This is a genomic window from Thiorhodococcus drewsii AZ1 (assembly GCF_000224065.1).
Taxonomy (GTDB): domain Bacteria; phylum Pseudomonadota; class Gammaproteobacteria; order Chromatiales; family Chromatiaceae; genus Imhoffiella; species Imhoffiella drewsii.
In genome coordinates this window covers 1-114,314 of record NZ_AFWT01000013.1, presented here as the reverse complement: position 1 = coordinate 114,314, position 114,314 = coordinate 1, and the positions used below count along the sequence as shown (strand labels likewise).

Sequence of the window (114,314 nt, the reverse complement as noted above, 5' to 3'; positions counted from 1 at the left end):
GGATCCTGCTGATTGAGCAAAAGCCTCAAGCGATCGGCGCGTCCCATGACGTAGGCGGTGCGCACGAGCTCGGCCAGCAGGACCAATTGCTCGTCGAGGGCCTGGCGCTCCTCCGCTTGGCGTGCCCGCAGCTCGGCTGCGATCCGAGTGTGCTCGGCGACGAGACGCTGGAGCTCGCGATTCGCTAGGGCGAGTTCGGCGACGTTGCGCTCACGGGCCTCCAGCTCCAGAATCATGGCGCGTCGATCCTCTCGACGACTGATCAAGTCCTTGCCGATGGACTCCACTTTGCGTTCGATATCCATCAGATTTCGCTGACGTGCCTCCAGGCTCGGATCGCGGTCCTCCGCAAAGGTTGCCGAGCAGACACACAGAGAGACGGCCAAGATGAGGAGTCGTCGCGGGAACTGGACAGCACATCGCGGATGGAAGAAGCGATTCTGGCCTGAGGGGCGTCGCAGCCGGGCTTGGGTCCTGCGTCGGGAATCGGCGGCATTGCGCATCGCGATAAGCTCCAGATCTTCTGCGCTCGATGGATCCTCGTTGATACTTGGATCGTGCCAGAGTCAAGCCCCGACGCGAACGCTTTCGCGGGCGAGCGGAAAAAAGTTTATTATTGTATGGTGATAAGTCGATCAGATGCGATTCAATGGGTAATGACGTGAACCATCCTCCACGCCCGATTTTGAACCTTTCGGCAACGGACAGCGAGGCGATGGATTTGTTTGCGGACGACGCCGACATCGAGCGAGCCTCGCGGTCGCTCAAGGCGATGTCGCATCCGTTGCGACTGAAAATCCTCTGCACCTTGGGCGATCAGGAGATCAGCGTCCAGGAAATCGTGGGACACGTTGGGACGTCACAGAGCAACATCTCTCAGCATCTGGCCATTCTGCGCGACAAAGGCATCCTGGCATCGCGAAAGGACGCCAATCGCGTCTACTATCGCGTGAGCGACGGTCGAACGCTACGCCTGATCGGGATGATGCGTGAGGTCTTCTGTCATCACACGCGCTAGATTTCCCCGCTTGCGCCGTCGCGGCGGGGTGACGCCCGTTCTCGCGGTCCTTATACTTCAGCGCCTTTAGAATACGCTCGGCCTTGCGTATCACCGGGGGACGTGGACGCGAGCGCGATTTTCCATCGTGCTCCGTCGCTGCCTTCATCGATGCGGGCCGCTAAGCTACCTGTAACGAGACAGCATCAACATGGCGCTATTGAATCAGCTCATTGAATTCGTCGGAAATCATTGGTTTCTCTTTGTGGCGTTGGTCGTGATCGCCGGGCTGCTGATCTACAATCTGATCGTCGGCAGCAAGGGATCCGTAGGTCCCCTGCAGGCCACCGAGATGATGAATCACAAGGACGCGGTCGTCATCGACGTGCGTCCCGCTGCCGATTTCGCCCAGGGCCACGTCATCAACGCCATCAACATCCCGATGAACGGGTTCAAGAACCAGATGGCCACCCTGACCAAATACAAGGGTCGCCCCATCATCGTGAACTGCCGGTCCGGGTCTCAATCCTCGGTTGCCTGCGGTCAGCTTCGCAAGGCGGGTTTCCAGGAGGTCTACAACCTCCAGGGCGGCATCATGGCGTGGGAGACAGCGAGTCTGCCCCTGACCAAGAAGAAGCGTTGACGACGGTCCGCCTCGGACATTTCCTCGCCCTCGATTTCACCGGAAACATCTACTCTCACAGAAACCAGGACATCGAAACATGGCAGAAAACGAACAGCCATCCGCAGAGCGTCAGTTTTCCGTTCAGCGCATCTACACCAAGGACGTCTCCTTCGAGTCTCCGAACGCTCCCCAGGTCTTTCGTGGCGAGTGGAATCCGAAGCATGAGATGAATCTCAATACCAAGGTCAATCCGCTCGATAACAACATCTTCGAGGTGGTGCTGTCCGTGACGGTCAATGCGAAGGTCGATGACAAGGTCGCCTTCGTCGTCGAGGTGCAGCAGGCCGGTATCTTCAGCGCCAACGGTTTCTCCGAGGAAGAAATGGGACCGCTGCTCGGCGCCTATTGCCCAACCCTGCTCTTCCCCTATGCACGTGAAGTGGTGACGGATCTGGTCGTGAAGGGCAGCTATCCGCAGCTGGTCCTTCAGCATGTGAACTTCGACCTGCTCTACGCTCAGCATCAGAAGCAGGCTGCGGAGCAGGGCCAGGCCGGCGGCGCTCAGCCGAGCCACCATTGAACGAAGGGGGCGGCGTGAACGGCTCGACGAAGGCGACAGTCGCGCTGCTGGGGCCAGGTTCCTGGGGAACCGCCCTGGCTCTCCAACTCTGCCGCAACGGCCATCGGGTCCGTTTGTGGGGACATGAGACCGCTCAGATCGAAGCCATCCGGCGTGACGGCGAGAATCGGCAGTTCCTACCGGGCTTTCCTCTGCCCCCGGATCTGATTCCAACCGATTCGCTCGACGAAGCGCTCTCGGATGCGACCGATTGTCTGGTCGTGGTTCCCAGCCTGGCCTTCGAGTCGGTCGCCTCGACCCTCGCCGAGCGGTTACCTCAGGATATGGGAGTCGCTTGGGCGACCAAGGGGCTGGATTCGCGCTCCGGCCAGTTGCTGCATACAATCGCCCGAGCCTGCCTCGGTGATCGCCCGGTTGCCGTCGCGTCCGGTCCCAGCTTCGCGCTGGAGGTCGCGCGTGGTCTGCCCACGGCCATCACGGTCGCCTCCTCGTCCGAAACCTTTGCCGAGCGGATCGCCTTACTGCTTCACGGCGAGCGCTTCCGTGCCTATACGAGCTCGGACATGGTCGGTGTCGAAATGTGCGGTGCCGCCAAGAACGTGCTCGCCATCGCGACCGGTATTGCCGACGGACTTGGCTTTGGCGCCAACACCCGGGCGGCGATCATCACGCGCGGGCTCGCCGAACTCATTCGGGTTGGAACGGCGCTCGGCGGCCAGACCGAAACCTTCATGGGGCTCGCCGGAATCGGCGATCTGGTCCTGACCTGCACCGATAACCAATCGCGCAATCGGCGCATGGGTTTGGCCCTCGCGAGCGGCAAGGGGATCGAGCAGGCGAAGTCCGAGATCGGTCAGGAGGTCGAGGGAGTCGTGACCGCGCTGGCCATTCATCGACTCTCGGAGCGGCTCGGCATCGAGATGCCGATCAGCGAGCAGGTCTACCGGGTTCTCTACGATGGGATCTCGCCGGAACAGGCCACCAAGGCGCTGCTGGAACGCGACCCGAAACCCGAGTTCGGCTGAGATCGGATCCGTGACGCTCGATCAGGGCGTCACGCGCTCCGGACGTCGCCCCGCCCCCTCGAACCCAAGCTGACGCCAGGCCTCGAACAAGATCACCGCGACCGAGTTCGAGAGGTTCAGGCTTCTGTTGTCCGGACGCATCGGGATATAGAGCCGCTGGTCGCCAGCAATCCCCTCAAGAATCTCGCTGGGTAGACCCCGCGTCTCGGGTCCGAACAGAAAGGCATCTCCCTCCCGATAGGTCGGCTCCGTATGGGCGACCGTCCCTCGCGTCGTTGCGGCGAAGATGCGCGACGGACCGATCTGTTCGAGACAGACGTCGAGCGAGTCATGCAGCCGCACATCCGCCCATTCGCGATAATCCAATCCCGCCCTGCGCAGCAGTCGATCGTCGAGCGAAAAACCGAGCGGTCGAGTCAGGTGCAGACGGGCTCCGACATTGACGCTCAAACGCATGATGTTGCCGGTATTGGGCGGAATTTCCGGCTGGTAGAGGATGATATCGAACATGGGATGCAGGGACGGGCTCGTTCGGGATGCGATGTCTTTGAGTTGACTGTTTTTCCGAGTCCCATGATATATTAAAAAATCCGTATCTACCGAAACTGCCTTGCATCTTCGGTTTATTCATGATGGGGGACACATCCATGACCGATATCGCGGCGCTGAAACAAGAAAAGCAAGAACTGATCGATAAAATGCTCGAAATGCAGAAGAAATTTATCGATTTCGAGCACGAGAACGGCGTCTCAGGAAAGGACTACTGGGCATCGACCGATGGGTTGCTGGCGGACTACCGTCAGGAGTATCAGGAGATGGCCACTCGGGTCGTGGATCTCGCCCATGAGATCGTCGGCTCCGCCCGCTTCTAAGCGAGGTGAGCGAAACGAAGAACCCGCGCCGAGGCGCGGGTTCTTCGTTATCGGAATGGGGATCGGGTCATGCGCTCCCGGCCGAGCGGAGATGCTCGATGTATTTGGGTGTCTCGCGCATTAGGAGACGAACAGCGGTTCCTGTTGCGACGAGACGGGATTCGCGACCAGAAAAGCCGAGTTCGCATCGAACGTGACCACGGCTATCGAGCGGAATGGGGATCATGTCTCGGTAGGTATAGATGTTCTCCTCGATATCCCCTCCGGAGCAGACCAGGGGACAATCGGGAATGTCTCCCTCTAGTACGGCCCCATCGATCATCAGGCTTCCAGCCTGCCACCAACGTGTCCGCTCGTTCGAGCCCGTCATCGTTTTGATCAGATAGGCACGCGAGAATTCGATGGTCAACAGACCCTCTCGACAATCGATCGCTGCGATCTCCGAACCCTTCAGCTCGATGCTGATGTTATCCAATAGCGGTCTCCAGAAAGTGCCAGCCCACCGTGCTGGACATCAGTGTTCGTTCGGGAGTGTCTCGGACGTCTCGTTGTCCGTATCCAGCCCCAGTTCCTTGATCTTGCGTGTCAGGGTGTTGCGCCCCCATCCGAGCAAGCGTGCGGCCTCCTGGCGCCGTCCACCGGTATGCTCCAGTGCGGTCTGAATGAGGACCTGTTCGAAGGCGGGCAATGCTGTATCTAGGATATTCTCCCGGCCTTGCTTGAGACTCTGTCTCGCCCAACGTCGAAAGACGCTCTCCCAGGATTCGTCCGCCACCTGGTTGGGAAAGGAGGCGTTGAGCTCTGGCGGCAGATCCTCGGAATGGATGTGCTTGCTCGATGCCATGACCGTCACCCAGCGAGCCGTATTCTCCAACTGACGCACGTTCCCCGGCCAGTCCAATCGCTTGAGATGCTCGATCGCGTCGGCCAGCAGGACCTTGGGCTCGCAGCTCAACTCCTGTGCGGCCTGGGCGAGGAAATGACGCATGAGCAGTGGAACGTCCTCGCGTCGATCGCGTAGCGCGGGAAGATGGATGCGGATCACGTTCAAGCGGTGGAACAGGTCTTCGCGAAAACGGCCCTGTCGAACCAAATCCTCCAGGTTCTGATGGGTCGCTGCGATGATGCGGACATCGACCTTGATGGGGGCGATACCGCCGACACGATAGAATTCGCCATCGGCGAGTACGCGCAGTAGGCGCGTCTGAAGTTCGGCGGGCATGTCGCCGATCTCGTCGAGGAACAGCGTGCCTCCATCGGCCTGCTCGAAACGTCCCTCTCGACGCGCCTGGGCGCCGGTGAAGGAGCCGCGTTCGTGACCGAAAAGTTCCGACTCCAGTAGATCGCGCGGGATCGCCGCCATGTTCAGCGCGATGAAGGGGCAATCGCTGCGCGGGCTGTGACGATGCAGCGCATGCGCCACCAACTCTTTGCCCGTGCCGGATTCGCCGTTGATGAGGACCGTGATGTTGGATCGCGCCAAACGTCCGATGGCGCGGAAGACGTCCTGCATCGCGGGCGCCTCGCCGATGATGTCCGGCCCCTTCGGCGCACTGATCTCCTCGGTGCGATCCTCGCGGCCGCGTCTACAGGCCCGTCTGACCTGGGAGACCGCCTCGTCCAGATCGAACGGCTTTGGCAGATATTCGAACGCCCCGCCGTGAAAGGCCGATACGGCGCTGTCCAGATCGGAGTGGGCCGTCATGATGATGACCGGCAGCCCCGGATAGCGGGCGGAGACCTGGCGCAGCAGATCCAGACCATCGACGCCGGGCATACGGATGTCGGTGAGGATGACATCCGGTTGTTCCTGCTGCAGGGCCTCCATGACGCCCACCCCGTTGGAAAAGCAGGTGACGTTTATCTCGGCCTTGCGCATGGCTCGATCCAGCACCCAGCGAATCGAGCGATCGTCATCGATGACCCATACCTTGGGTTCTCTATTCATGGTCGCACTCCAGCGGCAGGTAGACACAAAAGGTCGTCTCTCCAGGGCAACTCTCGCATTCGATGAGCCCACCGTGCTGGTTGATGAGTTCTTGCGCGATGGACAGGCCAAGACCGGTTCCGCCTTGGCGCCCGGAAACCATCGGAAAGAAGATCTGATCGCGAATCTCTTCGGGGATTCCCGGCCCGTTGTCACGCATCTGGGTCAGCAGAACCAGGCGGTGACGCCGGTTGCCGATCGTGAACTGGCGCAGGACGCGGGTTCGGAATTCGACACAACCGTCGAGCCCGGCCGCCGCTGCGGCATTGCGGGCGAGATTGAGGAATGCCTGGATCAGACGGTCCTGGTCGGCCATGAAATCCGGGATGCTCGGGTCATAGTCGCGCAGCATCACGGGGCCACGCGGAAATTCGGCCAGTAGCAGCCCTCGGACGTGCTCGATGACGTCGTGAATGTTGAGCATTCCGCGACGCGGCATGCGATTCGGACCGATCATCCGGTTCATCAGCGCCTGGAGCCGATCCGCCTCTTCGATGATGATCCTGGTGTATTCGCGCAATGCGGGGTCTGGCAACTCCTGTTCGAGTAGTTGAGCCGCTCCACGCAGTCCACCAAGCGGATTCTTGATCTCGTGGGCAAGTCCCTTGATCAGGGCCTGCGCTGCCTGATGCTGGGTCAGCAATTGCTCCTCGCGGGTGATACGGAGTTGGCGGTCCACTTGATAGAGTTCGACCAGCAGCTCATCGCCTGCATCATCATGATGCAGCGGCAGGACGGTGCAGTTCACCGTTTTGGTGCGTCCATCCGCGACCGTGATGTTGATCTCCCGCTCGGTGAAGGGGTGGCGGGAGTTCAGCGCGGCGGTGAGGCGCTCCAAGGCATGGTTTCCAGGACAAGGCAAGAGCACGCCTGCCGTCTGCCCGATCAGATGGCGCGAACTGACCTCAAACAGAATTTCGGTCGCCGGATTGAGATACTGAAGGGTTAAGTCCTTGTCAAACAGCATCACTGCCGTGTTGAGATGATCCAGAATCATCCTCTCAATGGCCGGTCTGACCGTTGGCTGAATCGTCATGAAGCGTAATCCAGATAGGTGTTCGCTGCGTCGCCGTCCTGTGACGCAATCGGTTTCGATCCTGAATCGAAGGCGAATGGCAACGACGAGGTGATTCGATCATGTCTAGGATCGGGATCCTAATCCAGATAAGCAATAAATAGGCCAATTTTTCGACGTGGAGGGTCATCCAAAACGCTGGAGGATCGGGAGTTCTTCCGCGCCCGAATAGCGACGAAACACATCGCTGCGAGGCGGTTATCCGGGGACGCCCGGCACATGCAGACGAACGGAGGGCTTGGAGCAGTTGCCCGTTGGCGATATTACGGGCGGATGTTGGGTGCGTCCATGCACCCGGTCATTCCTAATACGAAATGACGATCGATCCGATCAGAGGCTGTAGTACATGTCGAACTCGACGGGGTGCGTCGTCATCCGCAGCCGGGTCACTTCATCCATCTTCAGCTTAATGTAGCTGTCGATCAGGTCGTCGGAGAAGACGCCGCCAGCGGTCAGGAACTCGCGGTCCTGGTCGAGTGCTTCCAGCGCCATTTCGAGCGAGGAGCACACGGTCGGGATGGCCTTCGCCTCTTCGGGCGGCAGGTCGTAGAGGTCCTTGTCCATCGAGTCGCCGGGATGGATCTTGTTCATGATACCGTCGAGACCCGCCAGCATCATCGCGGAGAACGACAGGTAAGGGTTGCCGGTCGAATCGGGGAAACGCACCTCGATGCGACGGCCCTTGGGGCTGGCGCAGTGCGGGATACGGATCGACGCCGAACGGTTGCGGGCCGAGTAGGCCAGCATGACCGGAGCCTCGAAGCCGGGGACCAGACGCTTGTAGGAATTGGTCGCGGCGTTGGTCAGGGCGTTCAGTGCACGGGCGTGCTTGATGATGCCGCCGATGTAGTAGAGCGCGTTGTCGGACAGACCGGCGTACTTGTCGCCTGCGAAGAGGTTCTGGCCGTCCTTCGACAGGGACTGGTGGACGTGCATGCCGTTGCCGTTGTCGCCGACCAGCGGCTTGGGCATGAAGGTCACTGTCTTGCCATAGGCGTGAGCGACGTTCTGGATGACGTACTTGAGGATCTGGTTCTGGTCGGCGCGGGCCACGAGGGTGTCGAACTTGGTGCCGATTTCACACTGACCTGCGGTCGCCACTTCGTGGTGATGAACCTCGACCCCAACACCCATCTCTTCGAGGGTGAGACACATGGCCGCGCGCAGATCGTTGAGGGAGTCGACCGGGGGAACCGGGAAGTAACCACCCTTGACGCCAGGACGGTGACCCATGTTGCCGTCGGGGAAGACGCGCTCGGAATTCCAACCGGCCTCTTCGGCATCGATCTTATAGAAGGAGCCCGACATATCGGAGCCCCAACGGACGTCGTCAAGGACGAAGAATTCCGGCTCGGGACCGAAATAGGCGGTGTCGGCGATACCGGTGGACTTGAGGTAGGCCTCGGCGCGCTTGGCGACGGAACGCGGATCGCGCTCGTAGCCGATCATGGTATCCGGTTCGAGGATGTCGCAGCGGATGATCAGGGTATTCTCGTCGGAGAAGGGGTCGATGACCGCAGTATCCGCCTCGGGCATGAGCACCATGTCGGATGCCTCGATGCCTTTCCAGCCGGAGATCGACGAACCGTCGAACATCTTGCCGTCCTTGAACATGTCTTCATCGATGACACTGGCGGGCATGGAGACGTGCTGCTCCTTGCCGCGAGTATCCGTGAAGCGAAGGTCGACGAACTTCACTTCGTTGTCTTTGATCATCTTAATGACATCTGTCATTTGGCAGTCTCCGATGCAGTGTTCTCAAAATCTGGTCCGGCAGACGCGATTCTGGACGCCAAGTCCAAGAGACGGGCTCACAGAAGGCATCGCACCCGGCGCCGGAGCGTAACAGGTCGCCGATTGAGTTGCACGAGCCACTATCGAAATCCCTGAAGGAGGCGAACAGAGCCGTCGGCTCTGTTCGCGAGGCAACTCCAGTTTCGACGGTCGACGCACTCAATGGTCTCGCAGGCCGTATGCAATGAATACGCCAAGCATCCGCATTGTCAGGTGACTCGGGTTGACCTCATGGTCCGGCGCTAAACGCATGCGTAACAACGGCCTAATTACATGATTTAATTGGGACATACCTTGCTTCATGTGACGACGCTGCCTGGTTGCGATCCCGGCGGTCTGAGAGGTCGCTAGATGTTGAGACGTATACGAGCCAAAAACCGCACCAATAACGCACATGACAGCAAGATTTTCGCACCAATTTAGTGCGATCAGTCAGCCATAATAGATCCGAACGCGCCCAAAGGCCGTTTCTTGGGCCAAGGCGTTCTGGAGTTCGTCCCTCAAACCGGATGGATCCCAGCCGTTTCTCAGGCAAGCCGAGATCGGTAAGTAGACGTCGATATCGATCTTGCCTCCCAGATAGTGGAAGACGACACGCTCGCGTTCGCAGGCCGCCGGAATCGCCGACCAGGCCGACGCGATGATGGCCAAGGCCTCGGCGCGAAGCGGCAGGAGCGGACCGACCGGGACGGTCTCATCGTCCTCTGGATCGATGTGCACCGTGACGTCCGTGATCTCGGCGATCTGACGCTTCAGGCGTCGTTCCACCAGAACGCTGATCATGTGACCCTCCGAGACACTGACGTAGGGGTCGACCAGGACGTGAACGTCGGCCGACGCCTGTCCGCCGGAGCGCCGGGTTCGCAGCATATGGATGGAGCGCACGCCGCCGACTGAACAGATGGTATCGGTGACGTCCTTCAGGCGAGAGGCCTCCAGTCCGGTGTCGACCAGCTCGTTGGTTGCCTCCCAGCCCAGCTCCCAGGCGATCTTGGCGATCATGACCGCGACGAGGATGGCAGCGATGGCGTCCAGATAGGGAAGGCCGGCCATAGTGCCGAGAACGCCGATGAAGACCACGATCGAGGAGATGGCGTCGGAGCGATGATGCCAGGCATTGGCTCTTAGCAGATCGGACTTGACCTGCTTGGCATAGCCGAGGGTCCACCAATAGAGCCATTCCTTTACGCCGATCGAAAGCAGGCTCACGACCAAGGCGGAGAGCTCTGGGCGAAGAAGCTCGTCTGGCTGGAAGAGTCGCTCGGCGGCATCCCAGCCGATACTGATGGCGACGCCTAACAGCAGGAACCCCAAGGCGAGGGTCGCGACCGTCTCGTAGCGTGCGTGGCCGTAGGGGTGATCGCGATCCGCCTCCTGGCTCGCATGGTGGCCGGCGATGAGAACCAGTAGATCGGAGAGCAGATCGGAGAGCGAATGGATGCCGTCGGCGATGAGCGCCTGTGAATGGCCGAGCTGCCCCACGACCACTTTGAGCACCGACAGAAGAAGATTGGCGATGGCTCCACCCACGGCCGTGCGGGTGACTGCCTGAGTGCGGTCGATTTGGGTTCGGTTTTCCTTGGCCACGGTAGTCGGACGTCGAACGGATGTTGGATCGAGCAGCTCAGTATAGCGGAGCGCGAAGGCCACGCGGTGTATGGGACGAGCCTTTTGGGGTTGGTCAGCCTTGGAGGAACGCCAGACGAGAGACGCTGAAGATTGCGAGGTCCGAGTCGACCCGCGATGTCTCCCCCTGGTCGGTGGCGGACGCACGGCGTTCGACGCCGAGGGGTATCCTATTGACCCCAATGCAATGGAAACCGTTTTCCCCCAGGCTCGCACCGGATTTCCGCCCGGCCGGCACGGACGGATCGGCGACCGAATATACTGCAGGATTTTTCCACATAACCTGGATGAAGGAGACCCCTTTGAATCTAGAATCCGAGGATCTCGGGACCTTTCAAGGTCTCATATTTGCACTGCAACGATACTGGGCCGAGCTGGGCTGCGTCATCGTTCAGCCGTTGGACATGGAGGTCGGAGCCGGCACCTTCCATCCGTCCACCTTTCTGCGTTCAATCGGCCCCGAGCCATGGCGCAGCGCCTACGTTCAACCGTCGCGCCGACCGACCGACGGCCGCTACGGCGAGAACCCAAACCGACTGCAGCACTATTACCAGTTCCAGGTGGTGCTCAAGCCGTCACCGATCGACATCCAGGATCTCTATCTGAGCTCGCTACGTCGGTTGGGACTAGATCCCTCTGTGCACGATATTCGCTTCGTCGAGGACAACTGGGAATCGCCGACACTCGGCGCCTGGGGGTTAGGCTGGGAGGTTTGGCTCAACGGGATGGAGGTGACTCAGTTCACCTACTTCCAGCAGGTCGGCGGTCTGGATTGTCGTCCGGTCACCGGCGAGATCACCTACGGTCTCGAGCGCATCGCCATGTATCTGCAGAACGTGGAGAGCGTCTACGACCTGGTCTGGAGCCGCACGCCCGAGCGCACGGTCACCTATGGCGACGTCTTCCATCAGAACGAGGTCGAGCAGTCGACATACAACTTCGAGCATGCTGATGTCGACGCGCTGTTCGATCTGTTCGATACCTGCGAGCGCGTCAGCACCAGTCTGATCGAGAATGGACTGCCTCTGCCCGCCTACGATCAGGTCCTGAAGGCTTCGCACACTTTCAATCTGTTGGATGCGCGAGGCGCCATCTCAGTCACGGAGCGTCAGCGATTTATCCTTCGGGTGAGGGCGCTGTCTCGGGCGGTCGCACAGGCCTATTACGAAAAACGGGAGGCGCTCGGCTTCCCCATGTTGTCGCAGTGATTGGGAGATGATTTTGGATACATTCGCTGACCTCTTGATCGAGATAGGGACGGAGGAACTCCCGCCGATCGCCCTGCCGAAACTCTCCAAGGCCTTTGCCGATGCCGTGGGATCCCAGTTCCAGGGCTACGGGATTGCGTACCGCGCCATCGAGCGATTCGCGACGCCAAGACGCCTGGCCGTATTGGTGCGCGACCTCCAGACCCGTCAGGCGGATCAGGAGAGCGTGCGCCGAGGTCCCGCCGTGCGCGCGGCGTTCGACGCCTCGGGAAATCCGACACCCGCAGCCCAGGGGTTCGCGCGTTCCTGCGGTGTCGAGGTAACGGATCTGGGTCGGGAGGCGACCGAAAAGGGCGAGTGGCTCATCTACAAGAGCCTGATCCCAGGTCGAGACACGGTGGCCTTGGTGCCAGAGATCGCCGAGAAGGCGCTCGCGGCTCTACCGATTCCGAAACGCATGCGCTGGGGCGCTGGCATCGAGGAATTCGTGCGTCCGGTGCATTGGGTGTGTCTGATCATGGGCGCGACCCCGGTGGAGGGAACCGTGCTCGGTCTGACCTCGGCGCCGGTCACCTACGGGCATCGCTTCCACCACCCCGATTCCATCGCAATCGAAGAGGCGGCGAGCTACGAAGCGCGTCTCCTCGAAGAGGGGTATGTCGTGCCCTCGTTCGAGGCCCGTAAGACGTCGATCGAGGAGAAGATCCAGGCCATGGCCTCCGAGCAGGGGCTGGTTCCACGCATCGATCCGGATCTGTTGGAAGAGGTCGCGGCGCTGGTCGAATGGCCTCAGACCCTGCTGTGTCACTTCGATGAGAAATTTCTGGAGATCCCTCCCGAGGTTCTGATCGAGACGATGCAGACCAACCAGAAATATTTCCCGGTCGAGGATGCCGAGGGACACCTTCAGTCGGCCTTTATCGTGATCACCAACCTGGAAAGCCAGGATCCGGATCGCGTCCGCGAAGGCAACGAGCGTGTCATTCGACCCCGATTCGCCGACGCCGCCTTCTTTTGGTCTCAGGATATCAAGCAGCCGCTTGAGGCCTTCGCTCAGCGACTGGAGACGGTCGTCTTTCAGGAGAAGCTGGGGACCATCGCGGATAAGAGTGCCCGCGTCACCCGTTTGGGACGTCATCTGGCGGCGAGCGTCCAGGCCGATCCCGAACTGGTACAGCGCGCGGCGGAGCTCGCCAAGTGCGATCTGGTGAGCTCGATGGTCTACGAGTTTCCTGGTCTGCAAGGAATCATGGGGCAGTACTACGCCGCGCATTCCAACGAGGATCCCTGTGTCTGCAGCGCCATGCAGGAACAGTATCTGCCGCGATTCGCCGGCGATGTCTTGCCCTCCAGTGCGTGCGGTCTGGCCCTGGCGATCGCGGATAGGATCGATACCCTCGTTGGCATCTTCGGTATCGGCTTGCGACCGACGGGGACGAAGGATCCCTATGCGCTCAGACGGGCCTCGATCGCCGTGCTGCGCATCCTCATCGAGACGCCCGTAGACCTCGATCTCAAGGATCTGCTGCAAACCGCGGCGGAGGGTTTCCCGGCAGGCGTCATCGCGGACGACACCTCAAGCACCGTGCTCGACTACATGCTGGAGCGGTTGCACGGCTATTACGGCGACCGGGATATTTCGGCCGATGTCGTGGACGCGGTGGTCCAGGTCGGGGTGAGCAACGCATTCGACATCGATCGACGGGTTGCCGCCGTGTCCCGTTTCCAAACGCTGCCATCGGCACCAGAACTCGCCGCCGCCAACAAGCGTATTCGCAACATCCTGGCGAAGGCCGACAGCGGGGCGACCGCAGATACTGGACTGGATTCGGATCTGCTTTCGGATCCGGCCGAGATCGCATTGGCCGAAAAGGTCTCTGCCCTGAGGAGCCAGGTCCAGCCCTTGATCGAGGATGGAAACTATGTCGAAACCTTGGAGTGTCTCGCCGACCTGAGGGCGGACATCGACCGCTTCTTCACCGATGTGATGGTGATGGCGGATAACGAGGCGGTCCGCAACAACCGCATCCGACTCCTTGCATCCGTCGCCGAACTCTTTCTTCAGGTGGCCGACATCTCTCGGCTTCAATAATGCGGTGTCCCGACTTGACTGGCCGGGCCGTCATCCTGGATCGCGATGGCGTCATCAACGAGGACTCCGACCGCTATATCCGCTGTCTGTCCGACTGGACGCCGATCGCCGGCAGCATTGAGGCCATCGCGCGATTGTCTCGGGCCGGGTTGCGGATCGCGGTCGCGTCCAATCAGTCGGGGTTGGGCCGGGGCTATTTCTCCTTCGTCGAGCTGAACGCAATGCACCAGCGGATGCGGGATCTGGTGTCGGCGCAAGGAGGGCGAATCGACATGATCGCCTTCTGTCCCCATACGCCGAGCGATGGTTGCCACTGTCGGAAACCGGGAACCGCCTTGCTGGAGGAGATTGCCGAGCGACTGAGCCTGGACCTGGCTGGCGTGCCCTTCATCGGAGACTCGCTCTCGGATCTCAAGGCGGCGCGCTCGGCTGGGGCCTTTCCGATCCTCGTTAGGACCGGAAAGGGCGAAAAGACGCTGGTCTCGCTCGACGATGAAAAGCACATCCAGTGGGGTGCGCAACTGCCGGTCTATCGGGATCTCGCAGCTGCGGCCGATGCCCTTTTGAACAACGAAGGTTGTCTATGATCCTAATTCGCTCGCTGTTATTTCAGATCTTCCTGATCGCTTCCAGTTTCTGTTATTCGAGCGTCATCCTGATCCTGGACCTGATTCTTCGAAATCCCCCGACCGATCGGCTGGGGAACGCCTGGGGATACACCAATCTCTGGGCGCTTCGCACGCTCTGTCGTCTCGACTATCGCGTCCAGGGATTCGAGAACCTGCCAGAGGAACCGGTCGTGGTGCTGGCGAAACATCAGTCCGCCTGGGAAACGATCGCGCTACGGGCGTTTCTGCCGTGCAATCAGACCTGGGTGCTGAAACATGAACTGACGCAAATTCCGCTCTTCGGCTGGACGCTGAAGCGTTTCCAATCTATCGCCATTCGACGCTCCGATGGCCGCAGGGCCATGAGCAAGCTGATTCGCGAAGGACAGATGGCCTCGCAAAAGGGACGTTGGATCATCGTGTTTCCAGAGGGAACGCGCGTTGCTCCCGGCACCCATCAGCGTTATGAAATCGGCGGTGCCTTGCTCGCGGAGCGCTGCGACAAGGCGGTGATTCCCATCGCCCATAATGCCGGCGAGTTCTGGGGACGCAGGAGCATCCTGAAATATCCAGGGACCATCGATGTCGTGATCGGTCCACTCATGCAGACGGACGGCAAGAAGGCGACCGAGATCAATGCCGAGGTGGAACATTGGATCGAGTCCACTGTGGCATTGCTTCCGGATCGGCTCGGTCAGCTGAAGGCAGCTGCCTAAAGAAGGGGGATCCTGCCGGACGATTGAGTCCGGCAGGATCTAGCTTGAGGTCTCGCCAAGCAGAGATCAGACGTCGAGGTTTTCGACGTTCAACGCATTCCGTTCGATGAACAGGCGCCGAGGCTCGACTTGATCGCCCATGAGGGTGGTGAAGATCTGATCCGAGGCCACGGCGTCCTCGATCGTCACCTGAAGCAAACGACGAAGCTCGGGATTCATGGTGGTTTCCCACAGCTGATCCGGGTTCATCTCTCCAAGTCCTTTGTATCGCTGAATGCTGTAGACGCGTTGCGCCTCGGCCAATAGCCAGCGGATACCGCTTCCCAAATCCTCAATGCTACAGCGACGCTCCCCGCGTTTGATGTAGGCCCCCGGATGGATGAGTCCATCCGTCTTTGCGCCGAATTCGACCAATTTGGCGTAATCAGACGTCTGGAAAAACTCGATGGGTACGACGCGACTCTCCGGAATTCCGTGGATCAGTCGAATGATCTCGATTCCAGCGGATGTCTCGTCGGTGGCCTGGGAGTAACGCAGCCGATAGTGAACGGCTGCCTGGCCGTCGGTGTTCAAACCCACTTCAACCGCCTTGCACCATTCATCCAACCGCTGGGCATCCGAGCGTACCGTCTCGTCGAATGGCGCGACTTCGGGAAGGGTTGTCAGGAAATTCGCGTCGTAGCGGTGAGCCAGACGACGCACGATTCCCATGAAGAGCTGGTAGTCCTGGGCCAGCGATTCCAGGGCGGTTCGCGAAAGCGGAGGTGCGTCCTCGGTGACGAAGAGATCCGCGTCCTCGAGCGCCGCCTGAAGCATGGCGCGATTGAGCGCACCCTCGTCTAGCAGATACTCCTCGTGCTTCCCGCGCTTGATCTTGAAGAGCGGCGGCTGTGCGATATAGATGTGTCCGCGTTCGACCAGCTCGGGCATCTGGCGGTAGAAGAACGTCAGCAACAGGGTTCGGATGTGGGCGCCATCGACGTCCGCATCGGTCATGATGATGATGCGGTGATAGCGGAGATTGTCCGGATTGTATTCCTCTCGACCGATGCCGCATCCCAAGGCCGTGATGAGGGTACCGACCTCGACGGACGAGAGCATCTTATCGAAGCGCGCCTTTTCGACATTCAGGATCTTGCCCTTGAGCGGCAGGATGGCCTGAAAGGCTCGATCCCGTCCCTGCTTCGCCGAACCGCCTGCGGAGTCACCCTCGACCAGATAGAGTTCGGATTTTGCGGGGTCCTTCTCCTGACAATCGGCGAGCTTCCCCGGCAATCCCGCAACGTCGAGTACGCCTTTGCGGCGCGTCATCTCGCGAGCCTTGCGCGCCGCCTCGCGCGCACGCGCGGCCTCAAGCATCTTGTTGGCGATCACCTTGGCCTCGGCCGGTTGCTCCTCGAGGAAGGTATCGAGCTTCTCCGAGACCAGCGATTCGACGACACCCTTCACCTCGGACGAGACCAATTTGTCCTTGGTCTGAGAGGAGAATTTGGGGTCGGGAACCTTGACCGAAAGCACTGCGGTCAGTCCTTCCCGCGCGTCGTCGCCGACCGGGCGAACCTTCTGATTGCGCTCGAGCCCTTCACGTTCGATATAGGAATTCAGGGTTCGAGTGAGTGCGGCACGGAGACCGGCAAGGTGGGTGCCTCCATCCTTCTGCGGAATCGTATTCGTGTAGCAGAAGATGGTTTCCTGATAGCTGGAGTTCCACTGGATCGCCAACTCGACACTGATCGACTGGTTCTCCGCCGTGAAATAGAAAACGGTCGGATGGACTGGCTCCTTGTTCTTGTTGAGATGTTCCACGAAGGCGCGAATGCCGCCGTGGTACTCGAAGGTATCCGAGCGACCGCTGTCCTCCTCCGTGAGCGAGATCCGCACCCCCGAATTCAGGAAGGACAGCTCGCGCAAGCGGCGAGCCAGGATGTCGTAATGGAATTCCAGGTTGGTGAAGATCTCGTCAGAGGGGTAGAAGCGGATTTCGGTTCCCGTATCCGACGTGTCACCCGTGATCTCCAGCGGACTCTGGGGCACCCCGAGGTGGTACTCCTGCTGATGGATATGACCACCACGACAGATTCGGAGCAGTAGCCGTTCGGACAAGGCGTTGACGACGGAGACGCCGACACCGTGGAGTCCGCCGGAGACCTTGTAGGAGTTATCGTCGAATTTTCCACCCGCGTGCAGGACGGTCATGATGACCTCTGCGGCGGAGCGGTTTTCCTCGGCATGCAGATCGACCGGAATCCCTCGACCATTGTCCCGAACGGAGACCGAGCCGTCTCGATGCAGGGTGACGCTCACGCTCGAGCAATAACCGGCGAGCGCCTCGTCGATGGAGTTGTCTACGACCTCGAAGACCATGTGATGTAGTCCGGTGCCGTCGTCGGTATCACCGATGTACATCCCTGGGCGTTTGCGGACCGCGTCCAATCCGCGGAGGACCTTGATGTTGTTGGAGTCGTACGTCATTGGACCTACTTGACTGATAGCGGTAGAAGAATGGAAAGCTGCGCTCGCGCTGGCTAACAGGACAGGAAGCGTGAGCGGCTGGAACCTCCCAGCGATTGCGTTCCCCGGTCATTGATTCGGGCCGAGCGAAGGCCAAGATGGATTCGGAGGGAGAAGAAGGGCCTCCTTGATTATAAGTGAACGGGATATGACGATGTGCGATAGGGAAACGGCGTGGCCTGGAGGCTCAATCCTGTCTCGTCAGGGCACCATGTTCCACGTGGAACATCGCAAATTGATGTTGCACATCCAGCGCCTTGGATCTCGGATACACCCCGGACGCGAACAACTGGGATCCGGTTTCGACGAATAAAGACCAGATCGAGCGCGCGTTTTCCTCGTCCAGGTCCGACTCGATATCGTCCAGGAGCCAGATCGCGCGTTCCAAGCCCTGTCTGACATGCAATCCCTCGCATGCCAATTGCAGCAAACAGACGACGACCTTCATCTGGCCTCGCGAGAAGGCCGCCCGACGTCCATCCCTCACGAACAGAAGGTCGGCCCGATGTGGTCCGGCGACCGAGAATCCTCTTGCCGTCTCTTGGGATCTGACCGCGTCCAGCATCTCACCCAAACCCAGATCCTTTCGCCACCCGCGTTCGTAGACCAGTTCCACGTCCTCCAGGAACCGAAAGGTCCCCTTCAAGGCGTCGAACCCCGACCGCAACGGAGATACAAAACCGGATCTGAGTGCGTCGACCGCTTCACCGGTTTCGACGAAGGCTCGGTCCCACTCACCCGAATATTTTCCGCCGCCTTTCAGCGCGGCGTTCCGCTGAGTCAGTACCCGTTGGAATGTTCGTCGAGCCTCACCGAGCCGGTTGTTCCACAGCAGTCCGTTCCAGTCGAGAAACAGGCGTCGAAGTTGAGGATCCCCTTCGATCAGCCCCTGCGGATTGTCGGTCACCAGCTTGAGTGGAAACCACGAGCCCACCCGATCCCTGCCGAATGCATCGGGAGGCATCGTCTCCCTGTCACTGCCCGTTCCGTCCTGACGATATCGAATCTCAACCGAGGTCTCGGCGTCGACCGAGAAGCAACCTCTGATTTGGGTCGCCCTCATGTTTCGGTTCACGACTGGACCGAATTTGGTGCCGCGATAGGTTCTGCCACGTGCGAGTAGATAGATCGCCTCCAGGACCGTCGACTTCCCCGCGCCGTTCTTTCCAGACAGCCAGACCAGCGGGGCATCGCTCTCCAGCCGAGCGCGATGGATGTTTCTCAGTCCCTCGATATCGAGTCCGACGAGCCAATTCGACCCCATGTGTCAGCCGTTACGGTCGTCAACGCCTGCCTCAAAGCCGCATGGGCATGACCACATAGGTCTCGTCTTCCGAGTCCAATCCCCGCCAGATCGAACTGCTGTTCGCGTCCTGGAATTGCACCTGGACCTTCTCCGCGTCGATCGCATTGAGAACATCCATGAGATAGGCGACATTGAAACCAATCGAGATCGACTCTCCCGAATAATCCGACTCGATCTCTTCCTCGGCCTCTTCCTGCTCCGGGTTGTGCGCCAGAAGACGCAAAACACCCTCGTCGAAGGCGAGACGAACGCCGCGATATTTCTCGTTGGAGAGGATTGCCGTTCTCGACAGTGCGCTCTTCAATTCGTCCTTGTTCAGGATCGTGGTTTTATCCAGGCTGTGTGGAATCACCCGCTCGTAGTCGGGATAGCGTCCGTCGACCAGCTTCGAAACCATGGTCGTCTGTCCAACGGAAATTCGAACGCTCTTGGTGCCGACCGAGAAATCCACGACCTCCTCGGTGTTTCCCAGGAGGCGCTTGAGTTCCAGTACCGTCTTGCTCGGCACGATGACCTGCCGCGCCTCGCCCAGATCCGCATCGCTCAATCGAACGCGATAGCGCGCCAGACGATGTCCATCTGTCGCCACCGCCGTCATGCTGGTGCCCTGGAACTCCACGAGCAGACCGTTCAGGTAATAGCGCACATCCTGCTGGGCCATGGCGAACGCCGTCTTCTCCAGCAGCCGTTTCAGCACGCCCTCGGCCAGCGGAATCCCCCGTCCACCCTGCTCCACCTCCATCAGCGGGTAGTCCGTCGCCGACAGCACTCCCAAGGTAAAGCGGCCACGACCAGCCGTCAGGACGCAGCGATCGTTTTTCGTCATGAAGCGGATGTCCGTGCCCTCGTTCAAGCTGCGGCAGATATCCGCAAGCTTTCGACCAGGCACGGTCGTCTCCCCTTCCTCGGACACATCTGCAGCGCACTCGGCGGTGACCTCGACTTCCTGATCCGAGCCTGTGAAACGAACCAGTCCGTCACGAGCCGTCACCATCAGGTTTCCGAGTATCGGTAAGGTTTGCCGTCGCTCGACGACGCCGATCACCCTTCCGACGATTGGCCACAAGGTATCTCGGTTGACCACGAATTCCATTAATATCTCCAAAGGGGAAATATATATATTTAAACGTTAATAGTAATGCCTGTGGATAACCGCCATTTCTCCGAAATCTTTCTTTGAAACAGCATGTTGAGAGATTTTTTACCTCTTGATTATCGGTGACTAAGCTGTGGATAAAATGACCGACTCCGAGTCGGGTTTTTTCATCCAAAACTTATGCACAGGTTCATCACAGGTTTGCCGCGGATTCTCCACAGCTAAGAGGTCAATATTCTCAACAGGTTTTTGTAATCCTCTTCTATTCCGGCATCGCTGTCACGCAAGCTCTTGATCTTTCTGGTGGCATGAAGAACAGTGGTATGGTCTCGACCGCCGAAGGCGTTACCGATTTCGGGCAGACTGTGCTTCGTGAGTTCCTTGGCCAGCGTCATCGCGATCTGTCTCGGTCGGGCCAGCGAGCGACTGCGCTTGGCTGACAATAGATCCGAGGTCCGCAGCTTGAAATACTCGGCGACCGTTTTCTGGATGTTCTCGATGCTGACCTGTTTGTCCTGAGCCGCCAGCACGTCCTTCAAGGCGTGCTTCGCGAACTCCAGCGTGATGGGCTTTCCCGTGAACTGAGAATTTGCCACCAAGCGCCGCAGCGCGCCCTCAAGCTCGCGAATGTTCGATCGGATGCGTCTGCCGACAAAGAAGGCCACGTCCTCCGGAAGCTCGATGCCGATTTGGGTTGCCTTGCAGTGGAGGATTGCGACGCTGGTCTCCAGATCCGGCGGATCGATGGAGACGGTCAGCCCCCAACCGAAACGGGACCTCAGACGTTCCTCAAGACCGACCACCTCCTTCGGGAAGCGGTCGCTGGAGAGCACGATCTGCTGGCGTGATTCGAAGAGCGCGTTGAAGGTGTGGAAAAACTCCTCCTGCGAGCGCTCCTTCCCGGCGAAGAACTGCACGTCGTCGATCAGTAGGGCGTTGACCGAGCGATAGGTCTTCTTGAACTCGTCGATCCGGTTGTGCTGCAGCGCCTTGATCATCTCCGCGACGAAGCGCTCGGAATGCAGATAGACGACGCGCGCCGAGGGATTCGAGGCCAGGATGACGTTGCCGACCGCATGCATCAGATGCGTCTTGCCCAGACCCACGCCGCCATAGATGAATAGCGGGTTGTAGGCTGTTCCGGGGTTCTGCCCGATTTGCATCGAGGCGGCGCGGGCAAGCTGATTCGATTTACCCTCGACGAAGGTATCGAAGGTGAAATCCGCGTTGAGATTGGCGCTGGCGCGTCGCTCGCCCATATCGGGTGCCGGCGCGGGGGGCTCGTAGCGGCTGTGTCCCGCCACTGTGACGCGTTCCCGGTCGAGCCCTCCGACCTCGAAGGCGATGTGACAGACGCTTCCGTCGCTGAACTGCGCGCAGAGTTCGATCAATCTGCGCTCATAATGCTTCTGCGTCCAATCGAGGACGAAGCGGTTGGGTGCAAGCAAGCGGAGCAGGCCGCCGTCCACTCGGGCCTGAAGCGGTAGAATCCAGGTGTTGAATTCGGCCGATGTCAATTCGCCCTTCAGTTGCTTGACACACTGATCCCACAGACCCACGGCGACTCCAGACAACGGTCGATTCCTAGCGTGATTTGCCACGGCATGCGCTGTTCGCGATACCACCTCATGTCAAGCGCCGAAGACCCCTGTGATAGGCCCCCGCTCTCTCCCGCTCGGTGATCGCGCGACGGACATGGACAAGCAGTCTAGCGTTCCGGGCTAGACTTATCCACAACCTTCGTGCCCAAAATCCTATCTAGTTGATTGACGGGCGTTGGAAAATTGCATATATTTCCGCCCCTTTTATGGCGGCCTTTTTGGCCTCCACGTCGGCCCTAAACCAGTTCATCGTCGGAGTACCGTTCATGAAGCGCACTTTTCAACCCAGCCGCCTGAAGCGGGCTCGTACCCATGGCTTCCGCGCGCGTAGCGCGACCCGCAATGGGCGCAAGGTTCTTGCCGCCCGTCGTTCCAAGGGTCGGCTTCGTCTAAACCCCTGAGCGAGTCAACGCCCGGCCGACCTGACCGCAGCCACCCGCGCGGCCGACGATTAACGAACGCGACCCAGTTTCGGCACGTCTTTGCCGATCCTATACGGGCAGGAAGATCCGGTTTCGTGGTGCTCTATCGTCCAAACGGATCCGAAGAGCCCCGTCTCGGTCTTGCCATCGCTAAAAAGCGTGCACGGCGTGCTGTGGATCGGAACCGACTCAAACGGATCGTTCGAGAGAGTTTCCGGCTCCACCACGAACAGCTTCCTGGAGTCGACGTCGTCGTACTCTGCTCGCATGACGCTAAGTCGCTTCCGAATCGACGGCTCTTTCAGGCTTTAGCGCAAGCTTGGGCCAGCATCAGGAATTCAGCATGCGCCCCATCTTGATCGGGTTGATCAGGGTCTATCAGTACCTGATCAGCCCGTTGCTCGGCCCCCATTGCCGCTTCTATCCTTCGTGCTCTCATTACGCTGTCGAGGCCATCGAGCGTCACGGCGTAGTCTATGGCACCTACTTGGCTCTTCGTCGCCTGTCCCGATGCCATCCCTGGCACCCGGGCGGCATCGACCCAGTTCCCCTCGAAAGGCAGACCAAGCTTCATGGATAACCAGCGCCTGATCCTTTTCCTTGCACTCGCCGCAGTGCTTTTCTTGATTTTCGAATCCTGGCAGCAGGATTACGGGCAGGTCGGCCAGCCGCCGGTCGCACAGACCGAGCAGAGCCAGCCGTCAACTGAACCCAATGCGCCCTCGGCCCTGACGCCAGCGGACCTGCCCGAGGTCGGTCCGCTCGCGGATACCTCGGTTCCCGGAGCCGACTCCGGCCCGATCCCGGCCTCGGAACGCCCGATTCTGGTCGAGACCGACCTGCTCAAGGTCGAGATCTCTCCGCGTGGCGGCACCATTGCCAGCGTCTGGCTGCTCGATTATCCGGTGGTCCCGGAGAAGCCCGAGGACAAATACCGTTTGTTCAAGCCTGTTCCGCCGAACATGCTGATCAGCCAGTCGGGTCTGATCGGCGACAAGGCGGCTGGACTGCCGACCCACAAGGGTCTGTTCCAGAGCGCCAAGCCCAGCTATCGACTGGAGTCGAACGACCGCCAGCTCGACGTCGTTCTGACCTGGAAGAACGCGGCGGGTCTGGAGGTGACCAAGACCTACCGCTTCACGCGCGGTAGCTACCTCATCCATGCCTCGCAAACGCTGACCAACGGTTCCGATAAGCCGATCGTCACGCGCGAATACACGCAGCTCCAGCGTACGCCCCTAAACGACCCCAATGAGGCGCGCTTCATCCACACCTATACCGGCGGCGTCTATTACAGCCCCGAGGACAAATACAAAAAGGTCTCGTTCGATGACATGACCAAGGGTCCTCTGGACAAGACGGTCTCCGACGGCTGGGTCGCCATGATCCAGCACTACTTCATGGCGGCCTGGATTCCGCCCCAGGGTGCCCAGCAGACCTTCTATACCAAGGCCCTCGACAACTCGCGCTACATCATCGGCCAGTTCTCGCCTGCGGTGAGCATTGCGCCCGGTGCCAGCCATACCTTCAAGGATCGTCTCTTCATCGGACCCAAGCTCCAGAACCAGCTGGCGGCCATCGCCCCCGGACTGGATCTGGCCGTCGACTACGGCTGGCTGACCGTCATCGCTCAGCCGATCTTCTGGGTCATGACCCATATCCACGCGTTGATCGGCAATTGGGGCTGGACCATCATCTTCCTCACCCTGCTCATCAAGCTGGCCTTCTACAAGCTGTCCGAGACCAGCTATCGCTCGATGGCCAACATGCGTCAGCTCGCGCCGCGCATGCAGGCGCTGAAGGACCGCTACGGGGACGACAAGCAGCGCCTGAATCAGGCGATGATGGAGATGTACAAGACCGAGAAGATCAATCCGCTGGGCGGCTGTTTGCCGATTCTGGTCCAGATTCCGGTCTTCATCTCGCTCTACTGGGTACTGCTCGACAGCGTCGAGATGCGTCAGGCGCCCTTCATGCTCTGGCTCAACAACCTGTCCGCGCCGGATCCCTACTATGTGCTGCCGCTGATCATGGGCGTCTCCATGTTCGTTCAGCAGAAGCTCAATCCCGCTCCGCCGGATCCGATGCAGGCCAAGATCATGATGAGCCTGCCGTTCGTCTTCACGGTCTTCTTCGCCTTCTTCCCGTCGGGCCTGGTGCTCTACTGGACGGTCAACAACCTGCTGTCGATCGCCCAGCAATGGCACATCACCCGCTCCATCGAGAAGGAAGCCGCCAAGAAGCGTCGCTGAACGCGCCGCTTCACTAGAGCGTGGCGAATCTAGACACCATCGCGGCCGTTGCCACACCCCCGGGACTCGGGGGTGTCGGCATCGTCCGAGTCAGCGGACCGCGTGTTTCGGCCATCGCCCAGGCCATTACGGGCGCCCTCCCCTCCCCTCGCACCGCTACCTACCGCGTCTTTCGCGATGCCGAAAACGGCTTCATCGACGAAGGAATCGCGCTCTATTTCCCCGGTCCTCGCTCCTTTACAGGCGAGGATGTCCTCGAACTTCAGGGACATGGCGGCCCGGTCGTCATGGATCTGCTGCTCGAACGCTGTCTCGGTTTGGGCGCGCGTCTGGCCCATCCAGGCGAATTCACCGAACGGGCCTTTCTCAACGGCAAACTCGACCTGGTTCAGGCCGAGGCCGTCGCCGACCTGATCGAAAGCTCGACCGCGCTCGGCGTGCGACTCGCCGGACGGACCTTGCAAGGCGAGTTCTCGCGGCGCATCCAGGCACTGGTCGAATCGCTCATCCAGCTGCGGATCTTCATCGAGTCCGCGCTCGACTTCCCCGAGGAAGAGATCGACTTTCTAGCCGACTCCAGCGTCGCCGAAGATCTGGATCGGGCCATCGCCATGACCCGCCGGGTCCTGGAAGAGGCGCACCGTGGTCAGGTGCTGCGCGAAGGGCTGGTGGTGGTCATCGCCGGCGCGCCGAACGTCGGCAAGTCGAGTCTCCTGAACGCACTGTCCGACACGGATGCCGCGATCGTCACCCCGATCCCCGGCACGACCCGCGACCTGTTGCGCCAGGACATCCAGATCGATGGGCTGCCGATCCGCGTCGTGGATACGGCCGGACTGCGCGCGACCGAGGACCCCGTCGAGCGCGAAGGGGTGCGTCGCGCCCGCAAACAGCTCGACGACGCAGACCTCGTACTCCTGGTCTATGACGCCCAAAGCGGACCGGATCCGAGCATCGCGGAAACCTTGCCGTCGGGGATTCCAGTCGTGCGTATCCGCAACAAGATCGACCTGCTCGACGAGTCACCAGGGATCCTGCAGAACGACTCGGAGGTCGAAATCTCGCTCTCAGTGGCCACGGCACAGGGGCTTGATCTGCTGCACGCCCACCTCAAACATCACGCCGGACTGGACGCCGGTCACGAAGGCATCTTCATCGCCAGACGTCGCCACCTCGACGCACTGAATCGCGGCCTGCAGCATCTTCTGGAGGCCCAACACAACCTCGAAGGACAGCTCGGCCCCGAACTGGTCGCCGAGGAGCTCCTACTTGCCCAGAAGATGCTCGGCGAGATCACCGGCGAGGTGACCTCCGAGGATCTGCTAGGCCGGATCTTTTCCAGTTTCTGTATTGGAAAATAGAGGTATTCGCGAATCTTCCGTAGAGATCTAGGGCGTGTCATCAATTCCTCGATCGTGCCATGATTCTCGTCCATCATGATCGAAACATTGAGGAGAGCCGAGATCGCACAACGCCGCCATGCCCTGCGCGATGACCAATGGGAGCGCATCAAAGACCTGTTGCCAGGGCGCCCTGGCCACGTTGGTGTCACCGCCCGCGATAATCGCTTGTTTGTCGAGGCGGTTATTTACCGCTATCGCACGGGCATTCCGTGGCGCGATCTGCCGGCACGGTTTGGTGATTTTCGCGTCGTGCACACCCGTTTCTCGCGCTGGGCACGGCGTGGTGTCTGGCAGCACGTGTTCGAGATTCTGGGCGCAGATGCAGACAACGAATACGCCATGCTCGACAGCACCATCGTGCGCGCTCATCAACACAGTGCAGGAGCTCCCAAAAAAAGGAGAACAAGCCATCGGGCGCAGCAAAGGCGGATTGAGCACGAAGATTCATGCTCGAACCGATGCCTTGGGCAACCCGACGGGCTTTTATCTGACGGGAGGACAGGCCTCGGATTTGGTCGGTGCCGATCACTTGCTGGTCGATCTGGAGGTCGAAGCACTGCTCGCGGACAAGGCCTATGATGCGGATGAGCGGGTGCTTGATGTGTTGGAAGCGTGCGGGGCGATAGCGGTGATTCCACCGAAGCGCAACCGCCTGGTCCAACGCGCTTACGACAAGGAATTGTATAAAGCGCGCCATCTGATTGAAAACTTTTTCTCGAAGATCAAGCAGTTCAGAGCGATTGCCACCCGATATGACAAGTTGTCTCGCAACTTTCTCGCCGGTGTGCACTTAGCCTCAGCATGCGTCCTGCTTAATTGATGACAGGCCCTAGCGATCGCTGGTTCGAGAAGCGCGCCGAGGCTCTTACAGGATGACGCCTTGCAAATGTTGCTCTGAGCGTCGACCATCGATGCCGCCCCTGCGCTACCCAACCAGTCAGCTGGCGTGGTGGCCTATATCGATTGGATCAGCTATTCGAGTGCTCTCTCGGCCACATGAAGGATCCCGTGGGTCAGCTTTGCTCGCTTAGTAAGCGTCCATCAACTGTTTCCCGATTTGCAGGCACCCGGTAGGTGAGAGTCGGGAACTTGTTGGTGGACACCTCCTTAATGGCGAGGTCCTAGTCAAGAAGGGGGCGCGATCAAAGTAGGATGAAACATCCCGCCTTCGTCACTTTAAGGATTCGCGCGAGTGCGCAAGCTCAACGACGCCCGTAGCACCTGCTGCAATCAGTATCCCTGGCAGGCCGGCAACATCATGCTCGTGGACCCAGGCTACAATGCTAGGGTCGAATCACCCCGCGCGAGGCTACCCTGTTTCTGGCCGGTTGGGTCATGGTGTTCACCGGAAATCGGGACAGTGCAGATGTCTCTTCTCTAATTCTGTTTGACTTCAACCCGAGGAGTCGAGCATCATTTTGTGGACGAAATTTGAAAGGAAGCTCCCGTCTCATGGTGCTTGTGCGACCGCTTTCATGTCTTGTTGCCGTGGCCGCTTTGTGGCTGCTCGCCGTTAGGGGGCCTGCGACGGCAGATGCCCGAGTTTCGGTTCTTCCGCTCGATCTCTCTCAGCCACCATCCTCAGAGGCTCTGAGTGCGGCCGGTCAACTCGGTGGCCCACTCTATGCCACCCCCGTCCAAGTACCGCTCGTGGAATCCACGTCCACTCCCGATACGACCAACTCCGCTCGTGCCAATCTGTCCTTTGGGCAGGCGATTGCGGCCTGGAACGCGCACGACTACCAAACTGCCTACGGTTTGTTTCGTTCTCATGTCGAGGACTATCCGTACTCTCCCTGGTCGGTGGAGGCGAATCTGCACATGGGTTGCGAGTCCCGCTACCTGGGGCGCTATAGCGAGGCCGAGCAGCACTATCAGGGCATTCTTGACACCCTGAAGGGGATGGCCGATCCGGCGGGGCGTAAACTTCTCAGTAAGGCGACACTGCGTTTAGGCGTGCTGAAGACCCTGCAGAACAACTTCGAGGCTGCGGGCGAGCAGTTCCATAAACTCTACGCAGAGGGTGTCGACTGGCGCGACAGGACCTATGCCTCTCACTGGATGCAGCGCCTGTCGCGCTACAAGGCCGATGAGATGGCGCTGCTCGATTGCGGTACCCGGGCACTTGCCTACATGCTGCGTCGCTCGGGTAAGGGGGAGGCTGCGGAACAGGTCCTAAAGCAGCGGCCAACGAGCAGGCAGGGGCACAGCATGGAGGAGTTGCGGGTGCTCGCCGGGCGTCACGGATATACCCTGGAGGGTTTCGAACTATCCGGGGCCAATCTCGCCCAGGCCCCACTCCCGCTGATCGCCCAGATCCAGGGGCGTGAGCAGGGCGATCGTGGTCACTACTGGATCGTCGAGGGATTTGATGAAGGGCGTCTCGCGCTGCACGATCCCCAGAGCCGTCGTCGTTTCACGCAGACCTTGGAGCAGTTCACCCGCGAATGGCGGGGGGCTGTTCTGATGTTTGTTCCGGATGAATCGGATCTTCGAACGCTACCCGGTCGCCGTTTGGCTCAGACTGAGCTTGAGGGGCTGACCGGTGGATGCTGCGGTGTTCCGCGCCCCGAGGCCGGTTTGGGTCATGATGAAAACGCCATCGATACCGACCTCAAGGAGACATCCGGAAGTCCAAACGTTTGTGCGGTAGGAGAGCCATCCTGGCTGGTCAATCTCGTCAATCTCAACCTCTTCGTCCACGATACCCCTTTATGGTATCGCCCGGCGATCGGTCCTGAAGTCTCCATCGGTCTGAGCTACAACTCGCAGTCCGCCAACAATTACCTGGAGCCTTTCGGCAACAAGTGGCAGTTCAATTATGCCTCTTTCCTCGTCTTGGACCCAGGGAATACAGTCACGGTTCGCATGCCCGATGGCAGCGTGGAGGAGTATTCCCAAGACGCCGAGGGTAATTTCCAGGCGCCCCCCGGGGTCTATGCCCAGTTGTCGCATGTGCTGGCGCACCGCTATCAGTTGCGCTTTCCCGACGGAACCGTCTATTTCTACAACATTCCCGCTGGTACCAATTCAGAGCAGCCCTTTCTGATCTCGATCACCGACCGGCAAGGACACGCGATCGAATTCGGGTATGACGCCACACCGCGCCTGACCACCATCACGGATGCTGATGGCCAGGTCACCAGACTTGTTTATGGCGCGGACGGTCGGGTCGCGACCGTTACCGATCCCTTTGGGCGCAGCGCCAACTTTTCCTATGACGCCGAGGGCAATCTCGTTCGCATCGTCGATATGGGTGGTATCGCCACGGAGATGGCCTACGATCCCGACAGCTATATCAGCGGTATCGATTACGGTGAAGGCTGGTGGGACATCGCGATCGAGCCTGCTGACGACGTTTCGACCGACAACCCGTATCCGGCTCCAGGCGCCGACATGGACGAGGACTACCGAATCACCATTACCGGGCCCGATGGTGGCAAGGAAGAGTACTACTACAACGGCTACAGCAAATACAGTTGGTATGTGGCGCCGGAGGATTATGTCGAATACGAGAACAGCTCGATCAACAATTTTCGAACCGCGAAGAAGACGCGATATGACTTCACTGAAGTCAATGGCGTTGGTGTGCTGCGTCAAAAGACCTCTCCCGAAGGAAGGGTCGAGTACTATTACTACGACAGCGACGGAAATCGTACTGGGATCCGCGACGCCAACGGTAATCAGTATTCCTTCGAATATAACGCCAACGGCTATCTGACCCTGCTGGGGCTGCCGAACGGTCAGACCATCGACCTCACCTATGATCCCAGCGGTGAAGATCTGGTGTCCATACTGAGTGGACTCGGGCCGGTAACCCTCGAATACGACGCCAATGGCAATGTCACGGCTATCCTGGACCGCAAGGGCAATCGCACGGACATCACCTACAACGCTGACGGACAAGTCACAGCGGTCACGGACCCGACTGGCGTAGCGACCACCTATCTTTACGATGCGGGAAGACGCTTGGAATCTGTATTACGGTCAGACGACGTCGTTGCCCAGTTCAGTTACGATGCGAAGGGGCGCGTTCGTACAGCGCGGGATGCCGATGGACTCACTCTGACCTATGACTACGATGACCTCGACCGGATCACCCGCATCCAGTATCCAGACGGTCGGGATATCGCCCTTTCCTGGTCGTCGGTGCGTCCGACTCAGCTCGATGCCCAGAGCGGGCGAGGTGGGCAGACCCAAGGTTTTGACTACGATCTACGCCAGAATCTCACTCTCGAGGTCAATGCCGAAGGCGGGCGTTATCGCTATCAATACGATGGCAACAACAATCTGCGCTTTTTTACCGATGCCAATGGCAACACCACGAGTTTCGACTACGACGACGACAATCGTCTGACTGCCAGGCAGTATGCCGACGGCTCGGCCGAGACCTACGTCTACGACAATGGCGGGCGCCTGCGCTACCGCACCAATGCTCGAGGGATCCGTACCTCATACAGCTACGATGCAAACGGTAACCTGCTCCGTATCAACTATGGCGACAGCACGCCTGACGTGCGTCTCGCCTACGACGAGCAAGATCGCCTGGTGTCGCGTATCGATGCGCTGGGAACCTTCGGCTACACCTATGACGCCAATTCGAACCTAACCAGCGTGGACGGTCCCTGGGACGGGGACACCATCATCTATCGGTACGATTCGCTGGATCGTCGCACCCAGATGGTGCCCGAGGGTGGCAGCAGCCTTGGCTATTTATACGATTCACTGAAGCATTTGACCGGCATATCGGTCGGAGGACGTGTCTATCGTCTCGGCTACAGCGCTGCAGGTAACGCCTTGCTCAGTCTGACCCGTCCAAGCGGGGTGGTAACGCGCTATCTCAACGATGCTCTAGGACGTCTGCTTGAGGTCTCCAACGAGACGGCTGGTGGTGATCCGATCGATCGTTTCGAATATACCTATAACGGCCAGGACATGCGTGACAGCGAGATCGTCACCAATATCCCGGCCTTACCGGCCGTTGATTCGCAGGTGACCGTCTACGATTACAACGCACTCAATCAATTGCTGGCGACATCCAGTCCGGATCGTGTCTTTCAATACGACGCGGATGGCAACATGGTCGGCGGCTACACCCGCGAGGGGCTTCCCTTCGTTGCGACCTACGATGCGGAAAATCGGCTGACTACGCTCGAATACACCGATGCCGCAGGCGTGCTGCGTGAGACCCGTTATGTCTATGGGGCCGATAGCCTGGTTGGCATCGTCCAGAAGTATCGGGATGGTCGTCTGGAGGAGGAGAAACGGTTCGTCCGTGATGGCTTCCTGGTCATCCAAGAGCGCGACGCGACCAATCAGTTGGAGCGCCAGTATGCCTGGCGAGATCACGGCATGGGGGGGATAGGACGTCTGCTGAGCCTCGACCAGAACGGCCAGACCTATGACTATTTGTTTGACGGCAAGGGCAACGTCAGCGCCTTGGTCGACCAGTCTGGTCGCGTGTCGGGTGCCTATCGGTATGACACTTTCGGGTCGCTGATCTCGGTGACGGGAGGTCTCGATCAGCCGATGCGGTTTTCAACTAAGTATTATGACGAAGAGACGGGGTTGAGTGATTTTGGGTTTAGGTTTTATTCGGCGGTTTTTGGGAGGTGGGTCAATCGCGATCCAATTGGTATTGCTGGGGGATCAAATTTATACGAATTCGTGGCGGATAATCCAGTTAACTATTTTGACCCGAGAGGTTTAATGAACCCTTTTAAATGGTTTGGGAGTTTTACTGTCTCTGTTTTAGATCATTATTCAAGAAATACAAAAATGGAGCCCGGGCCGAGCAATCTCAAAGATTTCTTATGCAATAAGGAATTGGCAAGCAGGTTTGATTTTTATGGATCTACTCCAACACACAATCTAAAAAATAATTTTAATTTGGATTTTCGAGGTAGGCCGGGGAGTCTTTTTGAAGGTTATCAATGGATTTACAATGTTAACGGATCTTATGTGAGTAATGTAAGGGATGGCGGTTCTTTTGATTTTGTTAGTCCTAGTCGATCGAAGTCGGGGCACGCTATTTCGGATGCAATGCCTTGGGTTATAATGGGAAATTCGCCTTCAGACATGCCGGTTTTTGGTTTTGGGGATAGGTTTGGTGCTCTATTGGATACTGCGGTTGAAGGCCACTATTTCGGAAAATACCATCCGGTTCCGATAAATGTTCATCCGTCTTTTTGTGGGTGCGAGTAAACTCAAAAACTGGAATCCTTGTAGGTATGCCTATGAATGTTCTGCGGATTCTGTGTGTTTATCTGCTCATAATTTATTCTTCAAGCCTGTTGCCAGAGGTTTTTTATTATGAATACGACAGTAATAACCGCCTCATAGGCGTCGAACACCAAGACGGCACCTACGAGGACTACGTATACGACAATATGGGAAACCGTCTGCACAAGGCGGTTACTGCACCCGGCGCGTTCATCAACAGGCCTCCCAGCACTGTCAGCTCACCCTCTCCAGCCTCTGGTACTGCGGGTGTCGATCTCTTGCCTCTGCTCTCCTGGTCGGCTGCGATGGATCCCGACCCCGAGGATGCGGTCGCCTATTACATTCATCTCGGTACCAGTTCCAACCCGCCACTCCTGAGCAGTGGCAATGCGACCGCGTTCGGTATCCCCTCGGCCCTCTGTCTGGATCCTGGAACCACCTATTTCTGGCAGGTCAGTGCGCGAGACAGCCACAATACCGAGACACAGGGTCCAGTGTGGCAGTTCACCACGACATCGACGTTCGAACAGACCAATACCGACGGGGATTCCTTCGTCGATGCCTGCGACGAGGACGACGACAACGATGGAGTATCGGATGTGCTCGATCCCTTTCCCAGGGACCCGAGCGAATCGGCGGACACCGATGGGGACGGGGTTGGCGACAACACCGATGCGGATCTCGATGGCGATGGGATCCCCAATCGGGTCGAGGTCGGGCTCGAGCTCGATCCCGAAGATCCCTCGGACGCAGCAGACGATCTTGATGGTGACGGATACTCGAATCTAGCTGAGTATCGCAATGGATCGGATATCGATGGCGCGGCAAGCCATCCTGGCAACCTGGCCATCTCCCATATCAAGCTTTTTGCTCAAGATGGCGCTGCTAACGATGCGTTCGGGATCGCTGCCGCTCTCGATGGTGATGTCCTGGTGGTTGGTGCGGACGAGGACGACGGTGGCGAACGCGATGTCGGTGCCGCCTTCGTCTTCGCGCGTCAAGGAGATGTCTGGATCCAACAGGCCAAGCTGACACCTACCGGCGGTGCTTCCGGCGATCGCTTCGGTGCCAGCATCGGGCTCTCTGGAACCGCGCTCGTTGTTGGTGTCCGTTATGACGATGAGCAGGGCTCGAACGCGGGCGCCGCCTATGTCTACGAATACGATGATGACAGTCGCCGGTGGCGGCAGACCGCCAAGTTGCTGGCTCCTGACGGAAACTCGGGCGATCTGTTCGGATCGAGCGTGGCGATCCATGGTGATTTGGCCGTAGTCGGTGCGCCCGAGAATAACGCCAAGGGGTCGGACTCAGGTGCTGCCTATGTCTTTTCGCGCAATGGCGCCGGCCTCTGGGGCTATCAGGACAAGCTGACCGCTTCGGACGGCTCTTCCTATGACGGCTTTGGACAGGCCGTCTCCATTTACGCGGAGACGATCGCGGTCGGTGCGCCGGGGCAAGAGGCGAATGGCGACGATGCTGGTGCAGTGTACGTCTTCGGTACCGGGGCGAATGGGGCCTGGACTCAGCGGGCGAAGCTACTGGCTTTGGAGGGCGCGGAAGACGATCAATTCGGTTTTGCCGTCGCGCTCTTCGGGGATCGACTGTTGGTTGGCTCGCCCGGAAACGATTTCGGTGGGAGCAATGCCGGTAGCGCCGATCTGTTCACTCGCAGCAGCTCGGGTCTATGGACACAGACCACGAGATTGTTAGCGGTCGACTCGTCCGCAAGCGATCAGTTCGGCTCGGATGTCGCCCTGGCAGGTGATATTGCGGTCATCGGTACGCGATACGATGACGATAATGGAAGCAATTCTGGATCGGCATACGTCTTTCAGCCGAACGGGTCGGGAGTCTGGTCGCAGGAGAAGAAGCTGCGGGCCAACGACGCAGGTTCTGGCGATGAACTAGGGGGGGCGGTCGCCGTGTCCGGTAGTCGGGTGCTGGTCGGTGCGCTAGGAGATGACGATCTAGGGTCGAATGCGGGTGCTGCCTATGTGTTCGAGCTCGATACGACTGTGCGCCCGAGCCAGGTGCTGACCGTCACCAAATCTGGAACGGGGAATGTTACCAGCAGCCCGAGCGGGATCTCCTGTGGGAGTGTTTGCACCGCCAGCTTCGATACCAACACTCAGGTCACCCTAACCGCTGAACCCAGCGGTGAGTATCGTTTCGGTGGTTGGAGCGGTGACTGTGGCGGGACCTCGAAAACCTGTCAGGTCGGCATGGATGGCGCGAAAAGCGTCTTTGCTCAATTCACTTTGCTGATTCGGCCGACCGAGGTCGATTGGCAGGTGACCGAGATCTATATCGCCACCATGGGTTACGCTGCGGATAACGAGGGTTTGCAATATTGGGTCGAGCAGATCCAGAACCATCTCGAATGGACGCCGACCACAGTGGCGCAAAGTTTTTTCGATCAACCGCTGGTTCAGGCGCAGTATCCGGCTGAGCAAGGATACGGTGCGCTGGTCGACGCGCTCTATCAGAACATCTTCGGGCGTGCGGCGGATAGCGATGGTTATGCGTATTGGCTGAGCGAACTCGAATCCGGGCATATCCAGCGCAATCAGATGATTATTGCTCTGATTGAGGGCGGTTGGGCCAACCCCGAGGCCGCTAATGACATGGCAAGATTCGCCAATCGCGTCCACGTGAGTCTGGCCTTTACGGAAGAGCAATCCGCGCGGGGGCTCGTCTACAGTGCGCTGAGTGAGGCAGATCGCGTCACTCTACGCGAGATCGGACGGGATCTGCTCGCCGACGTGACTGCGGAGGTCGCCACCCGCGAAAATGCCATTGCCCGTGTTCCGGGGTTGCTCGCGCCACTTTCCCCTTAGTCGCCTGTCCACCTAGCCCGCATGCTGCGCTGGGTGGACATTGCGACCTGTCGAGCTGGTGCTTATCAAAAGGTTGGGTTCGACTCTTACGAGTAGCGTTTCAGAGATCGTCTATCGATCCCCTTCTGTCTCAAGACGCCTCGCCGCATGAGGGGCGCCGCACCGCGATCGTCATCTCTCCTTCAACTCTTGAGTGTATAAACCCATATTCGCCTGCTTTTAGGTCTCTTGGCGTTGAGATGAGCGTTTTGGGAGATCGCGCAATCATTGCGTTCGCAGATCCCTTTCTCCGCCCCAGAGACGCGATTCATGGCACGAGCCTGCTCCCAAGCCCCCGACGTTTGTACCCGCGAGCGAATCCAATCGGTCGCGGATGCCGTGCGTCGACGGGTGCTCGAACATACCCTGACCAATAACGGCGGCTATCTCAGCCAGGCCTGTTCCTCGGCCGAGATTCTCGCGACCCTCTATCTTCGGGTCATGCGGTTGGGGATGAGCACGGCCCCGTCGATCCCTCGTTCCTTTCCTGGCGTGCCTGGCGCGGACAATCCAGATGCCTTCACTGGGGCCGGTTACAACGGTCCGAAGGGGGCGGATCTGGATCGATTCATCTTTTCGCCCGTTCACTATGCCCTGGTGCTCTATTCGGTTCTGATCGAGCTGGGTCGTCTGGGTCCGAATGCCCTCGATGAATTCAATCGGGACGGGAGCACGGTCGAGCTGATCGGTGCCGAGCATTCGCCCGGTCACGAGGTGACGGCTGGATCCCTGGCCCAGGCGATCAGCCAGGCCGGAGGCATCGCTCTCGCCCGCCGACTGCGTGGCGATTCGGGTCGCGTCTGGGTCTTCATGTCGGATGGCGAATTCCAGGAGGGCCAGACCTGGGAGGCATTCGCCGCCCTCGCCTATCATCGTCTCGGAAACCTTGGGGTCTATGTCGACGCCAACGCCCAGCAGTGCGATGGACCCCTGGATTTGGTCATGAACATTGAGCCGCTCGCCGATCGGCTCCGTGCCTTCGGGGCGGAGGTGCATGAGGTAGATGGTCACGATCCGGACGCGCTCGCCGCGCCGGCCGAGTCGGTTGAGGTTCGGGATCGGCCGCTGGTGGTGATCGCCCGCACGGATCCGTGCCGGGGTATCGAGCGCTTGCGCGAACGCGCCCCCAAACTGCATTACGTCCGCTTCAAGAGCGAGCAGGAATTCGCTACATATCAGACTCTTTTGAACGAGATGCGCGAGGAGGGGCTGTGATGGAAACGGTACAACGCCCTCACCGCGAGAATCTCGTCCGCTGGGCCGCCAGTCGCCCCGAGGTCCTGGTCCTGTCCGCCGATCTCACCGCCTCCTGCGAGGCCGACGGCTTTCGTGACGCCAATCCCGACCGCTTCTTCTCCATGGGGATGGCCGAGCAGAATATGATGGGCTTCGCTGCCGGCTTGGCGCGCGAGGGCTTTTTTCCCTACATCCATACCTTCGCTGTCTTCATCACCCGCCGGCCGTTCGATCAGGTCGCCATGTCGATCGCCTATCCCAATCTCCCGGTGCGGCTGATCGGATTCCTACCCGGAATCACCACGGCTGGCGGCGTCACCCATCAAGCGATCGACGACATCGCCCTGATGCGGATCCTGCCCAACATGACGGTGATCGAATGCGGCGACGCCACCGAGGTCGAATCGGTCCTCGATGTCGCCCAGTCCGTGAATGGCCCGGTCTATGTGCGCATGTTGCGCGGCGAGGTTCCCAGGCTCTTCGATGCCAGGGAGCCCCTGGTGCTCGGTCGCTCGCGTCTCTTGAGCGAGGGCGGCGATCTGGCCGTCATCTCCAGCGGTATCTGTACCGAGGAGGCCCTGCGCGCGGTCCAGGTGCTGCGTCGACAGGGGCTTGCGATTCGGCATCTGCACGTCTCCACGCTCAAGCCCTTCACCGACCCCTTGGTCGAGCAGGTCATCGCCGAGGCGCGGCTCGGCGTCATCGCGATGGAAAACCACGGCATCATCGGCGGGCTGGGTTCCGCCGTCGCCGAGCTGATGGCCGAGAAGGGGCTGGGCAAGCGTCTGATCCGGCTCGGTCTGCGCGATACCTATGCCCACGGGGCGAGCCGGCAGTATCTGATGCGCGAATACGGCCTCGACGCCATGGCCCTGGTGCGTGCTGCGGAGACGTTGAGCGGCATCCGGTTCGAGCTGACCGAGGAGAATCTGAGCGCGGTGCGTCTGGAGACCATGCGCCAGGTCGACAAGACCGAGGATCTCTGATCACTCAACCGGGATCCGACTCCATCAGAGACGAGGTGTATCGCATGATTCCAGATCGGCCGCTCGATCTCGGCGGGGAGCGTTTCGAGGTCGTCTACCAGCTCGCCTGTCCCGCTGATGAGGTCGAGGTCCGCGCTCGCGACATCTGTGTCGAGCAAACGATCGAGTTTCCCGAGTCGTTGGTGTCAGATCCCCATATCCTGGACGGCATCGTCGGACAGATTCGTTCGATCGAACCGCTGGATCGCGGGCGCTTCGAGGTGGTCATCGCCTATCCGGTCGAGGCGGCCGGGTCCGAGCTGACCCAGTTCATCAACCTGCTCTTCGGCAACGTCAGCCTCAAACCGGGCGTGCGTCTGGTGGGCTTCGATCTTTCCGATACGCTTGCCGCACTCTATCCCGGACCGCGTTTCGGCCGGACTGGATTGCGCCGTCTGCTCGATGTGCCGGATGGACCGCTGCTCTGTACGGCGATCAAACCGATGGGGCTCGGGCCGCGCGCGTTGGCGGATCTCGCCTATCGGTTGGCTCTGGGTGGCATGCATCTCATCAAGGACGACCATGGCCTCACCGACCAGGGCTTCTGTCGCTTCGAGGAACGGGTGTCCTTGTGTGCCGAGGCGGTGGTGCGTGCCAATCGCGAGACCGGTCGGACCTGTCTCTATCTGGCGAACGTCACCGCGCCGGTCGGCGAGATCGAGCGTCGTGCCCGCTTCGCCAAGGATGCGGAGGTCGGCGGCTTGCTGTTCTGCCCTGGACTTGCCGGTTTCGATGCCATGCGTTCACTGGCCGCCGATGAGGGGCTGTGTCTACCCATCCTCAGTCATCCGGCCTTTCAGGGCAGCTTCTGTCTGCATCCGGACACTGGGCTGTCGCATGGCGTGCTGTTCGGCCAGCTCAATCGATTGGCCGGCGCCGATGCCACCATCTTTCCCACCTGGGGCGGGCGTTTCTCCTTCACCCAAGATGAGTGTCTGGACCTGATCGACGGCACGGTCCGTCCGATGGGGACGGCAAGGCCGATCTTTCCGGTTCCGGCGGGCGGGATGCGGCTGGATCGCGTGTCCCAGATGTGCGCGTTCTATGGCTCGGATGTCAGTTTGCTCATCGGGGGCGATCTACAGGCCCATGGCGGAGATCTGGTCGCGAGCTGCCGACGGTTCGTCGAGTTGGCCCGTCACTCGTTCGAGTCCGGTGCGATGCGGTCGATGTAATAGAGCGCGACGATCAGAATGATGCTGGAGATGGTCATGAGATGTGGACCGAACAGCCAGAAGACCAAGGGGATGGCGAGATAGTAGGTCCGCATGCCGATGCTGTAGAAGCGACCCGCACGATTGAGATGATTGGCCACCTGCTCCGGGTTGATGCCTGGTGGCCGCAGGTCCGGCGGGACCGAGATCTGGAAGCCGACGTGGTTGTAGAGCCGCACGGACATGCCAAAGCTGAAGAAGGCCACGATGAAGTCGATCAGCAGGGCCATGAGCTTGGTCGCGCGCAGTCCGGGATGATTGGAGCCGAAGGCGTTCAGCGCGTGCCAATTCTCCGCGATCTTGTCGGCTTCTTCGCTGAGACTCAGCACGCCCATCGCCAGGATGATGGCGGTCGAGGCGAAGAAGGTCGCCGCCATCGTCGAATTACGCAGCGTCTGAACCCCGAGGATCTGCAGGCCGGGCTCGCCCATGATGTGATGGACCCAGGCGGTGCGGGCCTGCCGATTGACGCTTTGGATGGTGCAGCGCGGATTGCGCCGAACGCACCAGTTGAGTGCGATGTGATATCCGGCCACGATGGCCAGGCCGGTGCCGACCCACAGAAGATCGCCGCCGTATTCGTTCCACCATACGTTCATGTCGTCGAGTTCCGGTCGGGCCGTCCGGCGTGGACGGCGATGTCTGAATCACCCGATTTGGGTCTGGATACGTCCTGGTTCCAGATGAGGGCGATCTTCAGAAATGGCCTCAGTGCTGGCATCGGTCGCAGAAAAAGCTCGATCGCTGTCCGATTCGGACCTGGCGGATCGTGGCGCCACAGACCTTGCACGGCTCCCCTGCCCGGCCGTAGACCCGGAGCGATTGGGCGAAATAGCCGGGACGTCCGTCCTCCCGGACAAAATCCCGCAGCGTCGTTCCGCCCTCTTCGATCGACGCCAGAAGCAGCGCGCGAATCACCTCGGCGAGACGCCGATAGCGCTCCAGCTCGATTGTGTTGCAGGGACTGGCGGGAAGGATACCCGCCAGGAACAGCGATTCGTTGGCATAGATGTTCCCCACGCCAACGACCACGGCGGCATCCATGATGAAGGATTTGACGGCGACTCGCCGCTTTCGACTCGATCGGTAGAGATGATCGCCATCGAATGTGGGGGCCAGTGGTTCCGGTCCCAGGTCGCGCAGTAGCCGATGTTCGGCCTTCAGCGTATCCGGCGTGTCGGGCGTCCAGAGAAAGATCCCGAACCTGCGCGGATCGTGGAAGCGCAGACAGCGCCCATCGGTCAGGATCAGGTCCAGATGATCGTGGCGTTTCGGCGGGCTCTCGGCTGGAACGACCCGCAGGCTTCCGGACATTCCGAGATGGACGAGCAGTGTGCCGTGTTCGAGCTGGATCAGCAGATATTTGCTGCGCCGCGAGAGCCCGAGAATCGACTGGCCGCCAACCCGGTCCGCCATCTCGGGCGGGATCGGCAGACGCAGCCGGGTCTCGCGGACCAGCAGACGTTCGATACGTCGCCCTTCCAGGTGCGGGCGAATGCCACGTAAGGTGGTCTCGACCTCGGGGAGTTCGGGCATTGAATCGGTTACTGTCCCCGCAGGTCGGAAGCGGAAGGCTCCTCGAATTGTGGGTCGGGCGCGAAGGGATCCTGTCCGACACCATAGTCAGCTGCCGAGCCGGGCGAGGAGAGACCGCGCGATCTCGAACGGGGCCGCACCACCGGCGGAGCCTCTCCGTGCGGTGTCAGCCGGACCTCCGGTGGGGCTCCGAGCTGGATGTCGCCCGGAACGATCGCGTCCGGGTCGGCGGTCGGGGCGTAGAGTCCCTCGGATTTGGGCATGGGCACCACCGGATCGCCCTCCTCCTGAATCGGGGCGAAGATCTCCTCCGGATCGATCGGCACCTCGTCCTCTGGCCCGAAGTCATCCGGCAGTGCCTCGGGCGACGCCGGGGCTGGATCGACCGCTGTCGGGTTCTCGGGTAGGTCCGGTGCCGATCTCATGAGATAGAGCAGATGCTGATCCGGTCTGCCCCAGAGTTTGAGGTCCGGGGAGACCAGGAAATTCAGTGCGTCGCCATTCTCGACCTTCACTTCCACCGGTATGCCGTTGAAGCTGGCGGGCAGCGGTTCCACTCGCTCTGCGGTCAAGGATTCCAAGTTGCTCAGGGCCTTTGCCGCGAGAGGGATGCCGGCGATCCGTCCGAAGACGGGCGCGGAGCCGTGCGGCAGCAACCGGCGAGACACATAGGCGGTCACCGGTGCGATCAGAGCGGGATAGAATTGATCGTTGATGAGGCTCACGATCCCATCGGCCGAGACGTATCGGTGTTGTCCGAGCGGATCGATCCCGCCGAAGGCCAATTCCAGGGTGTCCAGTCTCAGACGCAGTCGTGTCGTGTCCAGTCCCAGCTCTCCGAGCGCGGCAGCGTCCTCCGGGAAGCTCCGATAGACGGGGGCCGACAGGAGTCCGAGCAGGCGCTCGACCTGGGCCGGCTCGGCATCGATCTGCAGCGGCTCTTCCATCCGCCAGCCGTACCCGCTGCGTCCGAGTCGGATCAACGGATCCCCGTCGCGCGCGATCTCGATCAGTTGAAGGTTCGATGCGATCAGGTCCGTGAGTCTGGAACCGGACTCGGTCCGAGTCAGTTCGTCATGGACGCGAATCCCGAGTGCGATCACCGCAAGCGTCAGGATGAAATTGACCAGCCAGCGCCCCTTCATCGTCCCCTCCAGCGATACCAACGTATCGAGAATCCAGCGGCCACGAAGAGTCCAGGCAGAAGGATGAGAGACCCGACTCCGATCAGCATGCGCTCGGCCGAAGTCAGTTCCAGGGCCTCTGCCGCCTTAGGCGGTGGCGGCAGTTCGAGCAAAGGCTCGTCACCGCTCAGCCACTGGAAGAGCCTCATTCCCAGCGCGCGATTGCCGTGACTGCCGATCTGGGCGTTGCTCAGGAAGTCGCCGTCGCCGACGACCAGAACCCGTTGCTGCTGATCGGATCCGGGCAGATTGCGCGTCAGTCCCAGGACCACGGCGAGCGGTCCGGCCTGCTCGCCGACCACCTCGTCGCGAATGATCTTGCCTTCCAGTTGGCCCGTCTCGTTCCAGCTCTGGCTGCCGGTCGAGAGAAAGGTCGAGAGCGTCCAGCCTGGGGCGGCCTTGGCCTCGAAGGCCAGACAGCCCGGTAGAAGTGCCGGCGTGCTGAGTCCCTCGGCGAGAGAATCCGAGGGATAGTCTGCGATCACGGCCACGGCTGGCGTCTCCACGCCCATCATCGAGGCGTCCGCATCGACGACCACGCCGGGCAGGATGGACAGCCCCAGTTGGGACGCCAATGGCTGGAGTCCGTTCAGCGGGCCTGGATCCATCAGCCAGAGGAGGTTTCCTCCGCGATCCAGATAGCGCATCAGGCTCTCAATCTCGCCTGGAAAGAGTGCGATGGTTGGGTCCGAGAGCACCACGAGACGGGTGTTGTGCGGGATCTCGGGGATGGTCGCCAGATCCAGCGGGCGGGCGAGAAAGCCCTGTTCCCGCAGTTCCTGACCCAGGCGTCCCAGGTCCGTGCCGCTACCGCCCTGGATGGACCGTTCGCCATGTCCCTCGATCACCGCGACCCAGGGCGAGCGGGTCTCGGTGAGGCGTGCGATCGCGCCCGAGATGGACCGTTCGTTCAGTTCCTTCAGCGTCTCGCGCCGTCCCTGATATTCGAGAAGGATCTGACCGACCAGTGTGATCTCGGCATCGCGCGCCCGCTCGGGGAACAGCTGCGGATCTAGATAGGAGATCCGCATGTCCGGCAGGGCCTGACGGTAGCGCGACAGCAGACGGTCGATGGCCTTGCCGAGCGGTGTTTCCTCGGGCGAGAAGACGGTTACGCGCAGCGGGCCGTCCAGACGTTCCAGGATCGCCAGACTCTGCGTGGTTAGGCTGTTGACGGCCGACTGGGTCCAGTCCCAGTAATGATCGTGGCGTGCGACCAACCAGCCGGATCCGATCGTCAGCGTCAGAAGCAGCAGGGCGAAGGTCAGATCGGCCAGTGCCCATTCCAGCCGTTGCAGCCGACTCCAGATCTGTTGGGTAAGTTGCTTCATTGCAGACGAAGGTTGGCGAGCCGACGGTGCGTCAGGGCGAGAAAGAAGACTGTGAAGAGCCCGAAATAGGCCAGGTCGCTCGCCCGTATGGCGCCGAGCAGGAACCAGAACAGATGCTCATTCCAGGATAGCCAGCCGAACAGCGACACGCTCTGGTTGCCGATGGACTCGGCGCGTCCGATCACCGAGAGCAGCAGCAGCAGACCGAATCCGATCAGGACCGATGCACCCGGCTGGGTGGTGAGACTGGATCCATAGAGTCCGATGGCGCAGAACATGGCGGCGGCCAGCCAGAGCCCCAGCGTCGCGGCGGCCAGATGGCCCACATCCAGATCCGCGATGCCGCTCAGCATGACCAGATTCACCGCTGGCAGCAGGCAGAGCGGCGTGATCAGCAACAGCAACCCCAGAAACTTGCCGATGACGGCCTCGCCCAGCCGAACCGGCGATGCGCCGATCAGCTCGAAGTTGCCTTCGCGGAATTCGGCGCTCAGCATCCGCATCGCGAGCAAGGGCGCGGCGAGCATGGCGACGATGGCCGCAAAGCCGAACAGATTGAGCGCGAGTTCCTGTGTCAGGCTGGCCACCCGCTCGTCGGCCGAGAGACCGGTGAAATCCTCAATGACCTTCAGATAGATCCAGGCGAGCACGATCTGTCCCGCACCCAACAGCACCCATAAGAGTGGCGTGACCAGTCCGCTACGGACCTCGCGACCGGCGATTGATCCGATCATGTCCGCTCCTCCACGCCGATCAGGTCGAAGAAGACCCGCTCCAGATCGCTGTGTTCGGGCACGAATTCAAGCAGCCCGAGCCCGGCCATGACGATGGAGCGCGACAGGTCGGACGGGTTGCCCAGCGCGTCGAGTGCGATTCGGTAGCGGTCGCCTCCGATCGCCTCGGCGCTCAAAACGTGCGGCAGGATCAGCAACGTACTCGCGTCCGAAGTGGGCGTGAGCCGAACGCGCCACTGGTTGCTTCCGGGCGGCGAGTAGAGGCTGGCGTCGAACTGGATGCGGCCCTGGTGCATGATGATCGCCCGGTCGCAAACGGCCTGCACCTCGGCGAGCAGGTGACTGGAGAGGATCACCCCGCATTCCTGGGCCAGGTTGCGGATGAGGGTGCGCAACTCACGCATCTGAAAGGGATCCAGTCCTTCGGTCGGTTCGTCCAGGATCAGCAGCTTTGGGCGATGGAGGATGGCCTGGGCGATCCCGAGTCGCTGTCGAAATCCCTTGGACAGTTTGGCGATCAGTCGATGCCCGCAGTCGTCCAGGCCACAGCGACGCTTCGCCTCGGCAACCGCTTCCGGGATGTGCCGTCGCGGCAGGCGATGGAGCCGGGCGCAGAAGTGCAGATATTCGTCGACGCGTAGTTCGGAATGGAGCGGAGGGCGCTCGGGCAGATAGCCCAGCAGTCGTTTCGCCTTCAGTGGATGCCGGGAGAGGTCGATGCCCTTGATCTCGATGCGGCCGTGGGTGGGCGCGAGCATCCCTGACAGCATCCGCAGGCAGGTGGTCTTGCCGGCGCCGTTCGGCCCGAGCAAGCCCAGCACCTCTCCGGTGTCCAGGCAGAAGTTCACGTCGGAAAGTGCCTGCTGGCTTCCGAATCGTCTGGAAAGATCGGTGACGCGAACGAGGGTGTCCATGGGCACGGGAAGATAACCGGTCCGAGCTCGCTTGCCAAACCCGATGGAAGGGAGTGCCAGATAGCGCTGGATGAACTGGAGTGAATGGCCGTCCTTGGCCGAGTCGAGTCGATACGCGTGGGACGATCGGATTTCGATCGATGATTAGGGCTGCTTCGATTTCGACCTGGGTGTCGCATAAGGCGACACCCGCTTGCTGGTCGAGGGCGTCAACCGACCCACTCGTAGATTTCGATCGAGGCCGGGTCGCAACTGCAACAGCCGCTACAGGGCGTGTTGGAGGGAAGCTTACGGATGCGCCCCTTACGCTCCAGTGTCTGGAGCATTCCGCGCAGGGCCTCGGGCTCCGAGTCGAACCGATGCGATAGGTCGCGCAGTGCGGCCCGCCCGTTGTCTTGCAGATAGCGAGAGAGTTCTGAAACGATCATGAATGCACCTCAACCAGTCTCATGCGCCAGGCCACGGCTCTGGAGGTCGCGTCGCGACCACCAGCGCATCGTCGCTACGCTTCCGATGAAGACCGCCAGCATGATACCGATCCAGGTTGCTGAACTCGCCGGATCGCGCGAGAAGATCGCAGCCTGGTAGAAGATGGTCGCGCTGACGTAGCCGAGTCCGGTGGTCCAGGCCGCCGCGAACAGCGTCCAACCCGGCGAGGTTTCGCGATAGATGGCCGCGATGGCCGCCACGCAGGGCGCGTACAGCAGAATGAAGAGCAGATAGGCGAAGGCCCCGGCCGCTCCGTCGAATCGAGCCGCCATGGCGCCGAAGGTGGTGGTGGTCACCGCTTGCTCCTCGGCAGCGAGTTCCTGATTATCGACATCGCCGATGTTGAGTCCGAGCGGATCCGACCAGCCGCCCAGTGCGTCGCTCAGGTTCGCCGGAATGGTCGAAACAGCCTCCGAAAGGCCAGCGGACATGTCATAGGCGACTTCCTGCGTATCTTCGGCCACTGCCCCCGCTTCTGCCTCCGGGGTCTCCTCTTGAGCGCCCAGGGCCGAGTAGGTCGCGTCGAGCGTGCCCACCACCGCCTCCTTGGCCAGGATGCCGGTGAAGATACCGACCGTCGCTGGCCAGTTCTCCTCGTTCAGCCCCATGGGTCCGAAGGCGGGTGCGATCGTGCGTCCGATTTCCGCGAGCATGGAGTGGTCGCTGTCCTCGTTGCCGAAGGTTCCGTCGGTTCCCAGACTGTTGAGCACGTTGATCACCAGAACCATGGGTACGATGACTCGGCCTGCGCGGACCACGAAGCCCTTGGTGCGATCCCAGGTGCGCAGAACGACGCCCTTGATGGTCGGCAGATGGTAGGGCGGAAGCTCCATCACGAAGGGCGCGGCCTGTCCTTCGAGCAGGGTGCGCTTGAGGATGAATCCGGTCAGCACGGCCGCCGCGATGCCGATCAGATAGAGCCCGAAGACAATGTTCTGACCGCCGGTCGCGAAGAATGCGGCGGCGAAGAGCGCGTAGACGGGCAGTCGCGCGCCGCAGGACATGAAGGGTGCCATCAAGACCGTCAGGATGCGATCGCGCTGATTCTCCAGCGTGCGCGCGGCCATGATGGCCGGCACGTTGCAGCCGAACCCGACCAGGAGCGGTACGAAGGACTTGCCCGGCAGACCGATGGTGCGCATGAAGCGATCGACGACGAAGGCTGCTCGCGCCATGTAGCCCGAATCCTCCAGGACCGACATGAAGAGATAGAGGAAGGCGATGATGGGAATGAAGGTCGCGACCACCTGGATGCCGCCGCCAATCCCGTTGGCGACGCCGATGACGAACCATTCGGGCGCTCGGGCTGCGGTCAGGAAGGCGGCGGTGCCGTCCACGAAAATGGTTCCGGCCGCGATGTCGAAGAAGTCGATGAAGGCACCACCAATGTTGATGGTGAACATGAACATCAGATACATGACGAACAGGAAGATGGGGATGCCAACCATGCGGTTGAGCATCACCCGGTCCAGCCGATCCGACAGCGTTCTGGAGACCTGCCCCGTCTGGGTTACGCAGGACTGAGTCACTTCATGGGCGTAGCCGTAGCGCCCGTCTGCGAAGAGGATGTCCGCATCCTCCGCTTCGTCGCCGAGCAGTGCGCAGATTTCCTCGCGTTCGATCCTGTCCCCGACCAACTGGATCGCGAGGTCGTCGCCTTCGATCAGGCGCGAGACGAGCCAACGCGTCGGATCGCCCTGCGCCTCGGCGATCGGCTTGACTCTGGATTCGAGCGCGGCGATCGCATCCTCCAGCTTCTGGCCGTAGGTCACGGGTGCGGGGAGCGTCCACTGGCCGTTCGTCACCGCCTGCGCTGCGTCCAATAGGGTTTGGCGCAGCTCTTTGATCCCCTTGCCGTTGGCCGCGACCACCGGAACGACGGGACAGCCGAGTCGGCTCGAGAGCCGTTCGACATCAAGTGTCTGACCGCGCTCTTCGGCGACGTCCATCATGTTGAGCGCGACGACGATGGGTCGACCCATCTCGATCAACTGGGTCGTGAGATAGAGGTTACGCTCCAGATTCGCCGCATCCAGGATGTTCAGGATCAGATCCGCCTCGCGGGCATGGACGAAGTCCCGAGCGATCCGCTCATCGAGCGAGACCGCGTGGTCGGATACGTCCAGCGAGTAGGTTCCGGGCAGGTCGACCAGTTCGAAGTCGGCATCGCCGAACCGATAGCGGCCGATCTTGCGCTCCACCGTCACGCCCGGCCAGTTGCCAACGCGCTGTTTGGAGCCGGTCAGGGCATTGAAAAGGGTCGTCTTACCGCAGTTGGGGTTGCCGACGACGCCGATCGTATAGCTGCTCTTCATCGTCAGATTCGCTCCATTTGCAGGACGGCGGCCTCAGTGCGCCGTAGGCTGACCGAGGTTCCTCGCACCCGGATCTCGAGCGGATCGCCCAGCGGCGCGACCCGCATCACCTCCAGCGTTACGCCCGGGGTGATGCCCATGGAGAGGAGCTTGCGTCGATAGGCGCCCCCGCCGGCCTGAAAGCCGAGAACGCGACCAGTGTCGCCAACCGTGAATTCTTGAAGTGTCATCGTTGTCCACCGATCGCTGTCACAAGGATTTTCGTCGCCATTCCTCCGCCGAGCGCGATGCGGATTTCGCCTCGCGCAACGACCAGCCCGCCGCCCTGGCGCTGGATGATCCGCAGTTCGGTTCCCTGATTCAGACCCAATTCGGTCAGGCGCATGACCAAGCCCTTGCCGCCCAACAGCGACTGAATCCGCACTTGTTCCCCGTCGCTCGCCATCATCAGCGGGAACGGTTTGTCGACATCGGTTCGGGCAGGGCTACTCGGAGTGGTTAGGGTGTCTCTCGATACATCCGTGTCGAGGTCATTGATGTGGAGAGCGATGGATTGACTCATGGGGGCGGCGCATCGTGGACCTAATGTAAACAAGAAGGATTCTTATTATATAATGCGCCATACGCAAATGCAAATACTACTCAATAAGTTAGCGTGGTTGATGGGTCGCTCCCACGGGGGTATTAGGAGCGACGGTGCGTCAGGGGCATTGAGAGCAGGGGCCTGCGGGTGCGGGCCGATCAAGAGGGAGATTGGAGGCGGATATGTCGTCGGCTTGACCTGTCAATCCGCGCTCGGATTGCAGATTGCCTCGTAGAGGGCCGAGTAGTCCAGGTCCTCGCATCCCAGTTCCTCGGCTTGGATGCAGGCGGATTCGATGGCGGAGGTCAGGCGGGTGTCGAGTTTGTTCTCTTTAGCGACCTGGCCGAAGAGCCGGACGTCCTTGTGCAGATGTTTGAGTGTGAAGTTGGCGGAGCGGTAGTCGTGGTTCAGGTATTTGTCGAGCTTCTTGTCGAAGGTCTTGGCGTAGAGCACGCTCGTGCGCAGCAGTCTCATGAACTGCTCGACATCGATATTCTCCTGGCGCACGAGCGCGAGACTGAGCGAGAAGGTCACGGTCAGGCCGGCAATCAGTTGATTCATCGCCAGCTTCATGGCGGCGCCCTGCCCCAGATCGCCGATCCGTTGCGGGTCGCGGCTTAGGTCCTTGAAGACGGGCTCGCACTGCTCGAAGAGGTCCGGGTCGCCGCCGGCCATGAGGATCAGGTTACCCTCGCGCGCCTCCGGCAGGCTGCCGAGCACCGGTGCCTCCATATATTCGGCACCCAGACTGGCAAGGTGCGCGCCGATGTCGCGGCTCTCGCGCGGCGAGATGGTTCCCATCTGGACGATCAGACGTCCGTGGAGTTGATCGGCCTCTGTGCCGACGAAGAGCGTGCTGCGGATGGCTTCGGCATCGCTCAACAAGAGGAGGGTCAAATCGGTTCCGGTGATTGCCAACTCCGGCCGATCGACGAGCATCAGACCACGGCGACGGGCCGCCTCGGCGCCTTTTTGTCCACGGTTCCAGCAGAGGACCTCCCGCCCCTGACGTTTGAGCCGCAGCGCGATTTCGGATCCCAATAGCCCCATTCCCAATACGGCGGTTCTCATCGCATGGACTCCTGTGTGTTTGCGGCCTCCAGTGACCGATGTCGAATTCGTCGTCTGGTCGGTGGAATGCTGTCGGCGACGTCCTGGTCCCTGCGCGAAATGCTAACGCGTTTGGCGTAACCCTTTAATGACGTTCGTCGTTTCCGGGCGGATACCACGCCAGAGGAAAAAGGATTCGGCGGCCTGCTCGACCAGCATGCCGAGTCCATCCGGGGTGCGTTTGGCCCCGTGCTCCGCGCCCCAGCGGCAGAAGGCCGTTGGCGTGTCTCCATAGAGCATGTCGTAGGTCCAGCCGCCGGATGCAAGACAGTCGTCCGGGATGGGTGGGACCGCGTTGCTCAGACCGGCGGATGTCGCATTGATGATGAGGTCGAAACGTTCGCCCGCAAGCTGGTCGAGGCCACACCCCTCGACAGGACCGAGTTTGGCGCCGAGTTCGGCCAGTTGGTGGGCTTTGGCGGCCGTGCGATTGGCGATCAGCAGTCGGCCGAGACCGCTTTCGAGCAGCGGCAGCAGCACGCCGCGCGATGCGCCGCCAGCACCGAGCAGCAGCACGGATGTGTCCTTGAAATCAAAGCCATGATTGATGCTCAGATCGCGGATGAGTCCGACTCCGTCGGTGTTGTCGCCGCGAATACCCGAATCGCCGATGCGGATCAGGGTGTTGACGGCTCCGGCGAGTTCCGCGCGCGGGCTGCGCTCGTCGGCCAGATCCCAGGCCTGTTCCTTGAACGGCACCGTGACATTGAGACCGCGTCCGCCTTCGTCGAAGAAGCGTCGGACGTCGGTCGCGAAGTCGTCGAGTGCGCCCAGCAGCCGGCCGTAGTGGATGTCCTGCCCAGTCTGCTCCGCAAAGGCGGCATGAATGGCGGGCGATTTGCTGTGAGCGATGGGATTGCCGATGACGGCGTAACGATCGGGCATCGAGATGCCTCGTTTTTGATTCTGCGGGGGGCGAGAGGCCCGGATCCGGGCCTCTCGATTGGAAGGATGGGCGTTAACGCCCATCCTCGGATGGCGTCATTCGGCCAGCCAGCGGGCGATATCCTTGGAGAAATAGGTCAGGATACCGTCGGCTCCGGCGCGTTTCATGGAGACCATCGCCTCCAGCACCACGGCCTTTTCGTCGAGCCAGCCGTTCATGCTTGCGGCCTTGAGCATGGCGTACTCGCCGCTGACCTGATAGACGAAGGTCGGCGCGCCGAACTGGTCCTTGACCCGGCGCACGATGTCCAGATAGGGCATGCCGGGCTTGACCATCACCATGTCGGCGCCTTCGTCCAGATCCAGCGCGACCTCGTGGATCGCCTCGTTGGAATTGGCTGGGTCCATCTGGTAGGTGTACTTGTTACCCTTGCCCAGATTGCCGGCGGTGCCGAGCGCGTCGCGGAAGGGGCCGTAGTAGCTGGAGGCATACTTGGCCGAATAGGCCATGATGCGGGTGTGGATGTGACCACCGGCCTCGAGCGCGGTGCGCACCGCGCCGATGCGGCCGTCCATCATGTCGGACGGGGCGACGATGTCGACGCCGGCCTCGGCATGGGAGACCGCTTGACGCACCAGGACCTCGACCGTGGGCTCGTTCATCACGTAGCCCTCTTCGTCGATCAGACCGTCCTGACCGTGGGTGGTGAAGGGGTCGAGCGCGACGTCGGTCATGATACCCAGTTCGGGCACGGCATCCTTGAGCGCGCGCACGGCACGCTGTGCGATCCCGTCCGGATTGTAGGCCTCGCGGGCGTCGAGCGATTTGGCCGCTGTTGGCGTGACCGGGAACAGTGCCATCACCGGAATCCCCAGTCGATGAACCTCGCGCGCCTCTTCCACCAGCAGGTCGATGCTCAGGCGCTCGACGCCAGGCATGGACTCGACCGGCTCGCGTTCGCCGGAGCCGTCGAGGACAAAGACTGGATAGATGAGATCGTCCGGGGTCAGTGTGTTTTCGCGCATCATGCGCCGCGAGAAATCGTCTCGGCGCATCCGGCGCATACGGGTGACGGGAAAGGCGGAACGGGGAGTATCAAGGTCAGCCATGGATCTTTACTGCCTCTGGGGCGGGTCCGACGCGTCGGGACCATCCCGGCGCTATAACGCGTTCATCATAGCGCTGGCGCTTCCAGGGCTCCAGTATGCCTGGTCTTTCAGACTACACTCGGGATCTCGACCCTCACAGGATAGCTGTCATGCGGATGCCGTCGTACCCCAACACCTTCGTTTTCGAGACCCATTACGAGCAGTTCCAGGAGCAGGTGGTGGATGCCTCGCGGCAAACGCCGATTCTGGTCGATTTCTGGGCGGATTGGTGCGGCCCCTGTCATGCCTTGTCGCCGCATCTCGAACGCGTGATCGAGGAGCGTGAGGGTGAAATCCGGCTGGCCAAGCTGGAGGTCGACGAGGGTGAGAACATGCGTCTGGCTGGACATTACCGGGTGCGCGGCTTCCCGACCGTCATTCTCTTTCATCTGGGCGAGGAACAGGGGCGCTTCAGCGGCGCTCGCTCGCGCCATCAGATCAACGCCTGGTTGCTGGAGCACCTGGGCTGAGGGCGAACTCGGCCGATGACAGCGTCATCGGGTGCACGATCATCGAGATACCGAGTCTGTCCTGCAGTTGCTTCTCGATATTCGTGGGCATGAGTCTGTCGCGCTCCATGATGATGAGGATGAGCGCCAGCAAGGTCAGTATCCAGACCAATGCGTAGATCACCATGGCGCGTTTCGCCTTCTGCTTCTCCATCCATTTACGCGGGCTGATGCCCTTGACGACGAAGACGAGCTTGCTGGACAGATTCACGCAGACGATGTTGACCGCCAACAGGAGTCCGGCGCCGGTGGCCAAATCGAAACGGCCGTCACCGAGCATGAGTCCCAGTGTCGCTGCGGGCGGGAGTAGGGCCACGGCGACCATGACCCCGACCAGCACGCTCGACAAACCCGTGGTCAGCGAGAGTGCCGCCGCCGCGCCCGAGGCGAGCGCCAGTGCGACCGAGTCCAATCCGGCGGTCGTCCTCGCCAGAACCTCCTGACTCGTCAGTGCGTTCGGCCAGAAATAGGCGAGGATCGCGGACAGCGCGACTGCGGTGAGGATGCCGACCAAGAGTGTCCACACCGCCTTCTTCATGAGCCCGATGTCGCCCAGTGCCGTTCCCAGACTGAGCGCGAGATTCGGACCCAGCAAGGGGGCGATCACCATGGCGCCGATGAGCACGGCGACGTTGTTCTCGATCAGACCGATGGCCGCGACGATGGTCGAGAGGGTGACCAGAATCAGGTAATTCGGCCCGAGGCGGGCACTCTTCTCCATGCCCTCATACAGCGCCTCGCGCGCTGCCGTGGCCGAATCCTCCTGTTTGCGGTGTTCCTCGTTGGGTGGAGGCACGACGGTCTCGACCGCGAGGACCAGGATGCGGGCGGAGGGCTGGGCACCGAGGACGCTCTGCACCAGATCCAGGACGCGTTGGACCTTGTCGTCGCTGACCAGCATGCGCATGGTTTGCATGCCGTCCGTGCCGACCAGCCCGAGCCTGAAGTCCAGCGCCTTGACCTTGGCCGCCGCCTCCGCGATTGTGTCCGCGCTGCCGGCGTTTGCGATCACCTCGACATATTTCATGCCCCATTCCCCCGCCGCTTTTTTGATTCTGATCTAGTGGCGCACGGACGAGGCCTGATCGAGGCGCCTCTAGGAGCGATCGTTCTCGTGCGGTTGAAAACCGATGATGACATGGTCGTCTCCTCTATGGCGAGCCAGCTTGGCTGGACATTGGAATGCCCTTGTTGTGCTCACCCTTGGCGATATCGATCGTCGGCGTCTTGGCCGCACTCCCCAAGCCAGTCCCGAACCACCAGAAAACGCGCGTACAGCTCGGCCTCGGGGGTTCCCGGCTCGGGCTGGTAGTCGTAGCGCCAGCTCACCTCGGGCGGCATGGAGGCGAGGATGGATTCGGTGCGCCCGCCGGACTGAAGCCCGAACAGGGTGCCACGATCTTGGACCAGGTTGAATTCGACATAGCGGCCACGGCGGTATTTCTGGAAGGCCCGTTCGCGGTCGCCGTAGGTCGTGGCCCAGCGGCGCTCGACGATGGGGAGATAACCGCTCAGATAGCGATCGCCGACGCTGCGCATCAGACCGAAGGCATTGTCGAATCCGCCCTGATCGAAGTCGTCGAAAAAGAGCCCACCCACGCCGCGTGGCTCGTTGCGGTGCTTGATGAAGAAATAGTCGTCGCACCAGCGCTTGAGGCGGGGATAGAGATCGTCGCCGAAACCGAGGCAGGCCTCTTGGGCGTTACGATGCCAGTGGATAACGTCCTCCATGAAGCCGTAATAGGGGGTGAGGTCGAATCCGCCGCCGAACCACCAGATGGGCTCGGCACCATCCTTCTCGGCGATGAAGAAGCGCACGTTGAGATGGGACGAGGGCACATAGGGATTCAGCGGGTGCGAGACGAGCGAGACACCCATGGCCTGAAAGCCGCGTCCGGCCAACTCGGGCCGCTGGGCGCTTGCCGAGGCCGGCAGGGCGCTGCCGAAGACGTGCGAGAAATTGACGCAGCATTGCTCGAACACCAGGCCGCCTTCCATGATGCGGGTACGCCCGCCCCCGCCGTTCGGGCGCTCCCAGGCGTCCTGGCGGAAGCCGGCGCCGCCATCGGTTTCGCGCAGAGTCTCGGTAATCCGGTCCTGAAGCTCCAGCAGATACTGTCGGACGGCTTGGATGTCGGGTGCGGATGGCATTGGCGTGTCTCCTCGCGGTGCGGTGAATCGTGCGATGATGGCTGCGAATTCCATGTCGGTATGAATCGCCTCGAATTGATCCCGTTGAATCCATTCAGACGTTGGGGTCGTCTACTCGGCTCCACCCTCACCTGATGCTCCCTGGGAGCGGGCTGGCTCTATTGGTAGGCCCGGGTAAGGGTCAGCGGGATGATCTCATGTTCGCTCAGGGGGATGTGGTGGCCTCCGAGCGGGTGTGGCAGATGGATCTGATGCGCGGAGCCTCACGCGGTTTCGCCCGTCTGGTCGTGAGTCTGATGCTGATCCACCGCAACGTGGCGACACCTTGGGACTGGAGTCAGACCCGGTGTACCCTGTCGCTTGGTCAGTCGGGGCACCGCTTTTCGCCTTATCGGAGCAATCGGCTCCAGGCCTGGCTGGCGGTCGAGACCCATCCCAGGCCCTGGAACGGCACGCGAGCGACGCCGATCGGCGAACTCGATCTGGTTCCGGCGGCACCCACAGACGAGACAGATCGCCCATGACGTTGATTGGCATCGACACCGGCGGGACCTTTACCGACTTCGTGCTCTGGCGCGCGGGCGAGGTCCGTATCCACAAGGTTCTATCCACCCCCGACGCGCCGGAGCGCGCCATCCTTCAGGGCATCTCCGAGCTGGGTCTGGATCCGGCCGGTCTGCGGGTCGTTCATGGCAGCACGGTGGCGACCAATGCGGTACTTGAGGGCAAGGGGGTACGGACGCTTTATGTCACCAATCGCGGATTCAGCGATGTGCTTTCCATCGGTCGTCAGGCACGCGCGGATCTCTACGATCTCCAGCCGCCACCGCGTTGTCCACCGGTTCCGCGCGAACTCTGCGTCGAAACTGGCGGACGGCTAGCGGCCGACGGGCATTGGGTCGAACCACTGACCGAATCGGATCTCGATCATGTTCGCGCCGAGGTCGAGCGGTTGGCGCCCGAGGCGGTCGCCATCAATCTGCTCTTCTCCTATCTGGACGACAGCGCCGAGCGCGCATTGGCCGATGCCCTGCCGGACGATCTATTCGTGTCGCGTTCTTCCGAGGTGTTGCCGCTGATCGGCGAGTACGAGCGTGGCATCACGACCTGGCTCAACGCCTGGGTCGGTCCCATCGTCGCACGCTATCTCGATCGGCTTGGGGCCGGTCTGCCGGGTGCCCGGATCTCGGTGATGCAGAGCAGCGGCGAGGCGGTCGTCGCCGATCAGATCGCCCGCCATGCGGCTCGGCTGCTGCTGTCGGGTCCGGCCGGCGGGCTGGCCGGCGCCGCTTTCGTCGCCGCGAGCGACGGTACCGCGCGTCGTCTGTTGAGCTTCGACATGGGCGGAACTTCGACCGACGTCGCTCTCATCGACGGCGAGCCCAGGCTCACCACCGCCGGTCGTATCGCCGGCTTTCCGGTCGCGCTACCGATGGTGGATATGCATACCATCGGTGCCGGAGGCGGCTCCATCGCGCAGGTGGATGCGGGTGGATTGCTGCTGGTCGGCCCGGAATCGGCGGGCGCCGAGCCGGGTCCAGCCTGCTATGGACGGGGCGGGTCGAGCCCGACCGTGACCGACGCCAATCTGGTCTTGGGCCGCTTGGATCCGGAGGGTTTCCTGGGCGGCCGGATGCGGCTCGACGTCGAGGCGGCACGGTCTGCTGTCGGGCATCTGGCCGGCGAGCTGGGGCTTGGGGTCGAGGAGGCCGCGCTCGGGATTCTGCGTATCGCCAACGAGCACATGGCACGCGCGCTGCGCGTCATCTCGGTTCAGCGTGGACTGGATCCGCGCGACTTCGTGTTGACCTCGTTCGGCGGTGCCGGCGGGCTGCATGTCTGCGCCCTGGCCGAGGCGCTGGGGATGCGCCATGCCCTGGTTCCGGTGCACGCGGGAGTGCTGTCGGCGCTCGGCATGCTCGCGGCCCCGGCCGGCCGGACCCTGACGCGGACCTGGCTCGGGCGTCTGGACGCAATGACCGATGCCGAGATCGAGTCGGCGTTCATGACCTTGATCGATGCCGGACGCGCCGAGCTGGCCGAGGAAGGGGTGTCGCTCGACGGTATGCGTGTCGAGACCTCGCTGGATCTACGCTATCGCGGCCAGTCCCACACCCTCAATCGTCCCTGGAGTTCGGTGGATGCGGCGATCGAGGATTTCCATCGCGCCCACGCCGTGCGCTATGGGCACCGTCTCGAGCTCTCGGTCGAGCTGGTCAATCTGCGCGTGAGGGTGCGGGCCACCGCTCCGCTTTCACGCTTGCCCGAGGCAGGTCACGCAAATCCCGTGGCGCCGAACCGCTGGCTCCAGGTCCATGGTTGCGAGGCACCGGTTCCGGTTCTGGCGCGCGAATCGCTCTCGGGCGATGGCTGTGTCGGGCCGGCGGTCATCACGGACGCGGTTTCGACGACCTGGCTCGCGCCCGGATGGATCGCGCGACGCGATGGCGTCGGCAACCTGATTCTGGAGTTGTTGCCGCGATGAGTGCGGTTGACCGGGGAGAAAGGGGCTGATTTCGAGACACGAAAAAAACCCGCTAGAAGCGGGCTTTTTCGGGCGCCATGTACGCAAGCCGGCCGTTCGGGCCGGGACAGGTCGGCTTACTTGATCTTGCCTTCCTTGTACATGACGTGCTGACGAACGACGGGATCAAATTTTTTGATCTCCATCTTGCCAGGCTGATTGCGCTTGTTCTTGGTCGTGGTATAGAAGTGACCCGTACCGGCGCTGGAGTTGAGGCGGATCTTTTCGCGTGCTGCCTTGGCCATGGGTGGATCCTCCTGTTAGACCTTTTCGCCGCGTGCACGGAGATCGCCGAGCACAGCGTCGATACCATTCTTGTCGATGATGCGCATGCCCTTGGTGGACAGACGCAGCTTGACCCAACGCTTCTCGGCCTCGACCCAGAACCGCTTCTCATGCAGGTTCGGGAGGAAGCGACGCTTGGTCTTGTTGTTCGCGTGCGAGACGTTGTTGCCGGTGAGGGGGCGTTTACCGGTAACCTGACATACCTTGGACATGGCGGGAATCCCTACAAGTCGGCGTGTGTTTCGGTGCATAAAGAAGCGGAATCCTATCACGCTGTCTGAAAGGCGCGCAAGTCCCGGATGCAATTCGATTTCCGGCTCACAGAAGGCCCCGCTCGGCGAAGGAGGTTCCGTCCCCCTCACCGACGATGATGTGGTCGAGCACACGCACGTCCACAAGCGCTAGTGTGTCCTTCAGTCGTTTGGTGATATGCAGGTCGGCTTGGCTGGGCTCGGCGACGCCGGATGGATGGTTGTGGGCGAAGATGACCGCCGCCGCATTGGTGTCCATGACCCGGCGCAGAACCTCGCGCGGATGGACGCTGGCGCCGTCGATGGTGCCTCGGAACAACTCTTCGTAGAGGATCACGCGGTGGCGGTTGTCGAGGAAGAGGCACGCGAAGATCTCGTGGGGCGAGCCGTAGAGCCGCATCTTGAGGTAATCGCGGGTGGCCTCCGGGCTGGTGAGGACATCCTGACCGCTGATGCGGGTCAGTAGATAGCGTCGGCTGAGCTCCAGCACCGCCTGCAACTGGGCGAACTTGGCCTTGCCCAGTCCCTTGCCGTCACAGAAGCGACGTTGATCCGCCGCCAGCAGACCGGGCAGTCCGCCAAAGCTGGCGAGCAGGTCGCGCGCCAAGTCTACCGCGTTCTTCCCAGGAATGCCGGTGCGCAGAAAGATCGCCAGCAGCTCGGCATCCGACAACGCACCCGCGCCGCGTTCCAGGAGTTTCTCGCGTGGTCGCTCGTCCTGCGGCCAGTCCTTGATCGTCATGGGGCCTCCCCTCGCCGCCGATTCTCGGCTCTCTCGTCCCGGTGGTATGTGCCGGAAAGAGCCGATCAGTTACACTCCAATGTCCTGTATTCGCCTGGCATCGCTTTCGCAAAGGCACCGAGTGTTGGTGAGGGCGCGTGTCAGCGCGGCGTCCCTCTCGGTCCATATCCGAGCGCAAGATACACGAATCGCAAATGAACCAGAATAGGATCCGTCGCCTGCTTTTGGGCGTTGGCGGCGGCATTGCCGCCTACAAATCGGTCGATCTCGTCCGGCGTCTCGGTGCCCAAGGTTTCGAGGTGCGGGTGGTCATGACCCCCGCAGCGACCCAGTTCGTGGCGCCACTGACGTTTCAGGCCGTGTCCGGTCATCCAGTACGCATCGAGACCTTCGACTCCGAGGCCGAAGCGGGGATGGATCACATCGCCCTGGCGCGCTGGGCCGATCTGCTGCTCATCGCACCGGCCACAGCGGATCTGATGGCGCGGCTCGCGGTCGGTATGGCGAACGACCTGCTTACGACCCTGGCCCTGGCATGCGAGGCCCCACTGGTGCTCGCGCCGGCCATGAACCAGGCCATGTGGCTCCATCCGGCGACTCAGGACAATCTGCGCCGCCTGGTGGATCGCGGTGCGCGGATCCTGGGGCCCGGCGAGGGCGTGCAGGCCTGCGGCGAGATTGGACCGGGCCGCATGCTGGAGCCGGCCGAGATCGTCTCGGCCCTGAGCCCGCCTGAAGCGTCCTCGCTCAAGGGCGTCCGCGTGCTGCTGACCGCCGGTCCAACCCGCGAGCCGTTGGATCCGGTGCGCTTTCTCGGCAACCGCAGCTCCGGTCGTATGGGCTATGCCCTGGCTGAATCATTGGCCGATTTGGGTGCGCGCGTCGTCCTGGTGAGCGGCCCGACCGCCCTGACGGGGCCGTCTGTCGATGAGTTGGTGCGCGTCGAGACGGCCTTGGAGATGCACGCGGCGGTCATGTCGCGGGTCGTCGACTGCGATCTCTTCGTCGCCACGGCGGCGGTGGCCGACTATCGGCCCGAGCGGGCGGCCGAGGGCAAGATCAAGAAATCCTCCGAGGAGCTGACCCTGCGTCTGGTCCGCAATCCGGATATCCTCTCGGAGGTCGCCGCCTCGACTCCGGCCCCTTTCACCGTCGGTTTCGCGGCCGAGACCGACCGGGTCGCCGACTATGCGCTCGGCAAGCTGCGCGACAAGAGGCTCGACATGATCGCCGCCAATCTGGTTGGGGCCGAGCGCGGTGGATTCGAGCGCGACGAGAATGCGCTCAGCGTCTATTGGTCCGACGGTTCGCGCGATCTGCCGATGATGAACAAGACACGACTCGCCGCCGAACTGGCCGCGCTGATCGCCGAACGCTATCGAGAACGACATGTTGCATCGACTTGAGGTCAAGATCCTCGACCCGCGGCTCGGCCGCGATTTCCCCCTGCCCGCCTATGCGACCGAGGGATCGGCCGGATTGGACCTGCGCGCCATGCTGGATGCGCCCCTAGACCTGGCTCCTGGCGCGACCGAACTGCTGCCGACCGGTATGGCCGTGCACATCGCCGAGCCCGGCGTTGCCGGGATGATTCTGCCCCGCTCGGGTCTGGGGCATCGTCACGGTATCGTTCTGGGCAATCTGGTCGGACTCATCGACTCCGATTATCAGGGCCCGCTCATGGTCTCCTGCTGGAACCGGGGAAAAACGCCGTTTCGGATCGAGGTGGGTGAACGCATTGCCCAGTTCATTCTCGTGCCAGTCCTGAGGGCCGAGCTGGAACTGGTCGAGTCGTTCGAGTCATCGCGACGCGGCGATGGCGGCTTTGGGCATACAGGTCGAGGCTAGGCGATTTCCGTCAATGTTCTGACTACCTGACTGGTCTCGCGGCCTGCCTTCCGCGTTGTACCGACAGTCACATCGCTTGGGAATTTCTAAGGTTTTCCAGAGACACCGAACGCAATGACACTACCTATCGAACGCGCCCAGACCATCGCGCACGTCCTGATCGAAGCCCTGCCCTACATCCAGCGGTTTCAGGGCAAAACCATGGTCATCAAGTACGGCGGCAATGCCATGGTGGACGAATCGCTCAAGCAGGGTTTCGCGCGCGACATCGTGCTCATGAAGCTGGTCGGCATCAATCCGGTCATCGTCCACGGAGGGGGACCACAGATCGGCTCGCTGTTGAAGCGTCTCGGTAAGGCGAGCGAGTTCGTGCAGGGGATGCGGGTGACCGACTCAGAGACCATGGACGTGGTCGAGATGGTCCTAGGCGGCTTGGTCAACAAGGAGATCGTCAACTTCATCAATCGGCACGGCGGTTCCGCCGTGGGGCTGACGGGAAAGGATGGCGATCTGATCCACGCTCGCAAACTCCTGCTGCATCGGGGCGCCCCCGAACTCAAGGCAACGGAGATCGTGGACATCGGGCATGTGGGCGAGGTTCAGAGCATCGATCCCTCGATCATCCACATGCTGGTCAAGAGCAATTTCATCCCGGTCATCGCCCCGATCGGTGTTGGCGAGGACGGTCGTTCCTACAACATCAACGCGGACCTGGTGGCGGGCAAGATCGCCGAGGTGCTTGGGGCCGAGAAGCTGTTGCTCCTGACGAATATCCCCGGTTTGTTGGATGCCGAGGGCAAGCTGATCTCCGAGCTGGAGGTCGGACGCGTTCAACGCCTGATCGAGGACGGGGTGATCAGCGGGGGCATGCTGCCCAAGATTCGCTGCGCGCTGGATGCCATTCAGTCGGGGGTCAAGTCGGCCCACATCATTGATGGCCGGGTCGAGCATGCGGTGATGCTCGACCTCTTCACGGATACGGGTGTTGGCACCCTGATTCGCGCCCGCTAGTGCACATGGCGAGCCGCATCTTTCGCGACCGATGCGGTTCGTTCCTCACCACATCCTACGAGGAAACCGTCTCAGTTTTGGGTGACTGCCGCCTGGAATCCCTCCTCCACCGCGTTTGCTGAGGTGTCCACGCAAGTCAGACTTCCTGTCTGTTTGTTCTTGCACTGAAGGTCGAGATAGAGATGCACGGGTCGGTCGGCCGCCGCTTGGGTCCAGGTCAGGGTGAAGGTTTGCTCTTCCTTGTCGTCCTCTTGGATGGCGATCAATAGACCAGGACCGAGGATTTCGGTCTTGGCCTCCGAGTGCTTACGAACGTAGGTCATGGCCTGTTCCCAATAGCGGCTGCATTCCGCCATGCCCGTGCAGGTCACTAAATTTTGGACATCGACAAGTGTCTCGCCTTCCGTGGATTCGGTCGGTACCGGCAGACGCCGCAGCTTCAGATAATGTCTCAAGATGCCGCGAAACTCCTGGCGGATGGCGTCCTTCTGATGCTCCAAGTCGATGATCGCCGCATAGTTCGCGCGGATCTTGGATTCGGTCTGGGCGATGTCGTTTTCAAGTTCGGGTGGCAGCGGCTTGCCCGACTGAAGCGCCTTTTTCTTCCGCGTCTCCAGCTTCAGGCGCCGTTCCTGATTGGATCGGATCAGGTCTCGTTTGACCTGAATCAGCGCATTGACCCCGGCGAGCTTGCCGTCTCGGGTCAGCTCCACCTCTTCGGCCGTGCGATAGCGGCTCAGCAATCGGGCGTCGGCCTCCTTGCGGGCGGCGGCGCGGCGTTCCTCTTCCTGTCTTAAGCGCTCAGCTTCCTTGGCCTTTTGCAGTTCGGCTTCGGTGGGTGCGGGGGCAACCTCCTCGGTGTGCACGCCCTGCTCTGAGAGTTTGGTATGCCCTTGCTTGCTCTCGGCGGCCGGGACCGAATCCGTGTAATGCACTGCGCCGTTGTCGTCGACCCAGCGGTACAGTGAGCCTTGCGCCAATGCGAGTCCCGACCAGCAGAGCGCGCCGAGCGTTGGGATCAGCCAGAGCCCGCGTGGTGACCTCGCGAGCGGAGTGGGAGTTCGAATCGGTCCAAGTCGCATATCACACCCCATAGAGTCGACGATAATCGCGCATAGCCTCCAGACGGGCCGTGTCGTCCGGCGATGCTTCCAGGTAGCTGATGAGATCGGCCAGTGTCAGGATGCTCAGCACCGGGATGTCGAAGGTCTTGCGAACCTCCTCGACGGCCGAACAGGCATCCTGACCGCGCTCCTGACGGTCGAGCGCGATGACCACGCCCGCAGGTGTGGCACCGGCCGAGCGGATGATCTCGACCGATTCTCGCACCGATGTGCCGGCGGTGATGACGTCGTCGATGATAAGGATGCGCCCGGCCAGTGGAGTGCCGACGATGGTGCCACCCTCTCCGTGGTCCTTCGCCTCCTTGCGATTGAAGGCATAGGGCGTCTCGTGTTCATGCTCGGTTGCGAGGTTCAGGCTGGTGGCGGCGGCGAGTGGAATGCCCTTGTAGGCGGGGCCGTAGAGCACGTCGAACGCCAGGCCGGACTGCGCGATGCAATGGGCATAGGCACGTGCTAGCCGGGCCAGGCGCAGACCCGTGTTGAAGAGCCCCGCGTTGAAGAAGTAGGGGCTGCGTCGTCCGGATTTGAGCGTGAAGTCGCCGAATTTCAGTGCGCCGATCTCGGTGGCGAAATTCAGAAAGTCACGTTGGTATTCAAGCATCCTGTGTCTGTCCTGCGCTGAATAAGTGGGGTTATCAGGGGAAAAGCTACCAGCTTAGTGTGGGCTGCTTTCCGGCTCGCGGCTGATCACTGAGCTGATCGGGCAGACGAGCGCGAAGCGTTCGTCTCTCTTCTGCTGGTAGCCGGAGGCTGGCAGCTAGACACTTCACTCAAATGATACGCCTTTCACCAAGGAGGTCTGCCGTGCCGTTCTCATCTCCCGTCGAAGTGTACCTCACTGCCTTTGTGGTCGGGCTGCTGGGCGGCGTCCATTGTCTGGCGATGTGCGGAGGCGTGGCGGGCTCGATCACCCTCGGACTGGACGCGCGGCTTCGTCGTCATCCGCTCCAGATGCTGCCCTATCAGCTCGTCTACAACCTGGGGCGGATTCTCGGCTACGGGGTCGTTGGGGCGCTCTTCGGTGGGCTGGGAGCCCTGCTGCTTCAGCTCGACGTCCTGCAAATCGGGCAGCGCCTGCTCTACGGCTTCGCCGGTCTCATGATGGTGCTACTGGGTCTCTATCTCGGCGGCTGGTGGCGTCTGCTGGAGGTGGCCGAGCGCTTTGGAGGGCGCATTTGGCTTCGTCTGGAGCCGTTCGCGCGTCCACTGCTGCCGGTGCGAACCCTGCCTCAGGCGCTGGCGGTCGGCTTCGTCTGGGCCTGGATTCCCTGCGGGTTGGTCTACAGCGTGCTGATGACGGCGATGGCGACGGGCGGCGCGCTCGATGGGGCTGGCGTCATGCTGGCCTTCGGGCTCGGGACATTGCCCAATCTGATGGGGATCGCCTTGCTCGCCGGTGCCGCTGCTCGGATCGCCGAGCGTGTTTGGGTCCGTCAGGCTGCGGGTCTGCTCGTGATCGGATTCGGCATCCATGCACTCTGGGATCTGGCTTCGGGATGGTTCTGAGGCCAGGGCTTCAGGCGGGGTCGATCGGGATGGGGAAGCTCTTGGGCTCCTGGATCCGCAGCCGTTTGTAGCGTGCGTGCTCCCCTCCGATGATCTCGATGCGCGAGGGCGCTACGCCGAAGGACTTGGCGACGAAGCGACGCAGCGCGTCGTTGCCCTTGCCATCCACCGGGGGGGCCTTGATGCGGACCCGATAGTGCTCGCCGCCTGGGTCGGGTCCGTCGAAGGTGTCCTTTGGCGCGCGCGGCTGGACCCTCAGAGAGAGTTCCAGGTCCGCGCCGTTCCAGCGATACCAGCCCACGTCCGCTCGCTCAGAAGGGGCTCGCCACCAACCAGCGCAGCGGCGGGATCAGCAGCATGTTGAGCAGCACTAGTCCGACCATCACCAGCATGGGTGAAAGGTCGATGCCACCGATGGGTTGGATCAGACGCTGCGCCGGGCGCATCACCGGGTCGGTAATGCGTTCCAAAAGCGCTACTGCCGGGTTGTAGGGATCGGGATTGACCCAGCTCAGGATGACCCGGATCAGCACGGCGAACAGGAAGATATTGATGAACAGCTCGACCACGTTCGGGATGGCCCAACCGAAGGCGCCGAACGGTGAGCGGTCGAGTCCCAGGAGCAGTGTCAGCAGACCCAGCTCAATGGCGGTCAGCAGCCACACGAGCACCAGTGCGGAGAGATCCAGCCCGCCATAGCCGGGAATGATCCGGCGCAGCGGACGCAGCACCGGCGAGGTGATCTTGACCACGAACTGCGAGATGGGGTTGTAGAAATCCGCCCGCACCCATTGCAGCAGGAAACGCATGGCGACGACGGCGGTATAGAGCCCGAACAGCGTCTGGACGAGAAAGACGACCGGGTTGAGCAGGTAGGTGTTCGTCATGTGTCCTCCGACAGGGTTCGAGAGAGTTCGATGGCGCGATCGCGGGCCGCAGTCGCGGCCTTGGCGACCAGGGTGTGCAGATCGGCCTCGTTGAAGACGGACAGGGCGCGCTCTGTCGTGCCTCCGGGCGAGGTGACCTGCTCGCGCAGCCTGGACGGGGGATCATTGCTTTCCATCGCCATTTTGGCTGCACCTAGGGCCGTTTGGATGGTGAGCAGACGGGCGGTCTCGGCATCCAATCCAAGCGAGACACCGGCCTCTTCCATCGCCTCCATGAACAGGAAAAAATAGGCCGGGCCGCTGCCCGAGATGGCGGTGACGGCGTCGATCTTGAATTCTTCGCTGACCCAGCGCACCAGACCGGCCGCACGCATGATGGTTTCGGCACGGTTGCGACCTTCCGCATCGACTTCGGGACTGGCATGCAGCCCGATGGCGCCGGTCTGGACCATTGCCGGCGTGTTGGGCATGGCGCGCACGATCGGCAGCTCGGTGCCGAACCAGCGCTGCATGGCCGATTCGGGCACGCCGGCCATGATCGACAGCACCAGGGGACGCGAGTCGGCCAGAACAGGTGCGATATCGGCGCAGACCTTTGCGGCCATCTGTGGCTTGATGCAGAGCACCAGCGTTTCGGCTGCGTCGAGCGCCTCGCGGTTGTCGGCAAAGGTGCGGATCCCGAACCTGGCCTGGAGCCGGTTGCGTTGCTCTGGATTGGGATCGGATACTTGGATGGACTGCGGCGCGTAGCCGTCGGCGATCAGGCCGGCGATCAGGCTGGTGGCCATGTTGCCACCACCGATGAAGGCGATCCTGGCTGTGGACATCTCTACCCCGGATAGCTGATATGGCGAAGACCGGCACCGCACCCATGCGGCGCCGAGGCCTCAATTATACGGACGTGGGCCGAACACTGCCGTGCCAATGCGGACATGGGTCGCGCCCTCCAGCACGGCGGCCTCCAGGTCGTCCGACATGCCCATCGAAAGACACTCCAGTCTGCGGTCTGCCGTGGTCAGCGCGTCACGAAGTGCGCGCAGCGCGCGGAAGGGGATGCGCTGCGCGTCCTCGTCGTCGCTGGGTGCCGGCAGTGTCATGAGTCCGCGCACCCGCAAGCGCGGCAGCGAGTCGCAGACTGCGAGCAGCTCGGATGCTTGCTCTGCCGCGATGCCGGACTTGCTGTCCTCTCCGCTCAGATTGATCTGGAGACAGACATCGAGCGGAGGGGCCTCGGGTGGGCGCTGGTCGTTGAGTCGGCGGGCGTGGTCCGGATCGGAAAGGCCGTGGACCCAGTCGAAATGGCTCGCGATCTGGCGCGTCTTGTTCGACTGGATGCGGCCGATGAAATGCCATTCGATGTCGAGGTCGGACAGCTCCGTGATCTTATCGAGCGCCTCCTGCAGATAGCTCTCGCCGAAGACCCGCTGGCCGGCCCGATAGGCGGCGCGGATGGCCTCGGCCGGCTGCTTCTTGCTCACAGCGATGAGTGCGACGCTGTCGGGTGCGCGGCCGGCGCGCTCGCAGGCGGCCCGGAGCCGATCCTGGACCTGGCCGAGTCTGGTTGGGATATCGTCGATCGTCATTGGATGTCGGTTGCTGGTTTGCTGTCTTGCTTCAATCGGCCGCCGGGGCGCCTTCGAGGATCCGCTGCAGCGCGCGCAGCGCCTGGCCGCGATGGCTGAGCCGGTTTTTGGTCTCCGGATCCAGCTCGGCCGAGCTGCAGCCGTGGGTCGGAACGAAGAAGACGGGATCGTAGCCGAACCCGTTCTCGCCCCGGGGCGCGGTCAGGATGCGGCCCTCCCAGGTACCCTGGCAGATGATTGGGGTTGGATCCTCGGCATGGCGGAGATAGACCAGCAGACACTGGAAGCGTGCGCTGCGTTCCTCCTCGGGACGGCCTTCGAGGTCCTTCAAGAGTTTCAGGAGATTCTCTTGGTCCGAAGCGCCGGCTCCGGCATAGCGGGCCGAATAGATCCCGGGAGCGCCCTTGAGTGCGTCCACCTCGATCCCCGAGTCGTCGGCGATGGCCGGCAGGCCGCTGTGACGCGCGGCGTTGCGTGCCTTGAGGATCGCGTTTTCGACGAAGGTGAGTCCGGTCTCCTCGACTTCGGGGACGCCGTGCTCGCCCTGTGGCTGGATGCGGATGCGCGCCTCGGCCAGCAGCTGACCGATCTCGCGGACCTTGCCGGCATTGTTGCTGGCCAGGACGACGGTTTCGTCCCGATGGGATTGGCTCATGCGGTCACTCCTCGCTGGCGGCCGGGATCAGGACGGGAGACCGAGTGCGGCCAGCTGTGCCGTCTGGATCTCGCGGATGCCGGCGGCGCCGATCTCGAGCAGCGCGTCCAGTTCGGCGCGGCTGAAGGGCTGGCCCTCGGCGGTACCCTGGACCTCGATGAATCGCCCCTCGCCGTCCATGACCAGATTCATGTCGGTCTCGGCCGAGCTGTCCTCGGCATAATCCAGATCCAGCACGGGCGTGCCCTCGAAGATGCCGACCGAGACGGCGGCAATCTGGGCCTGGATGGGATCGGCCGCGAGCTCGCCCTTGGCGCGCAACTGGTCGATGGCATCGCGCAACGCGACCCAGGCACCGGTGATGGAGGCGGTGCGGGTACCGCCGTCGGCCTGGAGTACGTCGCAATCGAGGGTGATGGTGCGCTCGCCGAGTGCGCTCAGATCGACCGCAGCGCGCAGCGCGCGACCGATAAGACGCTGGATCTCCAGCGTGCGTCCACCCTGCTTGCCCCTGGCCGCCTCGCGGTGCATGCGTTCGCCGGTCGCGCGCGGCAGCATGCCGTACTCGGCGGTGATCCAGCCCTTGCCCCGTCCCTTCAGGAAAGGCGGAACCCGGGCCTCGATGCTGGCGGTGCAGAGCACCCGGGTGTCGCCGAACTCGACCAGCACCGAACCCTCCGCATGGCGGGTGAAGCCACGGGTGAAGCGGAGCTGGCGCAACTGATCGGGGCGGCGTTGAGAGGGTCTCATGAGGCTGGTGTCTCCTGTAGCGGTCTGTCGTGCGAATGTCGAATCGCCCCACCATTCTGCGGTGGAATCGGGCTGAGAGTGCGTGAGCCGCTCGAAGCGGCAAGGTGCCGCCGTAAACTATCACCCCCACGCGACTTCTGCGAATCGCGTCGTGGAGCGGAACGGCGTATCGGTCAATGTACGTCGTCGTTCTCCCGCACGCGGCGGAAGATCTCGTGTGCCAGGTGCTCATGCGCTGCCGAACGGAACTCGGCATCCGTCATCACTCGAGAGAAGATCTCCTCGTTGCCCTCCATACGCGCGATGAACAGCTCGTCCAGCATCCGATCCAGATAGGCGGCGAAGTTGCTGAAGTTGTTGGCGCGAGCTGCTTCGACGATATCCTCGTCGATTTCCGCCGAGACGCGAATCTGGTCGAAGAACAACTGGTCGGCCTCGGTGAAGTCGGTGCCGAAACGCTCGTTGAGGCGCTCGATCAGGCTTGACAGGGCGACCGCCTCGTCTCTGACGCCGCCGGTACCCACATCCGTTGGCCCCTTTAGCGGATACGGCTCGCCCTGCGAGAGGTCGATGGAGCCTTCGGTCATCTGCTGAAGCCGGAAGAACCGCAGCGCCACCTCGTCGTCCAGCACGAAGCCCTGGCCATCGCCGGGCGGCGGGAGCTTGGCCAACAGGTTGCGCACGAAGGCGTAGAGGCGTTCGAGGTCGCTGTCCTGGTAGGGGATGATCTGCGACAGGAAGGCATAGAGGTTCCGATAGGCCGTCAACTGGCCGCGAAACTCCTCGCGCGCCTCTTCGTCATGCTCCTGGAAGCGTTCCACGACCGCGTCGAGCACGGCATTCATCAGCCTGTGATCCTTCGCCGAGTGGTCGCGCTTGGCGCGGTACCAGACCTCGGCGAAGGCATCGACGTCCGTCGGCGTGAAGATCGCCCACTCCAGCAGCCGGTGTTGCAGCTCCGAGAGGCGATGCGGGTCGGCGTTCTCGCCCACGGGTGTCGTCTCATAGTAGGGCTTGAACGCCTGGTAGATGTCGTCCTCCTCGTTGGCGAAGTCGAGCACGAAGGTGCGCGACTTGCCTGGCGCAGTGCGGTTGAGGCGCGAGAGGGTCTGGACCGCCTGCACGCCGGCGAGGCGCTTCACCACATACATGGTCTGCAACAGGGGCTGATCGAAGCCGGTCTGATACTTGTCGGCGACCAGCAGCACCCGGTAGTCGTCGCGCTCGAAGGTCTCCGGCAGTTCACTTTCGGCCAGTCCGTCGTTCATCGCCACCTCGGTGTAGGACGAACCGGGGTCGTCCGGATCCTCGACCGCGCCCGAGAAGGCTACCAGCGAGCGAATGCCGCCGTAGCCTTGCTCCTCGATGTAGCGGTCGAAGGCGCGCTTGTACCTCACGGCGGCGAGGCGGGAGCCCGTCACCACCATGGCCTTGGCCCGGCCGCCGAGCTCGTGCATCACGGTGAGCCGGAAGTGCTCGACGATGACGGAAACGACCTGCTCGATATTGACTGGGTGTAGTTCCAAGTAGCGCGCGAGGGCCTTCGCGGCCTTTTTGCGCGGCACATCGGGGTCGTCCTCGATCTGTTTGATCAGGCCGAAGAAGCGCTTGTAGGTGGTGTAGTTCTGGAGCACATCCAGGATGAAACCCTCCTCGATGGCCTGCCGCATGGAGTACAGGTGAAAGGGGGCGGCGCCGGATGGACCTGGCTCGTTGAACAGGGCCTTGGTCTTGAATTTCGGCGTGGCCGTGAAGGCGAAGAAGCTCAGGTTCGGCTGCCGGGCGCGTCGCAGCGCATCGCGCAGCACGGCGGCCCTGGCCTCCTCGGACAGCGCCTCGTCCTCCTCCCCCGAGAGCTGGGCGGCGATCGCCGCCTCGATTCCGTCCTGGTTCAGCATGCCCTTGAGCGCCGTCGCGGTCTCGCCGCTCTGGGACGAGTGCGCCTCGTCGACGATGACGGCGAAGCGCCTGCCCGCCGTGTCGATCGTCACGCCGCCGCCGTTCTTTTCCAGCGTCGAGAGCGCCTGAGAGATGAAGGGGAATTTCTGGATGGTGGTGATGACGATGGGCGTGCCCTGGGACAGGGCGCGGGCGAGCTGCTGGGTGTCCTCGTCGATCTTCTCGACCACGCCGGTCTTGTGCTCGAACTGATGGATGGTCGCCTGCAGCTGCTGATCGAGTACTCGCCGGTCGGTGACCACGATGACGGAGTGGAACACCTTCTCGTCCTGCGCATCGTGCAGGCTCGCCAGACGGTGCGCGAGCCAGGCGATGGAGTTCGACTTGCCCGATCCGGCCGAGTGCTGGATCAGATAGTTCCGGCCCGCGCCATGGGATTGGGCGTGCGCGACCAGCCGGCGGACCGCGTCGAGCTGGTGATAACGCGGAAAGATCATGGTCTCCTTTCGCAGGGTGCGCACGCCATTGTCGGTCTTGACCGGTTTCTCCTTGACCTCCAGGTGCATGAAGCGCTGCAGGATCTCCAGCAGGCTGTCGGCCCGCAGCACCTCGTCCCAGAGATAATGGGTTTTCCAGTTTCCCTCCACCGGCGGGTTCCCGGCGCCCTGATCGTGCCCCCGGTTGAAGGGCAGGAAACGGGTCTCCTTGCCAGCGAGCCGGGTCGTCATCCAGACCTCGTCCGGGTCCACGGCGAAGTGGACCAGGGCGCGCTTCTTGAAGGCGAACAGGAGATCCCGCTCGTCCCGCTCCTGCGCGTACTGGTGGATCGCATCGGTGGCGCGCTGTCCGGTCAACGGGTTCTTGAGCTCGGCGGTGACGACCGGGATGCCGTTGACGGCGAGGGTCAAGTCGATGACGCAGCGCTTGTGACCTCCGCCGGTTTTTTTCATGACCGAGGCGAAGCCGACCTGGCGCGTGATGGTCAGGCGATTCCTGGCGTATTGCTCTGCCGCCTCGGGATTCATGCGGGTATTCGGCCGGAAGTAGGCCATGCGGAAGGTCTTGCCGTAGCACTTGAAACCGTGGCGCAGGACGTGCAGCGTGCCCTTGAGCTCCAGTTCCTTGGCCAGATTGTCCAGTACGGTCGAGGTCGTCTTGGGTCCGAGCAGCGCCTCCAGCGCCGCCCATTTGGCCGGCTGGCTGTCCTGCAGAAAGCCGGTGACATCCTCGGGGAAGAGGGCCAGCGATTCCTCGTAGTCCGTCGGCGCGCGTTTCTCGTAACCGCCCGCGCTGGTCAGGCCGGCCTCGATGGCGATTTCGAAATCGCGTTCCCTGTGTCCGGACATACCGACTCCCTCGAAGTCTGCTCTGCGATTGGTGTGCTCCGGTCGATTATAGGGTAGCTCCGTGGGAGCCCAATCTTGTCCTCGATCGGCCGCGTAATCCTCTCCGATGCGGGACTCTTGCGGTTTCTGTAATCGACCGATTACATTTGCCCCCATGTTCACGATCAAGCAAACCCCGGAATTCGCCGCCTGGCTATCTGGAATCAAAGACGGCATGACTCGGCGACGTCTGGCGACCCGATTACGCAAAGCGTCCCTTGGCAATCTCGGCGACGTGAAGTCGGTCGGGGGCGGCGTCTTCGAGATGCGCGAATTCTTCGGTCCTGGCTGGCGCATGTATTACGTGCCCCGGGGAGAGGTGCTGATCCTGATGCTGGGCGGCGGGGACAAGTCGACCCAGCAGGCCGATATCGCCAAGGCCATCGCCTTGGCTTCCATCTTGGAGGACTGATTCATGACCGAGAAGATCCGCATCGCCGATCTGCCCGAGTTCGACATGACCGAGCATCTGGAGGACGACCAGGCCATCGCCGAGTATCTGACCATCGTGCTGGAGGAGGATGAGCCCGCGTTGCTCGCGGCCGCCATCGGCGACATCGCCCGCGCGCGCGGCATGACCGAGATCGCCAAGGCGAGCGGGATCGCGCGTGAGGCGCTCTACAAGGCGCTGCGCGCGGATGCGAAGCCGCGTTTCGATACCATCAACCGGGTGTGTCACGCCCTAGGCGTGAAGCTGGTCGCGCAGCCGATCGATGGGTGATGGTTGCGCCGGGCATCCATGCTCGCCTTGGTTTGATGCCATGATCGAGCCATGCAGTGCGCCAAAGGTCAGCGCAGTTCCGCGATCTGGCCGGTGACGGCGGCGGTGATGAGGGCAGAGCGGTACTCCTCAAGCTTTTGTATTGAAAAGCCTATTTTGATGCCTATATTCCCGGTTGATTCGAGCTCAATATCCAGCTGGGAGGCGATCACCGCTTGTTCACGCGGACTCGGCCATGCAGTCTTCATTGGGTGGATACGGTTCCGATTAACCGTGGGATTCGACGAACCTGTATCAAAGCTGGTTAGGTCGAGAGTATGTAGCAAATACCAAACGAACTTGGGCTCATTCCCGCGAAACTCCCGAACATAAAGAGTGGTGTCGTGAGGCCAAAAGTCGGTTTCTACGTAATGTAGTTTCCCGGCAGAGCCCTTTCTGCCGACCAAAACTCCAGGTCCGGCACATAAAGCTGTGTCGTGGAAGTAGTCGATTCCGCCCGAAGAGATGACAGGAAATGGGCCTTCAATCCGTTTGTCCTTCGTAATGTCTACACCACGTTGAAGCTTTATCTTCTGACCTAGGCCGCAGCAGTCCCAATGCGCCGGAATCTCACCGAGCCAGTCGATGCCGGAAGGTTTCATGGGGGCGTCGGAGTTGAGGCCCTTTGTGACCGCACGGGTGATGAGGGCCTGGCGCTTCTCGGCCAGCCGGTCCAGCAGCGCGCGCTTTTTCTCGATCAGCCCGTCGATCCGCGCCGTCTTCTCGTCCAGAACCCTCGCAATCCGCCGCTGGATGTTGCGCGGGGGAATGGGTACCAGATGCTCTGAGTAGTAGTCGTACTCCAAGCTCTCTACGGTTGTACCTGGCTTTCTCCAGAGATTCAGGAGATGGCTCTGCAACCCATCTACGAAGTATCTGAAGTAAAACGGGTCGATTTTAGAACAAAGGCGTATCGCCTTGATGTCTTGGTTTATTGATACAGGGAGAGAGTTAACGGCAATGGGGATCGAGTGGCGCAGGATTCCAGGGCGCACAACCATCAGGACGTGGCCGGGGTCCAGTAGCGGCAAATTGTTATCGGCGAGAGCTAGTTCAGTAATCTTGTCAGCTGAAAATGAAATCGAACTCGACTTCATGTCCTTGGGCGAGACCCAAGGTATATCACCGCCCCAGTAGTCCTGCTGTGATGTCGAGGGTGTGCCACCGCTGAAAAAACGCGAGACTAATAGCTTCAACCGCCGTTGCTGCCAACCAGCCGGATAAGAGGCTTTCTCTTCGCGAGAATGAATGTCTGTCATGTCACCAACCCCTTCAGCAACCCGGCGATCTCCCCTTCGAGTTGGGCGATGTCCGCCTCGATCTCCTGCAGAGGCCGCGGTGGTTTGTAGACGTAGAAATGCCGGTTGATCGGGATCTCGTATCCGACCTTGGTCTTGTCGTAGTCCACCCAGGCGTCTGGCACGTGGGGCAGCACCTCGCGCGTCATGTAGGCGTCGATCTCGTCGCGGAAGGCCGCGACCAGCCGGTCGTTGGGCTTGTCCGGGCCGAAGTCCATCGGTAGGGGCAGCGTGGTGCCGGGCGGGAGCGGGATGTTCTCGGTGTCGCGCAGTTCGCTGTCGGGCTCCGGGCGTCCCTTGCCGTCGCGGCAGATCTCGGCGTTTGGATCGCGCTCGCCGAGGGCGGCGAAGATGGCCTTCTTGATCGGGGTCGGGAGCTTGAGACCGGCGTCCTTCGCGGCCCGGGTCAGGTCGGCCTCGAACAAGGCGCGGTCCATGTAGCATCCCTTGCTTTCGAGCGTCGCGAGCAGGTCGCGAATGGCCTCCTGTAACTTCCGCCCTTCCTCGATCTCGCGTTCGGCCTGTGCCTTGTCCTTGCGCTTCTTCGATGTCGCCAGATTGGCGAAGGCGGTCTGGTCGTCGAGCTTGGCGATGCGCGCCGGGCTGGCCTCGAAATGCATGCGCAGGGGGCGCTCGACCGTCACCTTGAGGAACCCGAATTCGCGGTTCTCGAAGACGCCCGAGATGACGCGGGTCTCGGTCTCGCCATTGATCGACAACTCTGCCGTCTCGCCGTCCCGATAGTGGCCATAGACGCGCGTCAGGTGGCGGATCTGTTCCTCGGTGATCTCGTTGCGCTTGTTGTTGAGGCTCTTCTTCATCTTCTGGAAGAAGCGGGTGCCGTCGATGAGCTGCACCTTGCCGCGCCGCTCGGGCGGCTTGCGGTTCGTCACCAGCCAGACGTAGGTGAAGATGCCGGTGTTGTAGAAGAGCTGATCGGGCAGCGCGACGATGGCGTCGAGCCAGTCGTTTTCGATGATCCAGCGTCGGATGTTGGACGGCCCCGACCCAGCGTCGCCGGAGAAGAGCGGCGAGCCGTTGAAGACGACGGCGATCTTGGAGCCGGGCCGGTCCTCGTTGCCCTCGGCGTAGGGGTGCATCTTGGCGATCATGTGCTGGAGGAACAGCAGCGAGCCGTCGTTGATGGCTGGTACCCCGGCGCCGAAGCGGCCCGCGAAGCCCAGCAGGGCATGCTCCGTCTTTACTTGCTTCTCTTGGTCCTTCCACTCGACGCCGAAGGGCGGGTTGGCCATCAGGTAGTGGAAGCGCTCGCTCTCGAAGCCGTCGCGGGTCTTGCCGTCGCCGAGGGTGTCGCCGAGGACGATGTTGGCGGTGTCCTCGTCCTTGATGAGCATGTCGGAGCAGCAGATGGCCCAGGACTCGTCGTTGTATTCCTGGCCGTGGAGCGCGAGCCGGGCGCGGTCGTTCTGGGAGAGGATCAGCTTCTCGGACTCGGAGAGCATGCCGCCGGTGCCGCAGGCTGGGTCGTAGATGGTGCGGTAGATGCCGGGTCTGTAGACGTCCTGCTCGCCGGTGTAGATGAGGTTCGCCATCAGGCGGATAACCTCGCGCGGAGTGAAGTGATCGCCGGCCTCCTCGTTGGCCTGTTCGTTGAAGCGCATCACCAGATGCTCGAACAGGTAGCCCATCTGGAGGTTGTCGACCCGGCTGGGGTGCAGGTCGATCTCGGCCATCGCCTTGACGATGGTGAAGAGTCGGTTGCTGGCGTCCAGCTTCTCGATCTGGTCCGCGAATTTGAAGCGCTCGAAGATGCGCCGTGCGGTCGGCGAGAAGCCGTTGATGTAGGCGACCAGGTTCGGCGCGATGTTCTCGGCGTCGCCGAGCAGGCGGGCGAAGGTGTAGCGGCTGGTGTTGTAGAGCGGGTGCTTGCGGTTCGGATCGGCGGCCTTGCCGAGCAGCCGATCCATGGCGGCCTCGGGCATCTGTCTCGTCTCCAAGGCGTCGCGCTGCTCGAGCACTGCGTCCTTGGTCGGCTCGAGGACGCAGTCGAGCCGCCGCAGCACGACCATGGGGAGCATGACCAGACGATATTGCGGCGGTCGGTAGGGTCCTCTGAGCCGGTTTGCGATCTCCCAGATCTTACCCTTGAGCTCTTCGTGCGCCTGTGTATTCACGGATGTCTTTTTCTTTCACTGGTGTCCTTGCCATGCGTTAACGCATGGCAAGGAGTCTGTTCGATGGATTGGGCCCCCGAGTCCGATTGTCGTTGCGGACGGCGTCTGGCCTTTCGGTTTCGGTTCAGCCGAGTTCGTCGATCTCTTTGCGGATCGACCCGAGCGGTAGCCTGATATCCGGAGCGTCGGATGAACGTAGCGGGTCGTGCATGATCGCACGCCTCCTCATCCGTTCAATGAGAAGCAGTGCGTTTTGGTTGTGGGCATTTTGTTCGGAGGTCGTCGGCTACGGTGGGACGAAGCGTTTGAGATCCATTGGTTGAGCACGAGTCGAGTATCCACCGACTGCTGTTCGTGAGATGCCTGCCATCGTTCAGATCTGACGGCTGTCGCCGCCGAGTTCGGAGCTCAGCTCCGTCATGCGGCTGAGCTGGGGGTCGTCGAGATGGGGGGCCAGGACCGCGAGCAGTTCTGCGGCATCCTGCGGACGTTGGGCCGCGTCCATGGATAGCGACCAGTCTACGGCCTCCAACAGAAAACTGGGATAGCGATCCTTCAACGCCTCCGTGGCCGGGACCACCTTATCCTCCTTCTGGCGCTCCGGAGCCGGCTGTGGGGTGCGTCCCTCCATGCAAGTTCGCATGCTGGCGCCGACCGCGTAGACGTCGGTCCAGGGACCGACCTGGCCGGCCCTGAAATATTGCTCGACCGGCGAATAGCCGGCGGTGATGACCTGTCCTCCGCGCGAGCGCCCTCGGTTGAGTGGATGCACGGCGCCGAGGTCAAGCAGCAAGGGTTGGTTGCCGTGGCGCAGATGGATGTTGCCCGGCTTGACGTCCAGGTGCAGCGTGGAGCGTCGGTGCAGCAGGGCGAGGGCGTCCAGGATGGGCACGAAGACGTCGAGGAGAAAGGTGGTGCTGAGACCGCCCTTGCGTTCGTGCAGGTAGGTGCCCAGATTGCGACCGCGCTCGTTGGGCATCACCAGGTAGCCGGTGTCGTTGGCGAGCAGAAAGGCCAGGACGCGCACGATGTTCGGGTGCTTCAGCGAGGCTAGGGCCTTGACTTCCTGGAAAAATAGCTTCCGTCCATGGTGCAGGTTTTCGGTATAGTCAGGACTGATGGGCACGATGCGCAGATCCGGATCGCGGCGGGCGATCTTCTTCGGCATGTACTCCTTGATCACCACCTCGTCGCCGCTGTCCTCGTCCGTGGCCAGATAGATGAGGCTGAAGCCGCCCTTGGCGATCGGCTTGACCATCCTGTAGGTGCCGACCTGAGTTCCGGAGGGCAATGTTTCTCGTGCGGCTGCCATGATGTGCGGATGCAGTTCCGGTTCCGGTCCGACGTTGACTTGATTCAGCCGGTATAATAGACCGATCCTATACGGTCTTTCTGCTGCATTGTGCATTTGCCCCCTCATCGACCCGAAGAGATACCCCTCGACATGATTAAGAGCATGACGGCCTTCGCCCGTGAGTCCCGTACTGGCGACTTCGGTGAATTGACCTGGGAAATTCGTACTGTCAACCATCGGTATCTCGAACCCCACATCCGTTTGCCCGAGGAACTGCGCTCGCTGGACGTTGCGGTGCGCGCCCGTCTCGGGGCCAGCCTTCAACGCGGCAAGGTGGATTGCTCGCTGCGTTACGCCCCGGCGTCCGGGGCGGTCGGGGCGCTTCGGATCAACGTGCCCTTCGTCGAGCAGTTGCTGAAGGCGGGACACGAGGTCGGATCCATGATCGGGCGCGGTGCCGAGCCCTCGCCGTTCGAGGTGTTGCGTTGGCCGGGCGTTATCCAGGAGCAGGAGGCGGATCTGGACAGCCTGACCTCGGCGGCGATGGAGCTCTTGGACGAGGCGATCGCGACATTGCTCGACACGCGCGAGCGCGAGGGCGCCCGGCTGGAGCAGATGCTGCGCGATCGGTGCGAACGGCTGGAGGAGTCGGTGAAGCGGGTTCGCGTCCAAATGCCCGAGGTGCTCGCTTCGGTCCGCAGGCGTCTGGCCGAGCGTCTGAGCGAGCTGCGGGCCGAATTGGACCCGATCCGTCTGGAGCAGGAGATCTCGCTTCTTGCGGCCAAGCTCGATGTCGATGAGGAGATGGACCGGTTGGAGGCCCATGTGGCCGAGGTTCGTGATGTGCTGACGCGTAAGGAGCCGGTCGGACGCCGTCTTGATTTCCTGATGCAGGAACTCAATCGCGAGGCCAATACGCTCGGTTCCAAATCGGCCGATGTCGCGGTCACCCGCGAGGCGGTCGAGATGAAGGTCCTGATCGAGCAGATGCGCGAACAGGTCCAGAACCTGGAATGAGTGTGGCGAAAGACGAGACGGCGATGGCCCAAGGTATCCTCTTTATCGTGTCGGCACCCTCGGGCGCCGGCAAGACCAGTCTGGTCAAGGCGTTGATCGAGCGCGATCAGGCCCTAGCCCTGTCCGTCTCCTGCACCACGCGGGCGGCTCGCTCCGGCGAACGCGATGGGGTTCACTATCACTTCTTGGATCAGGAGCGCTTTCGTCGCGAGATCGCTGAGGGCGCCTTCCTGGAATATGCCGAGGTGTTCGGCAATCTGTACGGAACGCGCGAGCTGGATGTGCGCGATTGTCTCGATCGAGGCATGGATCTGGTTCTGGAGATCGATTGGCAGGGCGCGCGCCAGGTTCGGGAGCGTTTTTCGGAGGCGGTCAGCGTTTTCGTATTGCCGCCTTCGGTCGAGGAGCTGGAGCGCCGTCTGCGCGGTCGGGGTACCGATGCCGACGAGGTGATCGCGCGGCGCATGCGGCAGGCGCGCGATGAGATGCTCCATTACGGGGAGTACGATTATCTGGTCGTCAACGACCGCTTCGAGACCGCGCTCGACGCGATCACATCGATCGCCACGGCCGAGCGCCTGCGTTTGGGCCACCAGAGGTCACGGCTGAGGTCGCTGCTGGATCCGCTGGACTGACATCCGGTTCGGCCGGTTCCCGAAGACGGGATGCCGCGCCGAGACATCGAACGGAACGGGATTGACGGGATCGAAAATAAGGACCCGAGCAGCCTGTCGGTCCATGTTGGACGTGGCGGGTTCGCGGGTATGATCATCGTCGTGAAACCGCTTCGCACTGAATTTCAACCGAGGAAACGAGAATGGCGAGAATTACGGTCGAGGATTGCCTCAACCACGTGGACAATCGATTCAATCTGGTCTTGCTGGCGACCAAGCGTGCCCGCCAACTGGCCAATGGCGTCGAGTCGACCCTGCCCTGGGAGAACGACAAGCCAACCGTGATGGCCTTGCGCGAGATCGCTGCAGGCAACATCAGCAACGCCATGGTCCAAGAGGCTCAACGTGAGATGGACGAGACCGCGGCGGCCTTGGAGCAGGCGCTGGCCGAGGAGCTGTCCACGGATGCGGGCGAGTCCGAGACTCCGCGAGATGCTCAGGGTTGATGCGATTTCGGGCACCATGGCCGAGCGTTCTGCAACGGGCGTTCGGATCGGGTTGCGCGCCTTTGGGTGTGCGTCCTTGAGCTCAAGACCGAAGGGGTAGCTTCAGATGTCGACGGCCGCGATTTCCTCTTCATTGGAGGTCGAGCCTCGGCCCGATCCGGAGGAGCCCGTGGCCAGGGACGCAGAGTCCGAATCGAGTGGAGATAGACGCTATCTGGTCAGCGATCTCTGCGTCTATCTCGAAGGCTATCTGCCTCCCGAGCAGGTCGCCGAATGCTATCGGGCCTATCTGTTCGGCGCCGAGGCCCATGAGGGTCAGAAGCGCAAGTCCGGCGAACCCTATATCTATCACCCGCTCGCGGTCGCGCGCATCCTGGCCGAGATGCGCATGGACTACAAATGTCTGATTGCGGCCCTGCTGCATGACGTCATCGAGGATACCCAGATCCCCAAGGAGCAGGTCGCGTCCACCTTCGGTGAGGACGTCGCCGAGCTCGTCGACGGGGTGAGCAAGCTCTCACAGATCGACTTCAAGTCGCGGGCGGAGGCCCAGGCGGCCAGTCTGCAGAAGATGTTGCTGGCGATGACCCGCGATATTCGGGTCATCCTCATCAAGCTCGCCGATCGGTTGCACAACATGCGCACCATCGATGCCATGAGCCCCGAGGCGTGCCGGCGTATCTCGCGCGAGACCCTCGATATCTTCGCCCCCATCGCCAACCGGCTCGGCATCAATTGGATTCGGGTCGAGCTGGAGGAGCTGGCCTTCGCTCACTACTGGCCGTGGCGTCGGCGTGTGATCCAGCGTGCGGTGCAGAAGACGCGCGGGTCGCGGGTGGAGATGGTCGAGATGGTCGAGACGGCGCTCAAGCGCACCCTGCTCCAAGAGGATATCCACGGCGAGGTCGAGGGGCGCCGCAAGCATTTCTACGGCATCTACCGCAAGATGCGCGACAAATCGCGCGGCTTCTCCGAGCTGCTCGATGTCTTCGCCTTCCGGGTCACGGTGGATCGGGTCGATACCTGCTACAGGGTGCTTGGGTTGGTGCACAACCTCTACAAGCCGGTGCCTGGGCGCTTTAAGGACTACATCGCCATCCCCAAGGCCAACGGCTATCAGTCTCTGCATACGGCATTGGTCGGACCGCAGGGGATCCAGATCGAGATCCAGATTCGCACCGAGGACATGCAGCGGATCGCCGAGTCCGGGATCGCCGCGCACTGGATGTACAAGAACGGACTGCAGGCCGACTCCAACCCCGCCACCCTGGCGGCGGACTGGCTGCAGAATCTGTTGGAGATGCAGCGCGAGGCGGGCAACTCGGTCGAGTTCCTGGAACACGTCAAGGTCGATCTCTTTCCCGACGATGTCTATGTCTTCACCCCCAAGGGCCGTATCCTTTCGCTCAAGCGCGGCGCGACGGTGGTCGATTTCGCCTATGCCATCCACTCGGACGTTGGCAACAGCTGCGTGGCGGCGCGCATCGACCGACGCATGGCTCCGCTGAACACTACGCTACGCAACGGTCAGACCGTCGAGATCATCCCCGCCCCTGGTGCGCGACCCAATCCGGGCTGGCTCAATTTCGTGGTGACGGCCAAGGCCAGGGTCAGCATCCGAAGCTATCTCAAGAGCATCAAACTGCGTGAGGCACGCGCCTTCGGCCGTCGTTTGCTGAATGCCGAGCTTGCACTGTTCAACGGCGACATGGATCGGATCGACCCCGATCGTCTCGCCGACTATCTGCGCGATGCCAATCTCAAGGATGTCGATGATCTCTTTGGAGACATCGGGCTTGGTAACCGTCTGGCCGCGCTCGTGGCTCGGCGTCTGGTCGGTGCGGAGGGCGAGGAGCCGGTCGGCGAGTCGGTGCCGAGCCAGGACGCGCATCCGCACAGCCTGGCGATCCGTGGTACCGAGGGCATGGTGGTCAGCTTCGCCCGCTGCTGCCGTCCCATCCCCGGGGACGACATCACCGCGCTCTTCAGTCCAGGTCGGGGGATCGTGGTCCATCGCACCGAATGTCGGAACCTCGGCAGTCTCGAAGACAAGAAGGACAAGCTGCTGCAGGTCGAATGGGCGAGCGATCCCGAGGGCGAGTTCTCCACCAAGATCCGCGTCGAGATCGGCAATCGGCGCGGTGCGCTGGCCGTCGTGGCCGGAGCCATCGCCGAGCTGGGCTCCAACATCGAAAATGTCCTGTCGCGCGAGAAGGACGGCATGACCACGGATCTGGAGTTCCTACTGCTGGTCAATAGTCGCGATCACCTCGCGCGCATCATGCGTCGACTGAAACTGGTTCCGCTGGTCACCCGCATCTCCCGCGTCACCCGATCCTGATCGGTTGCAACCGGCGTCTACGGACGCCATCTCAACCAGATACGCGAAACCCATGGCGCCCTCGGCGCGGGAGTTCTGTCTGGTGGAATGCACGACCGAATGCACGCTCGACGAGCGTCGGCTCTTGACCCGGCGAATCATGGATCTGCTCGACGGCTGGGGACTGTCGGCGAGCGATGTCGCCTCCATTCTGCAGTTGCCCCAATCGATCAAGCCGCGACACATGGGCCGCTTCCGCGACGCGGAGCCCTTTCCGAACGATCCCCGTGTGAATCGCCGGGTCGCCTATCTCGTGCGGATCGAGGATGCGCTGCTCACCTATTTCCCGCGCAACCCCGAGATGCGGAGTCTGTGGGTCAAGCGCGGAAACACGCGCTTCGGGCGCCGCTCTCCGGTCGCGCTCATGGTCGAGGACGGCGAGAGCGGCATGATTTCGGTGCTCTCCCATCTCGACTGCACCTTCGCCTGGGACCTGACCGGTTCCAGGTCCGATTACGGCAACGACCACGCCGATCGCTCAATCCGCCAGGAATAACCCCGCATAGAATGCTAAAGTAGACCCGGCAGTCAGCGCGCCTCCACGGCTTCGCGGCTGTCCGGTCGCGACTCGATCGCGCCACCAGGGCTCGCCGATCGCGACGTCTCGGCCTCCAATCGTCCGAGATTTCGTTTGGAGCAGCAGGATCCTCGCGATTCTTCGTCCGCGCCATGCCACGCCGGAACGACCTCCGGCTGGAATGCACCCGTTTTCCACCAGGGCGATCCGGACCCATCAGGTCGGGACCCTTATCCAATGGCTTCGTTCGGCATCGGGGCTTTCCAATTTTCTTCATAACGCAGATGATTGCGCCATGGACGTATTTCCTTTACCTCTAGCCCGTATCGGCATCATCGGTGGCGGTCAGCTCGGCCGCATGATGGCCAAGGCCGCCAAGCGCCTGGGTTGCACCTGCGTGGTGCTGGATCCGACGCCCGGTTCACCGGCCAGCCAGGTCGCCGGTCACCAGATCCTCGGCGACTATCACGACCCGTCGAAGCTGCGCGAGCTGGCCGAAATCTGCGATGTCATCACGTTCGACATCGAAGACATCGATACCGAGACCCTCGCCCAGCTCGAACAGGAGGGTCACCGATTCCATCCCTCTCCACGGGTGCTGGCGCTGATTCAGGACAAGCTGACTCAGAAGCAGGCGTTCGCGGCCGCCGGCATTCCAACCGCGCCCTTCGTCGAGCTGTCGGAGCCGAGCCCCGAGGCATTCGCGGCGTTCGGTTATCCCCTGGTCCAGAAGGCGCGTCGTGGCGGCTACGATGGGCGGGGCGTTTCCATCGTGAAGACGCCCGAGGACTATGACGCCCATCTGCCCGTGCCCTCGTTGCTGGAGCGTTTCGTGCCCGCCGCAAAGGAGCTGGCCGTGGTCGTCGCCCGCGCACGGGACGGGGAGTGCCGCTGCTATCCGGTGGTCGAGATGTGTTTCCGCTCCGGCGAGAACGTGCTCGATCTGCTGCTGGCACCCGCCAATATTCCCTCCTCGGTCGCCGAGGCGGCGGTCGATCTTGCCGTGCGGACGGTCGAGATGCTCGACGGCGTGGGCATCTTCGGTGTCGAGCTGTTCCTCACCGAAACGGGCGAGCTTCTGGTCAACGAGGTTGCCCCTCGGACCCACAATTCCGGGCATCACACCATCGAGGCCAACGTTACCGACCAGTTCGAGCAGCATCTGCGCGCCGTCGTCGGTTTGCCGCTCGGGGTGACGGATCAACTCTCTCCGGCGGCTATGATCAATCTGCTGGGCGCGCCCGGTCGTCGTGGGCGTCCCATCATCAAGGGCATGGCCGAGGCATTGGCCATTCCGGGCGTGTGTTTGCACCTATACGGCAAGGCGACCAGCGCACCCTTTCGCAAAATGGGCCATGTGACGGTTCTAGATCCCGACATCGAGACCGCCAAACGCAAGGCCGAGCGCGTTCGCGACCTGATCGAGATCTCAGCAGAGGATCATCCATGACTCAAACATCTACCCAGCACCGGCCCAAGGTTGGAATCATCATGGGCAGCGACTCCGACCTTCCGGTTATGCAGGAGGCGGCCGCGATCCTCAAGGAGTTCGGCGTGCCCTACGAGATGACCATCGTTTCGGCCCATCGCACCCCCAAGCGTCTCTACGACTATGCCGAGACCGCTGTCGCGCGCGGACTGCAGGTCATCATCGCCGGCGCGGGCGGTGCGGCTCATCTTCCCGGCATGGCGGCGGCCATCACCCCGCTGCCGGTGATCGGCGTGCCGGTGAAGACCTCGACCCTGTCAGGCGAGGATTCCCTGCTGTCGATCGTGCAGATGCCCGCCGGGGTTCCGGTGGCGACCGTTGCCATCAACGGCTCAAAGAACGCGGGGATCCTCGCGGCCCAGATCATCGGCGCCTCCGATCCCGCGATGTGCGAGCGGGTCGCCAACTACAAGCGCGATTTGGAGGCGATGGTGATGGAAAAGGTCGCCCGGCTGGAGACGCAGCAGAGTCAGGACGCCTGATGCCCGCTGTCCCGTTCCGTACCCTCGCGCACGACGGTGCTCGAGGATGGCGGGCGGGCTCGGGATACCCGTTTGGGATTCGCCGCGAAGCGCTGGTTCTGTGAACTGATCCCGGTTTCCGGGTCGTCTTGCGGGTCAGGATCCTCAATTGGATGTATCGTTGACGCAATAGCCCCTTCGCTGTCGGTCGAAGTTTTCCCACGTGCCCAAGGGGCTGGCCACTAATGGAGTGACTCGTGGACATCGCCGAACTACTCGCCTTCAGTGTCAAGAACAACGCCTCGGACCTGCATCTGTCGGCCGGTTTACCTCCGATGATTCGTGTCGACGGGGATATGCGCCGGATCAACGTTCCGGCGCTTGAGCATCGCTCGGTCCACTCGCTTGTCTACGACATCATGAACGACAAGCAGCGCAAGGATTACGAGGAATTCCTGGAGACCGACTTCTCGTTCGAAATCCCCGGCGTGGCGCGTTTCCGTGTCAATGCCTTCAACCAGAAGCGTGGCGCCGGCGCCGTCTTCCGAACCATCCCTTCCAAGGTGCTGACCCTGGAAGACCTCAAGGCGCCGTCCTCATTCAAGGACATCATCAACGTCCCGCGCGGTCTCATCCTGGTCACCGGGCCGACCGGTTCGGGTAAATCGACCACGCTGGCCGCGATGGTCGACCATCTCAACGATCAAGAATACGCGCACATCCTCACCATTGAGGATCCGATCGAATTCGTTCACACCAGCAAGAAGTGCCTGGTCAATCAGCGCGAAATCCATCGCGATACGCTGGGTTTCAGCGAGGCGTTGCGCTCCGCGCTGCGTCAGGACCCGGATATCATCCTGGTCGGCGAAATGCGCGATCTGGAGACCATCCGCCTGGCATTGACCGCCGCCGAGACGGGACATCTGGTGTTCGGAACCTTGCATACCACCTCGGCGGCCAAGACCATCGACCGTATCATCGACGTCTTCCCGGCGGCCGAGAAGGATATGGTGCGCGCCATGCTCTCGGAGTCGCTGCGGGCGGTCGTCTCGCAGACGCTGATGAAAAAGGTCGGTGGTGGACGAGTCGCGGCGCACGAGATCATGATCGGCACACCGGCAATTCGAAATCTGATCCGCGAGGCCAAGGTCGCACAGATGTATTCGGCCATCCAGACGGGGCAGGCCCACGGCATGCAGACCCTGGATCAGAACCTCAAGGAACTCATTCAGAAGGGGCTCGTCTCGCGTAAGGACGCCCGCGCCAAGGCGCAGAACAAGGAAGACTTCGTGTAATCCGCTCCACTGATCGTGGTCTGAGCGAGGCGCTCGCATCTGGCGCCTAGCCGAATCGGTCTGGACGCTCTATGACGGGAGATAGAGGATGTCGATGGATCTCAAGCGTGCGTTGGAGCAACTCTTGGGGGCTCTGGTCGAAAAGAAGGGTTCGGACCTCTTCATCACCTCGGGTTGGCCGCCCAGCATCAAGATCGACGGGGCCATTTATCCCGCCGCCAAACAGCCGTTGTCCGCCGATCAGGCGCGCACCATGGTCATGGAGATCATGAACGACCGCCAGCGCGCCGAATTTGACGACACCAAGGAATGCCAGTTCGCGCTCGACCGTGCCCCACTCGGTCGTTTCCGTGTCAGCGCCTTCGTTCAGCGCGATGCGGTGGGGATGGTACTGCGGCGTATCGAGACCCGCATCCCGACCCTGGAGGAGCTCAAGCTGCCCTCGGTGCTGCGCGATCTGGCCATGACCAAGCGCGGTCTGGTGATCTTCGTGGGTGCGACCGGCACGGGTAAGTCGACCTCCCTCGCCGCCCTGGTCGGCTATCGCAACCGCCATAGCTCGGGGCACATCATCACCATCGAGGACCCGATCGAGTACGTGCATGAGCATGACGGTTGCATCATCACCCAGCGCGAGGTCGGTGTGGACACCGAGTCCTTCGAGGTCGCCTTGCGCAATACGTTGCGGCAGGCACCGGACGTCATCCTGATCGGTGAGATCCGTACCCGCGCGACCATGGAATACGCTATCACCTTCGCCGAGACCGGACATCTGGTGCTGGCCACGCTCCATGCCAACAACGCCAACCAGGCGCTGGATCGCGTGATCAACTTCTTTCCCGAGGAGTCGCGCAACCAGATGCTGATGGACCTCTCCCTGAACCTCAAGGGGATAGTCGCCCAGCAGTTGGCGCCGCGTAAGAGCGGTCAAGGCCGACGCGCGGTGATCGAGGTTCTGCTCAATACACCGCTTGCGGCGGACCTCATCCGCATGGGCGAGGTGCATAAGCTCAAGGACCTGATGAAGCGTTCCGGCGAGCAGGGCATGGTCACCTTCGACCAGGCCCTGTTCAGTCTCTACCAGGAAGGCGAGATCACCTACGAGGACGCCCTGCGCCATGCCGACTCGGCCAACGAGGTGCGGCTCATGATCAAGCTCCAAGGCGGAACAGCTCAACGCGCCGCCACCGACCGCTCGATCGACGGCATCACCCTGGTCGAGGACGAGGACCCGAATCGGATGTGAGTCCTAGCCGCCAGCTTCCAGCGGCCAGCCACTAGCTGGAGGCTGACTGCTGGAAGCTGGAGCTCACCGCTCGAAGACGATCCGTCCGCCGAGCAATGTCCAACTCACCCGTCCCCGCATCTCCTGTTCGTTGAACGGCGTATGCAGTCCATGGCTGATGAGCGTGGCCGGGTTCACCACCCAGGTTGTCTCGGGATCGAAGACGCAGATGTCGGCCGGTGCGCCCGGTGCGATGCGCCCGAGAGCGCGTCCGAGAATGGTCGCTGGTCCATGGGTTAGGCGCTCGATCAGGGTCGCCAGATCCATCACGCCCTCGTCTGCCAGCCGCAAGGCTAAGGGCAGTAAGGTCTCCAGTGCCGAGATGCCAGGCGCCGTCTCGGGGAAGGGCGCGAGCTTGGCGTCGGCGTCGTGCGGTTGGTGATCCGAGCAGATGGCCGAGATCACGCCCGACGCGACTGCTGTGCGCAAGGCTTCGCGATCGGCGTGCGTGCGCAGCGGCGGAATCAGGTGGCAGTTCGCGTCGAAGCATTCTAGGTCGTCCTCGGTGAGGAACAGCTGGTGCATGCTGACATCGGCCGTGACCTGGATGCCGCGCCGGCGCGCCTCGGCGAGCATGGCTACGCCCCGCGCCGTCGAGAGTCCGCGGAAATGAATGCGGGCTCCGGTCTGTTCGGCCAGGGCCAGATCCCGCGCGACCGCCACCGTTTCGGCCGCCTCTGGAATGCCCGGTAGACCCAGACGCGTGCTCACCAGTCCTTCGTGCGCGCAGCCCTCCTCGCTCAAGGCGGCATCCTGCGGATGCAGGAAGACGGTGAGCCCGAAGGTCGTCGCGTATTCCATGGCGCGTCTCTGGACCTGGGTGTCGCGGATGGGGCTGTCAGCCTGGCTCAACACCGGACAGCCAGCCTGCTTGAGCGCTGCCATTTCGGTGATCTTGGCGCCCTTCAGGCCCTGGGTGACCGCGCCGGCCGGAACCACTCGGGCGAATCCGTGGCGTTCGGCCGTTTGGGACACCAACTGCGCAACCGCCGGGGTATCGATGACCGGCAAAGTGTCCGGCGGACAGCAGATGGTGGTGACACCGGAGGCCGCCGCAGCACGGGTCTCGCTGGCGATGGTCGCCTTGTGCTCGTGGCCGGGCTCGCGTAGCCGGGCGCAGAGGTCGACGAATCCGGGACAGATCAGCTGGTCGCGCGCATCGAGGGTACGATCCGGTTGGAAGCCCGAGGGGGCCGGGCCGATGGCCAGCACCTTGCCGTCGGCGATGTGCAGATCCGCCTCGCCGTCGAGACCGCTGGCGGGATCGATCAGCCGTCCGTTGCGGATACTGATACGGGGTCCGTTAGCCATCGACGTCTCCTTGAGGCTGACTCTTGAGATTCTGGGTGCCGATGCACATGGACATGACCGCCATGCGCACGGCGATACCGTTGCTGACTTGCTCGAGGATCACCGATCGTGGGCCGTCGGCGACCTGCGAATCCATCTCCACTCCCCGGTTGATGGGCCCCGGATGCATCACGATGGCGTCCGGTTGGGCGGTCGAGAGGCGTTCCTCGGTGAGTCCGAACAGCCGGAAATATTCGTGTTCGCTGGGCAGCAGAGAGCTGTTCATGCGCTCGTGCTGAATGCGCAGCATGATGATGACATCAACGTCGCGCACCCCCTCGCGCAGGTCGTGATAGGCGCGCACGCCGAACGCCTCCTCAATGCCGTTGGGCATGAGTGTACTGGGGGCGATGACCCGAACCTCGGGCACGCCCAGCGTCTTGAGCGCCAGGATCTGCGAGCGGGCGACGCGCGAGTGCATGATGTCGCCGACGATGGCGACCCGCAGCCGGCTGAAGTCCTGTTTGTGCCGACGAATGGTGAACATGTCGAGCATCGCCTGGGTCGGGTGCGCATGACGTCCGTCCCCGGCATTGATGACGCTGACGTGCGGATCGGCGTGGGCGGCGATGAAATGGGCCGCGCCGCTGGTCGCGTGACGCACCACGAACATGTCGACGTGCATCGCCTCAAGGTTGCGCAGGGTGTCCAGCAGGGTCTCGCCCTTGGCTGTAGCCGAGGTCGAGATATTGAGGTTGAGCACGTCGGCCGAGAGCCGCTTGGCGGCCAGTTCGAAGGTGGTGCGGGTTCGGGTGCTGGTCTCGAAGAAGAGATTGGCGATGACCTTGCCGCGACAGAGCGGCACCTTCTTGACCGCCTGTTGAGCGACGCCGAGGAATCCCTCCGCCTGGTCCAGTATGTCGGTCAATAGGTCGCGGCTCAGTCCCTCGGTGGTGAGGAAGTGCTTGAGATTGCCCTGTGCATCGAGTTGCGGATTCTGTTTGCTCATCAATTATGTGGGGTCTGAATCTGATTGCGTGCGCGAATCCTGGCCGGACTTGCGGCTTGGGTTCGGCTTGTCGGCGGCGTGACGCGGCGTTTTTCCTCGGAGCATCAGCAGGGGCTCGGGACCACTGAGCTTGATCTGCTCGTCGTGCTCCAGTTTGGCGTGCAGTCCGACCACATCGGGCGCGATCGGAAGTTCACGTCCATCGCGCTCGGCCAGGGTCGCCAGGATCACGGAGGCCGGTCGGCCATAGTCGAACAGCACGTTGAGCGCCGCGCGGATGGTGCGTCCGCTCTGCAGGACGTCGTCCACCAGAATCAGATTGCGGTCGTCCACTCCGAGCGGGAGATAGGACGGGCGGACCTGCGGATGCATGCCGATGCGGGTGAAGTCGTCGCGGTAGAATGAGATGTCGAGATGGCCGATCGGGTCCGTAATCCCGAGTCGCTCGTGCAGTCGGTCGGCGACCCAGACCCCACCGGTATGGATACCGATCATCAAGGGGTCCTGGATGCCGCGCTCGGCGATCAGGGCTGTCAGATCATCGGCCATACGGGCGATGGCGGTATCCACCTCGCCCGCGTCTTTCCAGATGTCAGTCTTGCTCACAAAGCCAGGTTTCCAGAATGAGGGCGGCCGCCAGGGCGTCGACGGCATCCCGCGTGGATGGTTTGCGTCCGGAGCGACCCCGTGCGGGGTCCTGGGGGCGCTCGTTGAGTTGGCGCTTGGCCTCGACAGAGGTCAGGCGCTCGTCGATCAGGTGGACCTTCAGACCGTAGCGTCCCTCCAACTGGCGAGCGAAACGGTGAACCCGTGGCGACCAGTCGACCTCGGTATCGTCCATGTTGAAGGGAAGCCCGACGACCAGGGCGCTTGGTTTCCATTCCTCGATCAGCGCCCCGATTCCAGCCCAGTCGGGCTTTTCGCCCTGGCCGCGCAAGGTCGTTAGCGGGGTCGCGGAACGGGTCAGGGTCTGGCCGACGGCCACACCGATCTTACGCAGGCCGAAATCGAAGCCCAGCAGGGTCGTCATACGAGGCTCCGAAGGCGGGTCAGGCGTGCCCGGCCTCGCCGCTGAGTAGATTCAGATCCACACCGAGCAGCTGGGCTGCCGCCATCCAGCGCGCGCCCGGATCCATACGGAAGATGATCTCGTCGCTTGCCGGTCCGCTGAGCCAGGCATTGGCGCTCATCTCCTGTTCCAGTTGGCCACCGCCCCATCCGGCATAGCCCAGGGCGACCAGTATCTGGTCCGGCCCTTCGCCTTTGGCAATCGCCTCCAGGACGTCGCGCGAGGTGGTGACGCTGATGTCCGGTGTGATGTTGAGCGTTGAATCGAAGGCCGGGCCGGCTGTGTGCAGGACAAATCCACGATCGGTCTGTACCGGACCGCCTTGGTAGACCGGGGTGCTTCCGATCGTGGGTTGGTCCACCTTGATCTCTAGCTGACCGAGCAGCTCGCCGAGCGTGACGTCGATCTGTCGGTTGATCACGATGCCCATGGCCCCTTGCTCGGTGTGCTCGCAGATGTAGGTTACGGTTCGCGAGAAATTGGGGTCCGCGAGGGCCGGCATCGCGATGAGGAAGTGGTTCGTCAGAGAGGTGCTGAAGGGCATGACTCTAGTATCCTGATCGGCGCGAGGTGTGGCAAGGGTGGCCGGACCGCATTCAGCGCGAATTCCCGAGCTGTCGCGCTGAATGACATCTTATCAGTATCGCGCAATCCGGGTGGCCGGGGCTATCGCTCCCAGCCGAGGACGTCTCCGCGCATGAATTGCCAGGTGCGGATGATGTCCAGCACATCGGTTTCGGCGGCGATATCTGGAGGAAAAGGCGAATAGGGCGCGGCCAGCTCGACGATTTGGATCGCCGCCTCGTCGAGCAGGTCTGAACCGGACGAGCGGACGATTCGGATGCGCTCCACGCTGCCGTCCGAGCGGATCGCGACATGCAGGATGAGGCTGCCGTAGAGATGTGCCTCCTTCGCCGCTTGAGGATAGTTGAGGTTGCCGATCCGCTCCACTTTACGTGCCCAGGCGCCCAGATAGCTTGCGTAGCGGAACTCGCGCGTGCTGGCACTGATCGACTTGCGTCGAACACGCCGTGCATAGGCCGAACTCTGAGCCTCTAGATCGGCGGTCAGACGCGCGATCTCGCGACTCTGGCTCGCCAGTATGCCTGCCGCGTCGATCGGCGGTCGCGTTGGGGGAAGCTCCGCGAGCGTTTCATCCGGGTGTTTGGCGGCGAGAACATCGAGTTCTGCCTCGCGAGGCGGCGTTGGTTTTGGCTCCGATTCGGGCGCGGTCTCCACGACCTCTTCCGTGACTGTGGGAATGGGGTCGGGTGGCGTCTCCTCGGGAGTCGGGTCCAGCGCTTGGATCTGTTCGCCAGGCGAGGACAGCGCGGTCTTACCGGTTGGTGATGCGCCGGTCTGGGTGCGCTGGGCCAGCGCCGCGTCCGGGGCGGCATAGTCGGTCGTATGTCCGCCTTCGGTGAGGACGAGAATCTCCAAGGCCGTTTCCGGGATCGGGGGCGACTTCGGAGGTTCGATGTTGAGCGCGAGCAGCGCCACCAGATGCAGCAGGCCGGCCCCGATCAAGGCGAGGATGAAAACCGGCGAGTGCGTCTGTTCGTGATGTATGCGGAGCGCGGGTGGAAGCTCCTGTTCGCCGAGGCGGCTGTCCATGCTCTTCAGATCTCCGCCTCGTCCGTTTCCGGTAGCCTGGTTTTGGGTTCCACGACCTCGACCCCTTCAGGCTCCTCAACCCACTGGATGCGCTTCGCCATCTCCGTAGTCAGGTGAATCCTGCCCTGACGGTCGATCAGGATGGCGTGGTCGATGCCCATCTGAGTGGCGATCCTGCGCCATTCGCTCGGTCCGGCGATAAAGAGTGCGGTCGCCGCAGCGGCGGCCGTCTCGGCCCGGGGATGGGCGACGGTGACGGCCCGCATCCCTTTGGCAGGCCAGCCGGTCCTCGGATCGAGGATGGAATGATAGAGATCGCCCTCGTAAAGGAAGTCGCGCTCGTACTCGGCGGCGGTGACCACGGCTTCATCGCCTCGGATCGACAGGATGGCGAAAACGCCCGAGCCCGTCGCGCGTCGGATCGGGATGCGCCAGGGCTGGCCGCTGCGATCGCCGATCGCGCGCAAGGCGCCGCCGGCCTGGATCATGGCGTTGCGAATGCCCAGATTTCGGAGTTGCTCGATCGCCAGGTCGATGGCGGCGCTTTTGGCGATGGAGGATAGGTTCAATCGAAGCGCCGGGTTGTGCCCAGTGACCTCCAGTCCATCGACCTCGATCTGCCCCACCCTGGGAGCGGCCGCGACCAGTTGTGCGATCGCGTCGCTGGAGGGTGGTGGATGGCTGCGTGGGCGCGTCTTATCGAAGCCCCAGAGATGGGTCAGTTTGCCGGTCGCTGGGTTGAAGAGCCCGTCGCTCTGCGACTCGTAGAGCTTGCATTGACGGATCAGCCCCAGGAGCGAGGGTGGCGGGACGAAGGGTCTTCCGGTCGAAATAAGCCGATTGACCCGTTTCATGGGGCCGCCATCCAGCACGCCCCATTCCCGTTCCAGGTAGGTGAAATCCTGGGCGATGAGATCGGAAGCCTGCCGAGCCTGCTTCTTGCTGACACCGACCAGATTTACGTCCACCTGGCTGTCGAAGGCGGAAAACTGGGTGACGATGACCGGGCTGCGTTCCCGGCAGGCGCTCAAGGTGATCGCCAGGATCAGCAGGGTGGCGGTCAGTAGGGTCGCTCGGGTTTGAGTCGAGGGCGACGACGAATGCTGCATGGGGCCGTTCCTCTTTGATTTCGGTGCGAGCGCCGGTGGTTCGCTGTCCTGGTGCGGCGCGGCGTTGGGGGCTGGGCGACGCGGCTGGTTTTAGCTTGGGGCGCGATCGCCGGACGCGCCGTGCGTGTCTTGGTCGCTCAGGTGCCGTTCGATGCAGTCCATGAGGTCGCCGGCGATATCGAGGCCGTAGGCGGCCTCCAACTCGCGGATGCAGGTCGGGCTGGTGACGTTGATTTCGGTCAGGTAGTCGCCGATCACATCCAGGCCGGCGAACAGGATGCCGCGTGAGCGGAGCGAGGGACCGACCTGCTCGGCGATCCAGCGGTCCCGATCGCTCAGCGGGCGGGGCTCGGCCGTGGCGCCGGCCGCCAGGTTGCCTCGGGATTCGCCCGGCGCTGGAATGCGCGCCAGGCAATAGGGAACGGGTGTGCCGTCGATTATCAGGATCCGTTTGTCGCCACCGGTGATGGCGGGCAGGAAGCGCTGGGCCATGCAGTAGCGGTGTCCGTGATCGGTCAAGGTCTCGATGATGACATTCAGGTTGGGATCGTCGTGCCGGATGCGAAAGATCGAGGCTCCTCCCATGCCGTCGAGCGGCTTGAGCACGATGTCGTTGTGGCGCTGATGGAAATCGCGGATGTCCTGGGCGCTTCGACTGATGAGGTTCGGCGGCGTGCATTGCGGGAAGGCGGCGGCGAAAACCTTTTCGTTGGCGTCGCGGAGGCTTTGCGGATCGTTGACGACCAGACAGCCCTCGCGTTGGGCCTGCTCCAGGAAATAGGTCGCGTAGATGTACTCCAAATCGAAGGGCGGATCCTTGCGCATCAGTACGGCGTCGAGCTCGCCCAATGGGCGGGTCGTCTCGCCCGTGAAGCGATACCAACCCTGCCGGTCGTCGGTGACCTCGACCGATCGCAATCGGGCTTGGGTGACGCCATCGACCATGGAAAGATCCGCCAGCTCGGCGTACCACAGCCGCCAGCCTCGCCGTTGAGCGGCCAGCATCATGGCGAAGGTGCTGTCCTTTTTGATGTTGATGGATCCGATCGGATCCATCAGAAAGCCAATTTCACGTGACATGGTGCGCAGTGTACTTCAGTGGTTCGAAGGTGGTAAGGGCGTGCCATCGCACTTGCATGGCGAGGCCGTTGCTTCTAGCATCCAAATCATTCGACGCATCGTGAATACGCTCTACTCCAAGGAATCGGCCCCGTGAATCATCTCGTCAGATCCGAAAAGGGTGACCGAGTTCGCATCGACGCGTCCCCCCGACCATGGTAAAACTCCCAAATGTATTGCCGTCCCCCCAACTTGTCGCGGCATCAGTCCGCATGCGTGACGGATCATGAAGGATAACCCCGATTTGCGCGGCGCTAGAGTTCTGGTCATTGATGACAGCAAGACGATTCGTAGAAGTGCCGAGACGCTCTTGAACAAGGCCGGATGTGAGGTTTGCGTTGCCGAGGACGGGTTTGAGGCGCTGGGTAAGATCGTAAGCTTCAAGCCCGATCTGGTCTTTGTCGATATCATGATGCCGCGCCTGGATGGCTACCATACCTGCGCGCTGATCAAGAGCAATCCCAATCTTCGTCATACACCTGTCGTGATGCTGTCGAGTAAAGACGGTTTATTCGATCGGGCGAAGGGGCGAATGGTCGGAGCGCAACTCTACCTTTCCAAACCCTTCACTGGAGATGAACTCCTGGAGGCCGTGCGCGGCAGTCTTCGCCAGGCGACCGGTTCGGAATGAACCGGAACCGGGTCCTGATTTTTATGTCCCGTCGCTGGTTGGGCGGCGTGATTGGTCGATCCGACGGGTCGCGCGCCTAATGGTCACTTGTTCAGGGATATTCGTCGACGAGCTTCAAGGCATGCCATGAGACGCTTTTTCCGCAAACCGAATCCGCCGGCCCAAGATCTGAGTGCTGCTGCGGTGAGTACCGCGACGGTTTTAGTAGTCGACGACTCACCGACCGAGACGCGGATACTGACCCATATCCTGACCAAGGCGGGCTATCGCGTCGAGACCGCCACGAATGGCGAAGAGGCGATCGAGGCGGTGCGCAGCAACTGCCCCGACCTCATCCTCATGGACGTGATCATGCCGGTGCTGAACGGCTATCAGGCAACCCGGATATTGCGTCGTGATCCCGAAACGGCGGACATCCCCATCATCATGGTCACGACCAAGGACATGCAGACCGATCGTACCTGGGGGCTGCGGCAGGGCGCGAACGACTATCTGATCAAGCCCGTCGATCGCCAACTGTTACTCGAACGTATCCGCGAATTGTTGGGTGGCTGACACAGATGGCGCGCTCCGAACGCTCACGGACCGAACTGCTTGAAATGATTCGCAAGCTCGACGCCCGTTGTCGGGCGCGAGCTGCGGGTCTTCCGGACGAAGACCGCCCACCGGACAGCTGGGCGGCGGTGTTGTTCAAGCTGCATGAACGCGAGTTTCTGACGCCTTTGGAGCAGATCTCCGAGGTGCTTGAGCTGCCTTGGGATATCACGCGGGTTCCTGGAACCAAGCCCTGGTTGCTTGGGGTGGCGAACAACCGCGGAACCTTGCTTCCGATTTACGACCTCGCGAACCTCATGGACGGCAGTCAGCCGCCGAGCCGCCGCAAGCGTCCCGATTCAGGCGCGGACCGACGTCGCGAGCTGCGCAGTCGCGAGCGCGTATTGGTCGTCAGGCAGGAGGAGCTGCCATGCGGTTTGGTCGTTTCGGAGGCCATCGGCATGCGTTACATCAAGAACACCGATCGCGTGGACGGCTCCCAGGAGGATTTGGGGCCGAGCGGATCCTATGTCGAGTCGTTCTTCCTGCTCGACGGCACGCCAATCCCCGTCATTCGTTTGGTCGAGCTGATGGCCGATCCGGTGTTCAGCGCCGCCAAGGTGTGAGCGACGGGTCGCGGAGTTGGGCCGGTTCGCCCCGGCTTTTGATCGGACGGTTGGATCCCGAGGCGTCGCCTGCCATTCGAGGATTAAACGGACACTAACACTAGATAAAACCGCATCGGGAGTCGGCACCAGATGGCGAAGCGAATGAAGATGAACTTGGGAGCGAGCGCAGGAGGCAGTATCCGCTGGACCAGCGTCCTGTTGTCGCTGGTCGCGTTGGTTTTTGCGGCCTTGGCCCTGATGAGCTACCTCCAGCTGGTCGGTCAGAGCGCGCAGGGTGCGCGTCAGGCGACGCTTGCCTCTGAGCAAAAGGATCTGACTCAGGAATTGGTCCGGCTCGCGAATCGTTCTATTCGGGGCGACACGGATGCCTTGAAGCGGCTAGGGCCCGAGCAGGGACGTCTCAAGGCCGGATTCGCCGAGCTTGCGAGCGGGCTGGAGCAGACCCGGGGTGCCGTCGGATCGGATTCGGTCGAGACGCAACTCGCCCAGGCCGAGCGTGCCTGGGGCGGTCTCAGTTCCGGGATCGATCGGATACGTGCTGCTCAGGACTCGCTCGTTGCGTTCCATTCGGGAATCGGATCGCTCGAATCCATGCTTCCCAAGGTGCGTGAAGGCATGAAACAGGCGGCGGCCCGCATGGCCTCGGCGGGTCTGCCGGCCGATCAGGTGCTGGAGGCCGGACTGCAGGTTTCCCGGCTGGATCGGATGGCGTTGGCCCTGGCCAAGCTCGCGAGCGGTGGCGAGACGACCACTCAGGCCGCCGATAATCTGGCCGGGGCACGAGATGCCTTCGCCGCTGGACTCGACTCCCTGACAGCCAAGGTTGCCGCCAGCTCCGCAGTGTCTGCAGCGCTTCGGGATCTGGCCCCCCGCTTTGCGACCTTTGCCACCCAATCCAAGGATCTGCTCCAGACCCTCGACTCCGTGCAGCCATTGCTGGATCTTCCGGCGGATCTGGACTCCAAGGGCCGGCAGGTGGAAAGCGCGCTCGATGGTCTTTCGGGTGGCTACCAGGGGCTCGGCGCCCGACTGCGCGTCGCCGGAATGGAGATCGGTCCGAATGCCGTTCTACTCTTTGCTGGCCTCTCCCTGCTTGCGCTGGTGCTGCTGGTGGTCGTCACGTCGCGTGACGCCAAGCATCGCGAGCTGATATCCACGTCACAGACTGAGCGCGACGAGCGCGCCATCCTAAGGCTGCTGGATGAGTTGGGCGATCTGGCCGACGGCGACCTGACCGCCGAGGCTACGGTCACCGAGGACAAGACCGGAGCCATCGCCGATGCCTTTAACTACGCGATCGAGGCATTGAGAGGGCTGGTGACGACAATCAACGAAACGGCCTCCAAGGTCTCGAACTCGGCGCAGGAGAGCCGCGCCGTTGCCTCGCGACTGGCCGAGGCGAGCAGCGTTCAGTCGTTGCAGATCACCCAGACCTCGGCGGCGGTGCAATCGCTCACGGTGCAGATCGACGAAGTCGCACGTAATGCGGACGAGTCGGCCGAGGTCGCCTCGCGTTCGGTCGAGGTGGCCGGACGTGGCGCTCAGACGGTGCGCGACACCATCCAGGGAATGGACGCCATTCGCGAGCAGATCCAAGAGACCTCCAAGCGCATCAAGCGACTTGGCGAGAGTTCCCAAGAGATCGGCGAGATTGTCGAGCTGATCGACGACATTGCCGACCAGACCAATATTCTCGCCCTGAACGCGGCCATGCAGGCCGCCATGGCGGGCGAAGCGGGGCGCGGCTTCGCGGTGGTTGCCGACGAGGTGCAGCGTTTGGCCGAGCGCTCGCGTAGCGCGACCAAGCAGATCGAGGTCTTGGTCCGCACCATTCAGGCAGATACCAATGAGGCGGTGAGTTCGATGGAAGCCAGCACCGCTGGAGTCGTGGAGGGGGCGAATCTTGCCGAAAACGCCGGCGACGCCCTGCGCGAGATCGAAAACGTGTCGGCCTACATCGCCGACTTGACCAAGCGTATCGCCGATTCCTCCCAGCGCCAGTCTCGCCAGGCCGCTGAGATCAACGATACGGTGCAGGCCATCCGGGCGATCACCGAGGAGAACAATGATGGCACCAGACGCGCTGCCGAATCGGTCGAAGAACTCGCCAACCTGTCCATTGAATTGCAACGTTCGGTGGCCGGGTTCCGGCTTCCCTAAACCACAGGCTCACCACGAGTAGCGGGCCCATGGCAGATAAGAAGCTGGTTGGTGGCCTGAAATGGGTCAAGGGCGAGATCGGTTCCACGCTACGTCCGGTTCGCGATTTGGTCGAGGATGGTCGCGCGGGCGACTCGCCGATCGATCTCGGTCCGGCTAGACGGGCGCTCGAGCAGGTGCAGGGGGTGCTGCTGGCGCTGCAGCTCTCCACCCCTGCGCGTCTTGTCGACGAGATGTCCCGTCTGGTCGAGCGTCTGGGTGATGGGGATTCGGAGCAGATCAAGCGCGCAGCCGAGGCCATGGGTCAGGCCCTGAGCCAGTTGAACGGCCACCTCGATCGTTTGGACGCCGGATTCGACGAGCCTCCGCTCAGTCTCTGGTCGATCATCAATGAGGTGCGCGCGGCCTCCGACAACCTGCCGCTGACGCATTCCGAACTCCTGACCTTCGCCGCCGTCAATGCGGATGGCGATTCGCAATGGATGCCGGAGGAGCTGGACATCCTGGCCGAGGTCATGCGTCAGGTACGTCCGCAGTTCCACCGCCATCTGGTCGAGTGGTTCCGTGGCGCCCCCGAGAATCAGGGGCTTCTCTCTCTGGAGCAGCTCTTCCATCAGCTTCACGGCTATCTCAAGGAAGGACTGCTCGCCGATCTCTTCTGGATCGCCAAGACCTATGTCGCGTCGCTACGCGAGGGTCGGATGTCGTCCGGTCCTCAGACCCGGACTTTGCTCGGACATCTGGATTGGGTACTCAAGCCCTTGGTCCAGAACCCTCCGCAATGGCCTGAAGTCGATGCGCTGACCCTGATCGAACAGTTCCTGGGCGCGCTCGTCGAGGCCGGTATCGAAGACCCTAAGATCGCCCAATTGCAAGCGGCCTATGGTCTCGGGCGCTCTGGCATGAACAGGCCGTTCGACGATTCGCTCGGGCTCGACGACGATGCCATGCTGGCGGAGCTTGCGGAGAGCGCGTTGGCCGAGCTCTCCGAGCTTAAGGAGCGCTTCGACCGTCTGGCCCACGACGATCAGCCGGATCCGAGCGATCTGGATATCTTCTGCTCCACCTTGCAGCGTCTGGCGAGTCTGCTGGATGACGTCGAGGTTGGAAATCTACCGGCTCGCATGCGTGCCTTGGCCGACAATTTTGCCGCAGTGACCTCGAACGTCTCGGACGGAGCTGGCGCGCGGCTCGAATCCTATGCGATGGAACTGCTGGGAATCGAGGCGGTTCTCCTCGCCTACGCGGGCCATCGCGACCATGCGTCCGAGCAGATCATTGCGCCCGACATGGATTTGTCCGAACTGACCTCGGCGACCCTGCGCGAGGCCGGCTATGAGATGGTGCGCGTCAAGGACGCGGTTACGACGTGGCATACCGATCTGACCGAGTCGGATGCCCTGGCACCTGTTCGCGGCCATCTGTTCAGCGTGTCCGGCGCGCTTCGCATTCTGGGCGAGGATGCCACTGCCGACTGCGCCGACGCCCTGGGCGAGATCATCACGCATCGCTACACCCAGCTCGGTCACCGACCGACGGATGAAGAGTTCGATCATCTGGCCGATGCCATTGCTGCCATCGAACTCTATATCGGCCATCTGCAAGAGCCCATGCCGCTTGGCCTCGATCTGGTCGCGCGTGCCGACGAGGCCATCGAGGCGTTGCGCGCTCTGCCCGAGGTCGAGTCTCGATCGAGCGATCTTCTGGAAACGGGCTCGGAGGAGACCGGATATCAGGAGGCGGATTGGCCTGAGGCATTCGTGCTGGACGAGGCGCCCGCCGACGTTGCCTTCTCCGAGCCGGCACCGGAAGGCGTCGAGTCGACCGCGATCCCCGAGGAAATCGAGACCGAGTTCCTCGATATCTTCATGGAGGAGGCGCGTGAGGAAACCGAGACGGCCCAGACCCAGTTCGCGCGCTGGGAATCCAATCTTCACGACGCCGATGCGCTCGGAACATTGCGACGCAGCTTTCATACCCTCAAGGGCAGCGGCCGGTTGGTCGGTGCCCTGCAGGTCGCCGATTTTGCTCAGGTCATCGAGCTCTTGCTCAATCGTTTGATCGAATCCCAGCAGTTGCCGAGCGAGGAGGTGCTCGCCTGCGTCTCGGATGCCGTCTCCATGCTGCCCGATCTGGTGTCCGCCGAGGGTGAGGGGAACCCGTTCGATATCGCACCCATGTTGGCGCGTGCTACCGCCCTCCATGACTCGCTTTCTCAGACCGCGAGCGCGTCGTCTCCACCCCCATCCATGTCGGAGGCGACGACCTCGGCCGCTCAGCCGGAGATTGTCGACGATCACGACAGCCTGTTCGCCGACGACGAGGAGTTGTTACGTATCTTCCAGGCCGAGACCCACGAGCATCTCGTCGTGCTGCGCGAGTTCCTCGACGGGGTCGAGTCCTCGGGGGCCAAGGTCGGCGAGCCGATTCAGCGGGCGCTACACACCCTGACCGGCAGTGCCCGTATGGCAGGAATCGATTCCATCGCTCGGGTGACCAAGGGGATGGAGCTGCGGATCAAGCCGATGTTGGCGACCGATGCCGAGCTCGACGAGGGGCTTCTTTCCCTGCTGAGGCGTCTCGTCCTCGGGGTCGAGGCCCGTGTCGACGAGTTGCCGGCGGTCGGCGAGGGTGCCTCCGCACTTACGGCCCTTATGGCCGACCTGGAACAGATATCGCCTGCGGATGTGGTCGAGCCATCGATCCAGCCTCAGATGCCCGAACCCGAGGCCACCGAGACTCCCGAAACTCTGGTATCGGAGGAGCCGGAGCAGGCGGTGGAATCCGATGTGGTGGATCTGGACATGGCCGAGCCGTCCGGGAACGTCCTGGAGCGGTTGGAGCTGGAACCGATCGAGCCGCGCGAGGACGAGGTCGGCGAGGAGGAACTCCAGGACGCGCAAGCGGAGGAGCTGGCCGAGCCCGTCGAGGCCACGTCCGAGCCGCTCGAATCCCTCTCTCAGGAAACGACCGAGCCGGTTCCGGTCGAGGTCGAAAGCGAGCCCGAGAACCTGATGCCGGCCCCGGATCCCGAGCTGGCGAGTCTGTTCCTGGAGGATGCGCGCGACCTGCTCGACAATCTCGATACCCAGTTCCGCGAATGGCAGCTGGCCCCGCAGGATACGTCTGCGCTTGATGGCATCAACCGTCTTCTTCACACCCTCAAGGGAAGTGCACGGCTGACCGGTCTGACGGTCATCGGTGATCTGAGCCATGCGCTCGAGACTCGACTCAAGTCCCTCGGCGAAGCAGGGGGTGTGGTTAACGACGTCACCCTGGAGTTGGCTCAGCGTGCCGTCGATACCCTGTCGGTGCAGGTGGATGCACTGGAACAGGGTGCCCCCATTCCGGTCGTGACCGCCCTGGTCGAGGCGCTCAGTCGTGCCCCCGACGAGGTTTCGGAGACTCAAGAGGTTGCCGTGATGCGCCCGGCAGCCGAGGCCGAGCCCGCCTCTGCGTCCGAGCAGGTTCCGATCCTCTCGGAGGTCACCCGTGTGGCCTCCGAGATGCTGGCTGAGCCGGGTACCGGTCGCGATGTGGCTGGCGTTTCGGTCGTGCCCCAAATTCGGGTGCGTTCGGATCTGCTCAATCGCCTGGTGAATCATGCCGGCGAGATCAGTCTCTACCGTGGCCGTCTTACCCAGCGCAACGGTCAGCTTGGATTCGGTCTGAGCGAGCTCGACCAAACCGTCGTGCGTCTGCGCGAGCAGCTACGATTGCTGGAGATCGAGACCCAGACCCAGATCCTGCATCGCTTCGAGCGCTCGGGCGCCGCCTCTGAATACGACGAGGACTTCGATCCGCTGGAGTTCGACCGCTTCTCGCGGCTCCAGCAGCTCTCCGGCAGTCTGGCCGAGACCGTCAACGACCTGGTCAGCGCCAAGGAGATGCTCGGTGGCTATCAGCGCGAGTTCACCGATCTGCTGAATCAGCAGGCACGTCTGGCCGATGACCTGCAGGACGGTTTGCTGCGTACCCGTCTGGTCCCCTTCGTCCAGGTGGTGCCGCGTCTGCATCGTCTGGTGCGCCAAACCGCCGACAGTTTGGGTAAATCGGCGCGACTGGAGGTCATCGGTCCCGAGGTCGAGCTGGACCGCACCATCCTCGACCGCCTGGTTGCGCCCTTGGAGCATCTGTTGCGCAATGCGGTCGACCATGGTCTGGAGGATCCCAAGACCCGGGTTGCGAACGGCAAGCCGGCCACCGGCATGGTGACCCTGGCGCTGCGCCGCGAAGGCAACGATGCCGTCATCAGTCTGAGCGACGACGGCAAGGGCATGGACCTGAAGGCGATCCGCCGGCAGGCGATCGCGCGCGGACTCATGTCCGCCGAGGCCCAGCTGCCCGAGGAGGCCTTGCTGCAGTTCATCCTTGAGCCCGGTTTCACCACCTCGGGCAAGGTGACCCAGATCTCCGGCCGGGGCGTGGGCCTCGACGTGGTCGCCTCCGAGATCAAGGCCGCCAACGGCACCATCAGTCTGGAGTCGGTCTGGGGCAAGGGAGCCAAATTCGCCATCCGGCTGCCGCTGACATTGGCCATCATCGATGCCTTCCTGGTCTCGGCCGGAGAGAACATCTATGCCGTGCCACATAGCACGGTGGAAGGCGCCGCGCGTATCTCGCGCGAGGAGTTGACAGCGATCTACCATGGCGAGGGCCAGGGGTTCAGCGCCCGTGGACACACCTACAAGGTCGTCTATCTGGGGGGTGTGCTCGAGCCCGGTCAGGAGCCCGAATTCGGCGAGCGTCGCTGGATGCCGATGCTGCTGGTGCGTCTCGGCGACCAGCGGGTCGCCCTGCATGTCGACACCCTCGTCGAGAGCCAGCGGATCCTGGTCAAGCCACTTGGTCCACAACTCGCCGGCGTACGTTGGCTGAGCGGCGGCACCATCCTGCCGGACGGTCGGGTGGCGCTGATTCTGGACGCCCTCGCCCTGCTGCGCTCCGGCGCTCTGCAGGAATACCGCCAGGGCGCGGTTGCCGACGAGCCGGTGCACGAAGGGACCTGCATCATGGTGGTCGACGATTCGCTCACCGTGCGTCGGGTCACGAGTCGCCTGCTCAGGCGTCAGAACATGGAGGTGTTGACCGCGAAGGATGGGGTCGAGGCACTGACCCTGCTCGACGAGCGGGTTCCAGACCTGATGCTGCTGGATATCGAGATGCCGCGTATGGACGGCTACGAGCTGACCCGGCATATCCGCCGCTCGGAGCGTTATCACACCCTGCCGATCATCATGATCACCTCGCGCACGGGCGCGAAGCATCGCGACTATGCGATGCAGCTCGGTGTCAATCGCTATCTCGGCAAGCCCTACCAAGAATCCGAGCTACTGAACGAGATCGCCTCTCTGCTCTCGGAGCATGCTCCGGTCTGATCAGCCCTCGCGGAAATCGCCCCAAAGCGCCTGGATGACCGCGATGGTCGCCAGGGGGGCGGTTTCCGTGCGCAGAATCCTGGGGCCGAGTCGAACGCCCTGGTAACCCGTTGCATAGGCCTTTTCGCGTTCACCGGGACTCAAGCCTCCCTCGGGACCGATCAGTAGGGTCACTCCCGTTTCGGGTCGTTTCAGCCCGGCTAGGGGCGTGGAGGCCGTTGGGTCGAGCAACAGGCCCTTGCCGCGCGATGGCGATTTCAGCCAGGTGTCGAATGTGGCGGCCGCGTTCAGGCTCGGCAGCCGGCGTCTCCCCGATTGCTCGCAGGCCGCAGTCAGAATCCCGCGCCAATGTTCGAGTCGTCGCTCCAAACGGGGGCCGTCGAGCCGGACCTGACTGCGTGCGGTAAAGAGTGGAGTGATGGCTCCGACCCCAAGCTCAACCGCCTTCTGCAGGGCGAAGTCCATGCGCTCCCCCTTGGAGACGCCGAGTGCCAGATGGATCTCGATCGGCGCATCCGGTTCCCGATCGCCGACGGCTTCCACACTGACTCGCGTGCCGTCCTTGTGCGTGCTCAGAATCCGCGCCGAGTAGTCAAATCCATCCCCATTGAAGAGAACCAGAGGGTCGTCTTGGCCGAGCCGTAAGACCTGCGTCAGATGACGGCTGGGGCCGACCGGAAGGGTCGGAGTGGCCCCGAGGTGAAGGTCGATCTCAGCATAGATTCGGGGAATGCGCATGGCGGCTCCTCAGTTCGCTGGAGCGGCCGCGCGCCAGGCGCCGACCGCCAGCAGCGCCCAGCCGGCGAGCAGGGTGACGCCACCGAAGGGCGTGACGATTCCGAGCATGCGCGCGTCGGTCAAGGCCATGAGGAAGAGGCTGCCGCTGAAGAGCGAGACCCCGATCAGAAAGCACCAGGCCGCAGCTCGGATCAGTGGAGCCGCAGGATGCAGGAGTAGCAGCAGGCCGCAGGCGAGGATCGCGACAGCGTGCATGCCGAGATAATTGGCCGCCGTGCCCCAGTTCGCGAGCAGATCGGCGGCGATCCGTCCCTTGAGTCCGTGTGCGCCGAATGCGCCGAGCGATACGGTCAGGAATCCGCAGACCGCTCCGAGTGTCAGCCATAGGCGTGCTGTCGTCATGATGAGACTCCCAAGTCGAGATAGGGCACCCGCAGCTTTGGCGCGGGCGATCGGGGCTGGCAGCATACCAGCCTGGCTCGGGCCGCTCACATTGGGGATGGCCTCGCTGTGCGGTGATGGGCGCTCGGAATTCTGTAATATGCCTCCAAGGCGCGTCTCCCGGACGCCCAGAGTCGCTCCAGGAAGGGGGCAACGGGGCGGCTCCACCGCAGTGAACCGTTAGGAGATCGATTATCATGCCAACATTTGTGCGTACCGATACGTGCGACGGCTGCAAAGGTCGGGACATGATCGCTTGCATGTACATCTGTCCACACGACCTCATGAAGTTGGACCAGGATGGCTCCGAGACCGGTCACGCCATGCGCGCCTTCAACCAGGAGCCGGAGCACTGCTGGGAGTGTTACGCCTGCGTCAAGCTCTGTCCTCAGCATGCGATCGAATGTCGGCACTCTGCCGACGTGGTTCCCATTGGCGCCTCCGTGCAGCCATTACGCGGCAGCGACTCCATCAGCTGGACCATCACGTTTCGCAAAGGCAACATGAAGCGGTTTGAATTTCCGATCCGCACCACCCCCGAAGGCTCAATCGATCCATACGGCTCAAAGCCCGAGGCCGATCTCGCCAAGATTGGCGAGCCAGGTTTCTTCACACTCGGCGGTGTTCAGAAGCCAGGCAACCCCGACGAATTGATCCGCAAGTGAGCTGATCTGCAACTAAGCGCAAGATCGCACTGAGGTAGACGAAAATGGCTGGAGAATTCGGGCATCCCGAGGTCGTCGAGGAAGAGGTCGATATCCTCATCATTGGCGGTGGCATGGGCGCCTGCGGTGCGGCCTACGAGATCGGCCCCTGGCTTGATGCGGCGAAAAAGCAGGGCATCGATCTTAAGGTCAAGCTGGTCGATAAGGCCGCCATGGATCGCTCCGGCGCGCTGGCTCAGGGCCTGTCCGCAATCAATACCTATCTGGGCGAGCAGGATCCGGCCGACTATGCCCGCATGGTCTCCAACGACCTCATGGGCATCACCCGCGACGACTTGACCTACGACCTGGGCCGTCATGTCGACGACTCCGTCCATCTCTTCGAGGAATGGGGCTTGCCGATCTGGAAGCAGGCCGGGGACGAGGGCAAACCACTGGTCGAGGGCGGCAACCCGGTCCGCTCCGGAAAGTGGAAGATCATGATCAACGGCGAGTCCTATAAGTCGATCGTCGCCGAGGCGGCCAAGAAGGCGTTGGGCACCGAGCAGATTCAGGAGCACGTTTGCATCGTCAAACTGCTCAACGACAAAAACGACGAGAACCGCATCGCCGGCGCCGTCGGTTTTTCGGTCCGCGAACACAAGGTGTATGTCTACAGGTTCAAGGCCTGTCTTCTGGTCGCGGGCGGCTGTGCCGACATCTTCCGTCCGCGCTCCGTCGGTGAAGGTGCCGGGCGTACCTGGGCTCCGGTTTGGAACGCCGGCAGCACCTACGCCATGGCCGCCGAGGCCGGCGCCGAGCTGACCATGATGGAGAGCCGTGTCGTCCCCGTCCGCTTCAAGGACGGCTACGGCCCGGTCGACGCCTGGTTCATGCTGTTCAAGGCCAAGGCCACCAATGCCTTTGGCGAGAACTACATGGAGACCAACAAGGAGCTGCTGGACCAGTATCCGCCCTATGGTCAGGCCGTCGTTCCGGCCTCCTGTCTGCGCAACCACCTCATGATGCGCGAGATACGTGAGGGGCGGGGCCCGATCTACATGGATACGGTGAGCGTGCTCGGCAAGCTTGCCGAGACCATGACCCCCAATGAAATTAAGCGTCTGGAGGCCGATGCATGGGAAGATTTCCTCGATATGTGCATCGGCCAGGCCGGGGGCTGGGCGGGTGAGAACATCGAGCCGGAGAAGAAGAACGCCGAGCTGATGCCGACCGAGCCCTATCTGCTCGGATCGCATGCCGGCTGCTGCGGTATCTGGGTCTCTGGCCCCGAGGATCTGGGTGCCCCGACCAGCGAGGAACACCCCGACGCAGACAGGATTCCCGGCCATCTGCCCTCCGGCTGGAGCTGGGGTTATCGCTCCATGACCACCGTTCAGGGGCTCTTCACCGCTGCCGACGGCGTCGGCGCCTCCGGTCTCAAGTTCTCCTCCGGCTCGCATGCCGAGGGTCGGCTCGCGGCCAAGGCCATGGTCAAGTACTGCGTGGACCACCAGGATCTGGTTCCCGAACTGGCCGATTCCGTACAGGACCTGGTCGAGGAGATCTACCGACCGGTACGCAATTTCCTGGAACACAAGGACGACAGCACGGCGATCGATGTGAACCCCGACTACATCACGCCGCAGATGCTTCAGCTCCGGCTACAGAAGGTGATGGACGAGTACGTCGCTGGCGTTTCGACCCTGTATCAAACCAACGCCAAGATGATGGATGTAGCCGAGAACAAGCTGGAAATGCTCAAGGAAGATGCGCTCAAGATGCGCGCGAAGGACCTCCACGAACTGCTCCGCGCCTGGGAGAACTATCACCGCCTACTCACGGCCGAGGCGCACATGAAGCACATCCAATTCCGCGAGGAGAGCCGCTATCCCGGCTTCTACTACCGGATGGATTACAACGTCGTCGACGAAGAACACTGGAAGTGTTTCGTCAACTCCGTCTACGACAGAAAGTCCAAGAACTGGACCTGCTTCAAGCGTGCCCACGTCGATCTGATCGACAAATCGAAGCTGTTCAAGTGATGTTCCGACGGTCCCCTATTGCGTGGGGTCGTTCAGCTGATCCGGAAACTCCGGTGGCCGTGAGGCCGCCGGGGGGTCTCGGTTATCGCATTCAGGACGCGACTCCGACTTTGAACTGACTCACCAGGGCATGCAGCTCGGCACCGAGTCGCGAGAGTTCGAGGGTTGAGGCCGCAGTGTGCTCGGTGTTTTGCGCCGTTTCGGTGGACAGATTCGAGATGTTGACCACGCTGCGGTCGATCTCATGCGCGACGGTCGCCTGCTCTTCTGCGGCGCTCGCGATCTGGGTGTTCATGTCGCGAATCCTGCCGATGGATTGCACGATCTGATCCAATGACTGCTGCGCCTGGGTTGCCTCTTCCAGCGTCTCCTGAGTCAGCGTCTCGCCCTGTTCGATCGCGGTGACGGCCTCCTGGGCACCGGAGCGCAGTCGCTCGATCATCGTCTGGATCTCTGTCGTCGACACCTGAGTCCGGTTGGCCAGGCGGCGAACCTCGTCGGCGACCACGGCGAAGCCACGCCCCATCTCTCCCGCGCGGGCGGCCTCAATGGCCGCGTTCAGGGCGAGCAGATTGGTTTGTTCCGCGATAGCGCGAATCACGTCCACCACGCTACCGATAGCGACGCTCTCATCGTTGAACCGCCGGATGCGTTCCGCGATCTGTTCGACCTCCGTTGCGAGACGTTGATTGGCCCGCATGACCCGATCGACTGTCTCGCCGCTCGTGCGCGAGTGGCCGTCGGCGTCGAAGGCCGCCGAGGCGGCCTCTTCCGCGTTCCTGGCGATCTCCTTGATGGTTGCGGACATCTCGGTGACGGCGGTCGCGACTTGCTGAGTCTCGTTGCGCTGTCTGTCCATCGTTGCCGTGTTGGACTGGGTCGCCGCAGAGAGCTCTTCGGCCGCCGAGGCGATCTCGGTTGTGGCCTGGCCGACGGCGATCACCATGCGTTCGGTCTTGCTGGTGAACTGATTGAAGCCCGACGCCATTTCGGTGACCTCGTCCTTGCCGCTGGTATCCAGTCGGCGTGTGAGGTCTCCCGCGCCACTGGCGATGTCCACCATCGTCAATGCGGCGTTATGGATGGGGGTGACCACGGAGCGCGAGGTCAGTGTGGTGACCAGGATCAGGCCGAGCAGGAGCGGCACGCCGAATCCGGCCATGAGCATGGCATTCTTCTGGAAGGTGGCATCCACGTCGTCGACATAGATCCCGGCACCGATCACCCATTGCCAGTCGCCGAAGGTCTCGACGTAGGCGATCTTGGGCTCGGGCTTGGTCTCGCCACCCCTGGGCCAGGCGTAGGTCACCATGCCTTTGCCCTCGTCGCGTGCCTTCTGCCACATCTCCTTGTGATAGAGCTTACCGTTGGCGTCCTTGATCGAAAGCAGGCTTTTACCGGCCAGATCAGGCTTGAAGGGCTGCATGACGCAGTTGCCGTCCAGGTCGTTGACCCAGAAATAATTGTTTCCCTCGAAACGCAGACCTGAAAGGGTGCGCAGTGCGGCGGCCTTGGCGTCCGCTTCGGAGAGCTCCCCGCTGGATGCGCGCTGACGATAGTCGGCCGCGATACTCATGGCCGTTTCCACCAGCCGGGTGACCTGCTCGATCTTCTGCGCCATCAGAACGGAGCGGATTTCGAGCAGTGCGAGTGTGAGTCCTATCGCGAAACCGAGCGTGACGAAACCGGAAATGATCCAGAGTCGATGATTGATACTGATATGACGGAATAGATTCATCTGAGCGCCTGGGAGACAAAAAAGGTGGCAATGCGCCACCAACGGATCGGATCACGCGTGGAAGCAGGTTAAACCAAGGGCGTTTGCTCCGCGCTGGAGCTTCGTCGACATCCTCGCGAGATATAGCGAGCGCGGACGGTGGACGAGGTCTGGTGAGTTGGCGGAGAGTATAAACCCTGCTTTTTGTGATGGTTTAGTCCTGTTTCGCGGTGAGACCCAGTGCTCGTTTCCAAGATCTTTGCGAATCGAATGGTTTGGATCTTTTCCGGTCGACAAGCGCGATGGAGGACTGAGGCGTATTGGGGCTCGATCCGGATGGCCACGGAACGCCATTCGAGCGCCTGGCGGCGAATAGTGCGGGTGTTGGATCCCGCCGCCGAGAGTCGGCTCGCCTTTCGCGAGGATTGGGGGGCTCATATCGACCATTCGAAGGAGGGTGATAGCATAGCGGCCTCGTGTGGCGAGGATCGCCGTCTCGCGGTGGCTGATTTTGCTCCCGTTTGAACGGGCCGACCCACGCGCGACGGGTATACCTGCCTCGGTCATTCTGCCGATTTCGGATCGACCGACCTGTTCCGTCCCATTCCAGTTGCCCAAGACCCGCAGACGCGCCATGCCCATGATCGGAGACGTACGATGAAGACCTATCTCGACTGGTCGGCCTACAAGGATGCCGGCATGGGCGATGCCTACGCCGACATCCCCAAGCAGGGCGGCGATTTCGCCAAGGCCGTGGCGGTCTGCATCAACAGCGGACAGTGTCAGACCCATGGCAAGCAGCTTATGTGTCCGAGTTTCAAGGTCACTGGAAATCCGCACCTCTCCACCGGCGGGCGGGTCAAGCTGCTGAAGACGGCACTCTCCAGCGATCTGGTCGACCAGGCGTTCCAGGATCCGACTCTGGCCGAGGCTATGGATCTCTGTGTGGCCTGCAAGGGCTGCAAGCGCGAGTGCGAGGCCAGTGTCGACATGGCCCTGATCAAGGTCGAGTACATGGCCCAGCGTGCGGCCCGCTGGGGCGTTGGACTGCGCAACCGGCTGTTCGCCCATGCTCCGCGCTGGCTGCATCGCGCGCCCTGGCTGCGGGTCTTGATCCGATGGCGCAACCGTTCGCCCTGGCTCGCCCGTCTGAGCGAGCGCTGGCTGGGGCTGCATGCCGAACGTCCGCTGCCCGAGCCCGTGGCAAAGCCTTTCATGGCTCCTACCGAGAGCGGCGTGTCAGCTGCCGAGGATCGGCCCGAGGTCGTGCTGCTGGTCGACACCTTCACCCGCTATTTCGAGCCCGAGATCGCCGAATCCGCCCTGGCGGTGCTGAATGCGGGCGGCTATTCGGTGCGGATTGCCGAGCCGGGCGACTCCAGCCCCGATCCGTCGCGACCGCTCTGCTGTGGTCGGACCTATCTGGCTCAGGGCATGATCGACCAGGCGCGCGACGAGGTCAGGCGTTTGGCCGAGGCGGTGCGTCCGCACCTGGAGGCGGGACGGATTTTGGTCGGACTGGAGGCCTCCTGCGTGCTGGGTCTGCGCGATGACGCCCAGGCGCTGGGACTCGGTGAGACGGTGGAGCAGGTCGGCAAGCAGATCCTGCTGTTCGAGGAATTTCTGGCGCGCGAGATCACCGCCAAGCGTCTGAATCTACCGCTCGCCGCGTTGCCTGAGGGCGAAACGTTGGTGCACGGTCACTGTCATCAGAAGGCGGTCGGCGCCATGAAATCGATGCGGCGCGTGCTCAAGGCGATCCCGGATCACGATTTCACGCCCATCGACGCCGGCTGTTGCGGCATGGCCGGCACCTTTGGGTTGGAGGCCGAGCACGCGGGCATGGCCTCCGAGATGGCCGAGCAGGATCTGATGCCGGCATTGCGCGCCAAGCCCGTTGCGCGCGTGGTGGCCAACGGCTTCTCCTGTCGTCAGCAGATGCGTGCCCACGGCGACGCGCGCCCGCGTCATCTAGCGGTTCTTCTGAGTGAGTCGCTGGACACGCGAACCTTGGACTGATTTCGGAACAGATGAGGCCCCCATGGATCTGATCGATCAACTCGCCGAACAGCATATCCAGCGCGCCATAGAGCGCGGAGAACTGTCCAATCTAGCCGGAGAGGGCAAACCGATCCCGCACGAGGATCTATCGATGGTGCCCGAGCATCTGCGGGCCGGCTATCGGCTGCTGAAGGGAGCCGGCTATTTGCCGCCAGAGTTGGAGGCGCTGCGCGAGATCAAGGACGTCGAGGCCCTGATCGCGCGCGCCGAGGATCCGGGCGAGCGCCGTCGTCATCTACGTCGTCTGCGTCTGCTCGAAACCCGATTGTCCGAGGGGCGCGGTCATGGACTGGGCGACGCGGTTCAGCAGCACTATATGGATCGGCTGGCTGAAACCTTCGGCGAGGGGCGCGAATCGGACCCCGAGTGAATCAGTGTTGCTCGGGATCCGATCGGGGCGCGTTAGCGCAGAACCGGACGGGCGTTCACCGGCTGTACCGGCCGGTTGTTGGGATGGTGCATGACGTGCTCGAACGCCTCGATCTGCGCCTTGGAGACACTGACCGGCTCCTTCATCACCAGCCAGCGGACCCCCTCGGAGCAGGGCGGCGTGGTCAGCGAGCCGTTGAAGCGATAATAGGCCCGTTTGCGCGGCAGCAGATCGCGCGCGTCGAGTTGCCCGGCGAGCGCGACCTTCGTTCCCGCCTCCATGGGTATCTGCGACCAGGCCTTGGCGATGGAGGCGTTCTCACGTCCCTCGACGAACATCACCGCGATCACGGCCAGGTTGCTGTCCGCATCGGCGTGAACCAGATGGGCCTCCATGGGATAGGACTTGCCGTTGATATGGTTTTCGCTCGGTGCATGGAAGTGATACTGCTTGAGCTCGAATCGGTGGCCATCGATCGCGATCGTGCTTCCCGGTGCGTAATTGACCTGAATGGTGTGCCCGTTGTTGAGAATCTCGGTGCCACCGCTCCGGTAGTCGATCGGGAAGGGCTTCAGATCGGCCTCGATGAAGCCGGACAGGTCTATCGGCGACTGGTTCTTGCCGGAGGCGCAGACGGCATATTTCGGATCCAGTTCGCCCCAATGAACCGGTCCCTCCGCGCCCACATAGCCCCAATGCGGGGCTTGATGCGGGGTCTGGTGGGCACACCCAGACGCCAGAAGGACGCTCGCAGCCAGCATGCTTGTTCTCATCGTTGTTCTCCAGAAGGCGTTCTCGTCTAAAAGGCCTGATGGGGCCGGTGACAGTGCTCGGCGGTGGTTCCGTGTCGGCGCCGTGCATGGATTCGGTGAGATCCGGTTCGGATCGCAGCGGGAAGGCGCTTTGGGTGCCGGTTGACCAGCCGTCTCTAGCTATACGCTGCGTGGACACAAATCAACAGCGGGGCTTGCCGCTTATCTGGATTTCGGCCTTGTCTGCGAGTCTGTCGAGTCGCATCATGTCCCGTCCACGTCAGGCAGACCCTTTACACCTCACCGCTTTGCAGCGTGCAGCGAGGACTCAGCCATGACCGAGACCAAGCCAGATGGGCCTTTTCACGGCCTGGCGATGTCTGCTCCAGCGCAGGGAGGTCTTAGGCGGTGCGACGCCAGATGGAGATCGGGCGTCGTCAGGAGGGCGAGGAACGCAGCAAGTATGCCGAGGACCGATCGAATTCGGTCCTATCCAGCAGATCGGCTTCTCAGTGACCCATCATCATTTCTATCCCGACCATGACCCAAGACTCCTTTATTGCCACACTGCTCGATCAGCGACTCGACTCCACACTGGCACTGCTGGAGGCGGTTCGCGCCGACGAGTCACTGCTGGAGTCGACTCTGGCGGCGGCTACCCGCACCGCCGAGGCCATCAAGCGCGGTGGAACACTCTTTATCTGCGGCAATGGGGGTAGTGCCGGCGAGGCGACCCATTTGAGCGGCGAGCTGATCGGCCCCTTCCTCAACAAGACCCGTCGTCCGCTGCCCGCGATCGCGCTTGGTTTCGATACCAGTGCCGTTTCGGCGGTCGCGAACGATTTCTCGTTCGACGAGGTGTTCGCGCGTCAGATCGCCGCACTGGCCCGGCCGGGCGACGTGCTCTGGGCCTTGTCCACCAGCGGTCGCTCGCCCAACGTGGTGCGTGCACTGGACACGGCCGCCGAGCGTGGTCTGCTGACCGTGCTGCTGACCGGCGCCGCCCATGAAGACTTGCCCGCGAGCGCTCAGATCCGGCTGGCGGTTCCTTCGCGCGAGACGCCGAGAATCCAGGAGGTCCATTTGATGCTCGGCCACTTCCTGTGCGAGGTGGTGGAGTTCATGGCCAGCGGCTCTGAGTGATAGCTCAAGCTCACCTTGCGGTGTCGTTTGAAGTCTGTAGATGCGAATTCATTCGCATTTCTTAAGGTTCGCGATGCGAACGAATTTGCACCTACGTCAGATCAATCCTCTTGGGCCCATACATGCCCGAAGGTGAGGATAGCGGGCTCTCTTGCGATGGGACGGTGGTCTGCACACGAAGCCAATCGTAGTGACATGCATCAACGAGACCTACTTGACCGACGAGTGACGCAGGCTTTGCTGCTGGGGTTCACTCTCGTTCACCCCAGCCTACCGGCTGGCTAGGCGCGACGACGACGGAAGCCAACGAAGCCAAAGCCCGTGAGTGCCGACAGGAAGAGCGGCAAGGCGGCGGGAATGGGAACTGCGGAGACTTGGACTGCGGCAAGGGCTGCGTCGCCGATGCCTACACCGTCATTGCCAGATTTCCAAGAGAACTCAAGGCTAGTAACGTTGGCTATCGAGACGTTCGCACTCAAATATCCGGTGCCATTTGTAAAGTCAATAATTCCATCAAAATCTTTAGTGTCGAGCTCAGTGGCATTATTGAAGAATTTGACGGCGACTTTTTCAGCATCTCCGGTAGTTTTAAAAAGATCGAGAAAATCAATTCGCGTGACGTTAACGGCAGTGCCGAAAGCAAGCGTTAGAACCTCTGTGCCGCCAACCTCATCGTCATTGATACCGACACCGTCCCAAGCTGATGATGGATTGCTATGGGCATAGAGATCGGACCCAACGTTGGATTTTGTCCCATCGAATTTGGTGAAATTGATTGCGGTGGGATTGGTGGTCAGCGTTGCCTTGATCCCGTCCTGTGTGCTGGTCAGGACGTTGTTCTTCCAAACGCTGCTATCGGTGAAGTCGAACAGGGTAGTCGCATGAGCGGTGCCGACGGCGGTGAGGCCGAGTAGCGCTGCGCCAATAAAGTAGCCAAGCGTTTTTTTCATAACGAGTCTCCGTGCTTCCGACTGTAATTATTACTATTCATTAAGCAATTTTTCGGCCAAAAATTTGCTTCTGTCGATTATCTGCATCGCCTCCGTCCCGCACCCATGTTTCGTCAGATCTGTAATTTTTTAAGCGTCTGTTTTTGATAAAAAATTATCAGGAAATCTAGGTCTGCCTACTCTAGTTTTCCGCTTGTTACATCGGGTTGGATGTGGTGGCGCGAACGAACGACACGTCCTCCGGCTGCGACGAAAAGCATTGTTATGTCGCATGAATGTGACCCTTTTTGCTCAGCACAGTACATCGACTTCCACTAAGGGACCGTCCACTAACTATTTCCCGATTTATTCGGCCTGATGGTGTAGTTTAGATTGGGGCAGAGGCGTCGCCGTCGCATGTTCAGTGCCGCCATGTCTTGCAAGCTGATTTTGATCCCTTTGGCGTACACCGTCGTATCGAGGATGGCTTTGATCTGTAGTCGCGTCGTAGTGGTTGTGCCACGGATGAGTGCCAGCATGGTGTCGAGCGAACGCAGCGGATGGCCGGCCCAATTGCGGCTGATCTGACTGAACAGGCGATGTTCGATGGGGTTCCATTTGGAGGCGCCGCTGGGGTAATGGCAGACGGTGACGCTCAGGCCGGTCTCGTTGGCGAGACGTTGGAGTTCACACTTCCACAGACGCGGACGATATCCATTGCAGCCGCCGGCGTCGGCCTCGATCAGCAGATGCTCAGCATGCGGATAGCGTGCGCGCCCCAGTTGCTCCCACCAGTGGCGAATCGAGGTGACGGCGAACGCGGCGGTGGTGGCAGAGGTCCCGACGTTGACCAATGCCTCGTGGGCTTGTGCATCATAGACGCCATAGGGTGTCGCTCGGCAGAGGGCGTCGCTGGGAAAATCATAGGTATTGACGATATCGGCGTGTCGACAATACCGTGAGCCGGCATTTTTGAACGCCCCGATCAGCTCGGATTTCTTGGCGTCCACGCTGATGACCGGCTGGCCGTGGCGCTGAAACTGCCCCTTGAGGCGCTGGATGAACCGGTATTGCTGATCGCGCTGCGGGTGGGGGTTGCCGATCAGTCGTTTGACGTTGGTCTTGAGCGAATAGCCCAGCGGCTTGAGCAGACGCCCGACGGTGGTGGCACAGCCTCGCCCAAGACGCTCGGCCAGGGATCGCAAGCTGCTACGGGTGTATTGGGTACGCCCTTGCGGATCCCCGCCGGTTTCCGGCTCGACCAGCGCCAGCAGATCGGCCTCAAGGCACGGATCCTTTTTTCAAAGGGGGACGTCCCCCGCCAACGCGACGCACTCGGTCACGTGGGCAGTCCGACAATCCCGCCGCAACGTCCAGGCGCCCTTGGCGCACGGTTTTCGGATCTAGCCCTGTTACCTCAGATACCCACTTCGTCCCGCCGTGACCAACGACCTCCGACAACAGAGCCGCCACCCAGCGGCGGTGCTTCTCGTTGAGCTGATCAAAGACCACCTTGACATGCCCTTCTACGGCTTCCGGAATCACGACCTCAACCGCTGCCATCCCGCACCCTCGGAGATCACTTCATGATCGACCAAGCATACCGACTACGATGAAATCGGGAAACAGTTGATGGACACTTCCTAAGCATAACCGCGCGTTGCCCGGTGGCGAGGGCAAGAAGCTGTGGGGAAGTGTGCTGGAGAGCGAACCACTCGGGGAGGTGCGCTTCAACCTGCCGCCAGGACGCGGGCGCACCGCCCGAACGGTGCGTCAGGAACTCTATGCCCAGCGGGTGAGCCTTTCGGATCGGCGCCAAGGTTTCCTTGAGGTCACCTGTGTGATTGCCCGTGAAGCGGACGCGAGTTATTGTGATTTCTGGTGTACAGGAGCCCGAGGAGGGATGGCGTATCCTGCCGACTGGTCACGACCAAGATCACAGACGACAGAGGTGGATACGCCATGACCGAGTCTACGCTTGAAGTTCTTTCACAACCAGAAATCGAGGGGCACGACCCGCTGCATGCGTTGCTCAGGAAGGGGGCGCGCGAGCTCATCGCTCAGGCCGTCGAGGCGGAGTTGGCGAGCTTTCTGGCCGGGCATGCCGATCAGCGACTTGAGGATGGGCGCCGAGCGGTGGTCCGCAACGGCTACCTGCCCGAACGGACGGTG

At 61.9% G+C, this 114,314-nt stretch carries 102 protein-coding genes and 2 pseudogenes (1 of these 104 running past the window's edge); 49 read left to right on the top strand and 55 right to left on the bottom strand.

Going from position 1 to position 114,314, the window contains the following annotated elements:
- Positions 1–386 carry the 5' end (the start) of a murein hydrolase activator EnvC family protein gene (locus THIDRDRAFT_RS10855; protein WP_245535823.1) on the bottom strand. The gene continues 763 nt to the left of window position 1, outside the view, so only the first 386 of its 1,149 coding nucleotides appear in the window; its start codon is at positions 384–386; the stop codon falls past the left edge of the window.
- A 329-nt stretch (positions 387–715) separates the two neighbouring features.
- Here THIDRDRAFT_RS10855 and THIDRDRAFT_RS10850 point away from each other — a divergent pair, with 329 nt between their 5' ends.
- The 4 genes from THIDRDRAFT_RS10850 (at position 716) to THIDRDRAFT_RS10835 (ending at position 3,227) form a co-directional block, all read left to right on the top strand.
- Positions 716–1,018 carry an ArsR/SmtB family transcription factor gene (locus tag THIDRDRAFT_RS10850; RefSeq protein WP_007040883.1) on the top strand — a complete coding sequence of 101 codons (303 nt, stop codon included), beginning with the start codon at positions 716–718 and terminating at the stop codon, positions 1,016–1,018.
- Positions 1,019–1,208: 190 nt separating this feature from the next.
- Positions 1,209–1,640 carry a rhodanese-like domain-containing protein gene (locus tag THIDRDRAFT_RS10845; protein ID WP_007040882.1) on the top strand — a complete coding sequence of 144 codons (432 nt, stop codon included), beginning with the start codon at positions 1,209–1,211 and terminating at the stop codon, positions 1,638–1,640.
- Between the two features lie 79 nt (positions 1,641–1,719).
- Positions 1,720–2,202, top strand: a complete 483-nt coding sequence (gene secB / locus THIDRDRAFT_RS10840; RefSeq protein ID WP_007040881.1) for a protein-export chaperone SecB — start codon at positions 1,720–1,722, stop codon at positions 2,200–2,202.
- A gap of 14 nt (positions 2,203–2,216) precedes the next feature.
- On the top strand, positions 2,217–3,227 hold the full coding sequence (locus tag THIDRDRAFT_RS10835) for an NAD(P)H-dependent glycerol-3-phosphate dehydrogenase (protein WP_007040880.1): 1,011 nt from the start codon (positions 2,217–2,219) through the stop codon (positions 3,225–3,227).
- A 21-nt stretch (positions 3,228–3,248) separates the two neighbouring features.
- Here the strand turns inward: THIDRDRAFT_RS10835 and THIDRDRAFT_RS10830 are convergent, their stop codons facing one another.
- Positions 3,249–3,737 (bottom strand): tRNA (cytidine(34)-2'-O)-methyltransferase, encoded by a 489-nt coding sequence (locus THIDRDRAFT_RS10830; protein ID WP_007040879.1) that lies wholly within the window; start codon positions 3,735–3,737, stop codon positions 3,249–3,251.
- Positions 3,738–3,874: 137 nt separating this feature from the next.
- Between THIDRDRAFT_RS10830 and THIDRDRAFT_RS10825 the strand changes: the two genes are divergently transcribed.
- Complete coding sequence (locus THIDRDRAFT_RS10825) at positions 3,875–4,099, top strand: hypothetical protein (RefSeq protein WP_007040878.1); 225 nt, start codon at positions 3,875–3,877, stop codon at positions 4,097–4,099.
- A 67-nt stretch (positions 4,100–4,166) separates the two neighbouring features.
- On the opposite strand, the gene THIDRDRAFT_RS10820 is transcribed toward THIDRDRAFT_RS10825, so the two are convergent.
- The 5 genes from THIDRDRAFT_RS10820 to THIDRDRAFT_RS10800 all read right to left on the bottom strand — a co-directional run bounded on the left by THIDRDRAFT_RS10820 (position 4,167) and on the right by THIDRDRAFT_RS10800 (position 10,542).
- A complete protein-coding gene (locus tag THIDRDRAFT_RS10820) occupies positions 4,167–4,574 on the bottom strand; it encodes a hypothetical protein (RefSeq protein WP_007040877.1) in 408 nt (135 codons plus the stop codon).
- 39 nt (positions 4,575–4,613) lie between these two features.
- Positions 4,614–6,047: a nitrogen regulation protein NR(I) gene (ntrC, locus tag THIDRDRAFT_RS10815; protein WP_007040876.1), complete on the bottom strand. Its 1,434-nt coding sequence runs from the start codon at positions 6,045–6,047 to the stop codon at positions 4,614–4,616.
- Positions 6,040–7,122, bottom strand: a complete 1,083-nt coding sequence (gene glnL, locus THIDRDRAFT_RS10810) for a nitrogen regulation protein NR(II) (RefSeq protein WP_007040875.1) — start codon at positions 7,120–7,122, stop codon at positions 6,040–6,042. The genes ntrC and glnL overlap by 8 nt, the downstream gene beginning before the upstream one ends.
- A 369-nt stretch (positions 7,123–7,491) precedes the next feature.
- Positions 7,492–8,895: a glutamate--ammonia ligase gene (gene glnA / locus THIDRDRAFT_RS10805; RefSeq protein ID WP_007040874.1), complete on the bottom strand. Its 1,404-nt coding sequence runs from the start codon at positions 8,893–8,895 to the stop codon at positions 7,492–7,494.
- A 492-nt stretch (positions 8,896–9,387) separates the two neighbouring features.
- Positions 9,388–10,542 (bottom strand): cation diffusion facilitator family transporter, encoded by a 1,155-nt coding sequence (locus tag THIDRDRAFT_RS10800; protein ID WP_050984690.1) that lies wholly within the window; start codon positions 10,540–10,542, stop codon positions 9,388–9,390.
- Between the two features lie 341 nt (positions 10,543–10,883).
- Here THIDRDRAFT_RS10800 and glyQ point away from each other — a divergent pair, with 341 nt between their 5' ends.
- The 4 genes from glyQ to THIDRDRAFT_RS10775 are packed head-to-tail and all read left to right on the top strand — an operon-like array spanning position 10,884 to position 15,205.
- On the top strand, positions 10,884–11,789 hold the full coding sequence (gene glyQ, locus THIDRDRAFT_RS10790; RefSeq protein ID WP_007040872.1) for a glycine--tRNA ligase subunit alpha: 906 nt from the start codon (positions 10,884–10,886) through the stop codon (positions 11,787–11,789).
- A 7-nt stretch (positions 11,790–11,796) separates the two neighbouring features.
- Positions 11,797–13,881 (top strand): glycine--tRNA ligase subunit beta, encoded by a 2,085-nt coding sequence (gene glyS / locus THIDRDRAFT_RS10785; RefSeq protein ID WP_007040871.1) that lies wholly within the window; start codon positions 11,797–11,799, stop codon positions 13,879–13,881.
- On the top strand, positions 13,881–14,468 hold the full coding sequence (gene gmhB, locus THIDRDRAFT_RS10780; protein WP_007040870.1) for a D-glycero-beta-D-manno-heptose 1,7-bisphosphate 7-phosphatase: 588 nt from the start codon (positions 13,881–13,883) through the stop codon (positions 14,466–14,468). The genes glyS and gmhB overlap by 1 nt, the downstream gene beginning before the upstream one ends.
- On the top strand, positions 14,465–15,205 hold the full coding sequence (locus THIDRDRAFT_RS10775) for a lysophospholipid acyltransferase family protein (RefSeq protein ID WP_007040869.1): 741 nt from the start codon (positions 14,465–14,467) through the stop codon (positions 15,203–15,205). The genes gmhB and THIDRDRAFT_RS10775 overlap by 4 nt, the downstream gene beginning before the upstream one ends.
- A gap of 66 nt (positions 15,206–15,271) precedes the next feature.
- Here THIDRDRAFT_RS10775 and gyrB read toward each other — a convergent pair whose 3' ends face one another.
- The 4 genes from gyrB to dnaA form a co-directional block, all read right to left on the bottom strand.
- A complete protein-coding gene (gyrB, locus tag THIDRDRAFT_RS10770) occupies positions 15,272–17,677 on the bottom strand; it encodes a DNA topoisomerase (ATP-hydrolyzing) subunit B (RefSeq protein WP_007040868.1) in 2,406 nt (801 codons plus the stop codon).
- A 226-nt stretch (positions 17,678–17,903) separates the two neighbouring features.
- Positions 17,904–18,980, bottom strand: a complete 1,077-nt coding sequence (gene recF, locus THIDRDRAFT_RS10765) for a DNA replication/repair protein RecF (protein ID WP_007040867.1) — start codon at positions 18,978–18,980, stop codon at positions 17,904–17,906.
- A 31-nt stretch (positions 18,981–19,011) separates the two neighbouring features.
- Entirely contained in the window at positions 19,012–20,115 is a 1,104-nt protein-coding gene (gene dnaN / locus THIDRDRAFT_RS10760) for a DNA polymerase III subunit beta (RefSeq protein WP_007040866.1), read from the bottom strand.
- A gap of 224 nt (positions 20,116–20,339) precedes the next feature.
- Positions 20,340–21,677, bottom strand: coding sequence for a chromosomal replication initiator protein DnaA (gene dnaA, locus THIDRDRAFT_RS10755; RefSeq protein WP_007040865.1), 1,338 nt, complete (start codon positions 21,675–21,677; stop codon positions 20,340–20,342).
- A 308-nt stretch (positions 21,678–21,985) separates the two neighbouring features.
- On the opposite strand from dnaA, the gene rpmH reads away from it, so the two are divergent.
- From rpmH to THIDRDRAFT_RS10705, 11 genes and pseudogenes are all read left to right on the top strand, one after another.
- A complete protein-coding gene (rpmH, locus tag THIDRDRAFT_RS24530) occupies positions 21,986–22,120 on the top strand; it encodes a 50S ribosomal protein L34 (protein ID WP_083827468.1) in 135 nt (44 codons plus the stop codon).
- Complete coding sequence (gene rnpA / locus THIDRDRAFT_RS24525; RefSeq protein ID WP_083827464.1) at positions 22,117–22,500, top strand: ribonuclease P protein component; 384 nt, start codon at positions 22,117–22,119, stop codon at positions 22,498–22,500. Before rpmH ends, rnpA begins: the two co-directional genes overlap by 4 nt.
- Complete coding sequence (yidD, locus tag THIDRDRAFT_RS24520) at positions 22,485–22,721, top strand: membrane protein insertion efficiency factor YidD (RefSeq protein ID WP_007040864.1); 237 nt, start codon at positions 22,485–22,487, stop codon at positions 22,719–22,721. Before rnpA ends, yidD begins: the two co-directional genes overlap by 16 nt.
- Complete coding sequence (gene yidC, locus THIDRDRAFT_RS10740; protein ID WP_007040863.1) at positions 22,714–24,393, top strand: membrane protein insertase YidC; 1,680 nt, start codon at positions 22,714–22,716, stop codon at positions 24,391–24,393. Before yidD ends, yidC begins: the two co-directional genes overlap by 8 nt.
- Before the next feature lie 20 nt (positions 24,394–24,413).
- On the top strand, positions 24,414–25,754 hold the full coding sequence (gene mnmE, locus THIDRDRAFT_RS10735; RefSeq protein WP_007040862.1) for a tRNA uridine-5-carboxymethylaminomethyl(34) synthesis GTPase MnmE: 1,341 nt from the start codon (positions 24,414–24,416) through the stop codon (positions 25,752–25,754).
- A 75-nt stretch (positions 25,755–25,829) separates the two neighbouring features.
- Positions 25,830–26,553: pseudogene (locus THIDRDRAFT_RS24515) on the top strand (IS5 family transposase); the annotation flags it as partial.
- A gap of 893 nt (positions 26,554–27,446) precedes the next feature.
- On the top strand, positions 27,447–32,000 hold the full coding sequence (locus tag THIDRDRAFT_RS10725) for an RHS repeat-associated core domain-containing protein (RefSeq protein WP_040844561.1): 4,554 nt from the start codon (positions 27,447–27,449) through the stop codon (positions 31,998–32,000).
- A gap of 296 nt (positions 32,001–32,296) precedes the next feature.
- A complete protein-coding gene (locus tag THIDRDRAFT_RS23765; RefSeq protein WP_159105402.1) occupies positions 32,297–34,855 on the top strand; it encodes a DUF4214 domain-containing protein in 2,559 nt (852 codons plus the stop codon).
- 309 nt (positions 34,856–35,164) lie between these two features.
- Positions 35,165–36,109, top strand: coding sequence for a transketolase (locus THIDRDRAFT_RS10715; protein ID WP_007040858.1), 945 nt, complete (start codon positions 35,165–35,167; stop codon positions 36,107–36,109).
- Entirely contained in the window at positions 36,109–37,116 is a 1,008-nt protein-coding gene (locus THIDRDRAFT_RS10710) for a transketolase family protein (protein WP_007040857.1), read from the top strand. Before THIDRDRAFT_RS10715 ends, THIDRDRAFT_RS10710 begins: the two co-directional genes overlap by 1 nt.
- Positions 37,117–37,160: 44 nt before the next feature.
- Positions 37,161–38,330, top strand: coding sequence for a RuBisCO large subunit C-terminal-like domain-containing protein (locus tag THIDRDRAFT_RS10705; RefSeq protein WP_007040856.1), 1,170 nt, complete (start codon positions 37,161–37,163; stop codon positions 38,328–38,330).
- Here the strand turns inward: THIDRDRAFT_RS10705 and THIDRDRAFT_RS10700 are convergent.
- From THIDRDRAFT_RS10700 to hemB, 13 genes are all read right to left on the bottom strand, one after another.
- Entirely contained in the window at positions 38,294–38,968 is a 675-nt protein-coding gene (locus THIDRDRAFT_RS10700; RefSeq protein WP_007040855.1) for a DUF599 domain-containing protein, read from the bottom strand. The genes THIDRDRAFT_RS10705 and THIDRDRAFT_RS10700 overlap by 37 nt on opposite strands.
- A gap of 109 nt (positions 38,969–39,077) precedes the next feature.
- Entirely contained in the window at positions 39,078–39,905 is an 828-nt protein-coding gene (mutM, locus tag THIDRDRAFT_RS10695; protein ID WP_007040854.1) for a bifunctional DNA-formamidopyrimidine glycosylase/DNA-(apurinic or apyrimidinic site) lyase, read from the bottom strand.
- A gap of 8 nt (positions 39,906–39,913) precedes the next feature.
- The gene (locus THIDRDRAFT_RS10690; RefSeq protein ID WP_007040853.1) at positions 39,914–41,050 is read right to left on the bottom strand and encodes a hypothetical protein; all 1,137 of its coding nucleotides are present in this window, start codon (positions 41,048–41,050) and stop codon (positions 39,914–39,916) included.
- On the bottom strand, positions 41,047–42,420 hold the full coding sequence (locus THIDRDRAFT_RS10685) for a GldG family protein (protein ID WP_007040852.1): 1,374 nt from the start codon (positions 42,418–42,420) through the stop codon (positions 41,047–41,049). Before THIDRDRAFT_RS10685 ends, THIDRDRAFT_RS10690 begins: the two co-directional genes overlap by 4 nt.
- On the bottom strand, positions 42,417–43,154 hold the full coding sequence (locus THIDRDRAFT_RS10680; RefSeq protein WP_007040851.1) for an ABC transporter permease: 738 nt from the start codon (positions 43,152–43,154) through the stop codon (positions 42,417–42,419). Before THIDRDRAFT_RS10680 ends, THIDRDRAFT_RS10685 begins: the two co-directional genes overlap by 4 nt.
- The gene (locus THIDRDRAFT_RS10675) at positions 43,151–44,002 is read right to left on the bottom strand and encodes an ABC transporter ATP-binding protein (protein WP_245535820.1); all 852 of its coding nucleotides are present in this window, start codon (positions 44,000–44,002) and stop codon (positions 43,151–43,153) included. The genes THIDRDRAFT_RS10680 and THIDRDRAFT_RS10675 overlap by 4 nt, the downstream gene beginning before the upstream one ends.
- 275 nt (positions 44,003–44,277) lie before the next feature.
- On the bottom strand, positions 44,278–44,496 hold the full coding sequence (locus THIDRDRAFT_RS10670; protein ID WP_007040849.1) for a FeoC-like transcriptional regulator: 219 nt from the start codon (positions 44,494–44,496) through the stop codon (positions 44,278–44,280).
- A gap of 9 nt (positions 44,497–44,505) precedes the next feature.
- Positions 44,506–46,872 carry a Fe(2+) transporter permease subunit FeoB gene (feoB, locus tag THIDRDRAFT_RS10665; protein WP_007040848.1) on the bottom strand — a complete coding sequence of 789 codons (2,367 nt, stop codon included), beginning with the start codon at positions 46,870–46,872 and terminating at the stop codon, positions 44,506–44,508.
- Between the two features lie 2 nt (positions 46,873–46,874).
- The gene (locus THIDRDRAFT_RS10660) at positions 46,875–47,102 is read right to left on the bottom strand and encodes a FeoA family protein (RefSeq protein ID WP_007040847.1); all 228 of its coding nucleotides are present in this window, start codon (positions 47,100–47,102) and stop codon (positions 46,875–46,877) included.
- Entirely contained in the window at positions 47,099–47,434 is a 336-nt protein-coding gene (locus THIDRDRAFT_RS10655) for a FeoA family protein (RefSeq protein ID WP_007040846.1), read from the bottom strand. Before THIDRDRAFT_RS10655 ends, THIDRDRAFT_RS10660 begins: the two co-directional genes overlap by 4 nt.
- A gap of 222 nt (positions 47,435–47,656) precedes the next feature.
- Entirely contained in the window at positions 47,657–48,526 is an 870-nt protein-coding gene (locus THIDRDRAFT_RS10650; RefSeq protein WP_007040845.1) for an NAD(P)-dependent oxidoreductase, read from the bottom strand.
- Between the two features lie 102 nt (positions 48,527–48,628).
- Entirely contained in the window at positions 48,629–49,450 is an 822-nt protein-coding gene (aroE, locus tag THIDRDRAFT_RS10645; RefSeq protein ID WP_007040844.1) for a shikimate dehydrogenase, read from the bottom strand.
- 96 nt (positions 49,451–49,546) lie between these two features.
- On the bottom strand, positions 49,547–50,560 hold the full coding sequence (gene hemB, locus THIDRDRAFT_RS10640) for a porphobilinogen synthase (protein WP_007040843.1): 1,014 nt from the start codon (positions 50,558–50,560) through the stop codon (positions 49,547–49,549).
- 149 nt (positions 50,561–50,709) lie between these two features.
- Between hemB and THIDRDRAFT_RS10635 the strand changes: the two genes are divergently transcribed.
- Positions 50,710–51,069, top strand: a complete 360-nt coding sequence (locus THIDRDRAFT_RS10635) for a thioredoxin family protein (protein ID WP_007040842.1) — start codon at positions 50,710–50,712, stop codon at positions 51,067–51,069.
- Here the strand turns inward: THIDRDRAFT_RS10635 and THIDRDRAFT_RS10630 are convergent.
- Both THIDRDRAFT_RS10630 and hemF read right to left on the bottom strand, forming a co-directional pair.
- Positions 51,038–52,135, bottom strand: a complete 1,098-nt coding sequence (locus tag THIDRDRAFT_RS10630) for a TIGR00341 family protein (protein WP_007040841.1) — start codon at positions 52,133–52,135, stop codon at positions 51,038–51,040. The two genes, THIDRDRAFT_RS10635 and THIDRDRAFT_RS10630, sit on opposite strands and share 32 nt — an antisense overlap.
- 170 nt (positions 52,136–52,305) lie before the next feature.
- Positions 52,306–53,259, bottom strand: coding sequence for an oxygen-dependent coproporphyrinogen oxidase (hemF, locus tag THIDRDRAFT_RS10625; protein ID WP_007040840.1), 954 nt, complete (start codon positions 53,257–53,259; stop codon positions 52,306–52,308).
- A 197-nt stretch (positions 53,260–53,456) separates the two neighbouring features.
- Here hemF and THIDRDRAFT_RS10620 point away from each other — a divergent pair, with 197 nt between their 5' ends.
- Positions 53,457–53,783, top strand: coding sequence for a hypothetical protein (locus THIDRDRAFT_RS10620; protein ID WP_007040839.1), 327 nt, complete (start codon positions 53,457–53,459; stop codon positions 53,781–53,783).
- Positions 53,780–55,744: a hydantoinase/oxoprolinase family protein gene (locus tag THIDRDRAFT_RS10615; protein WP_007040838.1), complete on the top strand. Its 1,965-nt coding sequence runs from the start codon at positions 53,780–53,782 to the stop codon at positions 55,742–55,744. Before THIDRDRAFT_RS10620 ends, THIDRDRAFT_RS10615 begins: the two co-directional genes overlap by 4 nt.
- Before the next feature lie 116 nt (positions 55,745–55,860).
- Here THIDRDRAFT_RS10615 and rpmG read toward each other — a convergent pair whose 3' ends face one another.
- From rpmG to radC, 3 genes are all read right to left on the bottom strand, one after another.
- Positions 55,861–56,028: a 50S ribosomal protein L33 gene (rpmG, locus tag THIDRDRAFT_RS10610; RefSeq protein WP_005222974.1), complete on the bottom strand. Its 168-nt coding sequence runs from the start codon at positions 56,026–56,028 to the stop codon at positions 55,861–55,863.
- 15 nt (positions 56,029–56,043) lie between these two features.
- Entirely contained in the window at positions 56,044–56,280 is a 237-nt protein-coding gene (rpmB, locus tag THIDRDRAFT_RS10605) for a 50S ribosomal protein L28 (protein ID WP_007040837.1), read from the bottom strand.
- Positions 56,281–56,386: 106 nt separating this feature from the next.
- Positions 56,387–57,061: a RadC family protein gene (gene radC, locus THIDRDRAFT_RS10600; RefSeq protein ID WP_007040836.1), complete on the bottom strand. Its 675-nt coding sequence runs from the start codon at positions 57,059–57,061 to the stop codon at positions 56,387–56,389.
- 194 nt (positions 57,062–57,255) lie between these two features.
- On the opposite strand from radC, the gene coaBC reads away from it, so the two are divergent.
- From coaBC to argB, 3 genes are all read left to right on the top strand, one after another.
- Positions 57,256–58,467: a bifunctional phosphopantothenoylcysteine decarboxylase/phosphopantothenate--cysteine ligase CoaBC gene (gene coaBC, locus THIDRDRAFT_RS10595; RefSeq protein WP_007040835.1), complete on the top strand. Its 1,212-nt coding sequence runs from the start codon at positions 57,256–57,258 to the stop codon at positions 58,465–58,467.
- Positions 58,451–58,909: a dUTP diphosphatase gene (gene dut / locus THIDRDRAFT_RS10590; protein WP_007040834.1), complete on the top strand. Its 459-nt coding sequence runs from the start codon at positions 58,451–58,453 to the stop codon at positions 58,907–58,909. The genes coaBC and dut overlap by 17 nt, the downstream gene beginning before the upstream one ends.
- Positions 58,910–59,023: 114 nt before the next feature.
- Complete coding sequence (gene argB / locus THIDRDRAFT_RS10585) at positions 59,024–59,920, top strand: acetylglutamate kinase (protein WP_007040833.1); 897 nt, start codon at positions 59,024–59,026, stop codon at positions 59,918–59,920.
- 71 nt (positions 59,921–59,991) lie between these two features.
- Here the strand turns inward: argB and THIDRDRAFT_RS10580 are convergent, their stop codons facing one another.
- Complete coding sequence (locus tag THIDRDRAFT_RS10580; RefSeq protein WP_007040832.1) at positions 59,992–61,002, bottom strand: DUF4124 domain-containing protein; 1,011 nt, start codon at positions 61,000–61,002, stop codon at positions 59,992–59,994.
- Between the two features lies 1 nt (position 61,003).
- Positions 61,004–61,645, bottom strand: a complete 642-nt coding sequence (pyrE, locus tag THIDRDRAFT_RS10575; RefSeq protein ID WP_007040831.1) for an orotate phosphoribosyltransferase — start codon at positions 61,643–61,645, stop codon at positions 61,004–61,006.
- Between the two features lie 203 nt (positions 61,646–61,848).
- On the opposite strand from pyrE, the gene THIDRDRAFT_RS10570 reads away from it, so the two are divergent.
- Complete coding sequence (locus tag THIDRDRAFT_RS10570) at positions 61,849–62,550, top strand: sulfite exporter TauE/SafE family protein (RefSeq protein ID WP_007040830.1); 702 nt, start codon at positions 61,849–61,851, stop codon at positions 62,548–62,550.
- A 10-nt stretch (positions 62,551–62,560) separates the two neighbouring features.
- On the opposite strand, the gene THIDRDRAFT_RS10565 is transcribed toward THIDRDRAFT_RS10570, so the two are convergent.
- From THIDRDRAFT_RS10565 to THIDRDRAFT_RS10535, 7 genes are all read right to left on the bottom strand, one after another.
- The gene (locus THIDRDRAFT_RS10565) at positions 62,561–62,851 is read right to left on the bottom strand and encodes a DUF167 domain-containing protein (protein WP_007040829.1); all 291 of its coding nucleotides are present in this window, start codon (positions 62,849–62,851) and stop codon (positions 62,561–62,563) included.
- 10 nt (positions 62,852–62,861) lie between these two features.
- The gene (locus tag THIDRDRAFT_RS10560) at positions 62,862–63,437 is read right to left on the bottom strand and encodes a YggT family protein (RefSeq protein WP_007040828.1); all 576 of its coding nucleotides are present in this window, start codon (positions 63,435–63,437) and stop codon (positions 62,862–62,864) included.
- Positions 63,434–64,264 carry a pyrroline-5-carboxylate reductase gene (gene proC / locus THIDRDRAFT_RS10555; RefSeq protein ID WP_007040827.1) on the bottom strand — a complete coding sequence of 277 codons (831 nt, stop codon included), beginning with the start codon at positions 64,262–64,264 and terminating at the stop codon, positions 63,434–63,436. The genes THIDRDRAFT_RS10560 and proC overlap by 4 nt, the downstream gene beginning before the upstream one ends.
- A gap of 60 nt (positions 64,265–64,324) precedes the next feature.
- Positions 64,325–65,020, bottom strand: a complete 696-nt coding sequence (locus tag THIDRDRAFT_RS10550; RefSeq protein ID WP_007040826.1) for a YggS family pyridoxal phosphate-dependent enzyme — start codon at positions 65,018–65,020, stop codon at positions 64,325–64,327.
- A gap of 31 nt (positions 65,021–65,051) precedes the next feature.
- Positions 65,052–65,675, bottom strand: a complete 624-nt coding sequence (gene rdgB / locus THIDRDRAFT_RS10545) for an RdgB/HAM1 family non-canonical purine NTP pyrophosphatase (RefSeq protein WP_007040825.1) — start codon at positions 65,673–65,675, stop codon at positions 65,052–65,054.
- A gap of 27 nt (positions 65,676–65,702) precedes the next feature.
- On the bottom strand, positions 65,703–66,425 hold the full coding sequence (gene rph / locus THIDRDRAFT_RS10540) for a ribonuclease PH (RefSeq protein ID WP_007040824.1): 723 nt from the start codon (positions 66,423–66,425) through the stop codon (positions 65,703–65,705).
- 173 nt (positions 66,426–66,598) lie between these two features.
- A complete protein-coding gene (locus THIDRDRAFT_RS10535; protein WP_007040823.1) occupies positions 66,599–69,670 on the bottom strand; it encodes a type I restriction endonuclease subunit R in 3,072 nt (1,023 codons plus the stop codon).
- A 154-nt stretch (positions 69,671–69,824) separates the two neighbouring features.
- On the opposite strand from THIDRDRAFT_RS10535, the gene THIDRDRAFT_RS10530 reads away from it, so the two are divergent.
- On the top strand, positions 69,825–70,121 hold the full coding sequence (locus tag THIDRDRAFT_RS10530; RefSeq protein ID WP_007040822.1) for a type II toxin-antitoxin system RelE/ParE family toxin: 297 nt from the start codon (positions 69,825–69,827) through the stop codon (positions 70,119–70,121).
- Positions 70,122–70,124: 3 nt separating this feature from the next.
- On the top strand, positions 70,125–70,430 hold the full coding sequence (locus THIDRDRAFT_RS10525) for an addiction module antidote protein (protein WP_007040821.1): 306 nt from the start codon (positions 70,125–70,127) through the stop codon (positions 70,428–70,430).
- 68 nt (positions 70,431–70,498) lie between these two features.
- Here the strand turns inward: THIDRDRAFT_RS10525 and THIDRDRAFT_RS23760 are convergent, their stop codons facing one another.
- The 3 genes from THIDRDRAFT_RS23760 to THIDRDRAFT_RS10510 form a co-directional block, all read right to left on the bottom strand.
- Positions 70,499–71,728, bottom strand: coding sequence for a restriction endonuclease subunit S (locus THIDRDRAFT_RS23760; RefSeq protein WP_007040820.1), 1,230 nt, complete (start codon positions 71,726–71,728; stop codon positions 70,499–70,501).
- Positions 71,725–73,902: a type I restriction-modification system subunit M gene (locus THIDRDRAFT_RS10515; protein WP_007040819.1), complete on the bottom strand. Its 2,178-nt coding sequence runs from the start codon at positions 73,900–73,902 to the stop codon at positions 71,725–71,727. The genes THIDRDRAFT_RS23760 and THIDRDRAFT_RS10515 overlap by 4 nt, the downstream gene beginning before the upstream one ends.
- Before the next feature lie 373 nt (positions 73,903–74,275).
- A complete protein-coding gene (locus THIDRDRAFT_RS10510) occupies positions 74,276–75,214 on the bottom strand; it encodes a serine/threonine protein kinase (protein ID WP_040844590.1) in 939 nt (312 codons plus the stop codon).
- A gap of 132 nt (positions 75,215–75,346) precedes the next feature.
- On the opposite strand from THIDRDRAFT_RS10510, the gene THIDRDRAFT_RS10505 reads away from it, so the two are divergent.
- From THIDRDRAFT_RS10505 to THIDRDRAFT_RS10465, 9 genes are all read left to right on the top strand, one after another.
- Positions 75,347–76,213 (top strand): YicC/YloC family endoribonuclease, encoded by an 867-nt coding sequence (locus tag THIDRDRAFT_RS10505; protein WP_007040817.1) that lies wholly within the window; start codon positions 75,347–75,349, stop codon positions 76,211–76,213.
- 23 nt (positions 76,214–76,236) lie between these two features.
- Complete coding sequence (gmk, locus tag THIDRDRAFT_RS10500) at positions 76,237–76,848, top strand: guanylate kinase (protein WP_040844588.1); 612 nt, start codon at positions 76,237–76,239, stop codon at positions 76,846–76,848.
- 182 nt (positions 76,849–77,030) lie between these two features.
- Complete coding sequence (rpoZ, locus tag THIDRDRAFT_RS10495) at positions 77,031–77,333, top strand: DNA-directed RNA polymerase subunit omega (RefSeq protein ID WP_007040815.1); 303 nt, start codon at positions 77,031–77,033, stop codon at positions 77,331–77,333.
- Positions 77,334–77,439: 106 nt separating this feature from the next.
- A complete protein-coding gene (locus THIDRDRAFT_RS10490; protein ID WP_007040814.1) occupies positions 77,440–79,674 on the top strand; it encodes a RelA/SpoT family protein in 2,235 nt (744 codons plus the stop codon).
- A 52-nt stretch (positions 79,675–79,726) separates the two neighbouring features.
- Positions 79,727–80,209 (top strand): hypothetical protein, encoded by a 483-nt coding sequence (locus tag THIDRDRAFT_RS10485; protein WP_007040813.1) that lies wholly within the window; start codon positions 79,727–79,729, stop codon positions 80,207–80,209.
- Between the two features lie 316 nt (positions 80,210–80,525).
- A complete protein-coding gene (locus THIDRDRAFT_RS10480; RefSeq protein WP_007040812.1) occupies positions 80,526–81,680 on the top strand; it encodes a 5-(carboxyamino)imidazole ribonucleotide synthase in 1,155 nt (384 codons plus the stop codon).
- Positions 81,677–82,201, top strand: a complete 525-nt coding sequence (purE, locus tag THIDRDRAFT_RS10475; RefSeq protein ID WP_007040811.1) for a 5-(carboxyamino)imidazole ribonucleotide mutase — start codon at positions 81,677–81,679, stop codon at positions 82,199–82,201. Before THIDRDRAFT_RS10480 ends, purE begins: the two co-directional genes overlap by 4 nt.
- A 236-nt stretch (positions 82,202–82,437) precedes the next feature.
- Complete coding sequence (locus THIDRDRAFT_RS10470) at positions 82,438–83,475, top strand: type IV pilus twitching motility protein PilT (RefSeq protein ID WP_007040810.1); 1,038 nt, start codon at positions 82,438–82,440, stop codon at positions 83,473–83,475.
- A gap of 94 nt (positions 83,476–83,569) precedes the next feature.
- Positions 83,570–84,721 carry a PilT/PilU family type 4a pilus ATPase gene (locus THIDRDRAFT_RS10465; protein WP_007040809.1) on the top strand — a complete coding sequence of 384 codons (1,152 nt, stop codon included), beginning with the start codon at positions 83,570–83,572 and terminating at the stop codon, positions 84,719–84,721.
- Between the two features lie 63 nt (positions 84,722–84,784).
- Here THIDRDRAFT_RS10465 and THIDRDRAFT_RS10460 read toward each other — a convergent pair whose 3' ends face one another.
- The 8 genes from THIDRDRAFT_RS10460 to gshB form a co-directional block, all read right to left on the bottom strand.
- Positions 84,785–86,071: a dihydroorotase gene (locus THIDRDRAFT_RS10460; RefSeq protein WP_007040808.1), complete on the bottom strand. Its 1,287-nt coding sequence runs from the start codon at positions 86,069–86,071 to the stop codon at positions 84,785–84,787.
- Positions 86,064–87,059 (bottom strand): aspartate carbamoyltransferase catalytic subunit, encoded by a 996-nt coding sequence (locus THIDRDRAFT_RS10455; protein ID WP_007040807.1) that lies wholly within the window; start codon positions 87,057–87,059, stop codon positions 86,064–86,066. Before THIDRDRAFT_RS10455 ends, THIDRDRAFT_RS10460 begins: the two co-directional genes overlap by 8 nt.
- A gap of 3 nt (positions 87,060–87,062) precedes the next feature.
- The gene (gene pyrR, locus THIDRDRAFT_RS10450; protein WP_139058698.1) at positions 87,063–87,665 is read right to left on the bottom strand and encodes a bifunctional pyr operon transcriptional regulator/uracil phosphoribosyltransferase PyrR; all 603 of its coding nucleotides are present in this window, start codon (positions 87,663–87,665) and stop codon (positions 87,063–87,065) included.
- The gene (ruvX, locus tag THIDRDRAFT_RS10445) at positions 87,652–88,089 is read right to left on the bottom strand and encodes a Holliday junction resolvase RuvX (RefSeq protein WP_007040805.1); all 438 of its coding nucleotides are present in this window, start codon (positions 88,087–88,089) and stop codon (positions 87,652–87,654) included. The genes pyrR and ruvX overlap by 14 nt, the downstream gene beginning before the upstream one ends.
- A gap of 19 nt (positions 88,090–88,108) precedes the next feature.
- Complete coding sequence (locus THIDRDRAFT_RS10440; RefSeq protein WP_007040804.1) at positions 88,109–88,672, bottom strand: YqgE/AlgH family protein; 564 nt, start codon at positions 88,670–88,672, stop codon at positions 88,109–88,111.
- 122 nt (positions 88,673–88,794) lie between these two features.
- The gene (locus tag THIDRDRAFT_RS23755; protein WP_007040803.1) at positions 88,795–89,742 is read right to left on the bottom strand and encodes an energy transducer TonB; all 948 of its coding nucleotides are present in this window, start codon (positions 89,740–89,742) and stop codon (positions 88,795–88,797) included.
- A gap of 5 nt (positions 89,743–89,747) precedes the next feature.
- Positions 89,748–90,851 (bottom strand): FAD:protein FMN transferase, encoded by a 1,104-nt coding sequence (locus tag THIDRDRAFT_RS10430; RefSeq protein WP_007040802.1) that lies wholly within the window; start codon positions 90,849–90,851, stop codon positions 89,748–89,750.
- Positions 90,852–90,941: 90 nt separating this feature from the next.
- Positions 90,942–91,931, bottom strand: a complete 990-nt coding sequence (gene gshB, locus THIDRDRAFT_RS10425) for a glutathione synthase (RefSeq protein ID WP_007040801.1) — start codon at positions 91,929–91,931, stop codon at positions 90,942–90,944.
- Positions 91,932–92,196: 265 nt separating this feature from the next.
- On the opposite strand from gshB, the gene THIDRDRAFT_RS10420 reads away from it, so the two are divergent.
- The 5 genes from THIDRDRAFT_RS10420 to THIDRDRAFT_RS23750 all read left to right on the top strand — a co-directional run bounded on the left by THIDRDRAFT_RS10420 (position 92,197) and on the right by THIDRDRAFT_RS23750 (position 101,302).
- The gene (locus THIDRDRAFT_RS10420; RefSeq protein WP_007040800.1) at positions 92,197–92,601 is read left to right on the top strand and encodes a response regulator; all 405 of its coding nucleotides are present in this window, start codon (positions 92,197–92,199) and stop codon (positions 92,599–92,601) included.
- 126 nt (positions 92,602–92,727) lie between these two features.
- A complete protein-coding gene (locus tag THIDRDRAFT_RS10415; protein ID WP_007040799.1) occupies positions 92,728–93,156 on the top strand; it encodes a response regulator in 429 nt (142 codons plus the stop codon).
- Positions 93,157–93,161: 5 nt separating this feature from the next.
- Complete coding sequence (locus THIDRDRAFT_RS10410; protein WP_007040798.1) at positions 93,162–93,761, top strand: chemotaxis protein CheW; 600 nt, start codon at positions 93,162–93,164, stop codon at positions 93,759–93,761.
- Between the two features lie 132 nt (positions 93,762–93,893).
- Complete coding sequence (locus tag THIDRDRAFT_RS10405; RefSeq protein WP_007040797.1) at positions 93,894–95,924, top strand: methyl-accepting chemotaxis protein; 2,031 nt, start codon at positions 93,894–93,896, stop codon at positions 95,922–95,924.
- Positions 95,925–95,953: 29 nt separating this feature from the next.
- A complete protein-coding gene (locus THIDRDRAFT_RS23750) occupies positions 95,954–101,302 on the top strand; it encodes a hybrid sensor histidine kinase/response regulator (RefSeq protein ID WP_007040796.1) in 5,349 nt (1,782 codons plus the stop codon).
- On the opposite strand, the gene THIDRDRAFT_RS10395 is transcribed toward THIDRDRAFT_RS23750, so the two are convergent.
- Together THIDRDRAFT_RS10395 and THIDRDRAFT_RS10390 are read right to left on the bottom strand one after the other, a co-directional pair.
- Positions 101,303–102,040, bottom strand: a complete 738-nt coding sequence (locus THIDRDRAFT_RS10395; protein ID WP_007040795.1) for a 16S rRNA (uracil(1498)-N(3))-methyltransferase — start codon at positions 102,038–102,040, stop codon at positions 101,303–101,305. It abuts the gene before it with no gap.
- Between the two features lie 9 nt (positions 102,041–102,049).
- Entirely contained in the window at positions 102,050–102,442 is a 393-nt protein-coding gene (locus THIDRDRAFT_RS10390) for a DUF423 domain-containing protein (RefSeq protein ID WP_007040794.1), read from the bottom strand.
- Positions 102,443–102,678: 236 nt separating this feature from the next.
- On the opposite strand from THIDRDRAFT_RS10390, the gene aprB reads away from it, so the two are divergent.
- Both aprB and aprA read left to right on the top strand, forming a co-directional pair.
- Complete coding sequence (aprB, locus tag THIDRDRAFT_RS10385) at positions 102,679–103,146, top strand: adenylyl-sulfate reductase subunit beta (protein WP_007040793.1); 468 nt, start codon at positions 102,679–102,681, stop codon at positions 103,144–103,146.
- Between the two features lie 44 nt (positions 103,147–103,190).
- Positions 103,191–105,170, top strand: coding sequence for an adenylyl-sulfate reductase subunit alpha (gene aprA, locus THIDRDRAFT_RS10380; protein ID WP_007040792.1), 1,980 nt, complete (start codon positions 103,191–103,193; stop codon positions 105,168–105,170).
- Between the two features lie 91 nt (positions 105,171–105,261).
- Here aprA and THIDRDRAFT_RS10375 read toward each other — a convergent pair whose 3' ends face one another.
- A complete protein-coding gene (locus THIDRDRAFT_RS10375; protein WP_007040791.1) occupies positions 105,262–106,908 on the bottom strand; it encodes a methyl-accepting chemotaxis protein in 1,647 nt (548 codons plus the stop codon).
- 636 nt (positions 106,909–107,544) lie between these two features.
- On the opposite strand from THIDRDRAFT_RS10375, the gene THIDRDRAFT_RS10365 reads away from it, so the two are divergent.
- Entirely contained in the window at positions 107,545–108,906 is a 1,362-nt protein-coding gene (locus THIDRDRAFT_RS10365; RefSeq protein WP_007040790.1) for a (Fe-S)-binding protein, read from the top strand.
- A 22-nt stretch (positions 108,907–108,928) separates the two neighbouring features.
- Positions 108,929–109,318, top strand: a complete 390-nt coding sequence (locus tag THIDRDRAFT_RS10360) for a DnaJ family domain-containing protein (protein WP_007040789.1) — start codon at positions 108,929–108,931, stop codon at positions 109,316–109,318.
- Positions 109,319–109,350: 32 nt separating this feature from the next.
- Here the strand turns inward: THIDRDRAFT_RS10360 and THIDRDRAFT_RS10355 are convergent, their stop codons facing one another.
- The gene (locus tag THIDRDRAFT_RS10355) at positions 109,351–110,091 is read right to left on the bottom strand and encodes a carbonic anhydrase (RefSeq protein ID WP_007040788.1); all 741 of its coding nucleotides are present in this window, start codon (positions 110,089–110,091) and stop codon (positions 109,351–109,353) included.
- Positions 110,092–110,610: 519 nt separating this feature from the next.
- On the opposite strand from THIDRDRAFT_RS10355, the gene THIDRDRAFT_RS10350 reads away from it, so the two are divergent.
- Positions 110,611–111,213, top strand: coding sequence for a D-sedoheptulose-7-phosphate isomerase (locus tag THIDRDRAFT_RS10350; protein WP_007040787.1), 603 nt, complete (start codon positions 110,611–110,613; stop codon positions 111,211–111,213).
- Between the two features lie 281 nt (positions 111,214–111,494).
- Here THIDRDRAFT_RS10350 and THIDRDRAFT_RS10345 read toward each other — a convergent pair whose 3' ends face one another.
- On the bottom strand, positions 111,495–112,163 hold the full coding sequence (locus tag THIDRDRAFT_RS10345; RefSeq protein ID WP_007040786.1) for a VPLPA-CTERM sorting domain-containing protein: 669 nt from the start codon (positions 112,161–112,163) through the stop codon (positions 111,495–111,497).
- A gap of 329 nt (positions 112,164–112,492) precedes the next feature.
- Positions 112,493–113,407 (bottom strand): ISAzo13 family transposase, encoded by a 915-nt coding sequence (locus THIDRDRAFT_RS10340; protein WP_245535825.1) that lies wholly within the window; start codon positions 113,405–113,407, stop codon positions 112,493–112,495.
- Between the two features lie 697 nt (positions 113,408–114,104).
- Between THIDRDRAFT_RS10340 and THIDRDRAFT_RS10335 the strand changes: the two are divergent.
- Positions 114,105–114,314, top strand: a pseudogene (locus THIDRDRAFT_RS10335) (IS256 family transposase); the annotation flags it as partial.

Coding starts and splice junctions, on each gene's coding strand:
- THIDRDRAFT_RS10850 (WP_007040883.1), top strand. CDS start 716: ATGGATTTGTTTGCGGACGACGCCGACATCGAGCGAGCCTCGCGGTCG.
- THIDRDRAFT_RS10845 (WP_007040882.1), top strand. CDS start 1,209: ATGGCGCTATTGAATCAGCTCATTGAATTCGTCGGAAATCATTGGTTT.
- secB (WP_007040881.1), top strand. CDS start 1,720: ATGGCAGAAAACGAACAGCCATCCGCAGAGCGTCAGTTTTCCGTTCAG.
- THIDRDRAFT_RS10830 (WP_007040879.1), bottom strand. CDS start 3,737: ATGTTCGATATCATCCTCTACCAGCCGGAAATTCCGCCCAATACCGGC.
- THIDRDRAFT_RS10825 (WP_007040878.1), top strand. CDS start 3,875: ATGACCGATATCGCGGCGCTGAAACAAGAAAAGCAAGAACTGATCGAT.
- ntrC (WP_007040876.1), bottom strand. CDS start 6,047: ATGAATAGAGAACCCAAGGTATGGGTCATCGATGACGATCGCTCGATT.
- glnL (WP_007040875.1), bottom strand. CDS start 7,122: ATGACGATTCAGCCAACGGTCAGACCGGCCATTGAGAGGATGATTCTG.
- glnA (WP_007040874.1), bottom strand. CDS start 8,895: ATGACAGATGTCATTAAGATGATCAAAGACAACGAAGTGAAGTTCGTC.
- glyS (WP_007040871.1), top strand. CDS start 11,797: ATGATTTTGGATACATTCGCTGACCTCTTGATCGAGATAGGGACGGAG.
- gmhB (WP_007040870.1), top strand. CDS start 13,881: ATGCGGTGTCCCGACTTGACTGGCCGGGCCGTCATCCTGGATCGCGAT.
- THIDRDRAFT_RS10775 (WP_007040869.1), top strand. CDS start 14,465: ATGATCCTAATTCGCTCGCTGTTATTTCAGATCTTCCTGATCGCTTCC.
- gyrB (WP_007040868.1), bottom strand. CDS start 17,677: ATGACGTACGACTCCAACAACATCAAGGTCCTCCGCGGATTGGACGCG.
- recF (WP_007040867.1), bottom strand. CDS start 18,980: ATGGGGTCGAATTGGCTCGTCGGACTCGATATCGAGGGACTGAGAAAC.
- dnaN (WP_007040866.1), bottom strand. CDS start 20,115: ATGGAATTCGTGGTCAACCGAGATACCTTGTGGCCAATCGTCGGAAGG.
- rpmH (WP_083827468.1), top strand. CDS start 21,986: ATGAAGCGCACTTTTCAACCCAGCCGCCTGAAGCGGGCTCGTACCCAT.
- yidD (WP_007040864.1), top strand. CDS start 22,485: ATGCGCCCCATCTTGATCGGGTTGATCAGGGTCTATCAGTACCTGATC.
- yidC (WP_007040863.1), top strand. CDS start 22,714: ATGGATAACCAGCGCCTGATCCTTTTCCTTGCACTCGCCGCAGTGCTT.
- THIDRDRAFT_RS10715 (WP_007040858.1), top strand. CDS start 35,165: ATGGCACGAGCCTGCTCCCAAGCCCCCGACGTTTGTACCCGCGAGCGA.
- THIDRDRAFT_RS10710 (WP_007040857.1), top strand. CDS start 36,109: ATGGAAACGGTACAACGCCCTCACCGCGAGAATCTCGTCCGCTGGGCC.
- THIDRDRAFT_RS10705 (WP_007040856.1), top strand. CDS start 37,161: ATGATTCCAGATCGGCCGCTCGATCTCGGCGGGGAGCGTTTCGAGGTC.
- THIDRDRAFT_RS10700 (WP_007040855.1), bottom strand. CDS start 38,968: ATGAACGTATGGTGGAACGAATACGGCGGCGATCTTCTGTGGGTCGGC.
- mutM (WP_007040854.1), bottom strand. CDS start 39,905: ATGCCCGAACTCCCCGAGGTCGAGACCACCTTACGTGGCATTCGCCCG.
- THIDRDRAFT_RS10690 (WP_007040853.1), bottom strand. CDS start 41,050: ATGAAGGGGCGCTGGCTGGTCAATTTCATCCTGACGCTTGCGGTGATC.
- THIDRDRAFT_RS10685 (WP_007040852.1), bottom strand. CDS start 42,420: ATGAAGCAACTTACCCAACAGATCTGGAGTCGGCTGCAACGGCTGGAA.
- THIDRDRAFT_RS10680 (WP_007040851.1), bottom strand. CDS start 43,154: ATGATCGGATCAATCGCCGGTCGCGAGGTCCGTAGCGGACTGGTCACG.
- THIDRDRAFT_RS10670 (WP_007040849.1), bottom strand. CDS start 44,496: ATGATCGTTTCAGAACTCTCTCGCTATCTGCAAGACAACGGGCGGGCC.
- feoB (WP_007040848.1), bottom strand. CDS start 46,872: ATGAAGAGCAGCTATACGATCGGCGTCGTCGGCAACCCCAACTGCGGT.
- THIDRDRAFT_RS10660 (WP_007040847.1), bottom strand. CDS start 47,102: ATGACACTTCAAGAATTCACGGTTGGCGACACTGGTCGCGTTCTCGGC.
- THIDRDRAFT_RS10655 (WP_007040846.1), bottom strand. CDS start 47,434: ATGAGTCAATCCATCGCTCTCCACATCAATGACCTCGACACGGATGTA.
- THIDRDRAFT_RS10650 (WP_007040845.1), bottom strand. CDS start 48,526: ATGAGAACCGCCGTATTGGGAATGGGGCTATTGGGATCCGAAATCGCG.
- aroE (WP_007040844.1), bottom strand. CDS start 49,450: ATGCCCGATCGTTACGCCGTCATCGGCAATCCCATCGCTCACAGCAAA.
- hemB (WP_007040843.1), bottom strand. CDS start 50,560: ATGGCTGACCTTGATACTCCCCGTTCCGCCTTTCCCGTCACCCGTATG.
- THIDRDRAFT_RS10635 (WP_007040842.1), top strand. CDS start 50,710: ATGCGGATGCCGTCGTACCCCAACACCTTCGTTTTCGAGACCCATTAC.
- THIDRDRAFT_RS10630 (WP_007040841.1), bottom strand. CDS start 52,135: ATGAAATATGTCGAGGTGATCGCAAACGCCGGCAGCGCGGACACAATC.
- hemF (WP_007040840.1), bottom strand. CDS start 53,259: ATGCCATCCGCACCCGACATCCAAGCCGTCCGACAGTATCTGCTGGAG.
- THIDRDRAFT_RS10620 (WP_007040839.1), top strand. CDS start 53,457: ATGTTCGCTCAGGGGGATGTGGTGGCCTCCGAGCGGGTGTGGCAGATG.
- THIDRDRAFT_RS10615 (WP_007040838.1), top strand. CDS start 53,780: ATGACGTTGATTGGCATCGACACCGGCGGGACCTTTACCGACTTCGTG.
- rpmG (WP_005222974.1), bottom strand. CDS start 56,028: ATGGCCAAGGCAGCACGCGAAAAGATCCGCCTCAACTCCAGCGCCGGT.
- rpmB (WP_007040837.1), bottom strand. CDS start 56,280: ATGTCCAAGGTATGTCAGGTTACCGGTAAACGCCCCCTCACCGGCAAC.
- radC (WP_007040836.1), bottom strand. CDS start 57,061: ATGACGATCAAGGACTGGCCGCAGGACGAGCGACCACGCGAGAAACTC.
- coaBC (WP_007040835.1), top strand. CDS start 57,256: ATGAACCAGAATAGGATCCGTCGCCTGCTTTTGGGCGTTGGCGGCGGC.
- dut (WP_007040834.1), top strand. CDS start 58,451: ATGTTGCATCGACTTGAGGTCAAGATCCTCGACCCGCGGCTCGGCCGC.
- argB (WP_007040833.1), top strand. CDS start 59,024: ATGACACTACCTATCGAACGCGCCCAGACCATCGCGCACGTCCTGATC.
- THIDRDRAFT_RS10580 (WP_007040832.1), bottom strand. CDS start 61,002: ATGCGACTTGGACCGATTCGAACTCCCACTCCGCTCGCGAGGTCACCA.
- pyrE (WP_007040831.1), bottom strand. CDS start 61,645: ATGCTTGAATACCAACGTGACTTTCTGAATTTCGCCACCGAGATCGGC.
- THIDRDRAFT_RS10560 (WP_007040828.1), bottom strand. CDS start 63,437: ATGACGAACACCTACCTGCTCAACCCGGTCGTCTTTCTCGTCCAGACG.
- proC (WP_007040827.1), bottom strand. CDS start 64,264: ATGTCCACAGCCAGGATCGCCTTCATCGGTGGTGGCAACATGGCCACC.
- THIDRDRAFT_RS10550 (WP_007040826.1), bottom strand. CDS start 65,020: ATGACGATCGACGATATCCCAACCAGACTCGGCCAGGTCCAGGATCGG.
- rdgB (WP_007040825.1), bottom strand. CDS start 65,675: ATGAGCCAATCCCATCGGGACGAAACCGTCGTCCTGGCCAGCAACAAT.
- rph (WP_007040824.1), bottom strand. CDS start 66,425: ATGAGACCCTCTCAACGCCGCCCCGATCAGTTGCGCCAGCTCCGCTTC.
- THIDRDRAFT_RS10535 (WP_007040823.1), bottom strand. CDS start 69,670: ATGTCCGGACACAGGGAACGCGATTTCGAAATCGCCATCGAGGCCGGC.
- THIDRDRAFT_RS10530 (WP_007040822.1), top strand. CDS start 69,825: ATGTTCACGATCAAGCAAACCCCGGAATTCGCCGCCTGGCTATCTGGA.
- THIDRDRAFT_RS10525 (WP_007040821.1), top strand. CDS start 70,125: ATGACCGAGAAGATCCGCATCGCCGATCTGCCCGAGTTCGACATGACC.
- THIDRDRAFT_RS23760 (WP_007040820.1), bottom strand. CDS start 71,728: ATGACAGACATTCATTCTCGCGAAGAGAAAGCCTCTTATCCGGCTGGT.
- THIDRDRAFT_RS10510 (WP_040844590.1), bottom strand. CDS start 75,214: ATGGCAGCCGCACGAGAAACATTGCCCTCCGGAACTCAGGTCGGCACC.
- THIDRDRAFT_RS10505 (WP_007040817.1), top strand. CDS start 75,347: ATGATTAAGAGCATGACGGCCTTCGCCCGTGAGTCCCGTACTGGCGAC.
- gmk (WP_040844588.1), top strand. CDS start 76,237: ATGGCCCAAGGTATCCTCTTTATCGTGTCGGCACCCTCGGGCGCCGGC.
- rpoZ (WP_007040815.1), top strand. CDS start 77,031: ATGGCGAGAATTACGGTCGAGGATTGCCTCAACCACGTGGACAATCGA.
- THIDRDRAFT_RS10490 (WP_007040814.1), top strand. CDS start 77,440: ATGTCGACGGCCGCGATTTCCTCTTCATTGGAGGTCGAGCCTCGGCCC.
- THIDRDRAFT_RS10485 (WP_007040813.1), top strand. CDS start 79,727: ATGGCGCCCTCGGCGCGGGAGTTCTGTCTGGTGGAATGCACGACCGAA.
- THIDRDRAFT_RS10480 (WP_007040812.1), top strand. CDS start 80,526: ATGGACGTATTTCCTTTACCTCTAGCCCGTATCGGCATCATCGGTGGC.
- purE (WP_007040811.1), top strand. CDS start 81,677: ATGACTCAAACATCTACCCAGCACCGGCCCAAGGTTGGAATCATCATG.
- THIDRDRAFT_RS10465 (WP_007040809.1), top strand. CDS start 83,570: ATGGATCTCAAGCGTGCGTTGGAGCAACTCTTGGGGGCTCTGGTCGAA.
- THIDRDRAFT_RS10460 (WP_007040808.1), bottom strand. CDS start 86,071: ATGGCTAACGGACCCCGTATCAGTATCCGCAACGGACGGCTGATCGAT.
- THIDRDRAFT_RS10455 (WP_007040807.1), bottom strand. CDS start 87,059: ATGAGCAAACAGAATCCGCAACTCGATGCACAGGGCAATCTCAAGCAC.
- ruvX (WP_007040805.1), bottom strand. CDS start 88,089: ATGACGACCCTGCTGGGCTTCGATTTCGGCCTGCGTAAGATCGGTGTG.
- THIDRDRAFT_RS10440 (WP_007040804.1), bottom strand. CDS start 88,672: ATGCCCTTCAGCACCTCTCTGACGAACCACTTCCTCATCGCGATGCCG.
- THIDRDRAFT_RS23755 (WP_007040803.1), bottom strand. CDS start 89,742: ATGGACAGCCGCCTCGGCGAACAGGAGCTTCCACCCGCGCTCCGCATA.
- THIDRDRAFT_RS10430 (WP_007040802.1), bottom strand. CDS start 90,851: ATGCAGCATTCGTCGTCGCCCTCGACTCAAACCCGAGCGACCCTACTG.
- gshB (WP_007040801.1), bottom strand. CDS start 91,931: ATGTCACGTGAAATTGGCTTTCTGATGGATCCGATCGGATCCATCAAC.
- THIDRDRAFT_RS10420 (WP_007040800.1), top strand. CDS start 92,197: ATGAAGGATAACCCCGATTTGCGCGGCGCTAGAGTTCTGGTCATTGAT.
- THIDRDRAFT_RS10415 (WP_007040799.1), top strand. CDS start 92,728: ATGAGACGCTTTTTCCGCAAACCGAATCCGCCGGCCCAAGATCTGAGT.
- THIDRDRAFT_RS10410 (WP_007040798.1), top strand. CDS start 93,162: ATGGCGCGCTCCGAACGCTCACGGACCGAACTGCTTGAAATGATTCGC.
- THIDRDRAFT_RS10405 (WP_007040797.1), top strand. CDS start 93,894: ATGGCGAAGCGAATGAAGATGAACTTGGGAGCGAGCGCAGGAGGCAGT.
- THIDRDRAFT_RS23750 (WP_007040796.1), top strand. CDS start 95,954: ATGGCAGATAAGAAGCTGGTTGGTGGCCTGAAATGGGTCAAGGGCGAG.
- THIDRDRAFT_RS10395 (WP_007040795.1), bottom strand. CDS start 102,040: ATGCGCATTCCCCGAATCTATGCTGAGATCGACCTTCACCTCGGGGCC.
- THIDRDRAFT_RS10390 (WP_007040794.1), bottom strand. CDS start 102,442: ATGACGACAGCACGCCTATGGCTGACACTCGGAGCGGTCTGCGGATTC.
- aprB (WP_007040793.1), top strand. CDS start 102,679: ATGCCAACATTTGTGCGTACCGATACGTGCGACGGCTGCAAAGGTCGG.
- aprA (WP_007040792.1), top strand. CDS start 103,191: ATGGCTGGAGAATTCGGGCATCCCGAGGTCGTCGAGGAAGAGGTCGAT.
- THIDRDRAFT_RS10375 (WP_007040791.1), bottom strand. CDS start 106,908: ATGAATCTATTCCGTCATATCAGTATCAATCATCGACTCTGGATCATT.
- THIDRDRAFT_RS10365 (WP_007040790.1), top strand. CDS start 107,545: ATGAAGACCTATCTCGACTGGTCGGCCTACAAGGATGCCGGCATGGGC.
- THIDRDRAFT_RS10360 (WP_007040789.1), top strand. CDS start 108,929: ATGGATCTGATCGATCAACTCGCCGAACAGCATATCCAGCGCGCCATA.
- THIDRDRAFT_RS10355 (WP_007040788.1), bottom strand. CDS start 110,091: ATGAGAACAAGCATGCTGGCTGCGAGCGTCCTTCTGGCGTCTGGGTGT.
- THIDRDRAFT_RS10350 (WP_007040787.1), top strand. CDS start 110,611: ATGACCCAAGACTCCTTTATTGCCACACTGCTCGATCAGCGACTCGAC.
- THIDRDRAFT_RS10345 (WP_007040786.1), bottom strand. CDS start 112,163: ATGAAAAAAACGCTTGGCTACTTTATTGGCGCAGCGCTACTCGGCCTC.